We start from the raw sequence: 115,343 nt of genomic DNA on the forward strand, positions 1-115,343 counted from the left end.
AATGCCTGAAAATCCTAAATGAAAATGCACCAGCCACCATGTAAAACGGCTCGTGAAACCGTTGGGAGAGTAAGGGCGAAAAACGGTACTGTGTAAATGGGAAACCTTGAGTAAGAGGATTAACACGAATAAGATTGTAGTAGTCTACCTAGTTTTGCATTTGTGTAAATGGGAAACCTTGAGTAAGAGGATTAACACTTCGTGATTTAACTTCACGTGCAGCGCGTTGAATTGAGTTCGTGTAAATGGGAAACCTTGAGTAAGAGGATTAACACTAGCAACCACTTAAAACTGTCACGGTAAATAACGATGTGTAAATGGGAGACCTTGATTTAGAGGATTAACACATTTTGTGACAAAGCCTTCTCGACAATCGTAATTAAGTGTAAATGGGAGACCTTGATTTAGAGGATTAACACAATAAGTTAAGCGTCGCGTCTTCATGTGTGCCATCAATGCGGTGTAAATGGGAGACCTTGATTTAGAGGATTAACACCCTTCTGTACGAAGTTGCTCTTTCAGGTAACAATGTTCGTGTAAATGGATAACCTTGAGTAAGAGGATTAACACAATTGCGCCGCTAGCTCACAAAGTACTTTGTCTACGATAAGTGTAAATGGATAACCTTGATTAAGAGGATCACTTTATTCTTTCCACTGAACTAGTATGCAAAAAAACAGCAGCTTATCATCTAAATACCATTAGTTCGTAATGCTTACTTATCGTGAGTTTCGCGAATGAATTTTAACCGACTTATATACATAAGTCGGTCTTTTTTATATTTTTTTATGAATTTATTGGTAGAAATGTTATGAAAAATAATTTCTTTATGTTACCATTAACTTGTATTTTTAAGAGATGTTGAGTTTAAAGGAGAAATAATGACAATGCAGCGACCTATACATAATGAAATACCGTTAAGCGAAATACCGTTAACATATATTCGCCTGCATTTTTCGATTCGTGCAGTTGATAGCATGCAGCTAGGAAAATATCCAGCGATGACGATTCGCGGAGGGCTTGGCTATGCGATGCAACAGCTGGCGTGCGAATGTCGCAGCAAGCAGCACGATGCGGATTGTTTATATGCGAAAATGTATGAGGAGAAGCAAGGTGAAACAGTGGAAGATACGTACATTCCATATGTGCGCCCATTCGTTATTCATACAGGTGTGAATGAGCTTCATACATATACGAAACATATGACGTATCAATTTTCGATTACGCTGTTTGGACAGGCGACAAAAGCGTATGACTTATTTATTTTAGCGATGCAGCATTTCGGTGAAGCAGGTATTGGTGAGAAGAAAAGTCCGTTTACGGTAGTAGAAGTAAAGGCGGAGCAACACCATATGTCGCAACTTGTCTTCCATCAAAATCGCTTATTGCGTATTCCGGCACCACAGCGTATTGCGGATCAGCCGCTATTGCCTGCTGATGTGTATGTGCGTTTTACGACACCGCTTCGTTTACAAGTACAAGGGAAAAACCAGCATGTCGTGACGTTGCCAGAGTTGTTTCAAAACATTGTGCGACGTTTGCGCAGCTTATTGTATTTCCATTGTGAAGGCTATTATTTACCGTCGAGCGTAGAGGAAGTGTTGCTACGTTATGCAGAACGAGCGACGATTGAAGAGGCGGACTTTTATTATGTGCAGTACAAGCGTTTTTCGACGCGTCAAAAAAATATGCAGCGTATTGATGGTACAGAAGGGTCATTTTATGCGTACGATTTGCATGAAGTGCTTGTGCAGCTATTGCTAATCGGGCAAGTGATGCATGTCGGTAAGCAGACGGTGTTTGGTTTAGGGCGCTATGAAGTGAGCGTATTTTAGGAGGGATTAGGTGACGACGATTATTACAACAGTAGGCACGTCATTTATTGGTGGCTGCATGCGCAACAAAATGGATTTTTCACAAACGGAGGACGTGCTGTTTGAGCAAATGATGCAAGTTGATCGTGTACAAGCGTTTAGTGCGGAAATGGCATCGACCCATTCGCTCATGAAGCAATATCCGAATGCGGCGTCGCTTCATTTGCTCGTGTCCGATACAGCGGAAGGGTATAAAATCGGTGCTCTGTTGCAGCGCTATTTTGAAACGTTTGTGGCAACGGTAAGCGTACACGTAATTGACGGTTTAAACGGTAGTGCACCGGAGACGTTTCGCCAGCAAGGGTTGCGCAATTTAGTGAACGTGTTGTTAACGATTTTAACGGAGCATGATGACTGTGTGTTAAATGCGACAGGCGGCTACAAAGCACAAGTGGCGTTTGCAGGAATTGTCGGGCAAGTATTTCACATTCCTGTGCTGTACCAGTTTGAAGGGTTTGATGATGTCATTCAGCTACCGACGATGCCGCTACGATTAAATACCGCGTTGTTTGCGAAGTTTGAGCAAACGTTTCAGTGTGTCGCGAGCGGACAATACGTAGCCGAAATCCCGTTAGAATTATCGGAATATATAGAAAATATTAACGGTGAGAGTAAGCTGACGGCAATTGGCTTATGTTTGTACGAATACGCAAAAATGAACGAACGAGGGGTGTAATGTATGTATAACCGAGTAGTCATGACATGTGGTATTTCTTTATTATCACCAGCGAATGTATTTAATCATGCGACAGCGCAAAAGCTCACATCATCTTTTAACGAAGTGTATTGTGATGAACAATCGCAGCAACAGCAAATTACGCAATATGTGGAATACGTTCGTCAGCATTTACATCATATTGAAGATAGCGAAAAGGTGAGTGCAGAATACTCATTAATTAGCGCGTTGTTAAAGCGAAAAAAGCTACACAATTCAGCACATATTACGCTAATTGCGACGAATACGATCGGTGGCGTAGCATGTAGTGCGGCATTATGTGAAATCATTAATAAAAAATTTGGCATGACGGTAAAGCGACAAATTGTACAAATGACGGTAAGCAATCAACAGCAATTTCAGGAGCAACAGGCGAAATATATGCATGTGTTAGCGAATGCGTTAAGTGAAGGGGAGCCTCGTTCGACATGTTTCGCTCCACTTGGCGGCTACAAAGTGATGACGTCGCTCGGTTACATCGTCGGTTCGTTTTTACATTATCCAACGACGTACTTACATGAAGAGCAACAGTTTTTAATCGAAGTGCCGCCCGTACCGCTTGATATTGATGAAGCGTTCGTAAAAGGCAATATGGATTTATTGCGTCGTTGTCAGCGTGAGTTCATTCCATTTGAAGAGCTAACGGCACAGGAGCAGGCGCTTGTCGAGCAACATACAGCTATTTTCACGATTGATGAGGAGCATGTGACGTTAACGGTGTTCGGTGCGTTTTTATTTGAGCGTGAGAAGTATAAGCAAATTTTCCAAACGCATTATTATTTGTCGGAGCAAGTACGAAATGAGATGGCAAAAAATAAAGCGTTTGTCGAGCAGGAGCTAGAGCGTCTTGTGATGAACTTGAAACTGAGAGCGGGTGCGTATGAATCGCATGAGCGTGAAATTAAAGGGTTAAAAAGTAAGCCTGTATACAAGCTCGCAAAAGCAGCGTATGGACAATCGGTGTTCCGTTTAACGTATTTATACGATGAGGAAAAAGACGAGCTGCAAGCAAATTATTTATGGCTCGATCATGACTTATATGAGCGCGACATTGCAAAAGGTGTCGGCTTAATGAAGGAAGAAAAAAATATGCAGCAATACGTCATAGGGGGCTGAGTGTGATGCGTCACGTATTATTTTCTTTTTTAGGAACAGGTAAATATAAAAACTGCATTTACAGTTGGAATGAACAAGCATTAACGGAAACGCGCTACGTTCAAACTGCTATTTACGAATATTTACAAACGATTGAGCACCCTTTAACGGTCATCGTGTTTACGACCGATGATGCATACGAGAAAAATTGGCTAGATGGAGAAGAAGAAGGGCTTGCGAGTACGTTTCAACGTTTAGCACCAGAGGCGACGCTACAAATGGTGCGCATCGACAACCCAGAAGGTGAAGCGGAAAACTGGAAATTATTTGATGCGATTTTAAATGAAATTCAAGAGGGCGATCATATTTATTTCGATATGACGCATAGCTTCCGCGCCATTCCAATCGTCTCACTCATCGTAATGAATTACGCACGTTTCATTAAAAAGGCGACGCTTGAAAAATTAGTGTACGGGCAGTTCAACGGTGATACGGGTACGATTTTGGATATGACGAACATGCTTGAGCTGCTGTCTTGGACAAACGGTGTAGACCAATTCATTCGCACAGGTGATGCAACACAAATTGGGGAGCTCGTACAAACGATTGCGAAAGATAGCTTTAAAAATAAAGAAATGTCTAGCGAAAGTCGCAGCAGCTTACTCGATTTGAAAAAAGTAGCGGAGCAGCTAGAAAATGTGAGCTTAGCCATTCAAACGTGTCGCAGTACCGAAATTGTCAAAGAAATCGAGCTGTTACAAAAGCATATTGCGACAGCGAAGGAAAAGAAATCAAACTTCATTCAGCCGCTCGTGCCATTGCTTGACGAAATCGAATCGAAATATGCACATTTTTCAGAAGGTGCAGGCTACGAGGCAGCACGATGGAGCGCGGAGCATGGGCTTATTCAAATTGGCTATACGTTATTGCAGGAAAATTTCGTTACGGCGTTAAGCGAATATTTGCAGTTTAATCCGACGAACAAGGAGCAGCGTACGTTAATTAATTCAGCGATTAAAATTGTAGCCGATCAGTTGCCAAAGGAGCAGTGGCATGGTGATGAGCAGCGAAAGGAACAGCTCGCCAATATCGTCGAGCAACTTCCATTTAACCGAGAGCAACTGTTGAAGTATAGCAAGCTAACGGATTATCGTAACGACATTAACCATGCGGGCATGCGTCCGAATGCAACAAAGGCGGCGAATTTAAAGCGCGAGTTGCATAGTGCAGTAGAACAAATGGAAGAGCTGTTTCAACTATTGCAAACGCAAAAAATAGGAGGGTGAGCGATGGAATTACTAAATGTTTTTGAAACAGGCAGTGCCATAGATGTGAAGTCGTATGATGTTACATTTGTGACACCGATTGCCGTTCATGGCGTCGATTCAAAAAATACAGCGGAATTTCGCGCGTCGTCACTAAAAGGTATTTACCGTTATTGGTGGCGCACGTTGCAAACCGATTCGAAAAATTTATTAGCACGAGAAGAAGCGTATTTCGGTGGTACGAGCGTCAATAAACGAAAATCGCCCGTAACGATTGTCGTAAAAAAAGCACCGTCATATAACGTAGTGAGAACGAATGTCCGTCCACATAATACAGAAAAGCGTGTCATGATTCCGACGCTTCAGAAAGGGCAGCAAGCAACAATTGAGCTGCGTGCGAAAAAAGGGCAGCTGGACGATAGCTACATTCACTACTGGGAATACGTGCTGCACGTTGGTAACTTCGGGCAACGTGCGCGTCGAGGCTTCGGTGCATGTCAAACGCATACGTGGGATAGTGTAGCGGATTATGTGGCATCATTGAAAAACGTATTTGAAAGGTTGCAAGTAGCAGATGCGTTTGAATGGTCGTCATCAGCGCTTATTGTGAAGCGTCGTCGTCCTGAGCGTGTCGATCACCCAATCGTTGAAAATATTTACATCGGCGCACCGAAAAAGACAGCAGATGAAGTGACGTACGCAATCGGTGTGGCGACGCATGAAGCAAATGGTGACGGTACACTCGGCTCTGCGAAACAACGCTGGGGATCACCGCTTCATTGTACGGTGCGTAAAATTGGCGAGCAATATTACCCAATCGTTACCGAAGTTACACCGCCAAAAGCGAAACAAGGGAAACGCTATGAGGAAAAACGTCGAGACTTTTTAGCACAGTTAGGGGTGCAACTATGACAGAGCAATATTTAGTAACATTTACAGTCGGACCGGTGCAATCGTTTATCGCTTCTGCACGAAAGGTCGAGGATTTTTGGAGTGGCAGCTACATTTTGTCACATTTAGTACGTGAAGCGCTGCGCATCTTTTTTGATAAAGAGCAAGAGATGAATTTAGAGCTCGTATTCCCAGTCGTGAAAAAGCGCGACATTATCGAGCCAAATTTAGAGGAGCTGCACATTGCGTCGTTACCGAACCGTATTACAGCGATTGTAACGGGCGATGAAGCGGAAGTCGTTTCTCTTTTACGCAATGTCGAGAAGCATGTGCGCAGTGAATTTTATAACATTGCATACGCAGCGATTGATCGTGTGTTCGCGGATGCAACGGCGCAGGAGCAAAACGCATTGCAGCAGCAAACGACAGCACAGCTTGATAACTTGCTTGAAATGTATTGGGTAGCGCAGCCGTTAAACAAAGCGGAATTTAGTGACACACGTTTACAGCTAGAGCGACGTTTAGGAGCGCTCAAAAATGAAAAGCAGTTCGGGCAAATTGACGAGCATGGCTTAACGTGTAGCGTATGTAAATCGAAGGAAGCATTAACGATTGAGCGAGTAGAAGCGGCGCATAGCTATAAGGAAATGAAAGAGCAGCTCGCGTCCACTTGGGCAAAGCGTACAAAAGCGTATCAAGGCAAGCGCATTAAAGACAATGAATTTTTATGCGGCGTTTGCTTAATGAAGCGACATGCGCGTGACTATTTCAAGGAGCATTTCAACGTGAAAATGGCACAAGGCTTCAAACGCTTTGATGCGATTGCCGACATTGTCGATGAAGACGAAGGGTATTATGCGATTTTAATGCTCGATGGCGATAATATGGGGCAACATTTAACAGGTAATGACGTGACGACGTATCAAGATGTGAGTAAAAAGCTTGCGAAATTTGCAGGAAGAAAAGTGCCTGAAATTGTAGAGAAAAACAATAAAGGTGTGCTCGTTTATGCAGGTGGAGACGACGTGCTTGCGTTTATGCCAGTACCTGAAGCGCTACAGATTGCGCAGCAGCTACGATTTGCGTTTAGCGATGAGCAAGGTGGCTTAGGAAAAAATGCGACCGCTTCAGCTGGGCTTGTTGTAGCGCATGTAAAAGCACCGTTACAGCTACTGCTTGACGAAGTACGCAAGCTAGAGAAAAAAGCAAAAGCATATCCGAATAAAAATGCACTAGCGATCGGTGTGCATACACGTTCGGGAGAGATTTCGGAGACGGTGTTACCTTGGACGACATCGACTCAGCATGCGACCGTTGATTTATTACAGCGCGTCATTACGCTATTGAAAGAAGATGTATCGACAACATTTATTCATCGATTTACCGAAGCGTTTTTACCGTTACTTGATGCGGAGCAATACAAAAAAGTGCCGAAATATCTTGTCGAAACGGAGCTGCGTCGATTAATGAAGCGAGCGCGTAAAACGGACTTGCGCGACGAACAGCTAGAAGACGTGTTGCAGCAATTAATTACGCTACATGAAGAGCAAAACTCAACGAAAGACTTCATTTATTTACTAAAAATTATGCGCTTTTTCGAGCGAAAGGATGGTGTCAATGGCGACGTTACAGCTACAACCAATTGATACATTTTTCTTCAAAGACCATCAAGCAACAGAAACAGGTGCAAATAGCTTTATGCAAGGTATTTTCCCACCGCGTCCGAGCACGATTTACGGCAGCCTGCGCTCTGCGTACATACACGCTAACGAATCGTTTGAAGCATATGCACAAGGAACAGATGGCGACGTAAAAAAGTGGATGGGCACACCTGAACAGCTTGGTGAATTTGCGATTCAATACGTGTCGCTATTTCATAATGAGCAGGAGCTTTTACCGTTACCGCTTGATTATCAGGCGTACGAAAAAGACGGGACGCTCGTTGCCGCACCGTTAACGTTAACGGAAGATACTGCACCGTCGTCAGCTGCTTCACCGTGGCGATTGCAGTCAAGCTTAACGGAAAAAACGAAAGGGGCAAGCAACGTTTTCGTCACGAAGGAAGCGTGGAAACAAGCATTGCTACATACGCAAGCGATCGATACGTTAACCCCGTTATCGCAGCTGCTTGTGCCAGAGCAAAAGCTAGGCATTGCACTAGAGCATACGACACGCACGACGAAGGATCAGCACTTGTATCAACTGACAAAGCTGCGATTTAAAGAGCGTGGTGGCTTCAACGTGTATACGACGAGCAGCCCAAGCTTTGCGCAAATCGAATTTACGAAAGTCGGCGGCGAAAACCGTCCGTGGACGATTAGCGAACAAAAGCAGTCGTTTTCATTATGGAACGAGCAAGAGCTGAAGACGTTACGTGAGACGATTACGCGTACAAACATTGTAAAATTCGTTTTATTATCACCGGCGATTTGGCAAAACGGCGCGAAGCCAGCTAGCTTTGCGGACGGTCGCTTTACAGTCGGCGGCGCAACGTTCGAATGGTTAACCGGTGCGATTGGTCGCCCAAGCATTTACGGTGGCTGGGACATGGTGCAAAATCGTCCGAAATCGCGTGCGTACATGATTCCAGAAGGCAGTGTCGTTTATGCGAAACTGTGCGACGGTACATCAATTGACGACGTATTAGCACTTGCAAATGGTTGTCATTTTACAGATGAAGGTCAACAACAAGGATTCGGCTTCGCAATTTTAGCGGCCGTACAATAAAAAGGAGCGTTTAACTATGTACACTACAGCAAAACCGTTTTTATTACATGCCATTACAGCTGTGCATGCAGGCAGTGGAAGTGAAATTGGGCTAGTTGATTTACCGATTCAACGCGAGCAGCACACGTCGTTTCCAAAAATCGAAAGCTCGTCGTTAAAAGGAGCGATTCGTCATACGTTAGAAAACGTATTGCAAGAGGATAACCGTCAAGCGTTTGAATTAACGTTTGGTATGACAGGCTCAAAAGATGATACATCACAAGCAAGTGCCATTGCGTTTAGCGATGCGCGTACATTACTGTTCCCAATTCGCTCAATGCGTGGCGTGTTCGTTTGGGTAACGTGCCCGCAAGTGATTGCACGTTTTAACGATGACATGAAATTAAACAACGTCAACGTCGCATTAACAGTACCAAAGGAAAATACGATTTCATCGAAGGAATTAATCGTATCAAACGATCAAATCATTTTAGAGGAATATGCGTTTAACGTAACAGTAGACGACAATACAGTGCAGCTAGCAAAGCAGTTAAGTAGCTTCATTAAACAAGATTTAAGCGTCAACATCGAAAACCGCATCGTCGTTGTAGAGGATGATACGTTCCGTGACTTCGTTCGTTTATCAACAGAGGTGAACGCCCGCATTCGAATGGATCCGGTGACAGGTACAGCGGCAGGTAAAGCACTATGGTATGAGGAAAATGTACCGCCAGAAACGGTATTTTATAGTACGCTTTACATCGGCAACGTTCGCGGTAACGGCTCTGATCAATTTGAAACAGCACAGCATGTGGAATCATATTTAACAGGTGATGCAGGTATTCCGAACGTATTCCAACTCGGTGGTAACAGTACACTCGGTCGCGGAATGCTGCGCAAAATTTGGCTATAGGGGGAATGGGAAATGAGTAACGTCAACAACAGTCGAATCGGTATTGAAAACGGACGTGCAGCATTTGCATTCCGCGTAGTTGAAACAGCAGTAAATGATAAAAATGTAACAAGTTCAGAATACCGTTCATACGTAAAAAAGCTACCAACGTTAATTCAAGTAAACGGGCTAGGGCAGGCGTTAGCGTTTTGCTACCAAAAGGGGAAAACGTACCGCGTCATTTACGATCAGCTGCATGAATGGTTAAAGCAATCAAAACCGCAATACTTTAAAAATGATGGCAAGTCGTTCATCGAAGTAGTCATTAACTTAGATAGCCAAAGCTACCGCGAAGTGACGGTCGAGGTAATGGCGTTTTTAAACTGGATGCGTAAATTTGTTGAAGGTATGGTGAAGGAGGACGATGCATAATGCATTTTCATCCGAAAGATACAACGAGCGCATATTCAACGACAAATAAAGAAAAAATTGCGCATTTAGCGTATCACGTGCACTACAATCAGCTATGGCAAAATGATAAAAATGGCAAGTTTGAAGCGAAGGACATTAAAACGAAGCCGATTTATTCAAAGGAGTTATTACAAGTTGCTGAGAAGGTTGAGCAGCAGCGTCAGGCGTCGTTAGTCGAGCTACAAAACGTGCTGCATGTTCGTCAGCTTCGTGCAAAGGCAGCGTCAAACATCATTCACGGCTTAGGGGCGGCACATGTGCGTGAAACGGCATTAACGATTCACGGTGTGTACGGCATTCCATACATTCCAGCATCGAGCATGAAAGGAATTGTACGCGCATGGTTTATTGAGGCGTTTTGTAACGGTGATGAGGCACAGCTAGCGTCGCACCCGATCGGTAGCTTCGTATTCGGTACGCAGGAGCATAGCGGCATCGCACAGTTTTACGATGTGTTTTTACATACCGATTTATCGCTACAGCCGGACATTTTAACGACGCATTATCCTGAATATTACCAAAGTAAGCGCAGTGCGACTGACGACCAAAAGCTGAACATCGTGAAGTTTTGGACTGTATCAGTGCGTGAGGCGACGGTGTTCGTGTCGTTACAAAAGCAGTTGCCAGCTGCGCTACAGCAAGCAATTGCGCCAAAAACGAGCGAGCAGCTAGCCGAAGCGGTGGCGAACTGGACAGCGCAGGCGTTAACCGAGTTTGGTGTTGGCTCGAAAACGTCGTCAGGCTACGGCTTGTTCGATCATGTTGAGGACGTAACGACGAGCGAGCTACAGGAAGTATCAGCACGCGTTGAGGAACAGCGTCAACGTGCCGAAAAGAAACGCCAGCAAGAAGCGGAAGCAGCCGCAAAGCGTGAGGAAGAAGCACAAAAGCAAAAGGCGCTTGAGGCAATGACACCAGAGGAGCGACTCGTTGCCGAAATTACCGCACTTGACCCGACGAAACAGGTGGATAAAGACGAAAGTAAAAACCTATTTGTTGAAGTGAAGGAAAGTGGCATTAAAGCCGCAGCCGAAGCGTTAAAGGCGTATTGGGAGCAGACAGGCGAGTGGAGAGTACCGAGAGCGAAGAGAAAGCAATTCGAGCGTGTTGAAGCATTAAAGCAATTGTTAACGTAATGACTGGAGGTGTGGCGAATGTGCCGCATCTCTTTTTTGTGAAATTTTTTACATATAAACAAGTATTTGTGCTAAAATAATCAGTAGCAAGTGGTGCATTTTGTACCGCAAAACATGGTGCACTTTTTCGCTAAAAACGACGGTCACCATACATATGTCAATATAATAACATTTACACGAAAAACGCTTTGGACTACGTGTTACATGCTCATTTCACTATATCGATATAATCCCTGAAAATCCCAATAAGAAAAGCAACACGTGTCATGTAAATCGGCGTGTGAAACCGTTGGGGCAGTAAGGGGGAAAAACGGTACTGGTGTAAATGGCTAACCTTGAGTAAGAGGATTAACACAAAGGGAATAGTTTTTTTGAAAACTCATTCCCAGTGGTGTAAATGGCTAACCTTGAGTAAGAGGATTAACACGCTTCCTCGAAAGCCCCTCCGTGTTTCTTTCGATCTAGTGTAAATGGCTAACCTTGAGTAAGAGGATTAACACCGACATTTCCAGCGCATGTGTCGACAACGTGATAGGGTGTAAATGGCTAACCTTGAGTAAGAGGATCAAAACACATTCATTCGATTTTGGTCGTAGAAAGATAAGTTTTGTGCAAAGCTCAACCTCGACTTAGAGGATCAGCATCGCTACGGTTTCTTTTATTTAGATATGCGGTGATGTCATAGTATGGATTGCGAACAGGGAGTGAAGTGTATGTATATAGCGGTTACGGAGCAAGGGGCGTATTTGAAAAAAGAAGGGGAGCGCATCGTCGTCGAGAAGGCGGGGGAGCGTTTGCGCGTCATTCACTTGCAGGACGTGGCGGGCATTCAGCTGTTTGGCAACATTCAACTCTCGACACCGCTGTTACAGCTTTGCATGCAGCGAGGAATTGCGGTGCATTACTTGAGCAAAAATGGTTTCTTTTACGGAGCATGTATTGGGCAACAGGCGTTCAATTATGAGGTGAAAATGGCGCAGCTGCACGCGATGCAGGATGCGCCTTTTTTGCTGAACATGGCAAAATATACGGTGATGTATAAGGTGAAAGCACAGCAGCTTGCTCTTCAAATGCGTCGGCATAACGTCGAGCTTGTCAACATTCGACGGGCGCATGAACGGCTCAATCGTTTCGTGCAGCAATGCGATGATGTGGCGTCGATTCATGAGCTGCTCGGCATTGAAGGAGCGAGTACGCGGCTATATTTTCGACAGTTTGATGTGTTATTGCCAGACGCGATGCCGTTTCAGCGACGCTCGCAACGACCGGCGCATAACGAAATGAATACGTTGCTCAATTATAGCTACGGTGTGCTGAAATCCGAGGTCATCTTTCAGCTACAAAAAAGCGGCTTAGATGTGTATTTAGGGTATTTGCATCAGCAACGGCATGGGCGCATGAGCTTAGTGTTTGATGTAATGGAGCTGTTTCGCCCGCTCATTGATCAGCAAATCATTACGGCGGTGCGCCAACGAAAGCTCACGCCGCATCATTTTGAAGTGTGCGACGGTGATATTCGCTTGCACGATGCCGGTCGAAAGCAGCTGCTCGCGCTATGGTATGGGTGGAAAGATGAGCTACAGTTAGCGGCGCGTATTGAATGCGTCGTCAAAGGGTTACAAGCAAGCTATGTGAAAAAGGATGTGACGCATTTTCATGTCAACGCGCAAAAGGCATTATATTATTTGTTATGACATATCGGACGGTAAAAAGCGCCAGCGTGTGTCGAAGCTGTTGTTAAACTACGGAACGCGCGTGCAAAAAAGCGTGTTCGAACTGTATGTGACGGATGCGCGGCTTACGCAATGTGTCGGCGAGCTGCGCACACACATTACTGACGTCGATTCAGTGCGTATTTACAATTTAGGTGTAGCAGGCGCCGAGCAAACGTTACTGCTTGGCAATGCAAAGGCGATTCCAACACCGACGACGCATCTCATTATTTAGCTGTACAAGGAAGGTAGTATTTGGTAACATAAAGGAAGAATCAGTGGTGCATTTTGTGCCGCAAAACATGGTGCACTTTTCCGCTAAAAACAGCGGTCACCATACATATATCACTATAATAACATTTACACGAAAAAGGCTTTGGACTATGTGTTACATGCTCATTTCACTATATCGAAATAATCCCTGAAAATCCCAAACGAAAATGCACCAGTCACCATGTAAAACGGCTGTTGAAACCGTTGGGGCAGTAGGGGTGAAAAACGGTACTGTGTAAATGGCTAACTTTGAGTAAGAGGATTAACACCACAACTCGCCCCAATTAGCAGGGAATAATACGTTAGTGTAAATGGCTAACTTTGAGTAAGAGGATTAACACTTCTGGTTCATTCAGTTTTACGTACAGACAAAGCTGATTGTGTAAATGGCTAACTTTGAGTAAGAGGATTAACACGAGCGTATTTCGCAAGCAGCTGCATCACTGCCTCTAACTTCGTGTAAATGGCTAACTTTGAGTAAGAGGATTAACACAATCTTTCCCCGTTGCAGCGTGGTGTTGTACAACTTGTGTAAATGGCTAACTTTGAGTAAGAGGATTAACACATATCGTTACGCGCATTGATTTCTGCCATCGCATCTTTATGTGTAAATGGCTAACTTTGAGTAAGAGGATTAACACCTTCCAGTTACTTCTGATACTGTTGAAATAAAACAACCCCATGTGTAAATGGCTAACCTTGAGTAAGAGGATTAACACATTCAGACACGATTGTGTCTATTTCATTCTTAGAGTGTAAATGGCTAACCTTGAGTAAGAGGATTAACACTGATGAAATTTCTTTTTCCTGACGACCTTTATTTCGCCCGTGTAAATGACTAACCTTGAGTAAGAGGATTAACACATCTAACTTCACTAATTCACGACCAGATTTCTTATCGTGTAAATGACTAACCTTGAGTAAGAGGATTAACACCGTTAACTGAAACCACATGCCCTTTATCGTTTCGAACAGTGTAAATGACTAACCTTGAGTAAGAGGATTAACACTCCCTCCAGCATATCTAACGGCTTTTCTAGCACCGGTGTAAATGACTAACCTTGAGTAAGAGGATTAACACATGTTAGTTTCGATACCGCCCGTGTGCTTACTACCGAGTGTAAATGACTAACCTTGAGTAAGAGGATTAACACAAAATCTCAACGTCTAGGATTCGAAAGCGGTATTTCAGTGTAAATGACCAACCTTGAGTAAGAGAATAAAAAAGACGACTGCTTCGTATTGCCCCGAAGTTGTCGTCTTTTTTGCGTATATCCTATAATGTGGCGACTGCGATGTGCACAAAAAAGCCGCCTCGAATCGTTTCAGGCGGCTACAAAATTTACATATGTCGTTTTAATTTTTCGAGCTCGTCGATAGACAGACCCGTTGCTTGTTGAATTGTTTCAAAATCGACGTGTAATGCAAGGAAGTTTTTCGCTAGCTGTAGTCGTTCCTCATGGCGACCTGCTGCTTTTCCTTTTTCAATCCCAATTTCAATCCCTTTCTCTACGCCACGTATTTCACCTAACTCGATGCCTTCCTCAATTCCTTTATCTTTTGCATCACTCAATCTCGCCTCATCGTCAATGATCGCCTTCAGTCGCATCTCATACGCAAACCGTGTCTCCGGCGTCTGACTAAGCTCTTCCCATGTCCCAAACGCATCAATTAAGTTTTCGTCCTTCATCGCGAGTTCCTCCAATTCCTCATAAATTTCGGTATACACTTTTTCTTTCCGCGCGTCGACCATGCCAAGCAGCAGTAACCATCTAGCTAAAATATCGTCCAGTGGCTGTAATTTTTTGTCGTGCCACGCTTTCAAAAATTTATTCATCTCGATAAAATGCACTTCCAACACGTCATCGATTGGTCGCAAACGCTTCAACTCCGCGTCCTCATACAAATGATACGTCGTGTGATAGTGCGCTAAATCATTAAACACCGTGAAGTTGCAAATATTAATCGTAATCGTCTGCAAAAGTGTACGATAACCTTTGCCCTTCTCTAATTGTTTCGCAAATAAACGTGACCAGTAATACAACGTGCGTTTCATCATATCGTCTTGATTCGACAACTGCATTTCGATATTAATATGCTCACCGGACTGCGTTTTCACAAGCAGGTCGAGACGTGATTGCTTGTCGCCGTCGTATTGACCGCCGAGCTCCTCGTTCAAAAACGTTACTTCTTTGATTGTATCGCGTCCTGTTCGTGCTAAAATCGCGTTCAAAAAGACAATCGTAATATGCTTATTGCGCTCGCTGCCGAACAGTTGCTTAAAGGCAAAGTCCACTTTCAAATCAATGAGCTTGTGCAGCGGAATGCGTCGCAATGCTTGTTGATTCATCGAAAATCACCTCTGTCATTAGTTTTAATTATAGCATATGAGCAGGTCGAACCATCGTCGAGCAAACGTCGCAAAATGAAAATTTGCTGTACAAAAAAGGTGGGAATTGGTAAGCTAAAGAAAGAGAAAGTGGTGCATTTCGCATCGCAAAACATGGTGCGTTTTGTCGCTAAAAACGGCGGTCACCATACCTATGTCACTATAATAACATTTACACGAAAAAGGCTTCGGACTATGTGTTACATGCTCATTTCACTATATCGAAATAATCCCTGAAAATCCCAAATGAAAATGCACCAGTCACCATGTAAAACGGCTGTTGAAACCGTTGGGGCAGTAAGGGCGAAAAACGGTACTGTGTAAATGACTAACCTTGATTAAGAGGATTAACACCTCTTGATTAAGAAGCTTAATAGCTTTTCATCTGGTTGTGTAAATGACTAACCTTGATTAAGAGGATTAACACTCAAAGAAGTACTCCTCAGAGTGGTATGAGGACATCGTGTAAATGACTAACCTTGATTAAGAGGATTAACACTACATTTTCATCGCGGAATACGGCAAAAACGCTTATGTGTAAATGACTAACCTTGATTAAGAGGATTAACACTTCTTACACTATGGTTGTAAAATGACAACTCTTCATGTGTAAATGACTAACCTTGATTAAGAGGATTAACACGAATGTTCTTACGCATGCGATTAACAGAATTCCTTCAGTGTAAATGACTAACCTTGATTAAGAGGATTAACACGTTTCGAGCATTGCTAATTTCCTCTGTGTAATGCTCTTGGCGTGTAAATGACTAACCTTGATTAAGAGGATTAACACCATCATGGGACGGTATCGCAACTAAAAACGGCTTTGTACGTGTAAATGACTAACCTTGATTAAGAGGATTAACACTGCACTAAGCCGTTGCGATTGTATGCGTACACAGCACCTTTGTGTAAATGACTAACCTTGATTAAGAGGATTAACACACTGCAGCATCGATATCGTAGTCATTTCCTGAGTGTGTAAATGACTAACCTTGATTAAGAGGATTAACACGAAAATTTTTCGCTGACGTTTGACCAAATCGCTGTCGCGTGTAAATGACTAACCTTGATTAAGAGGATTAACACTAACGCTTTGCGATTTGCTGATCCGTATACGCACGACGGTGTAAATGACTAACCTTGATTAAGAGGATTAACACTGTTAGCATTTGCAATTCGCGTTCTACAAGCGCCAGTGTAAATGACTAACCTTGATTAAGAGGATTAACACCTACACTGAATATGACAAAACATAACGATGCAGTAAAAGCAGTGTAAATGACTAACCTTGATTAAGAGGATTAACACTCTTGCTGTTGATTTTGCGGACAGCCCCATCATAACCGTGTAAATGACTAACCTTGATTAAGAGGATTAACACGAGAGTTAATTCGATTTTTTACGATGTTTACATTCTTTTCGTGTAAATGACTAACCTTGATTAAGAGGATTCCAAACCACACAAACGAAAAAAGCGACTGCACCATTATTCCGGTGCGGTCGCTTTTTTTCGTTATTTTGTGAAAAAGTCGTCGAGCTGTTGGACGTTGCGCATGATGCGGTCGTTTCGTACACCGACTGCTTCAGCTAATGTGATCGAAGCGGCGGCGCGTGTTGTCGTGTCGCTTTGCTCGTCAAACGCAGCGGCAATTAAGCTGTCGTAGCTATTGAACGTTTCGGTAATGCGCTTGATAATGTCGGCGTATGCGGAATCGACGCGCGTTTGAAGCTCGTCCATATAAGCGAGACGGGCATGTTCGAAGCGTTCGTCTTCGATGTGGAGCTGTTCTTTTGCAAATGTACATACCATCATCGCACTCGTGCTGCCAATAATGGCACCGAGTATCGGAATCGGAATGAGCGCTTGCCCAATCGTTGCGCCCGTTGCAGTCATCGCCGCTTCAAAGCAAATCGCTTGTCCTTCGAGCAGCACGTCGTCGAATGTCGTTTCGCCTTTTTTGTAGTCGGTAAGAAGACGGGCGATGCCAAACGATGCACTCGTCATCGCGCCAGCAAACGGTGCACTGAGCGACGTGACATTCGTGAGCGTATAAATGGAAGCGGCTGTGACACCGGATTTACTACCTGCTTGTATGACGTCTAAGCCAATTTCTTGCCAATCGTCTGTCGTGAACGCATGAATCGGTGTGCCGCCTTTTATTTTTTTATAAATGCGAATCGTTGCGGTAATGGAGCTGCTAACGGCAAATGCACCTGCGCTCACTTTTGCGCCTTCTTTCCATGAAGGTTGCAGCTGTTGTTCGAGTGTGTGCATGCGTTTTGTTTTCGTATCGTCAATGTGTTGTAGCTGCTTCGTCTGTTCCTCGGAAAGCTGCTCGTAATGACGATGAACGGTTTCGTACGCATTGATCGTTTGTACGTCGTCATATGTCGAAACGGAGCGCTGCACAACTTCTTCAAACGGACGCCCCGTCAACGCTTCAATTTCGGCCACTTTTTGCAACAGCGTTTGTGCAGTGGCAGTCGGGTTCGGTGTTGCGCGAAGCTGTTCAATGATGTCAAACTGGTCTTGTGGAATCGTATAGCGCATCGTATCGTGCTCGTACGTGACAAAATGCTTCAGCACACCATTTAATGTCTGCATCGGTGAGTTGAAAAATTTCGACTGCGTATCGATGCCATTTGCGATATAGTCAGTTGGAGCAGTACGTGCTACACTGTCAAACGTCGCTACTTGTGGTTGTCCTTGCAGCAGCGCCCACGCATTTGGCACATGCACATCGAACTGCTCGGCAATTTCGCCATGCTTCGTTTTGCTAGAGCCGAGTATGTGCTGTGGCGAGCTTAGAAATTCGCGTATTTGCGCAAGTGGCTGTAGTGCTTCCTCAAAGCGCGTATGCTGGACGTCGTGCTGTTCGCAAGCAAGGGCAATCGTATCGTTCATTTGCTGTGCGATGTTCGTCGTTTTCCAATCGTGAAAGGCGTTAATATTTGCGGCAATGAGCTGTTCAGAAGCAACGCGCATTAGTCCACCACGTCCTTCATAAACAGTGCGGAAAGTGCGAGTGTGTTGTTAACAATTGCGAGTAGCTGCTCACGTTCTGTTAACGAAAATGCCTCGTATGAATCAATATGTGCCGCTCGTTCACGAAATGTCGTCACATCTTTATACAGTGCATGCATCAGCTTAGACGTCGTGTCGTTCAGTGCATCAATGTTGTGCTGTAACGCCTGTAGCTTATGACGTTCTACAATGACATTAAGTCGCTCTTGATCTGCTTTTAACGCGGCTTCTTTATTTTTCTTACTCGTTAGCACACCGCCAACAACTAAGCTACCGACGCCGATTGACCAACCGATCGGACCGGCAAATGCAAGTAGCATATTGCCCGCTGCCATTCCACCGCCTCCTGCTGCGACCGCTCCGCCACCAATCCAAGCGAGCGCCGCATTCGTTGCCGCCGCCCCACTTAATGAAGAAATCGCTGCGCCTGTTGATGCTGTACCAAACGTCGTCGCAAATGCCATGACCGCGCTCGGAGCTAACGCCGCAATCGCTCCACCTGCTGCCACGCCACCGACAATGCCACCGCCAACCATTTTTTGCATCGTTTTCTCATCATACTCAATGTCACGAAGCGCTTTAAAGCTCGCCATGTTCAGCTGAATTTGCTTGAAGTCTTTGTCGAATGACTTCGGTGTATGCGCCAATGTATTGACATAAAGCTCTACCGTATCAATCACGCCAATGCTAAGCTCGCGCGTTTGATGCAAATCGATCGCCGCTTGCTGCACGACCTTTTGCGTCAAATTGTACAAATCCATTTCCCGCTTCAGCTGTTCAATTGCTTCTTTTTTACTCGAAAAGTTTAGCATTTTTCATCACCTCATTTGTTTATTTATACCATTTATTTTACAGTATATAGTTTACAAATAACATGAATATTGGTACTATTTTCAGTAGAGCAATGGTGCATTTTGTGCCGCAAAACATGGTGCACTTTTTCGCTAAAAACGGCGGTCACCATACCTATGTCAATATAATAACATTTACACGAAAAACGCATTGGACTACGTGTTGTATGCTTGTTTCACTATACTGCGATAATCCCTGAAAATTCCAAACGAAAATGCACCAGTCACCATGTAAAATGACTCGTGAAACCGTTGGGGCAGTAAGGGTGAAAAACGGTAATGTGTAAATGGCTAACCTTGAGTAAGAGGATTAACACCATGTAGTCGTTAATGCTCATTTTTCTTTCCCCTTGTGTAAATGGCTAACCTTGAGTAAGAGGATTAACACTAACAAGTGATTAGGTCATCTTCGAAGCACATAAGTGTGTAAATGAGTAACCTTGAGTAAGAGGATTAACACGACATTTTAGGCTCAGCAGGAACAGTAGCAGGAACAACGTGTAAATGAGTAACCTTGAGTAAGAGGATTAACACATTTCGAAGTAGTAAAAACTAATCAGGAGGTTCAATGTGTAAATGAGTAACCTTGAGTAAGAGGATTAACACAAATACGAAATTTGCGATCCGAAATCTTGCATGTTGTGTAAATGAGCAACCTTGAGTAAGAGGATCAAAAGACGACCGCTTCGTATTATCACGAAGTTGTCGTCTTTTCTCATGTGCATGTAATCCCCATTGTTCGATACGATAAGCAAGTTTGCATAAAAAAAGCCGCCTCGAATCGTTTCGGGCGGCTACAAAAGTTATAGATGTCGTTTTAAGTTCTCAAGTTCGTCAATAGAAAGCCCCGTTGCTTGTTGAATTGTTCCAAGATCCACGTATAATGCAAAGAAGTTTTTCGCTAACGGTATTCGTTCCGCGTGACGACCTTTCATTACTTTTCCTGTAGCTGATGAATTTGTTGCAACGCTAAGCCGGTAAACTGTTGAATCGTGTTTATATCGACATTCGCTGCCAGCATTTGCTGTGCCACTTTTTGAATGCCTTTTTCAATACCACGCTCTTCACCTTTGTCAATCGCATCACTCAATCTCGCTTCGTCATCAATAATTGCTTTCAGTCGCATTTCATATGCAAAGCGTGTCTCCGGCGTTTGACTCAGCTCTTCCCACGTCCCGAACGCATCGATTAAATGTTCATCTTTCATCGCCAGCTCCTCCAATTCCTCATAAATTTCCGTATATACTTTTTCTTTGCGTGCGTCGATCATGCCAAGCAGCAACAACCATCTCGCTAAAATATCATCCAGTGGCTGTAATTTTTTGTCGTGCCACGCTTTCAAAAATTTATTCATTTCAATAAAATGCACTTCGAGTACGTCATCGATTGGACGTAAACGCTTCAGTTCCGCGTCTTCGTACAAATGATACGTCGTATGATAATGTGCTAAATCGTTAAACACCGTAAAATTGCAAATGTTAATTGTAATCGTCGGCAAGAGCGTTCGATAGCCTTTTCCTTTTTCGAGCTGCTTCGCAAACAAGCGCGACCAGTAATACAACGTACGCTTCATCATATCATCTTGATTCGATAGCTGCATTTCGATATTAATATGCTCACCCGACTGCGTTTTTACAAGCAAGTCGAGGCGTGATTGCTTGTCGCCGTCGTACTGACCACCGAGTTCCTCATTCAAAAACGTTACTTCTTTAATCGTATCGCGTCCAGTGCGTGCCAAAATCGCGTTCAAAAAGACAATCGTAATATGTTTGTTGCGCTCGCTGCCGAACAGTTGCTTAAAGGCAAAATCTACTTTCAAATCAATGAGCTTGTGCAGCGGAATGCGTCGCAATGCTTGTTGATTCATCGGAAATCACCTCTATCGTTAGTTTTGATTATAGCATACGAACAGATCGAACCAACGTCGAGCAACTGGCGCAAAATGAAAATTTGCTGTACAAAAAAGGTGGAAATTGGTAAGCTAAAGAAAGAGAAAGTGGTGCATTTCACACCGCAAAACATGGTGCGTTTTTTCGCCAAAAACGGCGTTCACCATACCTATGTCAATATAATAACATTTACACGAAAAAGGCTTTGGACTACGTGTTACATGCTCATTTCACTATATCGATATAATCCCTGAAAATTCCAAATGAAAATGCACCAGTCACCATGTAAAATGGCTCGTGAAACGCTTGGGAGAGTAAGGACGAAAAACGGTACTGTGTAAATGGCTAACCTTGATTAAGAGGATTAACACCATTTACCTTACTCAAAGTATTATCCGTAGTTAAGTGTGTAAATGGCTAACCTTGATTAAGAGGATTAACACAACGTCATCATTAAGCTCCAAGAAGAACTATAATTTGTGTAAATGGCTAACCTTGATTAAGAGGATTAACACGTTCGTATGCGGCTGCGGTGGCAAGTTTTGTTGGTGATGTGTAAATGGCTAACCTTGATTAAGAGGATTAACACCATGCCTATATTTCAATTGCAAACATTTTTTAAGTTTATGTGTAAATGGCTAACCTTGATTAAGAGGATTAACACGATTGCAAATACCGTTATTATATCGTGTATCAACGTAAGTGTGTAAATGGCTAACCTTGATTAAGAGGATTAACACCTCCTTAAATATCAAATTTTGCTTTAATTAATGTTAGTGTAAATGGCTAACCTTGATTAAGAGGATTAACACCTAAGAAAGTCGAAACAAAGCTTTCTTTATGGGAAGCTGTGTAAATGGCTAACCTTGATTAAGAGGATTAACACAAGGTGAAGCTGTTGGTTACATTAAAGATGATGCTGTAGTGTAAATGGCTAACCTTGATTAAGAGGATTAACACGTAAGCCCTAATTTTCTTGTTACCATTGCACTTTTGTGTAAATGGTTAACCTTGAATAAGAGGATTAACACATATCCGATTTGTAGTTGTCTTCCACATAGTTTTCAATCGTATAAATCGAAACCCTCGCCTTAGAGGATCAACCACCTTCTCCACCCGACACTTGCCTTGTGCAGGTGTCTTTTTGTATGCACATATCCCGCAGCACTTTATAATAAGAGAGAATAATAAAAAGGGGGCGTGTGGATGTTACAGTTAATCGAGCCGTTCGTTGGCAAGGTGGCGCGGCAGGAGTTTCACGAGGAGGACGAGCTGACGTATTGCTACAATGCAGCGGGTGAACATATTGCTGATGTGTATGAAGTGAATGGGAATGTTGAAATGATTTCGTATTATGGTGAGAAGGAAGGGGCGCGTATTACACCGCAGCAGCTTCAGCAAATTACATATGATGTGCAGTACGTGTTTCGTATGCTGCATTTGTTTGTGACGGAAGTGAGAGATGATGGCGAATCGTTCGTCGTCGAGCTAAGTATGCGCGAGCCGAAATACCGCGTGTACGTGCCAAACAGTGGCATGCGCATTACGATTAGTTATACTGGCTTTGTTGAGCATGTCGTATTACTTGAAAATGATGTGGAGTTCGTCTATCCAGAGAACATCATTTCGCATGACGAGGCGCGGGCGATTTTACATACGCAACCGATTGTGAAGCTTGGCATTGCACCGGAACTGAACTGGCAATATGCGTACGTGCAAAACTTTGATTTGTATGGCGTTGGGGTGGACGGGCATGTGCGGCTATGGAGCGAGGAGCCTATGATGCAAGATGCGAAGTTTGAAACGTTGCCCGATGTTGAATTGATTTCAGATTTGGACGCATTTTTACTCGGTGGGCGACAAGGTGATGTGACGATGCAGCACCGTGACGAAGAGTATTACTGGCGCATCGACAGTGAGGATGAGGGATGTGCAGAAGAGGCGTCATTTGTGCGAGCGTGCCGCGTCGTGAAGCGAATTAGCGGTGAGGAATATGCGAATTATTACTTTGAGAACCTTGGAAGCATGCGTCATCTGCTAGAGGAAGATGCATATGTGACGCTGCGATTTGTGTATATTATCGATGACATAGCGTTTGATTTTCATGCGATTTCCGTGCATATGAATACGGAGACGAATCAAATTTTATCGGTGTCGCAGTGCATCATTCCGTATGACAAGCTGCGCACGCTGAAAAAGCCGAAGCTCACACTTGCGGAGGCGAATGCGATTGTGTATCAATATGCTGACGTGGAGCTAACGTTAGAGCGTGACATTGATAATCGCCGTCGCTTTTCCTTTGTGTATGAGCTAGTGTACCCGACGTCGCCAACCGGAGCGCATTTGCAGTTTGTTGATGGCTTTACGGGTGAAGTGCATTGGATTTGTAATGACTAAAATACGGACCAAGACTGCGCTCATGCGTCACGACGTACGACCACGTAAACACTTTGTCCACGACGTAAATGTCCTCGCATTCAGCAAACATCGCGGCTGTGAGCTTTGCGGGCTGATTGATGATGAGCACGTCGTCTGAATGGTGACCGAAAACGTAATACGCGCTAGCTAGGTGCTCGGTGAACGCTTCGTTTGCCGCAGTGCCTTTTTCGTGTTGGCGGCGCTCGTAGCTAAAGACGTGCCATAAATAGCCGCAGCTGTAGCGATCACTCAATAAAAAAATTTCCTCTTTTTCCTCGGCTGTTAATGGGACGAACTTGTTTTCCCAGCACTTTAAAAATGCAGGGGCGTAGTAGTCGTAATGGGCAAACGCAATGCGGTGCTTCGTTAATTGTTCGATAAGTGTGTGCATGTATGATTTCCTCCAATTGAAAAACGGTAGCTATGAACAACGCTACCGAAATGTTATTACAGTTTGTTTGCGAGCTCGTCGATTTTGACGGCGACGTGCGTTAGTTCTTCAATTGATTCAGAAATGCTGTGGATGGCATCTGCTTGCGTTTCTGATACGTTCGCTGTATGGGCGATAATGTCTGATACTTCCTCGGCACGCTTTTTCATTTCGTCGAGCAATCGCCCAATTTCGTTTACCGAGTTGGCGCTTTGTTCGGCAAGCTTCGTAATTTCTCGTGCAACGACCGCAAAGCCGAGCCCTGCATCTCCAGAGCGTGCGGCTTCGATACCCGCGTTGAAGCCTAAAATGCGCGTGCTTTTTGCGACGCTGTTGATCATTTCTAAAATTTTTGCGGAGTCGTTCACTTGATTTACTAAGTTTTGCTGTGCGTTTGTAATGGCGCTCATGTACTCTGTTAACGTCGTAGCTGATTCATCGAGTGAAATGGTCGAAGCATGAATTTGATCAGACGACTCGCCGAATGTTTTAGCAATTTCAATGAGCGATACGCGGTTTTGAATGCTAAATGATGCGGCGAATGTACCGATTGCTTGATCGTTTTCGTCACGCACCGGAATGATCGCAATGCGCATGTCGCTGCCGAATTTTGATGCAGGCACCTCGAAAATGTTTTCACGGTTCGTTCGAATGACTTGCACCATCGGATCATCCGCTTCAAGGCGGCGACCGAGGACACCTTCTGGGACGACTTTCACGAGCGGACTTGTAAAGCTAACAACTTTTTCTCGGTCAGAAATTGTGATTACGACGTCTTCTGAAAAAAGCTTCTCTAAAAGTGGTGCAATGCTAACGTAATGCTGTAAGTTTGGATGTAATGTGTTTGGTAAATTGCTCATGAGAAAACTCCTTTAACGTTTGATTCTATTTTACTATTTTACCATGTTTTTAGAAGTGTGTATGTACAATTGACACGTCTATTTTTCGGAAAATGGAAATAAAGTCGATGTTCAGCTCTATGCATCGAGACGGGTAGAGTGGATAGTTAGTGACGCTTTCAATGTGAACAGCAAACAAATAAAACGCTAAAATCGATTCACGTAAAAACCGGGGTTCTAAAAAATTTTTGTAGTGTAACGAAATACTGTCAAATCAACATTTAAGCTACTTTACAATAATGAATAACTATATAATTTCGTTAAATTTTCAAAAGAGCATGTTTAGAAAGATGTGAAACGTTGGTAATATACTAGCAGTTACACATCACACGTAGCAAACGGACTTGAAGGAGGACATACACATGCGTTTACAACATAAAGTAGCCATCATTACTGGTGGGGCAAAAGGAATTGGGGAAGCGGCAGTGAAGCGCTTCACAGAAGAAGGAGCGAAAGTTGTGATTGCAGATATGGATGAAGCTGCAGGAAATGTTTTAGTACAAACATTAACAGCTGAAGGCAAAGATGTTCACTTCGTCAAAACAAATGTCGCTGACCGGGAAAGCGTAGCACAACTCGTTGCTGAAACGATCGATAAATTCGGTACGATTGATATATTAATTAACAACGCCGGTATTACAAATGACGCGATGCTAACGAAAATGACAGCGGAGCAGTTCCAAAAAGTGCTCGATGTCAACTTAACAGGCGTGTTCAACTGTACACAAGCTGTATTACCGACGCTCATCGAAAAAGGCGCGGGTAAAATTGTAAATACGTCATCAGTGAGTGGCACGTACGGCAATGTCGGGCAAACGAACTACGCCGCAACGAAAGCCGCAGTCATCGGTATGACGAAAACGTGGGCGAAGGAGCTCGGGCGTAAAGGCATTAACGTGAACGCGGTCGCACCAGGATTTACGCGCACCGATTTAGTCGCAAAAATGCCGGAGAAAGTGATCGAGAAAATGACATCGGTCATCGCACAGCAACGTTTAGGCGAGCCGGTTGAAATTGCAAATGCGTATTTATATTTAGCATCAGGCGAATCGAATTACGTAAACGGGCACGTACTACATGTAGACGGCGGCATTATGATGTAATTTAAATGTAGTAATGTATTTATGTCTAAATGAATTGCGTAAAAGGTAGCAGCAACTGCCTTTTACGCTTTTTGCAACTTTTCGTGGCTAAATGCGTCAACGTTTGAAACAGCTTAATTGAGGTGGCTATGGAAATTTTTTTTACAACGATGATCGAGGAGCGCCCAGCAATCGGGTTGCTGCTTGCCTTTTGTTTACTCGCGGTGCTGTCGTGCGTGCCGTTTTTGCCAACTCCGCTCGTCGTCGGTTTGCTTGCGACGCAGTTTGATTGGTACGTCGCATTTGCCGTTAGTCTTGCAGGTAATATTGTCGGCTCGCTCGCGATGTTTTTATTCATGCGCAAGCTGCTTCGGCAATACGCGGCCAAGCAGCTCGCCAAATATACGTACGGCAAACAATTTGAATTATTCATGCAGCAGCACGGATTTTTAGCAGTGCTAATCGGGCGCATTATTCCGATTATGCCGTCTGCCGCGCTCAACACAATTGCGAGCGTGACGGGCATTTCGTTTACCGCATTTTGCGTCGCGACGTGCATCGGGAAAATGCCGAACTTGCTCGTTTATTCACTAGCAGGTAGCGAGCTACAAAACAGTCCGATGTTAACGACTGCGTTCGTCTTATTGTACGTCATCGTATTAGGTGCGGCGGCTAAAGCTGTAAAGACGCATATTGGAGGAACGGTGCATGCCGATTGATGAAATGAAAACGGCGGCGTATTACGAAGCGCTGCAAGTGGATGTGTGCGATTGTCTATATTGTCGCAATTTTTACGAGGCGGTGAACGAAACGGAGCTCGGTGCGTTCCTTCAGCGGTGGGGCGTGCATATGAATCAGCCGCGGCATTTAAGTCATTTTGATGAGGAGCCGATGCATCGTTACATCGGTGAATATGTGTTAATCGGTGACATGCCACTTGAACAGACGACGGCGCTAACATTTGAGCGACACGGTGAATACATCATCGCGCAATTCGATCTCGTCGTGCCGTGGGTATTGGCATAAAAAATAGGTGATGCTAGCGCGTGCTAACATCACCTATTTTGTTTACCAAAGTGGTGGTGGTAAGTCGTCTTTTTGCAGCGGCATATACTCAGTACGGTACGGCAAAATGTAAAGGACGATAAACAAACCACCCGCGACGAACAACGCGACAACGTACCAGTAATAAAGCGTCGTGTATTGCAGCAGCATGAGGGCTGGAACCCAAACGTATGACGCACTATCTGCACCATGATACGTTTTCGGAGCCATTTTCTCGCCGCATATTGGGCAAATCGGTGTGAGCTTAAAGCCGAGCTTCAGCAACTGTCGGTACGAAAAATACGTGTTGCAGTATGGGCATTTACCTTTATTCGCCCTGCGCGTGAAGTACGTTAATATGCTGACGAAGAAAAATAGGAAGCTCATTGTAAAAAATGCTTCAGCTACGAGCGTGTTCGGTACGATGAGTGTGACGATCCACATCACCGCCATCATCGCTAGTAGAAGCAGTGTACCGATAACGTGTCCTTGCCACATATTGAGCAGCACGCGCAGCCGTTGAATGAGTGGGCGGTTGTCCCAGCGTTTAACGTTGCGAATGCACGTGATGGCGAACAAGTAGCCAATGACGAGCAACAGCTGTGAAATTGTCAACCAAATGACGATGCGCAGTGTAATATCGTCAAACACGATCGATTCTGCCGCGCTCGATAAGCCTGATCTATTCGGCTTCCACATGATGAAAAATAGTGCAAATACGATAAAGGCAGGGAAAATGATACGTGGTGCGAGCGGTTTTTTATACGTGTGCGGCTGCTGCATCGCGATTTTCATTTTCGCCTTTTGACTGTCTGATAGTGTGATGTTGCGTAGTTCCTTTTTCCATTGTTTATGCATCATGTAGCACCTCCCATTCCGTTTGTGGCAAAATCGTTTTTAGCTGTTGGCGCGCTCGTTGCAAGCGGGACTTCACGGTCGATAACGGCAGCTTACAAAGCTCAGCAATTTCATTGACGTTTAGCTCCTCGTAATAATACAGTAGTAATACTTCGCGATATTTCACAGGTAGTTGTAATACGGCGTTCGTCACCTCGGTGCGCTCCTCGGTTGCGACCGCTTTGTGCTCCGCGCTAGCTCCTGATTTGGTGAATGCTTCAAACACGACGGTGCGACGATGCTTCCAGCTGCGCAAATAATCGTAGCTGCGGTTGATCGTCATTTTCGTTAAATACGTCTTGACCGAGGCACGCCCATCGTATTGGTTCGTGCGGTAAAAATTGAAAAACACATCTTGCACAACTTCCTCCGCCACTTGTAAATCTTTCGTATAAATAAAAGCGATGCGGTATAAGTAATCGCTATGCTCATCAATGAGTGCATCAATATCCATGTGCGTCCCCTCCTTTTTATTTACTATACGTAAAAAATGCAGACGAGGACGCAAATATGAAAAATTATTTGACTATTTCATGGCGATTTGCCAATTCTTCCATATATTTTCGTACTGTAATACATATGTAAAATGTTCCAATCGGTTATAATGTAGTTATTAAGTAGCGTATAAATGGGGGATTTAGGTGAAAAGGTATATCTTAAAAATCATGATCGGTATGGCGACGTTATCGTTAGTTGCATGTAGTGAGGAGCAAGTAAGCGAAACGGTCGAAATGAAGCAGTTTATTGAGGAAAATGGTAAAACGGGCTTAACGAAGGAGCAAGTGAGCGAAATATTTGGCGAGGCGAGTGCTATTGGTGAAATTAGTGGTGAGGAAGTGTGGCTGTATGATGATGGCGGTGAATACGAGCATTCTTTTTCAAACATTACGATCGATGCGTTTGAAGAAGGGAAAGTCGATTACCAGCTGTACGTCGTATTTGTGAATGACTTAGCATATCGATATTCGTACATTTATGAGCAAGAAGATGAGCTTTGGCAGCTGCAGCTTATGCCAGGTGGTGAAGAGCCGATTCATGCGAAAGTAAACGTGCAATAAAATGTGCGATTTTTTACGAAATATGTGGTACGCTTATCATATTTAAATGATAGGAGTTTTCAATGATGACGAATCCAGCACAAATCGAATATAACGGTTTAATTTTATTGCATGCGTATTTACAGCGCTTTTACGTAAACGAAAATACGCAGCTATTACTCGGCTATAGTTCAGACGGCGAAAATTTAAAGCGTGCCAAAGACTTTATGGATGAAGTGAACTTAATGATTACGATGTTTGAGGACACGAAGGAGCTTGCGACGACGCAATATGCACGCCTTGTGAAAATTCAAGAGGACGTGCTTGAAACACTTAACGATTATTTTAAAGACGATGACGACTTCCGTTACAAAGTAGCACTCGTTGCATCAGCACTGTACGGCGAGCGCTCAATGAATGCACATATTATTCGTCTCGGTCAGCTATTTGACGTAGAAGTCGGCCCTGATTTTGAAAAGCGTATTCCGTTTTACGTCGAACGCACAAAAGCGATGAACGCCGTTGTACATATGATGCGTCAAGACGAGGCGCTACCGGAAAAAATGATTGAAACGATTGAACTTTGGTACGGTGGTATGGACAAGCAGCGCGACAAAGTAATTGGCGATGCACAAAAAATTAAGCCGATGCTGTCGGTGCGCCACGGTAAATATGCATAGTGAAAAGGTGTAGCAAGTTACATTGCTACACCTTTTTTATGTGGCACATTATAATAGAAAGAAACATTAAATGAGGGAACGAACGATATGAAAAATGTAATAAGTAACGTCGTGCAATTTCGTGGTACACACTATGACTTCGGAGTGTATCAAGGGCGAATGATTGCGAACACGCCGTTTATGAAAAATCGCGAGCTAATGGCTGCACGCATGCTGAAAAAATTTGTCGTTGATGTGCCGTACGTGCAATCGTTGCTCGTGCAATTTGCGCCGCAGCTACTCGATGAAATACGTGGGCTACAGGACGCCTTATTACTGACAGAGGACGAGGCATATGTGCAGTTTGCTGGGTATTACGCGAATCAGCGAAGCGGCTGCTCGATTATGATGACGGACCGCTATATGATTCGCAATTACGATAACGATCCTGTTACGTATGATGGGCGCTACGTCTTGTTCGCTCCGACAGATGGCGGCTATGCGACGATCGGCCCGACGATGCAAGTAACAGGGCGCACAGATGGCATGAATGAGCACGGCTTGTCGATGGGCTATAATTTCGTCAATTCGCGCTCGCACGGTGATGGCTTCGTCTGTAATATGATTGGGCGCATCGTATTACAAACGTGCCGCACGACGAATGAAGCGGTTGCGCTATTAACAGCGATTCCACATAAGCATGCGTTTAACTATTGTGTCGTTGATGCACACGGTGACGCAATCGTCGTCGAAGCATCAAGCCGCAACGTCACAACACGTCAGTCGCTCGCTTGCACGAATCATTTCGAAAAGCTGACCGACGAAAATCGTTACCGCACGGAAGATTCACTTCGACGCACACAGCTAATGAACGACGCACCGCATACGCAGCTTGCTGATGCATATGCGACATTAAACGACGTAGCACGCGGTGTATTCGCAACGAAATACGGCGCATGGGACGGCACGATTCATACCGCCATTTACGAACCAGCAACGAAGCGCGTCGGCATTTCGTTCGGCAGCGACCGCCCACCGATTATGCTACCATTTGCACAATGGCTACAAGGTATGCCGCTTCATATGACGAAGCTAAAAGGGCAGCTCGCATCGACGCATGGATTTGCGAATGAAGCAACATAAAATAAGACCAAGCGATTTTGTTCGCTTGGTCTTTTTGCGTTAAAACAATGAACTTTGAAATGATAATTGTGCAGGTAATTCGTTTTGTTGGATTTGACGTGCAGCATAGTCGGCAATTGGTTGAGCAATCGCACGAGCAAGCAGTACAGGAACAGCATTGCCGATTTGTTTATAAATTTTGTCGAGCTGACCGTTTTCGTTTTTCGTCGGTGCGCCGCTGCTGAATTCGTACCAGTCTGGGAATGTTTGAATGCGCGCGATTTCTTTGACGGACAGACGACGATTTTCAGTACCTTGGAATTGCCAATCGTCTTTGCCAACTTTTATCATCGGCTCGCCGCCTGGATGCATCGGTGCTTGGCGACCAGACGCTTGGATTGTGAAGCTTTGCTCGTCCCAACTTTTTTTACGGTTACGTGACATGTAAATGCTTGAGAACGAAGCGTCGTCATAGTAAGGACCAGGATTCGCTTGTAAGTCGCCAATTGCATCGTGCAATGTGACGAACGGTTTTAAATGTGGTGCATCACCATGCGTTGGCTCAGGAAATACGTAGTCAAAATCAACATCGTGACGTACGCCGACGAGGAATACTCGCTCGCGTAACTGTGGCACGCCGTAATCGCGCGAGTTGACGAGCTCATATTTCACGTTGTAACCTGCTGATGCAAAGTCTTCAACGATTTGACGCACAACTTCACCTTTCCCGAGCGTCATCATGCCTTTTACGTTTTCTGCAATGAAAAATTCAGGCTTCGTTTGCATGAGCGCACGAATGAAATGAATGTATAAAAAGTTGCGCTTATCGTCTAGTAAGCGAGGGCCTGCCTCTGAAAAGCCTGGACACGGGAAGCCACCGAGCATGACGTTACATAATGGAAAGTTCGCCACTTTGCGAATGTCTTTTTCGTGCTGAATGACGTGTGATGGGAAGTTTAATTTGTACGTTTCGTTCGCTTCTTTAAACATGTCGTTCGTGTAAATGGTGTGGAATACGCTTTCATGGCGTAATGCTTCGTACGTTTCTTTTGATTGGAAAGCTTCAAACGCGGCTTCTTCACCGATAGCTGTTACAAGACCAGCAAGCTCGAAGCCTAAGTCTAAGCCACCACAGCCCGAAAACAGCCCGGCCATATTATATTTTTTCGGCTTGTACTGAATGTGTTGAAGCAATAATTCATCGGCCGGATCATCAATAATGAGTGCAGTTTCTTCTTCGATTTTCTCAAGTAAAATTGCTTGAATGTGCTCTGTCGAAAGGTTTTGCAATGGCTTCACTTTACCTCTACCTCTAGTGCTACTATTTTGTTCCATAAACATCTTCCTTTCAAAAAGTGCTTTTTTTATTTTAACATATTTTTTCGTGGAACAGTTGTTGGAAACTTTACTGGAAGTGGCGTATGATAAAAGGATATGCATGGTTGAAATTTCAGGAAAAAGGTGAAGTCGATGTCAGTGAAAACGGATCAATTTGAAGAAAATATTGCGGAGTTTATCGCGCAGCAGCAAGCATTACCAGCAAAATTACCGCAGTGGATGATCGCGTTAAACATACAACCAAATGCAAAAATTGTAAGTGCGAAGCGTGTCGGCAGTAAAAATGCGAAGACTGATATTCTCGTTACGTTTGCGAACGGCGCGCCACTGAAAATTTCTGCTAAATTGACAAACGCTGATTACTTCGGCAATTGGTATTCGCATAAACGTATTGTACGAGAGTTTGGCGAACATGCATTTCAACGACTCGTCAGCGATTGTACGCAATGGGCAAATGAATGGAAGCATACAAAAAATGCGTCAATCTTTGTAGGGGTAAGTGTTAGTTTTGGGAAACGTAGTGGACTGACAGCGCGCGAGTTTACTGACGTATTTACATATGAGGACATTGTGAAAGTCGTTGCAGGCGTAGGTGAAGGCGATGACGTTGCAAACTGCTTATATCAAGGTTCACAACTACCTGAAACGATTGAAGACTTACTATCATTTTTACAGCCAATCAATGAAGAAACCGTTTTAGCATTAAGTAAAAATTTTAAAGTGGCATATCGTCCGATTAATCCGATGACCGAAGACTCAAATCGTGGCAAATGTAGCTATGCGAAGTTTCAGCCGTACAAACAGCTTGTCGAACAAACGACGGTGACAACACTTGAACAGTTGAATACGTTAGGTGAGTACGTTGAAGTACAATACGATTCGACTAATCATAACCACATATTGCGAGAGCTAGAGGCCGAGTACAATATTGTCATTCCAAAAAAGGTGAAAACGAAAAAAACAACATAACAAAGAGGCAAAGCGAGAAATTGCTTTGCCTCTTCTTCATTATAAAAACTCATCGACATCATCTTTTTGCACTTGTATGTAATGCTCCATAATCGTTTGATGGGACTTATGCCCAGATTGCTTGGCGATCGTTGGGATGTCGGCGCCTTTATTGTACATCGACGTAATTTGCGTTTTGCGGAATGTGTACGGTGCGAAGCCGAGCCATTTGTTCGTTGAGCGATTGTAGCTGCTTTCGTGCATTTTGACGCTATGGTAATGCCCCCATTTATCCATTTTCCCGACGAAGTAATGCTCTGGCTGAAGGTCAAACGTGCGACGGTAGCGCTCAATCGCTTGGACGCATTCGAGTGTGAGGCGCTTTTCAATCATCGAGCCTTGCTTCGTTTGCATGACCCATACAGTGCGGTTCGCTAAATCGAAATCTTTCATTTGAATGCGCACCATTTCGGTCGGGCGGCATGCGGTAATGAGATTTACTAAGCAAATGGCACGAATGCGAATGTCGCTCGGGTCGTCGGTGTCGAAGCGGTCGATCAGGCGCAGCACCTCGTCTTGCTTTTCAGCGCGTTGTCCGATTTGCGGCTTTAAGCGTAAAAATTCCGGCTCGTTATACAGCGAGCGCACGAGACGAATTTCCTCTAGCTCAATTTCAGTCGGCTGCAAACCGAGCGATTTTAAATAAAATTTCACTCCAGCGAGGCGGCGTTCAAATGTCGATAGCTTAATGTGCTGTACTGTAAGCGAATAATGTAAGTAAAGTTTTAAGCTGTCGTAGCTTGCATGCAAATGTTGCTCCTCGCAAAACACAATGAAATGTTTAATGTCATATTTATACCGATCGTGACGTTTTTGTTGCATTTTTTGGACGTCATCGGCTGCTTTTTTTTGTAGAAGCGTCGGATGTAAATGCAGTACGTTTTCTTCCAATGATCTACACGTCCTTTCGTATCGAGCTTATGTTCGCTTTTTATTGTATCGAAAAATGGCACATTCGACAAACTTTTACTGCGTCAGGAATTAAGTAATGTTTATTTAAGTGGGACAATAGGTAAAACAATAATAGGCGGTTATGAATATTGTCTTAATATATTATACTATAACTAGTATATAAGTTTGTAGTTTGCAAGCTAATGTCGACGTAAAAGGAGTGCTTGACGTAGCGGCGACTTTGACAAAGCTTGCATCGATGTGGAAGCAACTTCAGGTGATGTTGATAGTCTGATAAAAAGTGCATTTTACATACGTAAAGTAATAGACAACATTCCAATGTAAAGTAGGGAGCAATGTGAAAAACTTACCGTTAAAATTATTCCTCAGCTTAGTTATATTTGCCTTTATTTTAATTTTTACGATGGTTGTCACGACGACGAAGCTATTTTTAGACAATGTAATCGAGGAGCAACATAAGCAGCGTGAAGTAATTGAGCGAAACATTTTCATGCAGCTAAGTGAAATGGATAGTGCGCATGCGTATTTTAGTCAGCTAGAAGATGAGGAAATGCGCAAAGGCTTATATGAGCTGCGAGACTATTATGAGGAAAATCCAGACGTTCATACGTGGGATTTAGAGGAAATTGCAAAAAAATATGCACCGCGTGAGTTTTACGTCATTAATGCCGAAAATCAAGTCGAGGTGACGACGCATGAGCCGAGTGAAAATTTCGATTTCAATGAGTGCTGTTCTGAGTTTGTGCGACTCATTCAAGAGCGGCTGCCGACTGATGAATTTTATTTTGACGGGCTTGAAAATTCAGCGGCGACGCGTGATGCGTGGATGTATAGCTACTTAGCAACGCCCGATCATCGCTATTTACTTGAGTTTGGCATTCGCTTTGGCGATACGAGTGTGGCGAAATATTTCGGCTACGAGGAAACGGTCGATAATTTGTTAGCGAACAACGAAGGGCTGCGAGATTTGCGCATTTTAACGTATGAAGGGTTCGCGTTAAACTTCTCGAGTGATTTAATGACGGTTGATGATTTAAATGCGGACATACGCCGAGCTTATTACAACGCGATTGAGACAGGTAAAGTAGCTGAGGTGAGAAAGACGTTACAAGACGGCTATATCGAAACGCACCGCTTCTTGCCGTACAAAGCAGAGGAGACGCGCGGCAATGCGACGCAGCGAATCATTTATGCGAAATACGACAACATCGAAGAGCTTGCCATTTCAGAAAAAAATAGTCGCATTTTTTCATGGATGGCAGGTGTCGGCATCATTACCGCCGTCATTGCGATGCTCATCATTTTAAAAATTTTTACGAAGACGATTCGCCTCGCTACATACGATACGTTAACAGGTGCATACAATCGCGCGTCGTATTTACAGCATATGAACTCGCTCATTGAAAGTCGAGGGGCGAACCCAATTGGCTTAATGCTCGTCGATTTAGATAACTTCAAAAAGCTAAACGATGAATACGGGCATGCAGAAGGTGACGTCGCACTGCGCGAGTTGACGACGATTTTAAAAGACGTCGTACAAAAGAAAGGCTATGTCGTACGCTTCGGTGGCGACGAGTTCGGCATCGTCTATGAACGCGCGAACGAGGACAAGCTTCAGGCAGCGGCACAAAACATTTTGCAGCGCGTTCGAACCCAGCACGACAAAAATCCGCTCTGGGCGATTTTATCAGTGAGCATTGGGGCAACGTTGCAAAAGGAAAGCCGTGAAGCGGAGCTCGAACTGTTTAAGCGAGCGGACGAGGCGTTGTACATGTCAAAGCGTCAAGGGAAAGACACGTATACGTATTTATTACATGACGAAAAGCGCAACGATTAATTTCGTGCGCTTTTTTCATATTCATTAATGATTTAATGTATTAAAACATAAAAAGGTTAAAACATCGCAAGTAACACGAACCAAATGACCGGAACGAACAGCGCTGGCAACATGTTTAGCGACTTGCTATCTTTAATGCCTAAAATCGCAAGCCCCGAACTTAAAATGAGCACGCCACCGACAATGGAAATTTCGGTCATGAGCGCATCGGTTAAAAACGGCTCAATGTAGATCGCCGCTACGTAAATGCCGCCTTGCCATAATAACAGCACGACCGCAGAAAGTGCGATGCCAAAGCCGTACGTCGCCGCAAGTGCCATCGACGTCACAAGATCGAGCGTCGCGTTCGTAAATAAATATGTATTGTTATCGTAAAGTGCGCTTTCGACCGGCCCTAAAATCGATAGCGTGCCGACACAAAATAATAAAATCGCCGTCGATAGCCCTTTACTTAAATCGCTTTTTGAAAACTTGCCGACGAGCTGCTGAAACTTTTCATCGATATTCAAAATTGTTCCGACAAGCCCACCGATTGCAAGGCTCATAATGAAGAGCACGGGGTAGCTGCTGTTTGGCATATTTTGCACGACCGCATTGATGCCGAGCGCAGTTGCCGCAAAGCCCATTGCGGTAAACAGCGCCGTTTGATATTCCTCCTTAATGCCCTTTTTCAGCAAGCTTCCGACAGCGCTGCCAATTAAAATCGCCGCGACATTTGTAAACGTTCCAATCATATGTAAAAACTCCCTTCGTTTCATAGTATAAGGGAAACTTATTCACGTTTATAGAGAATTTATATTCCTTTGCTACGATAGCAACCGAGGAGGAGAGTTATGAATAAATTTTTACACCCGATTACCGACTGGGTTTCAACAAAGCGCGGTATGTGGATTACAATTATCGCGTGGGTTGTGCTCATGGTTGGCATTAGCGCCGGCCCGATGCTTAGCGAATATAAGGTAACGAACTTCCAATCATTACCTGACGACGCGGCATCCATTATTGCCGAACAAAAAGTTGAGGAATATTTCCCAAATGACGGCGGGACACCAGGCATTTTAGTGTTTACGAATGAACAAGGTGACATTGACGTCGAGGAAGTGAAAACGATTTTAGCCGCGATTGAAGCGGAAAACATCGAAGGCATCGACGAAATCGTCAACATTGCGACACTTCCACAGCCTGCTGTCGAAAGCTTTATTTCAGAAGATCGTACGACGATGATGGTGCCAATGATGCTAGAAGCAAACTTAGGCAACAGCGCGTATTCGGAAATTAACGACCACGCAACGGAAATCGGCACGAAAACAGCCGAGTCGCTGCAAAGCACACAGTTTTACATTACCGGTCCAGCCGGCATTGCGGGGGATACGACGAAGCTGTTTGAGCAAGCAGACTTCACGCTATTGCTTGCGACAATCGGTATTATTTTAGTGTTACTAATCGTCATTTATCGCTCGCCACTACTTGCATTCATTCCATTACTGGCAACGGTTATTATTTATCAAGTGGCGAACCAATCTGTTGCGTTAATGGGCGCAGCAGGGCTAGAAATTAACAACTCGACGACATCGATTATGAGCATTTTACTATTTGCGGCCGTGATCGATTACTCGCTATTTGTTTTCTCGCGCTATCGTGAGGAGCTAAATCATTACGAAAGCAAATACGAGGCGATGAAATATGCGATGCGCGCAACAGCGGAGCCGGTATTTTTCGCGGGTGGTACTGTACTTGCGGCGATGCTTATTTTATTTTTCGCAGACTTCCGCGATTACCAAAACTTTGCGCCGATGTTCGGTATGGCACTATTTGTCATTATGCTCGGCTCGATTACGCTTGTTCCGGCATTGTTCACGCTGTTTGGGCGTAAAGCGTTTTGGCCAAAAGTTCCAAAATACGGCGCACATGAACAAGTGAAGCACGGCATTTGGGGCCCAGTAGCGAAGTTCGTTGTTAATCGCCCAGGCATTTCAGGTGGGATTGTCGCGCTATTAATGGTTGTTATGGCGCTGAACGTATTCAACTTAAAGTTTGAGTTTGATACAGTAAAAGCATTCCCAGAGGATTTACCGTCACGTGTCGGCTATGAAATTGTAGAGTCGAAATTCGATAAAGGCGAACTTGCACCGACGACGTTTTTAGTTGAAGGGGACGCGAATATTACCGCGAATCAAGTGACGGCTTTAACGAGTTTATTAGAAGGGCAAGACGGCATCGCATCGGTTCGCTTCCAAGGGCAAACAGATGACAGGCAAAATTTAAAGTATAGTTTATCGCTGGATGAAAATCCGTATTCTCCAGAAGGTATGGCGGTAATTGAGGAGCTGCGTATTGAGGCGGACGCGATGCTTGCACAAGTGAACATTGAAGGAACGCCGCATTTTGCTGGTGTGACACCGAAGCTTGTCGATGAGCGTGACGTGAACAATAACGACATCATTAAAATTGTCGTGCTCGAGACGGTATTAATTTTAGTATTACTGCTATTTTTAACGAAATCATGGAAAATGCCATTGTATATGATGGCGACGATTTTAGTTTCATACGTCGCGGCACTCGGCTTCGGCTTGTTCCTTGTCGATGTGCTGTTTGGCTACGAGGCAGTGAGCACACGCGTACCAGTGTATGCGTTCATCTTCCTAGTCGCGCTCGGCATTGACTACAACATCATTTTAGTGTCACGCTTTATCGAGGAGCGCAAAACACGCAAAGTAAAAGATGCACTCGAAATGGCAATTCGCAACACAGGCGGCGTCATTTCATCAGCAGGTGTCATTTTAGCGGCAACGTTTGCGGCATTAACGACGATGCCAATTGCCGATTTATTCGTATTCGGCTTCATCGTCGCAGTCGGTATTTTAATGGATACGTTTTTAATCCGTGGCATGTTGCTGCCGGCGCTCATTTTATTTTTCGAGAAAGATAAGTAACAAAACCGTATAACAGTTCACGAAGAAGGTGTTTGAGGCGATGACCTCGAATGCCTTCTTTATTCGAAGCAGCTGTATCTTCATACAAAAAACAAAGCGTGCCAACATCAACTGTTCGCACGCTCTTTTTTGTTTACACTTTAAATTTCGACATCACTTGCTTTAACTCGGCAGCGTTTGTGTTTAAGCTCATCGCAACGCTGTTAATTTGTACCATTGTTGCGGATTGCTCCTCGGTTGCTGAGGCGATCGATTCGAAGCTTTCCGACGATTCTTTCGCGCTCGCTGCAATTTCGGATACGGCAGCTGTAACTTCTTCAGCGCTTGCGGAAATTTGCTCAGAAGCGGCTGAAATTTCTTGCACTTGCCCAGTTAACGTTTGGATCGTCGTTGAAATCGTTTCAAACGCGTCACCGGCATTTTTAATGATGTCTACCCCTTGCTCGACGGAAGAAAGCCCGTTGCCGACTGCGCTTTCGACATTTTTTGTACCTTCTTGAATTTGTTTCGTTAAGCTGACGATTTGCACCGCTGATTCGTTCGACTGTTCAGCAAGCTTACGTACTTCATCGGCTACGACTGCGAAGCCTTTGCCATGTTCGCCTGCACGCGCCGCTTCGATTGCCGCATTCAGTGCAAGTAAATGCGTTTGTTCCGTAATCATCGTAATGACGTTAATCATTTGCCCGATTTCTTCAGATTGCTTCGAAAGCTCTTTTGTAACAGCAGAAATGTTCGACGTCACTTCTGCAATTGTTTCCATTTGTAGCTCTGCTTGATGAATCGTCGACACACCGTGATGGGCATCGTCGTTCATGTTCATCGTGTTCGTCAGCAACTCCTGCGTCGATTCTGAAATACGTTGCACCCCAGCCGACGTTTCAGCCATTGCGTACGAGCACTCAAGCGCGGCAATTGTCGTGCTGTTTGCGAGCTCGGACGTATGTGTCACGTTCGTTGCGACTTCATCCGATGCTTGTGCGATTTCCTCTGTACCTGCAGCTAATTGCTCGGCAGCTGCACTCACTTGCCCTGTGCTTGCGTGAACGTTTTGCAAAATATCAATTAAGTTTTGCTTCATTTCGTTAAATGCTTTTGACAATACGCCAAGCTCATCTTTTGATTCATATACGTAATTTGGCTGTGTTAAGTCACCCGATGCCATAACAGCTGCTTGCTCGCTAAAATGATGAAGCGGCGTGACGATATTGCGGCGAACGAAGACGCTTAAAATAGCAATGGCAACTGTGCCAATTAGCAAGCCGATTATGGCGAGCACGGTTGAAAATGTAACCGCATCTTTCGTATCGCTTTCCGTTTCGGCTAAAACGGTCGTTTGTGTTTCAAGTAGCGACACTGTTAAATTGTAAATGTCGCTATTAGCGTTTGAAAAATCTTCATTAATGAGTACGAGAGCTTGTTCGAACTGTCCGTTATCGATTGTCGATACGACGCGGTTTGCGGCATCAATAATCGTTGCTGTTGACGTTTGTAAGCTCGCTAAAATGTCCTTTGAGTAATCATTTTCATACGATTGTAAAGTTGTTACTTGGTCTTGTAGCAGCGTGTTGTAATGCTCCAAACGGTCTAAGTTGAAATCGGACTGCTCTAAATAGTATGCACGTAAAAACATTCCTTGTGTCGCAATGGCACGTTGAATTTCTTTGCCAATAATCGTTTCTTGCACCGTATGATCGACTAAATGCTCGACGTTGTTTTCGACAGACGCGAAATTATAAATGGCAGATCCACTAGAAATCGCAAAAATAATAAAAATCGCTGAAAACCATAAATTAAACTTTTTTTTGACCGACATAGAACATTCTCCTTTCAATTCACTCTTCATCAAATATGTGGATAGTTTTGCGTGCGCATCCACACATATGTATCGATTTATAAACAATTAGCGAGCGCTAACGTTTTGAAACAGGCAAGAAGACGTACGCAGCCTCTATGTATGCTTTGCTTCATGTAATTGTTTCAGTTTGAGGAGTTTTCGTCACATATTGCGTTAATGCAAATGCCTACATCGATGAATGAACCATATATTTTTATTAAACACTACCACTATTTTAATGTATCGAAAACTTGTATACAAGATACTTCGTAGTCTTTTTTATTAGGATACGTGCATGGAATGAATTTCAAATGCAGTATATTAACATGTATTGTTCTTATAAAAATCCAAAAGACCTACATAGAAAAAACAGCATGCATAATAGATGTACCTGTTTTTAACGTCAATGAAACTAGTCAATTGTCGCATGACGAAACTTTCCTCGCAGCGAGACGTATATACAATGTACGTTTCAATGGACAGAATGAAAAGGAGCGATTGTTGTGAACAAACAGGAACTAACAGATTGGGTGAAGTCGATTGTCGTCGCGTTTGTCTTTGTCATGGCGATGAAAACATTTATTTTTGCGCCGACGTTCGTTGATGGTGCGTCCATGATGCCGACGTATGAAGATGGTGACCGCGTCATTGTCAACCGCATGAGCGACGAGCTATCAGACATTGAGCGCTTTGATGTCATCGTATTTGAAGCACCGATTGGCAAAAACTATATTAAGCGCGTCATCGGGTTGCCAGGCGATCATATTGCATACGAGGACGACCAGCTATACATAAACGATGAGCCGTTCGAGGAAGCATATTTGAATGAGGGGAAAGAGCAGCTACACGATAGCGGCAAATTTACGCAAAACTTCACGCTCGAGCAATTAACAGGCTATGACACGATTCCAGACGGTTACTTGTTCGTGCTCGGTGACAATCGCCGCAAAAGCTTAGATAGCAGACACCCTCGCGTCGGGCTCGTACCGATTGATAAAGTGCTCGGAACGACAGACGTGCGCTTTTATCCGCTCGACAAACTTGGCATCGTGCAATAAACGTATACATTTTGGTCGATATGAAACGTAATGACGACAAAGGGGAGGACTAAACATGAACATTTCGAAATTAAATCATTACAGCTTGCAGCACGAATCGACAATTCAGCTACAGCATCGTCAAAAATCAAGCGATATTCAAAAGATCGAGCAGCAAATGAAAGACAAGCTGCCAAAGACGACGCTGCACGTTTCCTCGACAGATGCGGTGCCAAAGCTCGAAGCAAAAATCGGAGGGCACGCGAAGCATTTTCAGTTCATTCAAGACATTGAAGAGCTTAGCGCCGACGACAAAAAGAAAATCGACCAATTAGTAATGTCGAGCTTGCGCATGCGAAGCGACGGAACAGACGATTTCATGCAAATGAACACGGCACAATCGATCGCGCAACTAAAGCTCATTACCGACAAGCTCATTCCGTCATCGCATCAGGAAGAAATGCATCAGGCGATTCAAGCGTATGAACGTGATGCAATCGATGAGCATGTGAACATGTACCGCGCTGCACAAAAGGCGATGGATACGCTAAGTGCACAGCTCGGCAAAAGCGACATTTTAGAACGCGGCACGAAAAAAGTACACGAGCAGCACACGTGGATGACAGCAGCATATAGCAACTTAGATTTCACGAACCAATCGACGTTTGTGCAATCGTTTGAAGCGACATTACAAACGTTAACCGAGCATCGCACAGCAACCGATACGTGGAAAACGAGTGTGCTTCGAGCAGATGAAGAAGCGCTCCGTGTCAAATGGAACGACTTTGCGACGCTTTTTAACAACGAATCAGTATTCAAATTACCGACAACGGCACAATCTGCAATCGATATGAAAATTTAACAAAGCGACACAACCTATCGAGCGAATCGGTAGGTTTTTTTGTTGGCAGGAAAGCAAGGGGGGAAGCGGGAATAATAGGAAGGGAGGACATGTCACGATTTACTAAAGATGCTTTTTCGATTAGTTGCTAACACGATCGAACCGACATGGATGAGTAGTTTTTCAAGCGCTGCAAAAGTAGCAATCATGCAAATTATACATAACAGTACATGCGATGGAGTGACATACAACGACATTGGATACAAAAAGAGAACAAAGCCGACAACTTGATTGCTATAAGTATGAAGCATTTCAAACGTACGGTATTTGATGAAGACGATCACGATCGAACCGACTTTAATTACGCCGATTATCACAATCCACATCATGATACTTTCGGTAAGTGGGAGAAATGGAAGTAGCACAAACATCAATACGAGCATCATGATGAAATCTGCAATCGAATCAAGCTTACTTCCGAACGTGCTTTCAGTATGCATTTTTCTTGCGATATAGCCATCTAACATATCAGTAATGCCGCATAAAATATAAACTAGCAAAAATAACATACTTAATGGCGTTATGCATAATAAAGTAATCGACAACACAATTCTTGTGATGGATATGTAATTAGCTATAGCTGTTCGTTTCAAATGGACCACCTCATATTAATTATACTATAGTTGAGCATTTACTTTAGGCGACAGACGATAATCTAACGAAGGAAAAGGAGGAAACAATGTGCAGTTAATTTATTGTTATATCGAGAAATACAAAGCGTTAAACAATGCAGGCATTCATTTTGACAATCGTTACGAATGCAGTGTTGAGAAGAATGGTGAGCAATACGAGCTAACGATCAACAAAGCAGAAGACTTCGACGCACTTCAAAACGTTCACGATTTCGTGTGGGGAGATAGCAACATATCGAGCATAAGTGCGATTGTTGGGGATAATGGTGCGGGGAAGACGACAGTGTTGGAGGTGATAGGGAAGTATTTTAGGGCATACGAAGATTATTCAGATGAGCCGTTTTCAATATTTATTTGTGAATGTACTAAAAGTCGGAATTTAAAAATATTTATACAAGGAAATATTCAGTTAGAACAAATAAGCATAAATTCGAAAATGAAATGTTGTATTTTCGATTTAAAGAACAAAGAAATTAATGAAGAAGACCAAATGACTGTGGCGTATGTAACTAACATATTAGATTCTAAACACTATTATGGTGCAGCTCTTGATTCTGATAGGTTTATTAAACGAGAAAATAGTAGAAACATAGGTCATATTGAGCTAAGTGAAGGAGCAGTATTAGCCGATGCTCTTGAAGAAAGTATTAAAGAAGGGAAGTATTTGTATAATCCTATAGAAAGGTACTTTTCAAATGAATTTGTAAGGCAATTGCAGTATTTGAAATCATCTAAAGAAAAAAGTTTAAGCTTGCATAGTGTAGAACCTAAAATATTATGGATAAGTATAGAAAATTCAAAGCATCTAATGAGAAGAATCGAATATAATATAGAACCTACTGATAAAGCTATGGAATATATAGATGCGATTAATGAAGTTTTTAAAAAGCTTAGTAATTCAAGTGAAAATAGTTTTATCCGTAATTTGATGATTTGTTTCATACAAGAGGTACGTTTGAAATCCAGACTACAATTTGAACTTTATGCAGAAGAAAAAAGCTTGAATTTTTTCAGAACGGTCACAGAAGATAAAAAAAATTTGTATGCTAACCCCATAGAAGTATTTGAAAGATTTTTTAAAATATGTAGAGAATCTAAGTTTGATGAAGTATTAGAGATACAGCCATATGTAGATGTAATTGAATCATTTAAAAGGAATAAAAAAATATTATTTGAAAGTGAATTTCCATGGTTGATACCTATAAATCTAGACAAAAATACTAATAAAGAAGCATTGTTAGATTTTTATGAATGTATTGAAAAAGTACCGCTTTTTATATATGACAAGTTTATTAGTTTTGAATGGGCTGGTATTAGTTCAGGTGAGTATGCTTTATTCAATCTATTTTCTAAACTATATAGAGTATCAGAAATGATTAATGGTCGCTATAATTTAGCTAAATATACAAGGAACCCTAAAAGCTGTTTGATTTTACTAGATGAATGTGAAATTACGTTACATCCACAATGGCAAACTCAAGTCATTGACAAGATAACCGAATTTTTTAAAGAAATGATAGATGATCCAAATATGAAAATTCAAATTATCTTGACGACCCATTCGCCTATTCTTCTTTCGGACATGCATCAATCAAATGTCGTTTATATGAGACAAGAAGAAACGTTAGAAAAGAGTTCAAATAAAGATGAACAACAACAAGAAAAACAAATTAAGCTTGTTATTGAAAGTGGACGCACACATAAACAAACATTCGCACAAAACATTCACGAGCTGTTTACGGACGCATTTTTCTTAAAACATACGCGTGGTACGTTAGCTGAAAATACATTAGATAAAATAAATCAGCAGCTAGAGAACATGGAAAAGAACGGCATGAATGAAATAGCAAATTCCACGACGTTACGACAGCTAGCTGATGTTATCGATCATATTGGTGAGCCAGTGCTGCGTAATTTTTACAAAGACCGATTGTTAAAACTACATAAGCAATGGGAATCGAAAAAGCTTGAAACGGCGAAAGAAGTATATGCGCAACTGAGTAACGAGGAAAAACGATTGTTCATTGAGCATTTGTTGCAGGAAGCGGACGAGGATTGATAATGAACGAGTAGAGGAAAAGGAGGAAGCGGTAGTGCAGTTGATTTATTGTTATATTGAGGAATACAAAGCGTTAAAAAATGCCGGCATTCATTTTGACAATCGTTACGAATGCAGTGTTGAAAAGAATGGTGAGCAATACGAGCTAACGATCAACAAAGCAGAGAACTTTGAGGCACTTCAAAAAGTGAATGACTTTGTATGGGGAGATAGCAATATATCGAGCATAAGTGCAATTGTTGGGGATAACGGTGCGGGGAAGACGACGGTGTTGGAGGTGATAGGGAAGTACTTTCGTGTAGGATGGAATGTTAAGAGCCAAAAACCTGTTTTTTTCTTATGCATACATGAAAATGAATTTTTAATATATGTAAATGGTATTGATCTAAAATATGTTACATCGAATTTGGATAGTGAAAATGTATGCATATATGAAGTGATATCAGAAGAAATACCTGCTAAGAGACATATGTATATATCTTATTTTACAAATTTATTAGATTCGAGAAATTATTATAATATTGGAGAAGAAAATATGTTGTTAGAAAATCATATGAGTTCAATATTATCTATTATGGGTCATGAAGACTATAGTGTAGGAAATTTACTTTACGAAGCTATAGATAGAAAAAGTTTAGATAAATTCCAAGACATTCCGCTTCAATTTTTTCGAGCAGAGATAAAACATCAATTTGAATATTTAATAAAGAGTAAAGAAAGAGAATTTTTAAGAACAAATTTGGTTGTACCTAAAGCAAAATTCATCGTATTAGAAATGACAAATCTGGGTATGGATTTTTGGTTTAAAGTCGGTAAGATAGGTAAAAAAGAAGACAGAGATATATTTAGATTCAAATCAATCTTAGAGAAGATAAACCTAAATCTATGTGATTTTAAATCAATCTTTTTTTATAATTTAATCATTCTTTTTTTTCATGAATTTTCTTTAAAAATAGGTGACTATAAATTGCTTGCTTCTATTATTCGTGGAACAGTAACTACCATAAAAGAAAGAGAAGTAGAGTCCGAGGTTCTTTTGAATCTCTTAATTAAACAATATAATGATGTTGCTTTAAAGAAAATTAAGTGTAAAAGTAAGAAAGATTTTATTATAAAGTATAAAAATATTACAGATATATTTAATGAAACTAAAGATATTCTGTTTGTACAAGAAACATCTACAAATGCTGTCATAGTTGATATAAATAATGATACATTAGAATATTTTGTTAAATTTTATGGAATCATAGAAGAGTATAGTGACATTCACTTTATTATATTAAAATGGCAAGGATTGAGTACAGGAGAACAAAATTTATTGAATTTATTCTCTAAGTTGATCAAAATAGAAGGTTATAATCATTTAATATTGTTAGATGAACCAGACAATACAAAGCATCCTAGTTGGCAAGTTAACTTGCTTCAAATAATAGTAGATTTTTTTAACACAGTATTTGAAAAAAAAGTACAAATCATTTTCACAACCCATTCGCCAATTATGCTTTCTGACATTCATCAATCAAACGTTGTCTATATGAAGAATCAAAACGATGAAATTATTATCGAAAAAAGCAGCGAGCATTCGGAAACATTCGCACAAAATATTCATGAGCTGTTTAAAGACGCTTTCTTTTTACAAAATACACGCGGAACGTTAGCGAATAATGTGTTAGACAGAATTGAAAAAATGTTGAGCGATGAAGAAGCATGGCAACAACAAGAGCAGTGTTTCAAAACGGAAGAAGAACTAGAAGAAGCGTTGAAAAAGATTGATAAGCAACGTTTAATAAAATCGACTAAATTAAAAGAGCTTGAAAGACAGGAGAAGGAGCTTAAGCAAAAGCAGGAACTGAAGGAAAAGTTGGAGAAACTGCGACCGAAACGTCAAGCAGATTTACATGAATTAGAACCTGTCATTGACCATATCGGTGAGCCAGTGCTGCGCAATTTTTACAAAGAGCGATTGCTGCGACTACAGGATAAATTTGAATCGGATTCGCTAGGGGCAGTGAAGCAGGCATACGATAAGCTGACGAACGAGGAAAAGAAAAAGTTCATTGAGCATTTACTTCAGGAGGCAGACGATGATTAAAATTGAGTTTGGTGAGCAAGAGGAGAAAATAAAAGAACTACATTTAGCATATTATCGCCAATACATCGAGCCGAAAATTAATCAGGCGATTGATGAACCGAACATTTCTTTTTGGAAAGATAAGGATTGTACAAAAGAATGTAAGAAGCTAGTAGACCAACATCGAACATTTTTAAAATATGTCAGCCAACATATATGTAATTTTGCAATTGGTTCAGTTGAGGAATTGGATGAATTAAAGAGATGTATCGAGGCAGATTATTTTCCTAGATGTGAGGAAGCACAACAAAATGACAAAGAGCTTTATGTGAAAGTAAAAGAAAAAAAGCAAACGTATATTCATTATTTGCAACAGTTATTTGGCTATGAGGAGTTTAAAACGAAATCTTTTTATGAAGTTGTCAAGTCAGCGGCAATTGCAAAACGAGCGAAAGAAAAACAGGAGAAAAATAGTAATACTGACATTACAGAATTGAAGAAAGAAACGTATAATTCGGATGTATACGAAGAAATGATTAAGATTTTATATGAATCTTTTCCACATAAACAAGAAATATTTGACAGTTTTCCTCCGAAGAAATCTTATCTAAAAAATGGCGAGTTTGAAAAGGTATTTCAAATGTTAGGGAATTTAGACATTACATACTTAAACTTACATGAGCATCTGGCTGTGTTCGGTGGACGTTGGAATCCCTACTACTTCGTGCTGCTCAGTGGCATTCGCGTTTGTCCGTATTGTAACGCGCAGTACATTACACCCATCTTGTCACCGACAGGCAAGATGCGGGCGGATTTGGATCACTTTTATCCAAAAGGGCAGTATCCGTATTTTTCGATGTCGCTCTTTAATTTAATTCCTGTGTGCAAAAGTTGTAACAGTAGCTTGAAGGGTGAGAAGGAGCTGTCGAGTAAGGTGCATCCGTATAAGGCGAGCGTCAACGATTTGTTTTCGTTTCGTGTTCATTTACAGACGCAGCAGCTGCAAATTTTACAGCATCACGAGGTCGTTCGGGATTATTTGGAGTTGTTTAAAATTGAAGCGACGGCGAGCTATCATGCAGGGCAAGTCGAGGAGCTATTGTTTAAGCAGCGAGCGTACCCGAAGTCGTATTTGAAGGAGCTAGCGGCACAAACGAGGACGACGGTGCGCTATGTGAAAACGCAGGCGATTGGCTATGTACAAGATGAAAAGTCACTAAATGATTCGACGTTTGCGAAGCTGCGACGAGACGTGGCGAAGCAGTTGAACTTCATCGAGCCAATTGATGACGACACGAAAGCGAAATTGCGCAAGCTGGCGAAACAGTTAGGGCATGAATAGAAAAAAGGCTGTTCTAAAAGTCAAACAAAACGGGCATTGGTCTAACACGATATAATGATTATTCATAAGTATTATTAAAATTTGTGTGAAATTAATTCGAAAATATGAAGCGACACTTAAGGAATGTTCACGTTCCCACATGAAAGTTAGGCAACATTTCAAGCAGCGACAAGCATTGTTAAATCAGTGTTTGTTGCTGTTTTCATTAGGAATAACGATCTGAGATGCTGTGAAAAATCATGTTAAGACTGTTCTGAATGAAGGTAACATATCAATACAATCTTAATGAAAAGTTAGACATCGTTATTTCGCTTTTGGAAGGTTTTGCAGTAGTTAATTTTTTAATGATTAAATTGTAAGTTATATTAACCGATAGTAGAATAAATTTGTCTTTTAAGGGGATGCATACAATGAGTGTGAATTTAGACATCAATGTTTTTACGAGTTACGTAGATTCAAAACCTTTTTATGGTGAATATGAAAGACGTATGGAACAAGAGCGACTGGCAAATCAAAAACCATCAGCTCCTTTATCGCAAGAAGAAGCGGCAAAAGTAAAAGAAAAAATCGGTGACGCCGTTGAGTTAACAGAAGAAGCGCGTTCTTTTTTAAGTAATGTAGCAGAGCGTAAAGCGAAAGCACAAGCCTTGCAGCAAGCAGCTCAAAATAGTGCAGTTGGCGAAAACGCTTTTCAATATACGGGCGATTTGAAAAAGCAACATCTTGTCATTAGTGAAGCCTTCTCTAAAATGGGCGTTTACGATGCCATGAGCAATGATGAAGTACGCCAATTCGAACATTTACTAAAGGATATTACAGCTGGCATGGATAGCATTAATGGCGGGAATCGTGATTTGGATCATGAACTGTCACGCGATGCAGCACAAGTTAGTTTTATGTCTTCGGTAGCAGCATTACAGGAATTAGGTAAGAAATATGTTGGAGCAGAACATCAAGAGCGCTTTCAAGCATTGATGGAGGATTATAAAGAGCATAATGCAGCAAATGTAGCGCAGCATATTTCAATACGTGAATTAGCCGCACAAAATATGCAGCAATTCCCAATGTCAAACGCATCTGGCTATCGCTCAAATACAGAGGCGGCCATACGTACATTAGCGAGTGTAACGCATAGTCAAGAACAAACCGAAACGTATCATAACGAACTACTCTCTTTATTTGAACAAATCAAAAAAGATGAGAAACCATTGCGTTCGATTTTTGAAGAAATTAAACAATCAATGTTCGCTCATGCGTCAGGAAATCAAGTCACATCAACGATTAAAGCATATATACAAAATCGTGACGGACAAGAATTAAGCCGATTACAATCATATTGGCAAAAAATTTAATTTAAACTTAACCATTTAACCTTATTAGTTATAAATAAGCAGGTCTGTTGATTAGCCACTTTTATACAGCTGAATCGGTTATTTTCAGCAGAAAAACTGACATAAATGCAGCATTGTAGTGGCATGTAGCGTGCGGCGAGACTCCTTGGGGAAAAGCTCGTGACTCAAGACCCCGTAAGCCGCGACATAGGAGCGGTGCGGGAGTCCCAGGAACGCGAGCCGCAATACGCGACATGCCCGTTGAATGGCTAATCAACACGCTTGATAAATAAGTTTATAAAGAATGCATAAGAAAATAAATAAACGTTCCCAAATGACACTTTGGGAGTCTTAACCGAATTTATATAACAAAGGGGTTTAAGAATTTGAGTTCATGTACAAATATCTATTGTTCACTAAATTTCGTTAGCAATGAAGTAGTTGATTTAAAAGAGTTTCGTAAGGATTTTCAGCTATATGAAAGGTTAACATGGGTAAAAGGTGATTTACAATTTCCCGAGTATGAAACATCAACACGTTTAGAAAGCAGGATTACAATCCGTTCAGAGATTTCCGAGAATAACGATGGTGAATCTATTATAAACGCTTTTTTTGAAGATTTATTACAAAAAAAAGAAAGGCTTTTACAGTTGAAAGAAATATATAGTGGAGAAATATTTTTCGAAATTATTATAAACTTAGAGTCAGATGATTCGCCTATTGTTCGCTTACAGTCACCACATTTAGCTTTCTTAACTGAATTAGACGCAACGTTAGATAGCTATGTGTACGATTATAAAGAAAGAGCCTAATCATATTTTTCATTATTTATTGAGATATACAATCCCATACAAATAACGTTCCCAAATCAAAGTTGAACCGCACCCCATTTGTTAGACACAAACTAACAAGGAGGTGCGGTTTTTCTATGGGGAAAATGAGCACAGAAGATAAATTAGCAGCGGTTGAACGCTATCTAAATGGCAAGGAAAGCTCCAGGATCATCGCTTACTACTTCATTTCGGTGGTAGGGCTGTAACGTTGTCAATCTGTATACATCATCATATAAGAAGAATATAGTGTAGATGTCTACAAGTAAAATAGAATAAATGTAGACGATGGATGAATCGTATGAAACCCAATGAATATGTGTTAAACCGCATTAAAGTTTTATTACAGGAACAAGGAAAATCCTATCAACACGATCCTATTTTCGAGTGGATTGACGCACTGTATGAAGAAGTATATATTCATCAAATGATATTAGACGAACTATTGAACGTCAGTGCTCGAAATAAAGTGACACAGTATATTGAGGACGGTTCGATCCAATTATTTTGAGTGCAATTGAAATGTTACCAAATCTCGATTTGCGAATGTTTAAAGGAGTTTACTAATACTTTCTAGAAATAGTATGATATCGATTTAGGAATTGTCTACGCAGTTTAGTGAAATAAGCTGCCTTAAAAACAACAAAGGGGATATGTATGAAAAAGGTATTCATTTCTTTATTAGCCGTAGTTCTGTTAGTAGGTGGAATTTATTTTGCATCTAATTCTAAACCACCTAAACCAGTCATAACTATAGAAAATAAAACGGTAGAAGTGGCACAAGGTTCTTATTGTTGGGAGGATCTTATTAACGCACAATGTGTTGATATGATTTCTCCGCCAGATCTGATTAAACATCACGAACTGAAACCTGCTGTTGTATCACCTGGAGCTGAATTAGAAATAAAATGGAAGCGTAAACCACTCGAAAATACGCTAAACGCATCTATATGGTTCAATAACAATGAGGTAGAAAACGCCCCATTGAATGAGAATGCATTATTAGTTCCAAAAGAAAAAGGGGTTTATATGTATAATGTTTCGGCAGATTGGGAAAAGGGAAGTTCAAGTTACGTCTTTGTCATTGAAGTTCAGTAAGTTTTTTTCGTTGTGTTCTCATCGCATTGTAAAATAATTCAAAGTAAACCTTATTTACAACGATTTTATTCGATCCAAGTTATGGTAGGAATTTCGTTAATACTAAAATTTAATCTTGCATTAATTGAGCGAAGAACCTCTTTAGCAGGAATCTCTTTTTCGAAGAGCTGTTCATGATTCAAAATTAGTTCTACCATTGCTGTAAAGCTCCTTTTGTATTTTCTCTGAAATTTAGGCTATGCTAAATAATATTAAGTTCTATTTGTCTCATTTTTATAAATATCATGAATTAATTTCGATAATGATCGTTTACCGAGATTTTCATCTTCTAAGTAAGCACCAAAAATAAGATTTTTAACTTCAAGTTCATTCTTAAATAAGTCCGGATAGTCCTCATATAATTCCTTAACTTTCGAATCGTTATACATATGTTTTTTCTTTAAAACTTCTTGAGCAGTATCTTTATGAACTTCATACAATTCATTTAGTTTGAAAACATCGATATTTTTAGAAAGTTCATCACAGTTTGTATGTAAACTTACATCAATTGCTGCTACGTTAGTCAAATAATCAACTGATTTTGGTGTCCAATGAAATTCCAAATACTGTCCTACTTGCATTTTTGAATATGGATTGTAACCAATTTCATAATTACTTTTTATGTGATTACGTACTTGCTATGGATGCACCACCGATACGAGCGGTGTTAAAAAGCATTTACGAACCGAACGTGATCGAGGAGAGCGCTGCGTTTCAGGAGCTATGTAAAATTGCATTCGGTCGTTTAAAACAATTGATGCGTTCACATAAAGTACCGTACGAGCAAATGCGTCACATCGTTATTCGTTGTATGGAACAGCTTGTGATGAAATCAGGTGTACGCAATGAGTTTGCGATGTATTCGTCGATGATTGAACGTCAAGTGCTGCAACTGTTTGAACAGCCAATTGTTCGTCCAACTGTAACGACAGGTCGAACGGAAATGATACTAGATTGGTTTTACGGACAATAGGAGGAAGAGCCGATGAGTGCAGAGGAAGAAGAACAGCTCGAAAAAGATCGTCAGCGCGTCTTGGCAAAGCTTGGCTTGTTGTAATAGCATTCTCAAATTGTTTTCATGCAAAAACATCGTATAATGGGAATATATGACTGTTGAAATGGAGAGAATGCATTATGGTAACGATTTACGGGAAAGACAATTTAATTTACAGCTTGAACGAAGCAACGAGTTTCGATCGTATTGGCATTGAAGGGGAACTGCATGTGCTCAATCGGCTAGAGCAGCAGCTACCGATTGATGCGACTGTTATTGCAAAGCCAGCGATTGGTAATTTAGAGCCGGATTTAATCGTCATCATGCCAACTGTCGGATTTTTCGTGATCGAAGTGAAAAATTATGCGCTCGATAGTATCGCAGCAGTGCTATCAAATGGCGGCATTCAGCTACGAAACGGCGCGTCGGCAAATCCGTTTTCACAAGTGACGGCACATTTGGAGCATTTCCACCAGTTTGTCATGTCGAATTACGGGCAAGATGCGTACCGAGCAATTGGCAAAGTCGTTGTGTTCCCGCGCATTATGCGAGCGCAATTTGAGGCGAAGTTTGCACAGACGATTCATAATTGGACGCCAGAGCAGCGCGAAAAATTTGAGCGACATCATATGTTTGGCGATGAAATTATGTTACAAAAGCTGTTACATGCACGCAAATTTACGAGTGCGATGCCAATGAATCGTGCGACGCTTCTTGATATGACGCAGCGCTTAAAGCCTGTGCCAGCTAAAAGTGTGATGGAAGATGTGCTACACGGCGATACGTTAGTGAATGTGCAGTTTTTCGATGACGTGCTACAGCGCATTGTAACGACAGATGCGCAAAATGGTCGCGCCATGCAGCAATCGATTCAACAGCTACTTCAGCGCGAGCTTCCGTATTTAGAAGGGGCGAAAACGCATGAGCAAGCATATTTAGCGCTGTTAAACTTGAAGGTTGCTATTCAAGCAGAGAGCAGTACATATTTAAATTACATGCATGAAATTACGAGCATCGAAAATAAAATGTTAAGCGAGCGTACGCGCATTACCCAGCAGTTTAAGCGCACCGTTCAACAAGGGCTGCACGATTATTTTCATAAGCAGCTAAGCGTTATGCAAGAAAAAGTCGCAAATCAAACGGAGTGGCATACGTCGCTGACCGAAACGTCGAAAAAGGTTGCCTCGTCGGTGTACAATCCGCTGTTAAAGCTAGCGAAAAAGACGTCGGTGCTACAAGATAAAGTCGAGGAATTGAACGAGCTCGATGATCGAAGCGGGCTTGAAAAAGTGCTAGAGAACTATTTATCGACTGCGCATGTCGGGCAGGCGTACAACCGCATTATGAAGCAGGCACTGAGCGACTATGAGGAGGAATGGAAGCGCGTCATTGCGAAAAATACACCGAATTTGCGCGGGCTTCATGCATTTTCGTCGTCGTCGATGCAGTTTCATAACCAACAGCTGAAATACAAAATCGGTGCGTCGGAGCAAGTGCTTGGGCTCACAATTGGCTCGGCAGTGATCGGGACAATCGGCTTAGCGGCAGGGTGGCATACGTTTACTTATGCGGCGCTTAACGTGTTCCCACCGATTGCGATTTTTGCGGCGTTTGCGACAGTCGCAACAGCGTTCATACGTAAAGATAGCGAAATTAAAAAGAAACAGCAGCAGCTAGCCGAAGCGGTTAAAGCGTACGAGGAGCATTTATTCCAGCAAATCGACCCGCCGCGCATTGACGATGATGGCGAATCGCTTTTTACGCGTGTTGAGCGCTCAAGTGATGATGTCGTGCACGTTGCGATTCAAGAGTGGGAGAAGCAGCTGCTCGGAAGCTTGACGATGAAAGAGTACGAGCTGTATACAGAAAAGCTACTGCAATACGTCGAGCTGTTAGATGAAAGCATTGAGCATATGCAGGCGATGTTACAACATCATTAACGTGTGGGAAATAGTTACTTGCTAGTAGAAAATACGAACGATTGTACGATATAATAAGTAATTATAAAAAATAATAAGATATTTTATATTTACAATAGAGGTGACAATGATGAAAATTGAAGAAGCTAGAGATTGGTTGCTTTCAAAAGAGGCAATGACGCCAAAGAAATTACAGAAGATGTTGTATTATTGTTACGCTTGGGGATTAGTATTTTTAAATGAGGAAGCTGACGCATTAGAACACAAATTATTTGAGGCAGATTTTGAAGCGTGGGTACATGGTCCAGTGCATCGTGAAACATATATACAATATAAGCAATACGGATTTTTAAAAATTCCTCAAGTTGACACGCACGATTTTTCATTTTCTGAAGAAGAGCTAGATGTGTTAAATCAAGTGTATGATGTATATGGCGGTTATAGTGCGAATGAGCTTGAAAGTATGACGCATCAAGAGGAACCATGGCTAGAGCAAAGAAAAGGTTTAGAAGAATATGAAGGGACAGATCGCGTAATTTCAGATAAAAGTATGTTCTGTTATTACGTGAAGCAATTAGCATAATGTCTAAGAAAAAGATAGGTCGTAAAGCAATTACTCAGCCTGTTAAACATAATATTGCGAAAATTACCGAGCCGATTAAAGCAGCTAAGGTTCACTTTGATTTTAGTGACAATAGGTGGTTGTGTTCGGTGAGAAAAGGTGAATACACGAATTTTTTGAAAGATGCCGAGCAATGTTTAAAGACGCATTACAATTTGTTTTATACTATTATTCCAAAAGTGCTAGATGAATGGGATCGCATTAAAACAGGTTTTGGTACGAGACAATATCCACATTGTCATAAAATCGAAGGAAAACAAAGAGAGTTAGTATTAGAAGTGTATAAAGAACTTTATAATTATGAGCTAGGTGAAGAAGTAAGCTTATATCAGCTAAGTTTCACCGGTGCGAATCGTTTAATCGTCATTTACGGTGCAGCGAAAGAAACGATTAAGCCGATTTTCATAGACCATCATCACCAAATATATCCGAGTATTAAACATAATCAAAAAGATTTATCCTCGTACAATTATTGTATAGTATGTAGCCATAAATAGCATATGCATCAATTATTTATTAAGAGAAGCGGTGTTACGTTTGTAGCATCGTTTTTTCGCATGCGCACAAGTCAAATTTATATACAATTTATGCCCCGTTGCTATAATAGCGAGGTAGAGGTGAACAGCATGAAAATTTTAGTTGTGGACGATGACCGTGATATTTTACGGCTCGTGTCGATTCATTTACAAAAGGAAGGGTACCGCGTCGTGCAGGCGGAAAGTGCTGAGGAGGCGCTTGCGATTTTAGAGCACGAGGCGGTCGATTTAGTCATTGCGGACGTTATGATGCCGAATATGAACGGCTTTGAGCTTACGGAAATTTTAACGAACGATTTAGACATACCGGTCATTTTATTGACGGCGAAAGGGCAGCTTGCCGATAAGGAGCAAGGGTTTTTAGCCGGCTCGGACGATTACATTGTGAAGCCGTTTGAACCGAGGGAGCTATTGTTTCGTGTGGCGGTCATTGCGCGTCGCTTGCATAAAACGCAGCAACGCATCATTCGTGTTGGCAACGTGCGCATGGATCGTGAGCATTACGAGCTGACGATTGGCGAGAAGACGGTCATTTTGCCGATGAAGGAATTTGAGTTGCTCGCTCAGCTTGCTCAGCGCGCAGGATCGGTAACACCGCGCTCGCTATTAATTGAGGAAATTTGGGGGCAGGAAGCGGATTCGGAGTTGACGCTCAATACGCATATGAACCGTGTGCGTGACCGTTTGAAAAAATACGGCGCGACGCTTGAAATTCAAACGGTGCGTGGCATTGGCTACAAGCTAGAGGTGAGACAGTGAAAACGTTATATCGAAAGCTAAGCGTAGCGACGTTCGTTATTTTACTGCTTAGTACGGCGGCGGGCTTCGTACTTGCAAACGTCGTATATTACAGCGTGACAAAGGAGAAGCTAGATGCGCAAAACGTACAGCTAGCTGAGCAAATTGCGCAAACGACCGCCTACTTTACCGACGATGCACAGGCGACGACGTATTTGCAGTCAGTCGGTGGCATGGGGTATCAAATTAAGCTCATTAGCCAGCGAGGGGACATGTTTGCGTTTGGCACGACGTTTCAAAAGCATACTATAGCCGACGATGCGCTTGCGACCGTGTTTGCTGGCAATGTGTATCACGGCATTGAGCACTTTAACGGCAAATATTTTTTCATCGAGCATTTTTCAAACGACTTACAAAATACAGTTGGCGTGCCGGTAACGTACCGTGGTGAAACGTATGCGATGTTTTTGCGCCCAAATAACGACATGTTGTTTTCTGACATGCATATGATGCTCGGCAGCTTTTTAGTCGGCATTTTTATTGTGAGCTTAATCGGGGTGTTTTTAATGACGCGTAAATTAATACGTCCGATTACGCAGCTAACAGAGGCGACATATGCGATTGCGAACGAAAATTTCAGCTATACGTTAAACGTGACGCGCAACGATGAAATTGGAGAGCTTGCGAACAGCTTTACGCGCATGCAGCAGCAGCTTGCGCATAACGCTGAAGCACGAAAAGCATTTATTTCGAATGTGAGTCACGATTTTCAGTCGCCGCTTATGAACATTCAAGGGTATGCCTCGCTGCTACAGCAAGATGTACAAGGTGAGGCAAAGCATTACGCGAGCATTATCGAGGAAGAATCGAAGCGACTGTCGAATTTAACGAAGCAGTTGCTGTTGTTAACGTCGTTAGAGCAGGCGAGCTATCCGTCTGAGCATAAGGCGATCGCGCTCGATGTACAGCTGAAAACGGTCGTTCGTCATCATTTATGGCGTGCAGAGGAAAAAGGGATAGAGTTGTCATATGAGCTCGCACCGGTTACATTCATTGGTGATGAGGAGCTATTGTACAATGCGTGGGAAAATTTATTAAGCAATGCGATTAAATATACGAATGCAGGTGGGGAAGTGCGCGTGACGCTTCAAACGACCGCGCAGCACATTACCGTATGTGTGGAAGATACCGGAATCGGTTTAACCGAGCAACAGCGCGCCCAAGTGTTTGAGCGCTTTTATCGTGTAGATGCGGCACGAAAAAAGGACGGCACAGGGCTTGGGCTAGCTATTGTAGAAGAAGTTGTACGTGCGCATAATGGAATAATTTATGTAAAGAGTGAGCTTGGACTCGGCAGCGAATTTATCGTGCAGTTGCCGCATTCTGATTAGCGTTATGTGAAAAATGAGCAGCTTATAAAAAACTTGTTTCATGCTTGCGTCTAACTATTGAATTAGCTAACATGATTGTTGCTTTGCAAGTATTTGGCGTGTTTTTTTCGTCGCCTCGTAAATAGCGACGTTCAGATGACGACGCATCGACATGCTGCTTAGCTTGCTTGAAACTTCTTGGCGAAAATCAGTGAATAGTTGAAGATCCGGACGATTTAAATCGTTATTTGTAAGTGCATAGTATGGTTCGTTAAATGTGTCTGAATAATACGGCGTCTTTAAATATTCAGGAATAATATTTTGAATGACGAGCAGCACTTCACTCGTAATACAATGGGCTAATATGAGCAGCTCATCAGGTGAACGAAAGCGCGCTTTAAATTCATGTACGAACTCATGCTGGTATACGATTTGATTCAACGCGATTGTTACATCGTGAAAGATGACGCGATTCACTTTGGCGATGCGCACTTCGCAACTATGAATGAGCTGTACCCAGCAATTAAAAACGGCTGCGACATAGTCAACTTGTGTATGATCGATGCTTTCGTAAAGGGGAAGCATATTCATATGACGAACGAGCAACTCATTAAATTCGTCAATTAACGCATTTGAATGTGCATACAAGCTAAGCTCTTCTGTAATTAAAGGTAAATGTTTCATAATCATTCCGTTGCCAAAAGATGATCGTATGATGGATCATGTTGCGACAGTTGACAATCGGCTCCCCTCCTTTTAACATTTAGCAAAACACGCGCTGCAACTAGCGTTATTTGTTTTGCATCAAGCGTGTTGATTGCCTAGTGAAGTGGCATTTCGCGTATAGCGGCTCGTTCCTTGCCACGGATATACAGTATTTATTTCAGCTAGACTGCTAAAAATGATGAATTTTACTATATAAAATGGATAATCAACAAATCTTGTTTTTGTATATATTACCCAGTCCAAAGTTTGTGAAACATTTTTCAAGCGAAAATAAAAAAATGTGTAAACGGCGCGCCGTTTACACGTTTTTTTTATGCTTGTTGGTCTTCTTTTGTTGGACCCATTACGCTCGGTACAGGTAAGCCTGCTTGACGCAATAAAACCGTCATTTGTCCGCGGTGATGTGTTTGGTGGTCGATCATTAAACGTAAAAGCCCGCCATTTAATGTGCCATCTGGTAATTTACTTGGTTTTAATAAATCTTCATCTGTTAACGCGTTCATTTTGTCCGTTACGTCTTGTACGACACGCTTGTACGCTGCTACGATGTCAGCTGCTGAAGCCGGTGTCGTTTGTGCATTTTCAACTGCCGCAAAGCCAAAATCTGCTAGCACGTTGCCGAAAAATGATGGAGACGTCGTTAAGTGCCACGCTAACCAACCAAGTGAGTTATGCTCATCGGCGATTGCAACATGCAATTTGTCATCTGTTAATGCTTCAAATACACGCGTTGTGCCTTCTGCTGATTTTGCCCAGTCTGCTTGGAAATCTTCAATTGTACGATACATATATAATCCCTACTTCCTATTTGTTTGATGAAATGCTCATCGTTCTTTTCATATTGTACGCGAAAACGAAGTAAAAGCAACTTTTTTACAACGGACGTTACTGCTTCGATTTATTCGTATCGAGCGTTTCGATGTTGATAAATTTGAAATTGCCACCGTTATGCTTCGTCGTGTAGCGTTTTGAGCGCTCGTAATAATACGTGCCATCTTCATCTGAATAAAAATAAAACGTTTCGTATGTATATACGTAAAATGAGTTCTCGTCAATCGGTACCATTTTCGTAATTTCGTTCGTACCAAATGTATATTCATAGCCAGGAATTGCATAATGTCCGTCAATGAACTTTTTGAACTCATTATAAAGTGCGTTGTTCGCAAAATACGATTGAATATACGATGGTTCGATGTAATATAACGCCGCTTCGTAATCTGAGCGATATTGATCGAAAAAGCCGTGAATTTCATCAATGTTCGCGTACGAGTTCATCGTTAACGTCGGCTTTTGTTCCACTTGAGCGACAACGGTTTGTGTAACAGTCGGCGTTGCAGCAGCAGTTTCAGTCGGCGCTTCTGCAAACGGTGCGACTGTAAATTGATTGTCTTTTTGCTGCTCTACGTAAATGATTTCTTCTTTGCTCTTTTCATTGCTTGTAATAGCTAGCTTATACTTTCCAGGAATGAATGGAACGGTAAACGATTCGTTGTTAGCAACCGTCAAAAATTGTTGACCGTCGACTGTTACAGACGTTTGCTTTTCAGCGACAGTTAACGCTAGCTCTTTCGGTGAATATGCTAATTGTAGCCTTTTAATGATTCCAAAATCTGTTGTCACGGTCGCCAGCAAAATGCGTTCGCCGTTTGCATCGGTAATTTCAAATGGCACATCATTCGTTTCGATTGCTGTTTGCAACGTCGGGTAAATCGTATCCCAGTATTTCATTGCACTATAAAACTCGTCTTTGCCGCCAACTGTCCCACTCGGAATGTTAAAGCTGTTGTAAAATTCAAGCTTGTTTTCAAGAACATAGTGCTCATTTACTTTTTGTAATGCTTTTGCAGGACTGAAAATGGTGGAAATCGCAAAGAAACTAACTGCGGCTAAGACGATGAGCGACATCGCAGCGATCGCAAGCCATGTTAACGGACGTTTATTATTTTTTTCTGTACGAGAATGGATAACAGGCTCTTCTTCTTTTTGTAACGAAATTGTTGATCGGGGCGTTTTTACTGGAGAAGCGGTATTTTTCATATCGTTTCCACAGTTTGAGCAAAATAGGCTATTCATGCTTAATTCTTTTCCACACGATGTACAATATTTCATTCGTGCACCTTCTTTCATTTCAATATATAGACGATGAATGTATGTGAATGGATTGCTAGTCGGCTCTTTATCGTGAGGAACTATAAGTAATACAAACTTAACGTTCATGAACGTAAACTGGGGTTGACGCATACAGGTTGCTTGAGGAAAGTGATCAACGCCATTACATGAGTCATCACCTTCATGACAAATATCGTGTTCACCCCCGATTCCGCGGAAAGCCTGCCTCGACGTGAAAAGCAACCCCAAGTTATGGTGAAGAGCCAAATTTAATAAATTCATACATATAATACCACGAAACGTAATTTGGTAATATGTTTTGTTTGAATTGTAGCGAGTGTGCAAAATTTTCATTCATCAATTGACAATGATTATCATTCGCGTTATTCTAGTGGAGGCAATAAAACATACATAAAGAAAGAGGCAACGAGACATGCAACCAATTCGTATTTACGATCATAACGATTTATTAGAAATTCACTTTGAGGACATCGTGAAATATCACGGCAAATTAGCATATATGGCAGTTGGCGCGGGTTATCGCGTCGTGCAAGCTGCGTTTGAGGCGCTGTACGGTGACGACATTCCAAACCGAAAAGACATTACAATTTTATCAGGTCATGGCGGCCCAGGTTTCCGTGACGTGTTTGAGTTTGTGACACGCGCTTTAACACGAGGCGTCTATACAGTTGACCCGACGTACCCAGTGGCGCAGTACGATCCACATCGCCCAACAGGTTATGCGTACGTATTTACGCGCACGACAGATGGCAAAAAAGTTGAAGTATCATTAAAGGAAGATTACTTACCAGCTGTGTTTTACGATTATTTAAAAATCGGTCGCGAGCGTCAGTTAACGGAAGAGGAAGAAGTATTCTTTACACAGCTAAAAGAAGATATGTGCAACAAAGCATTAAATACACCGCTTGAGCAATTAGTGAATGTGAAATTTTTATAATGTGAAAAAAGCCGATGCGTATGCATTGGCTTTTTTGCGTTTACGCTTGCTTTTTTTCGATGAAGAATGTGTTAACCATAAATAAGAAAAACGCGATGAGTAAAATCGAGCCGCCGACGATGAATGCGACAAGCGTTACGACTTCTGGTAGTCCTGAATGGTCGACGTAATATAAGTACATGCCAAGCGTTAAGCCGATCGCCCCAATCATGCCGCATAAGCTATGGATTTTGACTAACATGATTTTTTTCATCGGTACGACATAATAAAAAATGCCCCACGCAAATGCAGAAAGCCAGCCGACAAGTAGTGCGTGCGCGTGAATCGGACGCAAGCTATACTCCATTTGTCCACTCATAATCGAGCCAATTAACGTGCCGATGAAGCCGAAAATCGCCGCAAAGCGCAGCAGCAGAACCGCCCATTTTCGTTGTTGTTGCATATGAATTCCTCCTTTTTCTTTCATCATAACACGGAAATATAAACTATATGACACGTACTCACGCATAGTTAAAAAAGCGAGCTTCACGTTATTAGGCACTTTGTACTTCATTGATCAGTTGAAAATATGTATTCTGAAGGATATTTATACAAAGCAGCTACAGTACGTTACATGCGGATTTTCATTTGAAGTATATAATTAATAAGGAAAATGTCTTTCTTTTTGATTAGTCATAAGTAATTTTAGGCGTTTTTATTGTATGGAATATCATTTATTTATAAAATTCTAAAGAAAAACACTTTTCTGACATAGGTAAAAAGGCTAGAAAGTTTTTAGTTGTTAGTATAGAATGGGGGAACGTGATAAAAGCGAGAAGGAGAAAAGCATGTATATTGTTAAAAATATGAAGGTTCGCAATAAGATTTTAATGCTTATTGCAGTAAGTATTATTGTAGCAGCAAGCATTGCTACATTGTCATTTATACAGACGAATAAAATGACGAGCAACATTGAAGCGGTGTATGAGGAAAAGTTTATTCCGAACGACTGGCTAAGCAATGCGATCGCAGTCAATTTACGCATTAACAGTATTATTATTGAATTAATGATGACGACAGATGCGATGCATAAGCAGGAGTTGCATAGCGAAATTAATGAAGGCATCGACCAAGTGCTTTCGGATTTGGCGATGTATGGTGAAATGGAGTTAACAGCGGCTGAGCAGAAAGGGTTAGCGGACTTCTATGAGGCGGTCGATCGTTTAACGGCGAATCAAGAGGAAGTCATTAATTTAGCAGTGCTCGGTCATAATGAGCGTGCGTATGAGCTGTACCGAAACGTTGTAAAGGAGCCGCGCGAAGATTTAATTGCGGCATTGCAGGAGTTACGCGCATTTAAAGTTGATCAAACAGAAGCGATCGTTGCAGAAAGTGTAGCAGCAGGTAAGACGAACAACACGAACAACGTCATCATTAACGGTGTTGCGATTGCGATTTTAATATTTTTAGGGCTATTTATTGCGCGTATGGTAACGGTGCCACTACAGCAATTACGCGAGCAGTTATTGTTTGTCGAGCAAGGGAATTTTACAGTGCAAGGTACGTATGAATCAAAAGATGAAATCGGGCAGTTAATGATGTCATTTAACAAAACGTTTGAGACGCTTCGTGACGTCGTGGCGAAAGTGAAGGTGTCATCTGAGCATGTCGACAACACGTCGCAGGAGCTTATGGCAAACGTCGAGCATTCAACGACAGCAGCGGATCATGTCGTTGCATCGATTCAAGAAATCGCAGCAGGATCAGAGCAAACGAGAGACCGTCTTGCGCAAAATGCAATTGTCATTGATCGCGTTGCAACAGGGTTCTCTACTATTCGCCATAACATTACAGAGGTGGAGCGTTTAGTTGCGACAGCATTGAACGAGGCGCGAGAAGGTTCAAGCATTGTTGATGAAAACGTCGAGCAAATGCAAAGTATTAAACAGTCGATTCAGCGTTCAAATAATGTCATTCAAACGTTATCGAACCAAGTCGGTGAAGTAGACGAAATTTTAAAAGTAATCGACGGCATTTCACAGCAAACGAACTTGCTTGCGTTAAACGCTGCAATCGAAGCAGCACGAGCAGGCGAGCACGGAAAAGGCTTTGCGGTCGTAGCAGATGAAGTTCGTAAGCTAGCGGAGCAGTCGATTGGTGCAACGAAATCAGTCGCATCGATTTTATCAAACATTAAAGAAGATACAGCGCAATCGGTATCGATTATGAACGTCGTCTTAAACGAGGCGGAAAGTGGCTTAGTCGCAACCGATAATACGTCGAAAAAGTTCGATGATATTTTAACGAATACGTCGGAAGTGTCGCCAGTGTTACACGTCGCAAAAGCATCGATCGAGGAAATTGTGAGCGATTTCGATTCGTTTAAAGGAAGCGCGGATACCATTTTACACGTATCGTTACGCAACGCACAAAATAGCGAAATGGTATCAGCCGCTTCTGAGCAGCAAGCCGCAACGCTTGAAGATATGACCGAATCAAGCCGCGTGCTCGCAAACGTCGCAACGGAATTAAACGACGTCGTGAAGAAGTTTACGATTTAATAAAAACGTTAACTTGCTTGAGGTTCGTCGCAAAAGGAAACGTTCGCCATAGCTAATTGTTTTAATATATATACAAGGTGATTGAAATTTAGAATGTGAACGAGGCAGCCACGCCCGCGGAAAGCCTGCCTCGATGTGGAGAGCCGACGAACAAAACGCTAAAATACATTCACCGTCTATATACAATGAAAAAAACGTGCTACGAGTGATGAACACTTGAGCGCGTTTTTTCGTTGTAGGACGTATTGCGGATTTTGAACGTCGCTAGTTGCTCGCTACGTTATTTAGTTGGAGTTGGGCGCGGGGGGGGCGTATGTCATCAGTCTTATTTTCTGAAAAATGAGACAATTAGCTGTAATTTGCATCATTTTTCTTCTATGATAAAACGAACGACTATTTAAATAGGAAGGGGTTTTATTATGTGGAGGAGAGTCGCAACATGTATAGCTGCTGCGTTGATGTTAACGGTGGCGACGACTGCAAGCGCTGCGAAGTTTACAGACGTTCCAGAGACGCATTCTTTGAACATTGAAATTGAATATTTAGCGAAGGAGGGCATTATTAGTGGCTATAGTGACGGTACATTTAAACCGAACGCGCCGATTGCGAAAAAGCATATTGCAAAAATGCTCGTCGGTGCGCTCGAGTTGCCAACGACGAATTTGAAACCGTTACCATATAGCGACGTACCGACGACGCATGCGTATTATAAAGAAATTGCGGCAGCGTACACAGCGGGCATTTTTGGCGATGCGGAAAATTTCCGACCAGAATCGAGCATTTCGCGTGCGTTTATGGCAAAAATGATTGCGAAAAGCTTTAATTTAAAGTCGATCGCCGCAAATGCTGTGACGTACAAAGACGTGCCGACGACGAATGAATTTTATTCGCCGATTCAGCTTGTGACGATGAACAATATCGCGCGTGGTTATGTTGGGGAAACGGTTCATAATGAGACGACGTATACGTTTGAGCCAAATCGACTGTTAACACGTGCGCATTTCTCGGCATTTTTAGCGCGTGCGATGTCGTTAAAAGCAGGCGATTATACACCAGACACACGTTATACGTATTTCTTTGAAGATTACGGCGATGGGGTGCGCACGTATTTAGAGCTTGTGAAAAATGATAGTGCAGGTGGAAACATTGAAACGACGTGGAACGTAGTCGATGCGGTGACGAGTGAGCAGTACGACACGATTCAATATACGACAGCGGACGGTAAATGGAGTGAAGGTATTCCTGAAACCGATTTAGGAACGTTTATCGACTATCCGTTTACGATCGGTTTAAAGTACGATGATTTAAAAAATGGTACGATACAAGGTAGGCAAGAAGTGATCGATACGAAGGCGACCGTTACGCTATTTGGTCAGCAATTTCACGATGTCATCGTCGTGCGCGATACGTTTATCGGCTATGAGGAAACGGATTACGGTGATTTTGAAGAGGTCGGCTTGATGACGCGCTACATTTATATCGCAAAAGGTTACGGCATTATAGCGTATGAGCGAGACGGAACATTTTATCAATGGTTAAGCAGTCGTGAGCTACGTTAAGTAGGAAAAAACGATGTTCGAAAGGGTGAATACATGATGCGCCGTATACTAGCTGTAGTAGCAGGAGCTGTTTTATTATGTGTTAGTATGAAAGCAGAAGCTGCCGTTTTTAGTGATGTACCGGAAAGCCATTCACTTGCGCTAGAGATCGAATATTTAGCAGGAGCTGGCGTCATTTCAGGCTATACCGATGGGACGTTTAAGCCGAATGCGCCGATTGCGAAAAAGCATATTGCGAAAATGTTGACGCATGCGCTGCTCCTACCGACGACGGATTTAAAGCCGTTGCCGTACAAAGACGTGCCGATGACGCACCCGTATTATAAAGAAATTGCGGCGGTGTACACAGCGGGCATTTTCAGTGATGCCGAAAACTTCCGACCAGAATCGAGCATTTCGCGTGCGTTTATGGCGAAAATCATTTCGACGAGCTTTGAGCTAAAGTCGATTGCACAAAATGCGATGACGTATGTCGATGTGCCGACGACGAGCGAGTTTTATCGTCCGATTCAGCTCGTGACGATGAACAACATTGCACAAGGGTATGAGCTAACAAATGGCTACGGACCGACGACGTTTGCGTTTGCGCCAAGCAATTTGTTAACGCGTGCACATTTCTCCGCATTTTTAGCGCGTGCGATGTCGCTATCAGCAGGAGATTACACACCGGATACACGCTATACGTACACGTTTGAACATGCGGACGGGCTAATTACACGTATGGAGTTTGACGAAACGCAGCAAATCGAAGGCGGCATAGGGACGTTTTGGAACATGTATGAGGAAAATCGTGATGGTTATGAAAGATGGTATATGTATTTTACACGCGCGGACATTTGGAGCTACGCCGAGCCGGAAATTTCAAACTTTTACGTGACATATCCATTTACGGTCGGTTATAAGCGAGGTAATTCGCTCGATTATATGTATTACAACCATCGCCGCGACATTCTAGAAACGAAGGCAACGTATCGAATTGGCGATATTACGTTTTATGACGTTGTCGTCGTGCGTGATCGTTATTGGGACGAGGCGCTCGTGACGATGACCGAGGAGACGACGTATATCGCGAAGCATTACGGCGTTGTGGCGAAGGAAGTGAACGGGGAGTTCGTAACGTGGCTCGTGCGACGTGATTTGAAAAATTAAACACGTAAAAATGTCCTCTAATATATGGGGGCATTTTTTGTTGTGACAAATTTGTTGCATAAGGTCTATTTATCCTATGTTTATTTTTCTTTACACCGACTAAAGGTTCATTCATACTAAAGAGCAGTATCCTAATAGTTTGATTGAAAGGTTAAATTTGGTTTGTCGTGATAAATAAATCGAAACGACGAGAAAGAAAAAATAACATAGAGGTGTTTACGTATGAGGAAAAGATTATGGTTAGCAAGCCCTGCATTAGCGTTAATTTTAATGACTTCAACAGTAATGGCAGAGGAGACAGTGTTACCAATTGCACAAACAGCAACAGCAGAAAGACCTGAATTAGTGCCAGTGAAGTTCGGCACACATACAGTCGAATTTATTGAAAGCGATCGTTCATTTTTATCAACAGTAACACAAACGGCTTCATCATGGGCACAAGTAAGCGATGCCATTTATGAAGCGGTGAAAAATTACGAGCCGCAATTACAAATGAAAATCAGTATGACAGATGTTACGAGCGAACAAATTATAAGCGCATTAAAAGATGGTTTTGGAAAAAGTGAATACACATATGGAATCGGTATCGATACAGCTATGAGCGTCTCTTCTGCTGGTATATTGACATTTAAATTCACATACCCTGTATCGATTGAAAAAGAACAAGCGATTACAAAATACGTAAAAGATACTGCAGCAAACATTTTCAACGATCAAATGACCGACTTCCAAAAAGTCCGTGCAGCGTATGAGTACATTATTACGAACACAAATTATTCAATCGCACCGGAAGAAGATGGTGGCGGTCACTCAATTTACTCAATCGTGAAAGATGGCATCGGTGTATGTCAAGCGTACGCCTTATTGTTCCAACGTTTAATGGAAGAAGAAGGCATTGCATCGAAATATATCGTCGGTGTCGCAGGCGGAATTAATCACGCATGGAATTTAGTTACAATTGATGGCAAAACGTATCATATCGACGCTACATACGGCGATCCTGTATTCAGTCAATACTTCGCAACATATGATGCAGCAGGAAATGGCACAATTGTTGGTGAGCAAAAAGAGATTACGATGCCACAATATGTCAAGTACAACACGTTTTTAATGTCAGAGGAGCAATTAGCTAAAAATGCAGGGCATGTTATTAAAGAGGAGCGTCCGTACCCGAAGCCAAGCTCAGACGACTTTGCAGCGTGGCATAACGTTACAAATGCAGTTACGTTAGATGGCAAACATTATTATTATCAAAATGAAAACACATATGAGCTACAACTAGCCGATTTTACACAGCAAACGTTAAAGCCAATCGCCTTACCAATCGATACGCTTGAAGTAAGCCAAGTAGAAAACTTAGTCGCATTTAATGACCGTATTTTCTTTATCAATGCGTATAAAGAGTTATCTCAAATTACGAAAGACGGGACAATTAGTGTAGTAACAGAAGGATATAAGCAAGGCTATTCATCTAACACACTAGCAGGTTATATTGCCGTAACAAAAGATGCATTAAAAGTGTATGCATTAGATGGAACAATTGAAAATGGTCGATACACGAGCTTACATCTTTATTCAACAGACACGCTCATTTACGAAAAATCGTTAAATGGAGTAACTGAGCAAGAAAACATACCGGAACTAGGGCAACCAGTTGAACCAGAACAACCGAATGAACCAGAGCAGCCAGTAGAGCCAGAACAACCAGAGGAGCCGCAAATACCTATTTATGTAGACGAACAATCCCCTACAATTCATGGTGTAGATGTGTTAAGTGGCAACGTACAAGCAGGCAATGTGTATGAGTTCGAAGTGATGGCAGAAGATGAATCAGGCATTAAGATGATTTACGCGGTGTTCCAATCGCCGAGCGGAATGCAGAAGGTAAGTGCCATTCATGAATTTGATACGCCAACGAACAATTACGTTACGTCGATGATGACGGACAAACTTAGCCCGTTTGCAGAAACAGGTCAATGGTTTTTACAATATTTATATGTAGAAGACGGTGCAGGTAATTATACTGAGCATACATATAGTCTAGGGGCGGGTATTGCGAATCTTCCGACGAAATTTGTACAAGTGGAGCCGAAACCTTTAGAAGATCAACAAGCACCAATCGTAACGGACATAGAGTTTACGAAAAAGGTGATGACCGTTGAGGAGCAGCTTCAGTTTGCGCTTTATGTAGAGGACGAAACGGAAGTGCAACACGTTTACGTAGAGTTCACATCTCCAAGTGGGAAGCGAATATTAAAGGCTGATGTACAAAGCGTAGAGAACGGAAAATATGTGTTACAAACGGCAAAGTTAAGTCCATTTGCAGAGCTTGGTGCATGGCATCTAAGTAAAATTTACGTAGAGGATACACTAGGGAACTTTGATGAAAAATTATTTGATGCGACGAATACAGCAGCGACGATTCAAGTGAATGCGGTAGACCGCGATACACAAGCGCCAATCATCGAATCCATTAAAACGAACAAAGAAAGCTTCATAGCAGGAGAACAGCTTCAGTTAACAGCAAAAATTCACGATTCTGCTTCGATTGAAAACGTCTATGCAGAATTGCACTCACCAAGCGGGAAGCAAATCATCAAAACGACGTTACAAGCAAAAGATGAGACGAATCAACTGTATACGTTATTAACAGACAAGCTGCCACCATTTGCAGAAACGGGCACATGGTACGTTCATAAGTTATACGTTGAAGACGCATACGGCAACTATACTGAGCATCAGTACGAACGAAATACGACAGTATTAACTATCGATGTCGTCAAGGCAAACGTTGATGAAGAAGCACCCGTAAGTCAATTTACGTTGCTAAAGCCGTTAGAAGTTTCAGTCGGGCAAGCAATGCATATTCCGGTGACAGTAACAGATGCTTCTCGTGTAGAAGACATTTACGTAAAAGTGTCATCACCGACAGGGAAGCATCACGTCGAAGCGACATTACAACCAACAGCTGATGCGACAGGTGAATACGTATTAGTGACAACAAACATTGCCCCGTTAGCGGAAGCAGGCGAATGGTACGTTTCTTACGTTTATACAAGCGATGAAGTTGGCAATTATGTCGAGCATACGTACACAGCTGAAAACACACCAGCAAACGTAACGGTACAAGGAAAGCAAGTCGATTACGAAGCACCGAACGTAACGAACGTGCTTGCACCGGAGAAGTCTGTTCAATTAGGTGAGCAAGTGCCACTACAAGTAACGGCGAGTGATGATGGATCAGGCGTATCGCACGTGCAAGTGAAATTAACGTCACCAAGTGGAGCACATACAGTGGAAACGACAGCTGAAGTGGAAAACATCGGTGACAATACGTACGCGCTGTTAACGAAGCGTCTGAATCTTTTTGCAGAAACGGGTGAATGGTACGTGTCGTATGTATATGTAAGTGACAAAGCGGACAATTACCGCGAGTACACGTACATAGCAAAAGACGCGCCTGCAACTGTAAACGTCACGACGGCGTTAACGGAAGCACCACCATCAGACGACATTGTGTTTGAACAATGGGAAGCGCAGCAAAACGTGGCTCGTGATAAAGAATGGACGATTGATTTCTCGTTAAATGTAGATATTGCGACGATTTTAACGAACAATATTTATATAACGAATGCGCAAGGGCAAAAAATTGGCGCGCGTTTCATTATTGATCGCCAAGCAAATGGGCAAGCAAGCTCGATTACGATTGCACCGCTAGATCGTTACGAAGCACAAGCGACGTACACATTATGGATTAAAGACGTTATGAGTACGGACGGGCAAAAGTTAACGAAAAACGAAAAAATGCAATTTACAACGACGAAGTAAAAAACAACCTATAAGCTGCCGACATGTGCAGTTTATAGGTTGTTTTGTTATTTTAACGGCGTATTCGAATCGTGTTTTTGTAGCATTTTGCTGTAGTCGACATAGACGCCTGCGTTCGGGTCATCTTGCTTGTCGAAAATTAGCTGTTGAATTGCCGTTTTATCCGTCGTGCCCCAGTAGTTTTCTTGCGCGCGAATTTGCGCCTTGTTTGAGCCGTTCGTTACTTTAATTGCATACGTCGTTGGGTTAAAGCTGTTGTATTGAATGATCGTCTCGCCTTCTGGGAAGTTATCGACGACGATGCTCGTATGCCCGCCGTTGAAATAATTGTTTTTAAATTCGGCTTTGTTGTATAGCTTTGATGGGGCGACGATAATTTCGCCCGCGTTTTTAAATAAATTACGCTCGAACACGTTGTCTGCGCGCGAGTTGATTAAATTAATCGCTTTCGTGTTTTCGACGATCGAGTTTTTCATCGTAAACTTTGCGCCACCTTGTGCTGGTGTGCCGCCGACAATTTTAGCGTACTCCATATACACTTCAGGGTGCGGCTCGGCTTTTGGCGATTTCGGCTCAATGTGCAAGTTGTTCACAACGACGCGGCTGCTGCTCGTGCCGACGATGTTTAACTTCGTGTTCACAACTTCTAGCGTATAGCCGTTTCCTTCGATGACAACGCCTTCCTCGACGTTTAACACCGCACCTTCTGCAAGCTGAATATTACCTGTTACGGTATACGGCGACATGCGCTTCGTTAACGTCATATCGCGTTTAATCGTGCCGCTTAGTTCAGAGGCGCTGCTTGTCGTCTGTGCTTTCACCGTTACTTGGAATGTTTTCGTTTCGGTCGCGCTGCCTTTTGAAATCGTTGCCGTTAACGTAACGATTGTATCGGTCGTCGGGCGCGTGACGATGCCGCTGCTTGTGATGAGTTGCTCGTTTGATGATTTCCACGCAATCGACGTGCTGTACGTGCCTGTCTTTGGCAACGTCATGTTCGCCGTGACGCTCGTTGGCACTGTTAGCTCCGCGGCTGCTTTTTTCACGTCCGCTGCGTCAGTGTTTGTGTTTGGCGTTTGCTGAAGCTCGGCAATTTGCTTTTTCAGCGCGGCATTTTCCGCTTCGAGCGCGGCTACTTTGTTTTGCAAGTCGTTCATATAGCTGTCAACAGCAGGCTGCATATGCACGATTTTAAATTCGCCGTTTTGCAAAATGAAATCAACGGACTCGGCTTTTGCTAACGGTGTGCCCGTTTTAGATGTGACGTTCGTCGTAATCGTTAACGTGTACACTTCACCGAGCACGTAATTGTTTGTCGGAATGACTTGCACCGTTTTTGCACTCGTTGCCTTCACTTCGGCGTTAAACGGCTTTCCTTTTGAATCGGTAATGTAAATGGCGTTATTTTGAATCGATTGGGCGTTGACGTCGTCGCTAAAGTCGATGCTCCACACTTTTTTCGTGTCGTGAATGTCTCGACTTGTGTCTGCGTACGTGACGTGCTGTGCGGCAAACGTGAACACCGCGACGAGCAGTAGACGCATGACAAATGAGTGAATGTTTTTCATCGTATGACCTCCTAGTGTTAAGTATGCATTATTTTATCATGCAAATTCTGTAATTTAACGCGCTTCACAATTACTTAACATAAACGAAATATTGTAAATAATTTGCGCTTGAAATAGAAAATGGCTCTTCACCATAACTTGGGGTTGCTTTTCACGTCGAGGCAGGCTTTCCGCGGGCGCGGCTCAAGCCTCCTCGTCGTTCGTGCCTCACGACTGCGGGGTCTTGAGGCTCGCGCTTTTCCCGCTGGAGTCCGCCTCTCGTTTCAAGCAACTTTTATACGTCAACCCCAGCTTACGGTGATGAACCTAGAAAATGTTAGTTGTTTGTCGGTAAATGTGTTAAAGGGTGGGTTGCATGAAAATACATGGAAATAGTGTCGCAAGTAATTTTGTTAATACGAGTGTGCTGCAAAAAGGGGCACGTATCGGCAATGGCGGTGAAGCGGCGACGTTGAGCCAATCGACGTTACAGCTAAAAGCACCAAATGACGTATTGAAAAACTTTACGAACGATTTAACACGTTTGAAGCTGACGATGCAACATAGCAACGATTATGAAACGGCGAGCAAAGCGGTCGACGTACTTGATTTCGATCAGTTTCAAGCGTTTCGTGAAAGCAATAAACAAATGATGGAAACGTCACAAAAAGAGCAGGACGCATATAGTTTGCTTATTCAAAAGCTAGCTAGTTTCAAGCAATCGATCATACAATAATAGGAAAAGAGGGCATACAATGATTCAACAAGTAAGTCGCATTTTGGCGCAAACAGAAGCTTCTTATCAACAAACGAACGTTGCAACGGAGCAGCAGTTCGCAAACGTGCTAGCCGAAAAAACAAAGGCGCTTGACGTAACGGACGTGGAGGCAGCAGTCGAGGATATCGCAAACCGATACGACGTTCGCAGTATGACGTTTGAGCAGTTAACGGAGATGGCAAATGAGATGCACGATGCCGGGGCAATGACGTTTAAAGAAATGATGATGATGATGACGTTTGACTACGGTCGCGCAACCGATTATATAAAGCAAGCGGCAAACGGCAACGCAGCACCGAACTTTACGATGTATGAAACGGCTGCGGACGACGCTGGACGCATCGACTGGATTGCCGAATTTACCGCACGCGCGGCGAAAGATCAAAAGTACGGCAATCTCATCGGGCAGTCGAATAAAATGAATATTGTACAACTGCTTCAATCGTTACAGCGATAATGAAAAAAGGGCTTGCTTGAACATGTTCAAGCAAGCCCTTTTCGTATGTACTCAATATTTTTTTGCGTAATAGACCATGCTTAAAAAGACGACCGAAATGTAAAACGCCATAAACAGTGATAACGCATGGAACGCGGTCGCCTGAAGAGGAGACATCGGGTTAAAGAGGAGCATTAATAATATGGCAAAGCCGACACCCCAAAAGTAACTGATGTAAACGGCGCGTTCCCGAATTGCTTGTGCGCGCTCGTCCTTCGCGGCAAAATGTGGAGATAAATACGCTAAACAAAACGACATAACCGCCATCGCAAATGCCATGAGCGCTCCAGGAAATTGCCCTGCATACATACTTGCACCGTTAATAATGAGCCCGTTTAACAAAAAGATAACACCTAATAGTAAAAATAACGTTCGCTTGCTATTCATTGCGTCTCCTCCTCATAAATAAAAATGTCTTCAATCGGACAGTGAAATAAACGTGCTAGCTTAAACGCTAACGTGATCGAAGGATTGTAGCGTCCTTTCTCTAACGAAATGATCGTTTGCCTCGATACACCGAGCTTTTCGGCGAGTGCATCTTGAGACAATCCATGCGTTGCGCGCAGCTCTTTAATATGATTTTTCATCGCTTCACCTACTTGTAGTAAAGTTTGCTTTACGTAAAGTAGACTTTACATTAGGGAGATGAAAAAGGCAAACGAAAAAACCTTTAGACGAAAATGTCGGCTAAAGGTTTTTTCTGTTTACGACGCTTCGTGCATGCGTGCGTACAGCGCGTTTTTCGCAAGCAGCTGTTCATGTGTGCCGTGCTCGACGATTTCGCCGCCGTCCATGACGTAAATATGGTCAAACTGCGCTAAGTTTGTAAGGCGATGTGTAATGATGACGAGCGTTTTGTCCGCAGCTTCACGCAGCATCGTCGCAAGCAGCTGCTCTTCTGTTTGCACATCGACGCTCGTGAACGGTTCATCGACGAGCCAAATGTCGCCACCTTTTAGCAACAGACGGGCAAACGCAAGACGCTGCTGCTCGCCGCCCGATAAGTTGCGACCTTTTTCAAAAACGGGTGCATCGAGCGTTTTGTCGAGCTGTGCGCGCTGTAGTGCATCGGTAAGCTGAGCGTCCGTTGCGTGTTCGTTTGCTAGTAATAAATTGCTGCGAATCGTGCCAGCAAAAAAGTGATTGTGCTGAAGCATCATGCCGATATGAGTGTAATACGAATTGCGTTCAAGCTGATGCAGCGGAATGTCGCCGAGTAATACTTCACCAGACGTCGGCGCCATTTCGTGCATAAGCAGCTGCATGAGCGTCGTTTTCCCTGAGCCACTCGCACCGACAATGGCGATCTTTTGTTGATGGGCGATATGCATATGAATGTGTGAGATGGCAGGGCGTGTGCTTCGTTCATACGTGTATGAGACGTCTTGCAGTAAAAGTGATGCACATGCATGCGCTGCGATGACCGAGCCGTTGTTTTCGTCCGTTTCGGTAATATCGTGCAGCTGTGCGACCGCGCGTTTCGTATCGCGTAAAAACGTCGGCACGCTCGCCATCGGAATCGCCGTTTCAAACACGGTGAGCGACACGAGAATGAGCATCGCAAAATATACGCCTTCCACATCGCCTGTCGATACCGCATACGCCCCGACGAAAATAATGAAAAATGCCGTCGTTAGCGCAATCGCTTGGTTCCAAATATAGGAGGAGCTTTCGCGATTTTTTTTGCGCTGTAACGATTTGGCGTAGTCGTTTGTGAGCTGACGTAATTGCTGCTCTTTTTGCTGATGAGCGTTATGCAGCAGCAACTCGCGGTAGCCGTAAAAATATTCCGTTGCCGCAATCGTTGCGTCGCGCGGTTCGGCTTGTAGCTTGCGCATCGAAAGCATCGCTGGCATGACGACCGTCGTTAGCAATAGCCCAATGAGTAACAGCCCAGCAAGCAGCGGTGAGAAAAAGAGCATGAACATCATCGTTGCGACAAAGACGAGCATCGTCACAAGCGGCGGGTACAGCACCCGTAAAAAGAAGTGCTGCAGCGTTTCAACATCGCTCGTAATGCGCGTTAGTAAATCGCCGCTTTTATAGCGCTGCAATACGTGTGCTTGTGGCAGCAATTTGTCGAAAAAGCGCATGCGCACGTCATGCATGAGCTGAAACGTTACGCGGTGTGACAGTAAGCGCTCCGCATATTTGCTTGCCGATTTCGTAACGCCAAACAGCTTTAAAAATGCCGTTAAAATTAAAATGACGTAAAACGGTGGCATGAGCGCGGCTTTTGAAATGAGCAGTCCGCTTTGGGCGAACAGTGCGACTGCCGTTAAGCCGCTTACTGTACCAGCGAGCAACGTCAGTAATACTGTTTTTTTATCTCGCCAAATGATGTGAAGAAGTAGCTGCATCATTATTCATCCTTTCTGTTGACAATGCGTCCATTCGCAATTTCGTACACGACGGTCGCGCGGTCAATGCTTTGCTTTTTATGCGCGGTCATAATAATCGTTGCGTGCTGACGTAGCGTATCGATTGCATCGAGCAATAAACGTTCGGTTGTGACGTCAAGCGCGGCGGTCGGCTCATCTAAAAAGATAATGCGCGCACGTTTCACAAATGCACGGGCGATGGCAACACGCTGCTTTTCGCCGCCCGATAAGCCGAGCCCACCTTCACCGAGCATCGTGTCGAGTCCGTTCGGTAACGTTTCTACCCAAGTTGTGAGCTGTGCTTGTTGCAGTGCCGCAAATAACGCATCATCACTCACCGTTTGCCCGATGCATACGTTGTCACGCAGCGTACCGGCAAAAATGTACGGGTGCTGTGACATGTAGCTCATTTGTGCGTACCAGTCTGCCTCGCTGTAGTGATGGCGCGGGCGACCGTCGTACAATAGCGCGCCGCTTGTTAACTCCGCAAAGCTCGATAACATGTTCAGCAGCGTCGTTTTACCGTGCCCTGTTTTGCCGACGAGTGCGACGACTTCGTTTGGGCGAATTGTAAGCGATATCGGACCGATTGTTGTCGTGTCGTCGTAGCGTAATGTCGCGTCTTGTAGCGTAATCGTTGGCTGAAGCGGCATCGGCTCTTCTCCCCATGCGACGTGCGTATACGTTTTCGTAAGCTCCTGTTTAATTAACGTCGCTGCCCCTAAACTGCCACGCCCTGTATGGAATGCAGCGCCGAGCTCTTTTAACGAGTTGTAATATTCTGGTGCAAGCGTTAGCACGAAAAATGCTGGTGCGAACGTCAGCGTTTGGAATACGATCATTTGGAAGCCAATTTCAAGCGCGACTAAACCGATGCCGAGCGTTGCAATGAGCTCGATAAATAGCGTCGAGGCGAACGCGATTTTTAACACGGTCATCGTGCGTTCAGTGAAGCCTTTATTGCTTTCATCAAGGACGTTTGCTTGCGTTTGTTGCTGTCCGAATAGGCGAATCGTTTGTAAGCCTTGCAGTAAATCTAAAAACGTGCCAGAGAAGCGGTTCATTGCATCAAGCTGCTGCTCGGCTTTTTTTTGCGTCTGCATGCCGACGATGATGTACGTAATTGGCACAAATGGCGCGGTAATGAGCATGATCCAGCCGCTGTTTGTGTGCGTGCAAAAGACGGCGATTAACACGACGAGCGGAATCGTCATCGTCTTCATGAGCTGCGGAATGTAGTCGCGGTAGTAGCTTTCTAGCTCGTCGACTGTCTGCATGAGCAGCGTCACTTTATCACCTGTTGCCGATTGGACATAATCATTTAATGGTACGTTTGCCCAATGTGCGAGCAGCTTTGTCCGAATTTGTTGCTTCGCGTCATAGGCAAGATGCCCGCCGATGCGCTGAATGCTCCACTGCATCGCAAGGCGTAGCGCAATCGCTGCAGCAAGGTAATTAAAATAAACAAATGTATTAGTGAATTTATGTTGTTCGATAAAAACGGCTGTGACGATTTGGACGATGCTGTAGCCTTGCAGTAAAATGCTTGCGCTTAACAAAACGGCGCTTACTAAAATGCCTGCTACAGCAAATGGTTGTTTTCGAATAAATTGTTGTAAAAATGCCATCGTTCTCGCTCCTTTCGTTTATGATAGAAAAAAGTGTGGCAAATAAAACTAGGGGTTTTCCACTAATATTGTGTATTTAGGGGGCGCCCCCTATATAATTTTGTCACAAGTTTTTTTACACTGAAAGAAGAGTGCGGTAAGTGTCATTTGTTGCCGATTTTGCTTTGGTGGACGCTTTCAGCAGAGGGCAACACGATGTTGGTTACAAAGGAGTTGTCGTATGGACGCGACGAATTTAGCCTTTGTTCCGCAACAAAACTGAAATCAATGCTGTACATTAGCGGCAGTGAGCGAGCCGTGAAACTGCCAATTGACTAGCGTATCAAGACGCTTGTTATTTTAACGAAAGGACTGTACGCGATGACGTTAACGAACAATTACTTTAAAGAAATTTACGAGCATATCCAAGACGGCATTATCGTCATGACTGCCTCGCGCACAATCGTCATGATGAATCCGGCGGCAGAGCGATTGACCGGCTGGCGTGTTGGGGAGAGTGTGCCGTACTGTACGTATTGTCAAGAGCGGGTAAAAGCAAGCGGTGAGCCGACGTGCTACTTAATTGCCAATAGCGAAGTGCCATCGTTTTTATCGCAAATGCCGACGTATCACGGCAAGCAAATCGACGTTGAAATGAGCACTGCGGCGATTTATGCGAACACCGAAAGCGGCGAGACGGAATATTTGCTCGTGCTGCGCGATCAGGAGCTGCTAAAAAAGGCGCAGGAAGTCGATATTACGAAAAAGATGATGCATGCGCTCATTGATGCGAGGGAATCAGAGCATAAACGGCTTGCGCAAGAGCTGCATGACGGCGTTGGACAATCGCTCTTTACGGTGTCGGTCGCACTGCAGGCGGTGAACTCGTTCATTCACGACAATCCGAAGCTGTCTTCCTACATTACCGAAGTACAGCACGAATTGCAGCGCGCAATGGACGATGTGAAGGCGTACTCGCACCGGCTCCGACCGCACAGCTTAGATCAGCTTGGACTCGTGCCGACAATTCAAACGATGCTGCAGCATTTTGATAAAAATATGCCGCACATTTCGTTTGCATGTCAGTCGCACAACGTCGAGCGGTACACACCTGACGTCGAAATTAACGTCTACCGCGTCGTGCAGGAGGCGATTCATAACGTGCTGAAATATGCGAATGCGAAACATGTAAGCGTAACGTTGTCGGACGATGCGGACTATTTGCGCGTGACGATTACAGATGATGGTATCGGCTTTGATCGCAAACAGCTACAAAGTGAAGGGCTCGGGCTAAAGCATATGGAGGAGCGCATGGCATTTATTGACGGCGCGTGCCGTATTACGTCCGTATTAGGTGAAGGAACGACAATTGAACTACGCATACCGAGGTGGCAAAATGATGAACATATTATTAGTAGATGATCACGTATTAATTCGTAAAGGCATTGCGCTACTACTGGATCATTACGACGATGTGACGGTCGTTGGCGAGGCGAGCGATGGTGAGGAAGCAATTCAGCTTGCATATCAGCTTGAGCCAGACGTTATATTAATGGACATTTCGATTCCAGGTGGGCTAGACGGCTTTACAGCAGCGAAGGAAATTAAAGAAAAGCTGCCGCACATTAACATTATTTTTTTAACGATGCATAACGAAATTGCATACATTGAACGCGCCATTGAACTGCAGGCGGACGGTTACATTTTAAAAAACAGTCAAGGCGGTGTCATGTACGAAGCAATTTACAAAGTGTATCATAACGAGCGCTACTTCGACGTCGGCTTACCGGACGAGCAGCTCGACAAACTGTTTAAGCAAAAGAAGAAAAAAGGTGACGTCCTTTCAACGCGCGAGCAGGAGGTGCTACGCTTAACGATTCTCGGCTACACGAACGTCCAAATTGCCGACAAGCTGTTCATTAGCGCAAAAACGGTCGAAAACCATAAGGCGAACATTATGCATAAGCTTGAGCTGACGAGTAAGGCGGAGCTCATTCAGTACGGCATTACGAACGGGTATATTGATTGAGGGGAAAGTGCTTACGTGCTAGTGGGAAATTCTTTTTTCCACTAGCATTTTGTTGTTTTCGTAGTTGCTTTTCTTCGAGCAGGCTTTTGTAGGGGGACGGCTCGACGCTCGTACTGTTTCTCTAGAAGTTTGCTCTTCCACGTCGCAACTACTTCTTTACACTTTCAGGACTGAATACATCGCTCTCCTTCGAACGTATTCCAATTGTTCAAATAAATTACTTGCAATGAAAACCATGTTGAACGCACTTTCGCAATCGTTGTATGTATTCCTCAAACGTTTTAAACCGCAAAATTCATGTTTCCGCAGTCTCAGCTATGTAACGTGCAACATATGAGTTACTGTTTGTGCGCGGCAAGTCCCAAGAAAGCGAGCCGCAGAAGCGAACACGTTTCTCACATCTGCCTCGACGTGGAGAGCAATACCCCCAATTCCTCTTTCCTCCACCATTTGTTCACATTTTCCTGCTCGTTATAGTGGGAAACCCCTATATTTTCGTTCTTCGCGTCGTTCTATACTGACAATACAGTTTGAAGCACGAGGGGGCACGAGCATGAGCAAGAAAGTGGTAGCTATCAGTTTTACGCTGTCATCGATTGCGTTATCGACAATTATCGCAGCGATTTTGTAATGTAAGGAGGCATTTCAAATGGATCAATCAGCCGTTTTTTGGAGTCGGGCATTAACGGAACTGACGTTATCATTTCATATTTTATTCGCAACATTAGGTGTCGGTGTGCCGCTCATGATTTTAATTGCGCAGTACGTCGGCTATAAGAAAAACGACGCGCACTACACGCTCATGGCAAGACGCTGGGCGCGCGGCTTTACGATTACGGTAGCAGTCGGCGTCGTAACCGGTACAGTGATTGGCTTACAGCTATCGTTGCTTTGGCCGCAGTTTATGGAGCTTGCAGGGCAAATTATCGCCTTGCCGCTATTTATGGAAACGTTCGCCTTTTTCTTTGAAGCGATTTTTTTAGGCATTTATTTATATACGTGGGATCGTTTCCAAAATCCGAAGCACCATATGCTACTGCTCATTCCGGTAGCGATTGGCGCATCGATGTCAGCCGTGTTCATTACAATCGTCAATGCGTTCATGAATGCACCGCGCGGATTTGACCTCGTCGGTGGAGAGCTTATTAACATTCAGCCGATTTTAGCGATGTTTACACCAGCGATGCCGACGAAAATCGGGCATGTGTTAACGTCAAGCTATATGACGGTGGCGTTTATTTTAGCTGCCATTGCCGCGTATCGATTACTGCGTGGTGAAGACCATGTGTATCATAAAAAAGCGCTTAGTTTAATGATGAAGCTTGGTATTATTTTCTCGCTTGCAACGGCGCTTGTCGGGGACTTCTCAGCGAAATATTTAGCGGAGTACCAGCCAGAAAAGCTTGCTGCAGCAGAGTGGCATTTTGAAACAGAAGCAGGAGCGGATTTAATTTTCTTCGGTGTGCTTGACGGCGAGGAAGTAAAATATGAAATTCGCATTCCGAAAGTGCTCAGCTTTTTAGCGAGCAACGACTTCAATGCAGAAGTAACGGGGCTGAATGAATTTTCCGAGGACGAGCAGCCACCGCTTATAACGCACTATTTCTTTGATGTGATGGTGTCGATCGGCGTGCTCATGATCTTTGTATCGTTTGCATTCGTATTCGGGAAATGGCGCAACTGGCAATGGATTCATTCGCGACCATTTAGATGGTTCATCGTGCTGAGCGGACCGCTATCACTCGTGGCGATTGAAGCGGGCTGGTGGTTAGCAGAGCTCGGTCGTCAGCCGTGGATTTTATACGGCATTATGCGCACAGCAGACGGCGCAACGACTGCTACTGGTGTCGAATGGCTCTTCATTGCATTTGCGATTGTGTATTTCATTTTAGCAATCGGCAGCATCGTCGTATTACGTCGCATGTTTAAACATAACCCAGTCGAAAAAGAATTAGCAATGCGTGAAGGCGGTGGGGTGTAATGTTTTTAGAAGTGTTAGGCATTACGGTATTATGGATTTTCTTGCTCGGTTACGTCATTGTTGCCTCGATCGATTTCGGGGCGGGGTTCTTTAATGCGTACAGCTTAGTGACGAATAAAAATCATATTTTATCGGGTATTATTAAACGTTATTTATCGCCAGTGTGGGAAATTACGAACGTGTTTTTCGTGTTCTTCTTCGTCGGCATCGTCGGCTTTTTCCCACAAACGGCGTATTACTACGGTACAGTACTTCTTGTGCCAGCGTCGATCGCGCTCATTTTATTAACGCTGCGCGGTAGCTACTATGCGTTTGAATCGTATAGCGGCGTGACGGGGCATAAAGGGTATGCGCTCATGTACGGTTTAGCAGGGTTATTTATTCCTGCTTCACTTTCAGTCGTGCTGACGATTTCAGAAGGTGGCTTCGTACAACTAACAGAAGTAGGACCACAGCTTGATTACAACGCACTGTTTACGAGTCCGCTCACATGGGCAATCGTCGTGCTTAGTATTACTGCTGTGTTATATATATCTGCCGTGTTTTTAACATGGTATGCGCATTATGCAGGCGATAATAAAGCAGGTATGCTTATGCGAAAATATGCGCTCGTTACGTCATTGCCGCTTATCGTCAGCGCAATCGGCATCATTGTCGAAATGCGCCGCACAGGCAACTGGCATTACGCGAATATGGTCGATTTATCGTGGCTATTTATCGTATCGGGCATTTTATTTTTGGCGACAACTGCACTACTTTGGCTGAAAGACAAGTACGGATTTGCCGTATTGCTGATGATTTTACAATTTGCAACTGCATTTTTCGCATACGGCATCTCGCACTATCCGTATTTACTGTATCCATATTTAACGGTGCACGACAGCTTTACGACAACGTCTATGGCAATAGCAATCGTCATCGCGTTTATCGCTGGGCTATGCTTACTCATTCCGTCGATGTATTTAGTGTTGAAGCTGTTCATTTTCAACAAGTCCTACGCATCTGGCGACGAAGAAACGCACGTATAGGGGTGAATTCGTATGGAGCACTTTTTAATCTTTTACGCACCGATTGTTGTCGTCGTGGCATCAATTGCAGCGGCATTCGTCGTCGCGGTGAAAACAGCTGAATAAGCGAATTAGGCATTTGAGTAGCTATGGCTCAAATGCCTTTTTCTTTTCAAGTAATGCGTGCAAATGTTCATTTTGCGACGTTCGCTCGACTGCGGAGTGCCACGCCATTATGCTACAATCAAAACTAATGATAGAGGTGATTTTCGATGAATCAACAAGCATTGCGACGCATTCCGCTGCATAAATTGATTGATTTGAAAGTGGACTTTGCCTTTAAGCAACTGTTCGGCAGCGAGCGTAACAAACATATTACAATTGTGTTCTTAAATGCGATTTTGGCACGAACAGGACGCGATACGATTAAAGAAAGGCTGTATGCGCCATGCGACTCGCGTTCCTGGGGCTCGGCTCAAGCCTCCTCACCGCGAGCGGTTGCGGGGTCTTGAGTCACGAGCTTTTCCCCAAGGAGTCTCGTCGCGCGCATACAGCCATTATCATTTTACATATCATCTAATAAAGTACGTTAGAAGCCCATCTTGATCTGCTTGTAAAAACGCAGGCGGGTGAGCACATTAACATTGAGATGCAGCTATCGAATCAAGACGACATGATGAAGCGTACCCTTTACTATTGGTCACGTCTGTTTGCGAAGCAGCTCGAAAAAGGAAAAGGGTATCGCACGCTCTTGCCGACCATTACAATTAACATTTGCAACTTTACGGTGTTGAACGATTTGCCGCACTACCACACGACGTATCATTTGTATGAGGACGCAGAGTTGAAGCGTTTGCGCCCAATCGGTGACATACTCGAAGTGCATTTTATTGAAATGAATAAATTTTTAAAAGCGTGGCGCGGCAAATGCTCGCAGCGAACGTCGATATGAACATCATTTAACAGTGTACTGGCTTAACGTTGGAACAAATTCATCCGCTACAAGAAAAATAATAAAATGAATGAAAAAGATGTGCTCGCAAGTGAAAATGCGGCACATCTTTTTGTCGTTATACTTTGAATCGCGTTAGCTCTTTGTTTAGCTCCTCGGCTAATGATGCGAGCATTTTCGCGCTTTCATTAATTTCTTCGGTCGTTGCGTATTGCTTTTCGACGAGTGTAACGGCTTGCTGCGCGCTCATTGTCGTAATGCTTGAGCCGTCCTTTAACGTTTCAAACGTTGCCGCCATTTGCTCTGTAGAAGCGGCCATTTGCTCGGCGACGGCAGAGACGCTCATAATTTGGTCGCTCACGGCTACGGTTGATTTTAAAATAACTTCAAATGATGAGCCGGTTTTCGTTGCGGTTATGACACCTTGCTGTACTTGTGTGCTCACTTGCTCCATGTCGTTCGTCATATGTTGAATGCCTTGCTGTAAAATGCGCACGATGTCGACAATTTTTGCAGCGGAGTTCGTCGTTTGTTCGGCGAGCTTGCGTACTTCATCAGCTACGACCGCAAATCCTTTACCTGCCTCGCCTGCACGAGCCGCTTCAATCGCTGCGTTTAATGCGAGCAAGTTCGTTTGGCTTGAAATCGTCGTAATAATCGATACGAAGTCTTCAATTTGTGCAGAATGGGTAATTAAGCTTTCGACGGTTGAGAGCGATTGCTGAACGGCTTTATCGATCGCATTCATTTGCTCGACCGTTAATGCGATGTCGCGATGTCCGTCTCGCGCATTTTGCTGGGCGACAGTTGATACAGCTGTTACATCTTCAGCGGCGCTTGCAACGTGTGTAATGCCTTCTGTTACTTCCTGCAAGGCGACGAGCGTTTCGTTTAAGTTGTCATCGCTATTTGTCGCCTGCTGTGAAATTTTCTCGATGCTCGATGTTACTTGATGGCTCGCATGTGCGGATTGATCCGCGCTTGCGAGCAGCTCCTCTGATGAAGCGGCAACGTTCGTGCTCGATTGCGCAACAGCTGATAGTACGCTTCGTAAATTTTGTGACATGTCGTTAAATGACGCTGATAGCACTGCAATTTCGTCACGTGATTTAATCGGCAGCGGCTCGCTTGTGAAATCGCCGGCCGCCATTTTTTGTGACGTTGCCGTGAGAATTTCAAGCGGCTTTAAACGTCGAATGAGGATGATGAAATAAATGATGACTGAAATGGCAAACGATACTGCCGCGATAATAATGAAAATAAAGGCGATATTCGTCGAAGCGGTCGCTTTAAGTGCAAGCTCGTCTGCCCAAACGTTTAACTCCTCTTTAAATGCAGCGTACAGCTCATCAATTTCGATGGCTGCTTGCTCATAAGCTGTGTTCGTCACAAGGTCTTGTGCTTTTTTTACATTGCCTGCTTTCATCGCATTAAACGCTTCGTATTCGACATCGGTTAGCGCGAGTGACTTGTCGTTAATAAATGTTAACTGCTCTATTAGCTCATCTGGAACGTTGTAGCTTTTTAGTAGCTCAGCTGTTTGTAAAAATGTATCTTCGGCTAATTTATTTTCATATTCTGCTAAGTATGTTTGTTTGTTATTGAAAACGTACATGCGCGCCTCATTCGTTAAATAAAGCGACTCGTTTTCTAAATCGGCCACTGCGTTCGTAATCGTATTGCGTGTGTTTAATGTTTCACTTAATGAAAAAATCGTCGTCGTTAAATAAATTAAGCTTCCTGCCAAAAAAGCGGCCAATAATACTGCGGCGATAATACCGAATTGCAATGACCTTTTAATTGTCATCATGTCGCCTCCCTCATAAAAAATAATTAGTCTATAATAGCTTATCATAACTTACAGCAGAAGAAAGATTATAACTTTTAACACAGCAAGCAAACTGAAATACCGATACTTTGACGAAACAGTGACAAAGTGTGAGGCCGCCAACTATTTTTGCGCGGCGCTTTTTTTCGTGAATGCGTGTCACATGTAGGGTGGAAGGATATGTTAAAGAGTTCTTTCTTTACATAAAGCAGAAAAAAATGTTTTTTTGTAGACAAAATATGTTATTCGGTGGTAAATTGGAATTGTGGTAAAGATGACATGAACGACAAAATTGCTTCATGTTGTAGCAGAGGAGGCGATTCACATGAAGGCGACCATTCGTACCCGTGTGCTGGAGGCAGCGCTCGATTTATTTTATGAAAAAGGCTACAATCGCGTTTCAGTTGACGAAATCGTCGAACGAGCAGGTACATCGAAAGGCGGCTTTTATCATAATTTCAAATCGAAGGATGCACTGCTTTATGAAATACATAACGTCTTTATTTCGTACGTGCTTGCACAAACGAAAAAAGCGCGCGCCTCATCATCGTCACCAGTCGAGCAGCTTAGCGCGATGCTGTACGCATTTACGAACGTATTTGATGTGTACATGCGTCACATAACGGTGTTTTATAACGAAGTGGCGTATTTGCCAGCAGAATTCGAAGCACCGATTCATGAAAAGCGCACGCAATATCGTCGCATGATTGAGGACGTCATCGAAGCAGGCAAGGCAGAAGGGCAATTTCGGCTGGACTTATCGACGACGATCACAACGATGGCGATTATTGGCATGGTGAACTGGACGTATAAGTGGTACCGACATGATGGAGAGCTGACGATGACGCAAATTACGAAGCATTTTAACGATGTCATTTTGCGAGGAATCGTTACCGAACAAGGGTTAGCGATTGCCGAGCAGCACCGCATGCAGCAGCGATAATTTTTTTTAGCAATTCGAGACCGACTAGTCGGTATTATGCAAAAGGATGTTTGTCATTAGATGATCGAATGTGACAGTGAGCGCGTCGGCGAGACTTCTAGGGGAAAAGCTTGTGCCTCATAACCAATATTATGTTCGCCGCCGAGCTCGACGAAAGCAAGGCGAACGAGGCGAACGGTCATGTCATACGTCAACGTGATGACAAAACAAAAGGAGGAAAATACATGAACTTTGAATTAACGAAAGAGCAGCAAATGATTAAGCAAATGGTAAGCGAATTTGCACAGGCAGAAATTGCACCACACGCACGTGAGCTTGATAAAAAACATGCGTTTCGTAAAGAAAGCTTTGACAAAATGGCAGAGCTAGGGTTGTTTGGTATTCCGTTTCCTGAAAAATATGGCGGCTCAGATGGCGGCACAATTGCCTACGCATTAGCAGTAGAAGAAATTGGGCGTGCATGCGGTGGTACAGGTTTATCGTACGCAGCGGCAGTATCGCTTGGCGCAACACCGTTTTACAACTTCGGTACAGAAGCACAAAAGGAAGAGTTTTTAGTGCCAATGGTCGAAGGAAAAACGCTCGGCTCATTCGGTTTAACGGAGCCAAATGCAGGATCAGACGCAGGTGGCACACGTACGAAGGCGCATTTAGAAGGCGACGAGTGGGTCATTAACGGTGAGAAGTGCTGGATTACGAACGCAAGCTATGCACGCCAAGTTGTCGTAACGGCGGTAACAGGTCAAGACGAGCGTGGTAAAAACATCATTACAGCGCTTATCGTACCGACAGACACACAAGGCGTAACGATTCGCTCAGAGTATGAAAAAATGGGTGTGCGCGCATCGAACACATGTGAAATCGTGTTAGATAACGTACGCGTACCGAAAGAGAATGTACTCGGTGATGAAAAGCGCGGCTTCGGTCAGTTTTTAAATACGCTTGATGGTGGACGTATTTCGATTGCGGCGTTATCGGTTGGGATTGCACAATCGGCGTTTGAAAAAGCGCTAAAGTACTCAAAGGAGCGCATGCAGTTTGGTAAGTCGATTTCGAAGCTACAAGCAATTCAGTTTAAGCTTGCTGACATGGCGATGGAAATTGAGTTAGCGCGTAATATGGTGCATAAAGCGGCGTGGTTAAAAGATAACGGCAAGCCATTCAAATCTGAAGCGGCATATGCGAAATTGTTCGCATCAGAAATGGGCTTCCGTACATGTAACCAAGCAATTCAAATTCACGGCGGCTACGGTTATATGGAAGAATACGATGTTGAGCGTCATTTACGCGATATTAAATTAATGGAAATCGGCGAAGGTACATCTGAAATTCAACGTCTTGTTATTGCTCGTCAATTAGGGTGCTAAATAAAAAACGAAATGAGGAGGAAGTGTACGTATGGTTCAGCTAGTTTATGAAACAATTGGCCAGATGCTAGAGACACGTGTAACTCAATTTCGACAAAAGGAGGCGCTCGTTTACGCGGATCGCAATTTCCGCCAAACGTACGAGCAATTTGACGACGATGTAAACCGTGCAGCAAAAGCGCTCATAGCAATCGGGCTAGAGCGCGGCGACCATTTTTCTGTATGGACGACGAATGTGCAGCAATGGCCGAGCTTGCAGTTTGCCTCGGGTAAAAGTGGGGCAGTGCTCGTCACGGTCAACACGAACTACCGAGCAACTGAGCTTGAATATTTACTCAAGCAATCCGATTCACGCGCTATCATTTTAATCGATAACTTCCGTGGGCATTCGTTTATCGACACGTTGTATGAGCTTTGTCCAGAGCTAAAAACGGCAACACCTGGGCAGCTTGAGAGCGAGCGACTACCGCTGCTAAAAACGGTCGTCGTCATTAGCGACAAATCGTATCCAGGCACGTATTCATATGAAGCGTTTTTAGCGCTAAGTGAGCAGGTGAGTGACGCTGAATTAGTTGCGCGCAAGCAATCACTCCATTTCGATGACGTTATTAACATTCAATATACGTCCGGTACGACAGGGTTTCCAAAGGGCGTTATGTTAACGCATGCGAACATTTTAAACAACGCGCTGCACATTGCAGAAGTGATGCGTTTAACACCGGAAGACCGTCTATGCATTCCGGTTCCGTTTTTCCACTGCTTCGGCTGCGTCATCGGTACGCTGACGATCGTATCGGCGGGCGGAACGATGGTGCCAATTGAACAGTTTAGCGCTGAGGAAGTGTTGCGCACCGTTGAGCAGGAAAAATGCACCGGCTTGCACGGTGTACCGACGATGTTTATTAATGAACTCAATTTACCGAATATTTCGGAATTTGACTTATCGTCGCTGCGAACGGGCGTGATGGCAGGGTCAAACTGTCCAGTCGAGCTCATGAAAGGCGTTATTAATGTAATGGGTATGACCGACTTTACGATTTGTTACGGGCAAACGGAGTCGTCACCTGTTATTACGCAAACGAGCCCGGACGATCCGTTTGATAAAAAGACGGAAACGGTCGGCAAAAAGCATGAGCATGTCGACATCATTATCGCGGCACCAGGGACGAATGACGAGTTACCGCGCAATGTGCAAGGTGAAATTTTAGTGCGCGGCTATGCGGTAATGAAAGGATATTACAATAACGAGGAAGCAACGCGCGAAGCAATCGATGAAGACGGCTGGCTACATACAGGCGACCTCGGCACGATGGATGAGGAAGGCTACATTCGCGTAACCGGTCGTTTAAAAGATATGGTCATTCGCGGTGGGGAAAACATTTATCCGCGTGAGATCGAGGAGTTTTTATATAAGCATCCGTCCATTTTAGATGTACAAGTTTGCGGTGTGCCAGATGAAAAGTACGGCGAGGAATGTGCAGCATGGATCATTTTACAGCCAGGTGCGAGCGAAACAGAAGAAAGCATTCGCGCATATTGCGACGGTAAAATTTCGAAGCATAAAATTCCGCGTCACATTTTCTTCGTTGACGAATATCCGATGACCGCATCAGGAAAAATTCAAAAGTTTAAATTACGCGAGCAGTTTATGGCGTTTTAAGGGGGAGTCGCAATGTTTCAAAAAGTGTTAATTGCCAATCGAGGTGAAATTGCACGTCGTATTATTCGGACGTGTAAGCAGCTCGGCATTCAAACGGTCGCTGTGTACTCGTCAGCGGATGAGTTTAGCTTGCATGTGCGAGATGCGGACGAAGCGGTATGTATCGGCAAAGCACCTGTGTCGCAAAGTTATTTAAATGTAGAGGCAATTTTACAGGCGGCTCGTGATACAGGGGCACAGGCAATTCACCCAGGCTACGGCTTATTGTCGGAAAACGCGGCGTTTGCAAAAGCGGTCGAGGAAGCAGGGTTCACGTTTATCGGTCCAACGGCGAGCGTCATTGCGTCGATGGGCAGCAAGCTTGCAGCACGTCAAACGATGGAGCGAGCAGGTGTGCCAATTGTGCAAGGTGTAAACGACCCGATCGCGGATGTAGACGAAGCGGTTGTCATTGCAAACGACATCGGCTATCCGATTATGTTAAAAGCGTCGGCTGGTGGTGGCGGTATCGGCATGCAGCTTGTAAATAGCGACGCGGAGCTGTATAAAGCGTTTGAAGGTAACCAAAAGCGCGCGCAAAGCTTTTTCGGTGACGGCACGATGTTTATTGAAAAATTTATCGCCGAGCCGCATCACGTTGAAGTACAAATTTTAGCCGATCAGCACGGGCATGTCGTACCAGTATATGAACGCGAATGCTCCGTGCAGCGCCGCAACCAAAAAGTTGTCGAGGAAGCACCGTCTCCGTTCATTTCAGAGGCGACGCGACAAAAAATGCTCGATGCCGCAGTAGCCGCTGCACAGGCGATTGACTACACGAACGCAGGCACGATTGAATTTTTAGTCGACCGCGATGAAAACTTCTACTTTTTAGAAATGAATACGCGCTTGCAAGTGGAGCATCCCGTTACAGAGGAAATTACAGGGCTTGATTTAGTCGAGTGGCAGCTGCGCATCGCAAATGACGAGCCGTTAACGTTTACGCGCGACGATATTAAAAAGCGTGGACATGCGATTGAAGTGCGCATTTACGCTGAGCATCCGGTGACGTTTTTCCCATCACCAGGGCATGTCGAGGAGCTCGTTTTACCTGAAGGCGACGGCATTCGTCATGAAGTGTCGATCGAAAGCGGCAGTGACGTCACACCGTTTTACGACCCAATGATCGCCAAGCTCATCGCAACAGGTGCAACACGCGACGAAGCGTTAGCACGATTAGAACAAGCGCTACGTAACTATACGGTGCGCGGCATTCAAACGAATATCCCGATGCTGCTCGATGTCATTACGCACGACGTTTTCAAATCGGGCGTGACGACAACGAAATTCGTCGAGGAGCATTACTTACCAGCAGTGGCGAAATGAGATAGCTCAAGTCTATGAAGCGATGGTGGCGACTCCAGCAGGAAAAATGCGCCTGCGGAAAGCGTCCACCAAAGCGAAATAGGCAGTTAAATAAAACAACCCGAGGAGGAATTTATATGACAATCATAAAAGCATCAATGGCAGGTACAGTGTGGAAAGTGTTAGTAGCAGAAGGGCAACATGTAGAAGCAGGCGAGGACGTTGTCATTTTAGAATCAATGAAAATGGAAATTCCAATTGCAGCAGAAGAAGCCGGCACAGTAACGCGCGTCATCGCAGCAGAAGGCGACTTCATTAACGTAGACGACGATTTAGTGGAATTAGCATAAGGTGAGCGCCATGTATCCAACGCATGTTCAAATTAAAGAAGTCGGGCCGCGCGACGGTTTACAAAACGAGGCAGCATTTATTAAAACAGCCGATAAAGTACGACTGATCGATCGCTTAAGTGACACGGGCTTACGCTACATCGAAGTGTCGAGCTTTGTAAACCCGAAATGGATTCCACAGCTTGCCGATGCGGCGGACGTGCTCGCACAAATTAAGCGCGAAAACGATGTGACGTACGCAGCGCTCGTGCCAAACATGCAAGGGCTAGAACGTGCGCTAGCAGTCGGCGTCGATGAAGTGAGCGTTTTCATGTCTGCAAGCGAAGGGCATAACCGATCAAACATTAATAAATCAATCGCGGAGACGTTTCCGGTGCTGCGCCCAGTCATTGAAGAAGCGTTACGAGCAGGCAAGACGGTGCGAGGCTACATTTCGACCGTCATTGCGTGCCCGATTGACGGACCGACGAAGCCAGAGCAAGTGCGCGCAGTAGCCGACAAATTGTTTGAGCTAGGCGTGAGTGAAATTTCGCTCGGTGACACGATCGGCGTCGGTGTACCAACAGAGGTTGATGCGCTGCTTCACCATTTAACGCAGCATTTTGACCGCGATAGCTTAGCGATGCACTTTCACGACACGCGTGGCACAGCGCTTGCGAACGTCGTCGAAAGCTTGCGTCACGGCATTACGAAGTTTGATAGTTCAATCGGTGGCTTAGGCGGCTGCCCGTATGCAAAAGGAGCATCAGGCAACGTCGCAACCGAGGACTTACTTTATTTATTGCATGGAATGGGCATTGAAACAGGTGTCGATTTACACAAAGTGCAGCAGGCGGCGCTATCAATGGAGCAGCTACTACAAAAGCCGCTTAACTCGAAGCTCGCCGCCGTTGCAAAGGGGGAGCAAGCATGATTACGGTAACGAAGGAAGCACATGTTGCAACGGTGACGTTAAATCGTCCTGATGCGGCGAACTCGCTATCGCTTGCACTGCTACAGCAGCTACACAATGCGTTTTATACGCTGAGCTACGACAATGACGTGCGCGTTGTCATCGTCACAGGTGCAGGTAATCAGTTTTGTGCAGGTGCGGACTTAAAGGAACGTAAAGGAATGAGCGATGTCGAGGCGCGCCAAGCAATTGCGTTAATTGGCGACGTCGTCAATGCATGCGAGGCGATGAGCCAGCCTGTCATTGCGGCGATGAACGGTGCGGCGTTTGGCGGTGGCTTAGAGCTTGCCCTTGCTTGCGACATTCGCATTGCGAGCAGCAGCGCGAAAATGGGCTTAACGGAAGCAGCACTCGGCATTATTCCAGGGGCAGGTGGAACGCAGCGACTGCCAAGACTCATTGGCATCGGTCGCGCGAAGGAGCTCATTTACACAGCGCGTCGTTTAACGGCAGATGAAGCGCTCACATACGGCATTGTCGAATACGTCGTGCCACCAGAGCAACTGCTAGTAAAAGCAAGCGAGCTCGCCGCAGAAATGGCAAGCAACGCCCCGCTATCATTACAGCAGGCAAAAGTGGCGATTCATGAAGGGATGCAAGTTGATTTGCATACGGGCTTAACGATTGAGCGCCTCGCATACGGTCGACTGTTCCACTCAGCCGATCGACTAGAAGGGCTCGCGGCATTTGCTGAAAAGCGCAAGCCGCAATATATAGGGAAATAATAGTGGAAGCTTTACGGATTGTGTGAAACTTGAGACTCGCCATTAACGACGAGGCTCAAGTTACGCCCGAGATTGAATGAAAATACATACTTATAAAGGAGATGGAGCACATGACACAAGTTGTAACGAATGACCAATATGTTTCATACAAACAATCGATTTTAGCAGGCGGTGCCCCGAAATACCACGAAAAAAATAGCGAGCAAGGGAAGCTATTTGTGCGCGAGCGACTCGCATTATTGTTTGACGACGGCGTGTTAACGGAGGACGGCGCATTCGCAAACGTGCTAGCAGGTGACTTACCAGCAGACGGTGTCGTAACAGGCATTGGCAAAATTCACGGGCGCACCGTATGCGTCATGGCGAACGACTCGACGGTAAAGGCGGGCTCTTGGGGAAAACGCACCGTTGAAAAAATTATTCGCATTCAAGAAACAGCAGAAAAGCTAAGCGCACCGCTTCTATATTTAGTCGATTCAGCAGGCGCACGCATTACTGATCAGCTTGAAATGTTCCCAGGTCGCCGCGGTGCAGGGCGCATTTTCTACAACCAAGTGAAATTGTCTGGTCGCATTCCGCAGCTTTGTTTATTGTTCGGTCCATCAGCTGCAGGAGGTGCATACATTCCAGCGTTTTGTGATGCGGTCGTTATGGTAGAAGGCAACGCGTCGATGTACCTTGGCTCACCGCGCATGGCGGAAATGGTCATCGGTGAGAAGGTGACGCTAGAGGAAATGGGCGGGGCAAAAATGCATTGTAGCGTTTCGGGCTGCGGTGATGTGCTTGCGAAAACAGAGGAAGAAGCAATTGCGTACGCGCGTCAATATTTAAGCTACTTCCCAGACAATTATAAAGAAAAGCCAGCGCTTGCCGAGCCAAAATTACCGGCATCGTTCGAAAAAACAATCGATGAGCTCATTCCACAAAACCAAAACAGCCCGTTCAACATGCACGATTTAATCAATCGCATTATTGACGAAGGCTCTTGGTGCGAGGTGAAGAAGCTATTTGCCGCAGAGCTTATTACCGGCTTTGCACGCATTAACGGGCAAGCAGTCGGCATCGTCGCGAACCAGCCGCGCGTTAAAGGTGGCGTACTATTCCACGATTCGGCAGACAAAGCGGCGAAGTTCATCTCGCTTTGTGATGCGTTCCACATTCCACTCATTTTCTTAGCGGACGTACCAGGCTTTATGATCGGTACACAAGTAGAGCGCGTCGGCATCATTCGTCACGGTGCGAAAATGATTTTTGCGATGAGCGAGGCGACGGTGCCAAAAATTACGGTTATCGTGCGTAAAGCTTACGGCGCAGGATTGTACGCGATGGCAGGTCCAGCGTTTGAGCCAGACGTATGCATCGCATTAACACGCGCGCAAATTGCGGTAATGGGTCCAGAAGCAGCAGTGAACGCGGTGTACGCAAACAAAATTGCCGAGCTGCCAAAAGAGGAGCAAGCGGCGTTCATCGAGGAAAAACGCGACGAGTATCGCGAAGAAATCGACGTGTACCGTTTAGCGTCAGAGCTTATTATTGATGACGTCATCGAGCCAAACGATTTGCGTCAAGCGCTCGAGAACCGTTTAGAAGTGTACAAAAATAAAGAGCTGACATTTACAGAGCGTAAACGCGGCGTACGACCAGTGTAAAGGGGGACGAGTAGCATGGATAAAGTAGTACAAACAGTTGATGAAGCAATTGCAGACATTGTAGACGGGGCAACGCTGATCGTTGGCGGCTTCGGCTTAAGCGGCATTCCGAGCATGCTCATTGAAGCAATCGAGCAAAAGGGCGTCAAAGGACTACACGTTGTCAGCAACAACTGCGGCGTGGACGATGCAGGGCTTGGGCTACTGCTACGCAACAAGCAAGTGCAAAAAGTGCAAGCGTCATACGTCGGTGAAAACAAATTGTTCGAGCAGCAATTTTTAAGCGGCGAAATTGACGTCGAGCTCGTTCCACAAGGCACATTAGCCGAGCGCATTCGAGCAGGCGGGGCAGGCATTCCGGCCTTTTACACAGCAACGGGCGTCGGCACACCAATCGCAGACGGAAAGCCAACTGCGGAGTTTGACGGCAAAACGTACATTCAAGAGCGCGCCATTACTGGTGACTTTGCGCTCGTAAAAGCTTGGAAGGCAGACCGCGCTGGCAACTTATTGTTTCGCAAAACAGCGCGCAACTTTAATCCGCTCGCGGCAACAGCTGGGCGCATTACGATTGCGGAAGTCGAGGAGCTTGTCGAAGTCGGCGAGCTCGACCCAGATGCGATTCACGTGCCGAGTGTGTACGTACAGCGCGTCATCGTCACAACGCATACAGACAAAGCAATCGAACGCTTAACAGTGAGGGAGGGGTAGCACATGTCACGACAAACAATTATCGCCCGCGCCGTACAGGAAGTGAGTGACGGTATGTACGTCAATTTAGGAATCGGCATGCCAACACTTATTGCCGATGCGATTCCGAGCGACATGGACGTTATGCTGCAATCGGAAAATGGGCTTCTTGGCATCGGACCATACCCGACGAATGATGAGGTAGATGCGGATTTAATTAATGCAGGGAAAGAAACGGTAACGGCTGCACGCGGCGCTTCGTTTTTTGACAGTGCGACAAGTTTTGCGATGATTCGCGGCGGGCATATCGACTTAGCCATTTTAGGCGGTATGGAAGTGTCGGAAACAGGCGACCTTGCGAACTGGATGATTCCAGGTAAAATGGTGAAGGGCATGGGCGGTGCGATGGACTTAGTGCACGGTGCGAAAAAGGTCGTTGTCATTATGGAGCATGTGAGCAAGCACGGTGAATCGAAAGTGAAACAAACGTGCACGCTGCCGCTTACTGGTCAAGGCGTTGTCGATCGTCTCATTACCGATATGGCAGTGTTTGACTTTACCGACGAAGGTATGGTACTCATTGAAGTGCTAAATGGGCATACGATCGAGGACGTGCGCGCGAACACAGAAGCGGCGTTTATCGAAAAAGTAAATGTGTAATGAAAAAAGTGTTGGCGGGTGAGTTCCTGCTAGCACTTTTTTTATGCGCTTTGAGCTTTCGCAACGTCGAGCGCATCATGAAAAATAGTTGGCAAAACATTTTTTACGCGTCAGCTTTTTTAAGGCTCTTCACCATAATGTTGAGTTGCTTTTCACGCCGAGGCATGTTTTCCGCGGGCATGGGGGCTAACACGATCTTATTTCTGAAGGCAATGCCACATGGACGTGGCGCTTACTGCCTTCCTTGAGCCTGTAGTCTCTTTTCCCGCAGGAGTCCGCCTCTTGTTTCAAGCAATCTTTATCCGTCAACTTCAGCTTGTGGTGATGAACCGTGAATTTTGTGAAAAGATAAGAAACTTGCTACAGGATTGTATAAATATGTTTCGAATTTTGGAAATAAATGATAGAATACAAGAAAATGTATATTTATTTTTTAGGTACGTAGAACTAATTAAATGTAAGCTATGTCGTCATTTTATATTTTTAGGTCTATTATCGAAAAAATCCGTAACAGAAAATTGTTTGAGAGGGAGATGGGGAGAGATTGACGAATGAAGGAAATTGCGCATTGCTAAAAAGCGAGCAATGCACTATGAGCAAACAGCCCTGTATGATTGAGCAAAAGGAAATTACAGCAGCACAGGAGCATGAAGAGGTGGCGTTATTACAAGCTGACACAGTAGAAGATGCAGACGTGCCGCAACAAGCAACACACGACGAAAGCGAAGATGCTATAGCGCAACCAATTGTCGATGTCGAAGAACCGATTCAAGTGCAATCGCTACATGTAGAAGCGCAAGTAAGCGAACAACAGCAGCTACATGTAGAGGAAGAGGCGGTTTTAGAAGTAGAAGCGCCAATGATGGAGCAGGCAGTTGAATTACCAGTAGCTTTTCCGAACGTAGTCGAATCGGTGGCGAAAATATATCATCGTTGTAGTTACATTATATGCCGTCAGTTTGTTTTTTGTATTCAAAATATTTTGAAAAATTTAGAGGCGAACAGTCATGTAGAAGGGGCGCCGCAATGGCATGCATCATTTAAGCAAAGCATGGATAACATTCGAAAGATGACACCAGAAATTGATTTCTTATTTGAGCAAGCGGATGAAGCGGTTACGTTAGCCGATAGTTTTAAGCAAACGTTTGGTGAGGAAATTGAGCATTTAGAGCCGTTAAATGCGTTCATTTCGCAATATGCGAGCGCGGAATACGAAGAGCTTTATGTGTCGCTCGTGCAGCGATTAAAATCAGAGGTCATTCATGTAGAGGATGTTGTTATTTTTACGCGCATGTTCCAAGAAATTGCACAAGTTGAATACGAAGATTTCCGATGGGATACGTCGCGCGAGCAGGAAATGTTGCAGCGCGGATTTGACGATATGGTGCGTTTGTATGTAAGCGTGCTCGATGCGCTTGATTTAATGGTGATGTCGTCGAAGCAAAATGCGACACACGGCAGCATGTGGGCAGATATGTTAGATGAAGTGTGTACGAGCTTACTTGACACGATTGAGCATTATGACTTAGCGCAAATTAACGTAAAAAATATGCTGCTAGACGGCAAATATATGATTAGTATTGGGACGATTCCGCAAAATCAAGTGCCGGACTTGCAAAAGTTTGAGGTGTATCAGCAAGTACAGCGTGGCTTTATGTATCGTTCAACGGAAAAAGTAATGCGCGAAGCAAAAGTAATTACAGTTTATTAGTGGAGGAATCAATATGACAATTATCGGGATTGACTTAGGAACAACAAACTCAGCGGTAGCGTATTTAAAAAATGGCGTGGCAGAAATTATCGCCAACAAAGACGGGCATCGCACAACGCCTTCGATTTTCAGCATTAATCCGCACGGCGAAATTCAAATCGGACGCGTCGCAAAAAATGCATATCCAGGCTCACCGAACGAAACGGTATTAGAAGTAAAGCGCTTAATGGGTTCTGGTGAGAAAGTCGTTGTCAGCGGTCGCGAATTTACACCGGAAGAAATTTCATCATACTACTTAAAATATTTAAAGGAATCGGCTGAATCAGCGCTTGGGTATTCAGTAGCTGAAGCAATTATTACGGTGCCTGCCTACTTTTCGGATGCACAGCGTAAGGCGACGCAAATTGCAGGGCGTTTAGCCGGCTTAAAGGTCGAGCGTGTTATTAACGAGCCGACTGCTGCTGCAATTGCGTTTGGCATTAACAATATGAACAGCGAAGCGAACATTTTAGTGTATGACCTCGGTGGTGGTACGTTTGACGTATCGATTGTCGATCTGTTTAACGGCATCGTGCAAGTAAAGGCGAGTACAGGTGATAACAAGCTCGGCGGCATGGACTTTGATAACGTGCTAGTGGAATGGTTAAATGAGTGCGTGAAGCAAAAAGAGGGCATTGACCTGTTACATAGCGGCTCGCAAATGGAGCGCGACCAACGTTATGCGCGCATTAAAACGGAGGCAGAAAACGTAAAAATTACGCTGTCATCGAATACGACAGCGCAGTTTAGCTTACCGTTCATTACGATGAAAAACGGCATGCCAGTTTCAGTGAGCGAGAGTATTACACGCGAGGAGTTCAATAGTTTAATTCAGCCGCTTGTCGACAAATCGTTAAAGCATGTAAGACGTGCATTAGAAGAAGCAAATTTACAAATGAGCGACATTTCAGACGTGCTGCTCGTTGGTGGCTCGACGCGCGTACCGTACGTGCAGCAAAAAATTGAGCAGCTGTTAGGCAAGCCGGCGCGCACAGATATTAACCCAGACGAAGCGGTTGCACTTGGCGCAGCAATTCAAGGTGGCATTAAAAGCGGCGAAATTAGCAACGATGACGGCTTAATGGTTGTTGACGTATGTCCGTATTCATTAGGGATTGATACGATGCGCGAAATTGGTGGACAGCGCATTTACGACTTCTTCTCAGAAATTATTCCGGCGAACTCGCCAATTCCATATTCGAACACAGAGCGTTACTACACAATTCGTGAGAATCAAACGCAAATGGACTTAGGTATTTATCAAGGTGACGGTGTGAGTGAGCACGTGAAGCCAGAGCTACGTGTAACGAAGGACGATATGGTTGTAAAAGGCATTCCAGCATCACCTGAAGGAGAAGAAGCGGTCGATGTAACGTTCTCATACGACATTAACGGGATGTTACACGTCGAAGCGACAATCGTATCGACAGGGCGCAAATTTAGCTCATCGGTGAATACGCAAACAGGGGTGATGTCGGAGCAAGAAATTGCAGAGGCAACACGTCGCGTCGAGCAAAACTGGGAAGCATCGAACTTATATGCCGAAGTAAAAGGTGTGCTAACGCGAGCAGAGCGCATTTTACCAGATTTATTACCGGAGCAGCAAGCGCGTGTAGCGAGCTTAGTGAACGGCTTAAAGCAAGCGTTAGCAGACAATAACGCACAACAAGTGAAGCAGTATGAAGCGCAGTTATCTGACTTGTTAATTCAACTTGTATAGTTTGGAAAAGGATTGAACGACGTGTTATTAAATAAAAATAGCAACTATTTTGAGCTACTAGGTATCGATGAACAAACAACAGAGCGTGATATTCGCGTGGCATATAATAAAATGCTACGCCAATATTCAAACGAGAAGTTTCCAGAAGAGTTTCAGCTCATTACCGAGGCGTATAAAACGTTGATGGATGAAAAAAAGCGAGTGCAATATATAAAAGAAACGAGCAGTGGTGGTGCGTATAAACAAAACATCGCACTGCTCGAGCAATATATGAATGAGGACTCGTTTTATGAGGCGAAAAAAATACAGCAGCAGCTCATGCTAAATGGCTTCAGTGAGGATGAATACGTGTTGCTTTGTGCGATGCATATCGCTAATGAGCTAGAAGATGCGACGGCTGAAACAAAATATGCACAAAAACTTGCGCAGCTGCACGGACAAAGCGACCGCACACAAGAGCAGCTGATGTATTACTACAGCCGACAAGCAAACTACGAAAAAGCGATTTATTACGCGGAGCAGCAGCACAATAAACAGCCATTAGACAATGAACGCATATTGAATTTAGTGACGCTTTATTACCGCAACAACGAGCGGCGAAAAGTAGACGAACTATTTCAAAAAGCGCTGCGTACGCTTGAGCCGCGCATGCAAAACATCGTCATTTTCATTGAGGCGCTGTTTTGGGGCATGAACAACGATAAAGATGCGCTCGTTCAACAAGTGGAGCAAACATTTGAGCACATCATCGACAGTGGACAAAAGCTGAGCTTACTTCAGCGCTTAGTTGACAACGGCGCAGAGCTGTACAACGACCATTACGCCTTTAAATATTTCACGCTATTAGTTGAGCGTTTAAACGATAATGAATATGAATTTGCGCGCAGTTGGACGACGAACGGTCGCAATATGTTTCAAGTCGAGGTTGACTACTACGGTGATGAAAAGCGTGTCATTGCGCCCGTTCACGATTCTGAGCCGGTCGTACAGCGCACATATGAACAGCCAAAGCCCGCATCGATTCCTGAGCAGCCTGCACCGCGCACGTACAACGTGGCAGAAAAAAATCGTGGCAGTATGCTATGGTCGATTGTCTTCGGAGTCATTGCGTGTTTAATCGAGCAAGATGCCTTTGTTGGGGCGTTCGTCGGCGTCATCTGGTATTTCTTTGCGTCTAAAATTAAAAAGCTAATTAGCTGCTTAGTGATCGTCATCATCGTGTTACTCATTTTTTCATTCATCATAGAAAATACGATGTAGCAACAAGCGGTGGAAGGAAGGTATATATTGACAACGTTAAATGATCTCGCAAAGACACATGCATTAACCATTGAGCAAGTACAACAAATTTTACGTGCAAGTGGCATTGATTTTTTAAGTAATACAAAGCAGTTAACGAAAGTGCAGCAGGCGAAAGTAGCGCTGCTTATACAGGAGCATTTGAAAGCGAACGTTGTTGATGAAAAGCTTGACCGACTCGTAAAGCAGCATAAAATTTTCATCGACACGTGCAGCTTAGTGCAGCCGAAAGCGATTGCGTTTTTAAATACGTTAGAGCCAGCGCTAAAAAAGCATAATAGCAAGCTCATTATTCCAATTCGCGTCATTGAAGAGCTTGAAAAAATTCAGCGTGGTCAAACAGGCGAAGTAGTAGAGCTGTCAAAAGCGGTATGTCAGCATTTAGCGCTCATGCAGCAGCGTGGTGTTCTTGACTTGCGAGGAGAGGATACCGACAACTTCGCAGACAACGTATTTGACGTCGTGTTTTCGAAGTTCCGCCTTCAGTACAAGCTCATGCTTATTACGCAAGACAAAGCATTAGCAAAGGAAATGTTACAAAAAAATAGCTCGCAGGCAATACGTGGAAAAACGATTGTCGTACAAAAAATTGACCGACATGGCAAGCTTGTGGATGTGGAGCAAAAAGCACAGAAAATAGCGGAAAAAACCATTCCGGCAAATGAGCGTTTTCAGCCCGCAAAGCAGGTGACGAGCGTTAGCGATAGCTTAATGAACGTACAGCACATTCCCGATGAGTTTGAGCAAGTGTATACGACAAGAGGTGCGATTCAGTTGCTTGAGAAGCTCGCAACAGGCGGGGAAGGCTCGGTGTATAAAACGTCGACACCGTACGTTGCAAAAATTTATAAAAAAGAAAAGCTGACGCTGCGCAATTACGAAAAAATTAAGCGCATGCTGTCAAAGCAAGTGAAGTGTGAAGGTGTTTGCTGGCCGGTTGAAATGCTGTTTAATGCGAAGAACGAATTTGTCGGCTTTTTAATGCCAGAAGCGAAAGGAAAAGAGCTGCAAAAAACGATTTTCATTAAGCCGCTCTTTTTAAAGCATTTCCCCGATTGGAAAAAGAAAGACACGGTGCAGTTAACACTCACGATCTTAGATAAAATTCAATATTTACATCAGCGAAATATCATTTTAGGCGACATTAACCCGAGCAACATTTTAGTCGTGTCGCCAAAGGAAGTGTATTTCGTTGATACCGATAGCTACCAAATTGAGGAGTTCCCTTGCCCGGTTGGAACGGTCAATTTCACGGCGCCGGAAATTCAGCGTAAGCGATTTTCTGACTTTTTACGCACGTTTGAGCACGAAAACTTTGCGGTTGCGACGCTGTTATTTATGCTCATGCTGCCAGGGAAGCCTCCGTACTCACAGCAAGGCGGTGAAAGCCCAGTCGAGAACATCATTAACATGGACTTTTCATATCCGTTTGGCGACAACTCAAACAAAAAAACACCGGACGGACCGTGGCGTTTTAGTTGGAGTCACTTGCCATATGATATTAAAGAAAGCTTTTATAAGAGCTTCCGTAAAGGTGAGGAATATAGCGTGCCAGCGAAGCGTTTACGTGCCGGCGACTGGTCGCAAAAATTTAGCAAGTACTTGCATTTACTTGAAACGGGCAAGTTCGCAAAGCAAGATCCGATGTCAGAGGAGCTGTTTCCGACGCGCTTTAAACGTGTCGGCAGCATGAAATATGGGAAATGTACGTTGTGTAAAATGGAGCAGCCTGAAGAAAGCTTAACGGAAAACATATGCCAGCCATGCTTAAATGATGGGGATAAATATGCGTGCAAACGTTGTAAAAATGAGCTGACGTATACGAATTACGTCAAGTACGTCAAAAAAGCACCGCGCTTTGAAACGTGTCCGCCGTGTCATCAGGAGCTGCAAAAAGTACATTCGATGATTACGTGTCAGTATTGCTATAAGCCGTTTCCGTTTTACCAAAAAGATTATGAGTTTTACAAAAGCAAAGGCTTCGAGCTACCGAGGCGTTGTAGCACATGCAAGCAGCAAGGTCCGCAAACGCCGCCAGTTCAACCGGTGCAGCAATCTACACCGCCCCCTGAGCAGCCGCGTCCGCGCATTACGTCAATTGTAGAGTACTTAAAAAGTCGATTTTAAAAGGTGGAAATGAACATGAACATTCGTGAAGAAGATTTAGTAAACAACCCGACACCGCGTATCTCGGTATGCTTATGTGTCGATACGAGCTCGTCGATGCAAGGAGCGCCTATTCATGAGTTAAATGAAGGCATTAAAATGTTTTACGATGCGGTTATGCAAGATGAAATCGCACTCTATTCAGCTGAAATTAGCGTCGTGACGTTCGGAAACGGCGTCGAGTGCATTCAAGATTTCGGTAGCTTAGAGCGCGTAAAATCTGTGCCGCAATTAATGGCACACGGTTATACACCGATGGGCGAGGCGGTCAATTTAGCGCTTGATTTATTTGAGCAACGCAAAAAGGAATACCGCGCTAAAGGTGTCGATTACTATCAGCCATGGCTTGTGCTCATGACAGACGGTGCACCAAATGGCGATGCGAACGAGTTAGATCGCTCTGTGAATCGTACAGTGAGCTTAGTTGATGGCAAAAAGCTAACGGTGTTTCCAATTGGCATCGGTGCAGAGGCGGACATGGCAGTGCTACAGCGCTTCTCACCAACACGCGTGCCACTAAAGTTACAAGGGTTAAAGTTTAAAGAGTTTTTCAAATGGTTAAGCCAAAGTGTATCGCGCACGTCGCAGTCAACACCAGGTGAAAAAGTTCCGCTAGATGTAGAAGGTATTGGCGGTTGGGGAGAGTTATAACAACGGCTCATAAGAGGGGTGAACTATATGTGGAAAACGGTACATTATGCCGTGCGAGGACGCGGGCATGTGGCAGAGGACATTCCGTGTCAAGATAAAACGGTAGCAGTACATAAACACGGCGTATCGGTGATTGCGTTAGCAGACGGAGCAGGCTCGGCGAAATATTCACATATTGGCGCACAAGCAACAATTGATGCGGTGAGCAGCTACATTGCGGAGCAGTTTGATGCGTTAGTCGCAGAGCAAGATGGTGTCATCGTGAAGCAACAGCTACAGCAAACGATTATCGAGGCGCTAAAGGACGAGCAGCAAGTGCTAGAGTGCGACTTAAAGGAGCTAGCGAGTACGTTGCTCGTTGCGGCGATTAAAGACGACACGTTTTTCTTGCTGCACGTTGGCGACGGGGTGATTGGCTATGTGAAGGACGAGCAGCTACATGTCGCTTCTAAGCCGTCAAACGGAGAGTTTTCAAATTCTACAGTGTTTGTGACATCTTCGCGCCTCATTGAAAATATGAATTTAATTAAAGGTACGTTAAAAGCGAGCATTAGCGCATTTGTGCTCATGTCTGATGGGACGGCAGAAAGCTTTTACGAAAAAAGTCAGCAGCGACTTGCGCCGGTTGTGAAACGCTTAATTGACTGGACGGCACTATTGACGAAGCAAAATATGCTCGATATCGTTTCGTATAGCTTCGATCACGTCATTGCGGCGAAAACGCTCGACGATTGTAGCATCGCCATTATTACGAATCAGCAAAACATGGTGCAAAAATATACGGCGCTGAACATGACGGAGAAATACCGCGTGCTACAGCTACCGACGAAAGATTCACGCACGCTGAAGAAAAAAGTGCTGCGATACGATGCGATTTTACGATTTTTAGCGCAACCGAAAACGTTAGACGAAGTTGCAAAGGAGATTCGGCTCAAACGGAAACACACAAAGAAGCGAATGACGATTTTAATGCAAAGCGGTCTCATTACGCAACGTGACGGCTACTATATCGCTAAATAGTAACAGGCTTACTTCCTGAATCGCTATGGCAGCGTGACGTGGAGTAAGCTTTCGTTTATTTTTAGGCATGTTGATCTATTAAAATGAGGCAACGTAACACGCTTGATATTGTACAAAGTGCGGAGAAAAAGGAGTAGTTATGGCGAACAATTATTACGAACTATTAGGCATTGAGCTTACGAGCGATATGCAAGTCATTAAAGATGCGTATACGAAAAAAGTAAGAAAGCACGCACAGGATGCAAACTCAGACATATTTCAGCTCGTGCAACAAGCGTATGCAACATTAACCGATGTGAAAAAGAAGTACGCGCATGACATTGAAGTGATGTACGGACCGAAAATTGAGACGTTACGTAACGAAGCAAGCCGCGTGCGAAAAGACAAGCAGTACGACAAAGCACATGTGCTGTATCAGCAGCTGCTCGAATACTTCCCACAAGATGACGTCATTCATAACTATAACGGCATTGCGCTTGATGCGATTGGCGAGTATACGCGTGCGATTCAGTCGTTTGAGCGTGCGATTGCGCTAAACGACGACGAGCCGGTATATTACATGAACTTAGCGATGCTGTATGAAGATTTAGAGGATATGCAAAAGGCGATTCGTCTTTACAAGCAGGCGATTTTAGTGGCGCCGAAAGATTTCCAATACGTCAATCGACTAGCGAACGTGTACATGCGCTTAGACGATTACGACAGTGCATGGCAGCTCGTCGAAAAAGCGCTCAACAAGCCGTACATCGAAGGCAAAGGAAAGATGCTGTACATTAAAAAGCTTGTGGAAATCGCGATTCTTATGTCTTCCTCGTTTGAAATGCAAATTGCGTTCAAGTACGTCGAAAAGTTTGCCGCACAAGGTGACGAGCAACGAAATGATGCGGTTGAAGTGCTGTACAACTTTTCATTAGAGCTTGCGAGGGAGAGTTATTACAAGCCTGCCTTGACGATTATACGCACATTAAAGCAAATCACACCGCATGACGACGATGTGAACGAGCTGTATGACAACATTGAACGTAAATTAAAAATCGAAGAAGAAATCGAGCTGCTCGCAAAAGACGAAGATATTTTCGGTCCGCTGCGTTACCGTGCGTATTTATATTATTACTACGATGAGATTGAAGATGCCGAATCGGAAACGGATGAGGTAAACGACCGCATTTGGCAAGCAGCTGAGCATGATCCGTATATGCTAAAGACGAGCATTCAGCGCATGAAGCGTCAGTACCCAACAATCGTTGACGGCATGGACAAATGGTTCTCGATTGTAGAAGAGATTTTATAAGCGGACTATATATAGGGTGATTGGAATTTACAATGTGAGCGAGCCGCAATACGCTCCTTTAATTAACTGGCATATCAACATGCTTGTAAGCGGACAATGAGTGATGGAGGTGAAAGCAAATATGTCAGAGCGCATTATTCACATATTTAAAGATGAACCAAAACGTTTAAATCCGGTCATTCATGCAATCGAACAAACGGTATCTTTAACCGGTGAATTCGTTCAACTAATGGAGCAATTTCAAAAGCTAATCGATGCACAGGCCAGCGCCACACAGCAAACCATTAACAAGCGACTACAGCCGATGAAAGAAGTGCAGCCCGCTCCTGAAGCGCCGATTGTGTCACAGCAGCAGTATGCACAGTTAGTCGCGCAAATCGAGCAGCTACAGCAAACGCAACAAAAATCGATGCACCATATTTTTAAAGCAATCGACATGCTCGATCTCATTCGCATGTCGGCACAGCAAGGCAACATAGCGGACGAATGGGTGACACAAATTGCGCAGTCGACCGACACGTATTTACAAAACTTACGCGAGCTCGACATTGAAGAAATTCCGGTGCTCGGGCAGCTGCTAGACGGCAGAACGATGATTAGTATTGGGACGATGCCCGTTTCATCGGTGCCAAACGGTCAAAAGCATGAAGTATGCTTCGTACAAGAGCGCGGCTTCCGTCAAATTTCAACGGGCAATGTATTACGCGAGGCGAAAGTAATTAACTTATATTAGGAGGAACACAGCATGACAATTATCGGAATCGACTTAGGAACAACGAACTCAGCAATGGCGTATTTAAAGGACGGTAAGCCAGAAATTATTCCAAATAAAGACGGTCACCGTACGACGCCATCGATCTTTAGTATTAACCCACAAGGCGAAATTCAAATAGGGCAAATTGCGAAAAATGCATATGCAGGCTTACCGAACGAAACGGTGCTTGAAGTAAAGCGTTTAATGGGGAAGGACGAGGTCGTACAAATTGGTGACCGCACGTTTAAGCCGGAAGAAATTTCATCGTTTTACTTAAAATATTTAAAGGAATCTGCAGAAATTGCGCTTGGCACAGAGGTGACAGAAGCGGTCATTACGGTGCCGGCGTATTTCTCCGATGCACAGCGTAAGGCGACACAAGTAGCAGGACGCTTAGCTGGCTTAAACGTAGAGCGCATCATTAACGAGCCGACAGCAGCGGCGATTGCGTTTGGCATTGAAAACATGAGCAGCGAGGCGAACATTTTAGTGTACGACCTTGGCGGCGGTACGTTTGACGTATCGATTGCAGAAATGTTTGGCGGCGTCGTGCAAATTAAGGCGAGTACAGGTGATAACACACTTGGCGGCATGGACTTTGACGAGCGCTTAGTGCAATGGTTAAACAAGCAGGTGAAGCGTAAAAATAACGTCGACTTATTAAACGACGGCTCACCAGAAGAGCAGCTGCAAAAGTATGCGCGCATTAAAACGGAAGCGGAACAAGTAAAGATCGCGCTATCGTCAAATAAAACGGCGCAGTTTAACTTACCATTTTTAACGATGCACGAAGGAATGCCGATTTCGGTGATGGAAGAAATTACGCGCGAGGAGTTTGACGACATTACACGCGATTTAGTAGAAAATACGCTGAAGCATGTAGACCGTGCGCTAGAGGAAGCAAAATTAACAATCGGTGACATTGGTGAAGTCATTTTAATCGGTGGCTCAACGCGCATTCCTGCCATTCAAGCGTGCGTCGAGGCGAAGTTTAACAAATCAGCGCGTAAAGACATTAACCCAGACGAAGCGGTGGCACTTGGCGCGGCAGTACAAGCGGCGATTAAAACAGGTGAAATTAGCCAAGCGGACGGTTTAATGGTCATTGACGTTTGTCCGTACTCAATCGGCACAGACGTAACACGCATCGTTAACGGTGAGAAGGTGCGCGGCTGCTTCGATGAAATTTTAGCGGCGAACACACCAATTCCAACGAAAAACACGAAAATTTACCGCACCGTGCGCGACAACCAATCGTTTGTGACAATCGGTGTGTATCAGCACGATGGTGTCGGCGATTTCGTACAAGACGAGCTGCGCGTATCGAAGGAAGACATTATTTTAGACGGCGTGCCAGCAGGTCCACAAGGTTCACAAGCCATTAGCGTCACGTTTGAATACGACATTAACGGCATTTTAAACGTATCTGCTGAAATTATGAGCACAGGCAAGCGCATTACATCAGCGATTGATACACAAACAGGCGTAATGTCAGAGGCAGAAATTAAAGAATCGACGCGCCGCCTAGAAGAAGCGTGGAAAACATCGGCATTATACAATGACGTGAAGCCGACGATGACGCGAGCAGAGCGTGTATTAGCGGACTTAACAGTGGAAGCGGCAACGCGTGTGGAAGGCATTTTAGCAAACTTACGTCAAGCGTTACAGCAAAATAACGAGCAAGAAGTATGTCGATATGAAAGTGAACTAGCTGACTTATTAATTGAACTAGTGTAGGTGTCACACATGAAACGATACGAACAAGCCGTTGCACTCATTCAGCAAGAGCACTATAGCGAGGCGTATGAGCTACTAAAAGCGTTGCTACATGACGGCTATCAGCACGACGACATGAAATGGGCAATTGGCTTAACGAGTATTTTTTTAGGCAATCCATTCCAAGCAATTACGTATTGGCAGCAGCTACAACAGCCAGAACGCTTTCACGCCGCTGAAAAAATCGAGCAAGTGAAGCGCGTGCTACCGAAATATGAGCAGCTGTACACAAGCTATAATGAAGCACTCGATTTACTGCAAGCTGGCAACGAACAAGAAGCATGGGCGAAGTTTAAGCAGCTCATGGTGTTTGACGATGCCATTCCACTTGAGGTGTATGAAGGCTACGTGCAATGTGCGCTTCTTGTCAATGCAAAGACACAGCTCAATAGCACGTTGGCAAGCGCACCACGTTACGTACAGCAGCATGCCGCAATCAAAAAAATGCAGCAGTTCGCCGCGTACGAGGAAAAGCAGCAGATGAAGCAGCTTCAGCAATCACAGCAAGCGGTGCGCAAAAAGCAGCGTGGATTGGTGACGACAACAGCTAGCTTAGCGGTTGTCAGTGCAGCGCTTCTGTTGTTAGCGGTGCTGCCAGATGCGAGCAAACCGACCGTTAGTGAAGCAGAACCGAAGCCAATTGTCGAAGCGAAGGAGTTAGTAATTGCACAAACAGAGGCGCAAGCAGCGGAGCTTACACGCCTTCAGCAGCAAATCGAACAGCTTGAGCAAAAGCAGCAGCAAATGGAAGAGGAGCGCACGATTTTAGCGCAAGTGGGCATGCCGGTTGAGGCGTTAATGGACGATGCGCGCCTTCAGCAATACGAGCGCGGCTACGAGGCATATCGTCAAGGCGACTTCGAGCACGCAATCACATCGCTTGAGACGAGTATTACGCAGCAGCCAGATGCGTATTACGTAGACGATGCGTTATACTTTCTAATTCAAGCAAAGCGCAAGCTAGACACATCAGACGTTCATACACTATATGAGCAGTTTTTACAAAGCGACTCGACGCACGTGATGACATCACCGTATTACGATGACGTTATGCTGCAATACGCCGCGCTGCATGTGAAAAACGGTGAAACAGCTGAGGCGAAAACGTGGCTGACGAACATTACCGCCAATTATGACGGGGAATGGACGGCAGACGAGGCGAAGCGTATGCTTACAGAGTTGTAAACAGAATCGAAAAAATCGGACACGCTTTTGTAGGCGCGTCCGATTTTTTTATTAATTTTTTAGGTCTGTTGATACGCCATTTTTATACATAGAAAGCCATGATTTTTAGCACCCAAGCTGAAATAAATGCTGTATATTCGTGGCATGGAGCGTACGGCGAGACTCTTTGGGGAAAAGCTCGTGACTCATGATTCAACATCGTGTTTGCCGCCGATCCCCAGGAAAGCGAGCCGCAATACACTCCTTCAATTAACTGGCTAATCAACACGCTTGTTAGTTTTTATGTTATTTAATCGTAAACTGCTTTTTCGTAAATTGCTCAAGTGCAACGTTTGATGATGATTTTACATCTTTTACCCAAAGTGTGTACGTTTCACCAGGTGTATACGGTGTAACCGGCATGAGCTGCACGCTTTTGCTGTTCGTTTGCGCGACGTAATAAAGCATTGGCACAATTTCACCTTTTGCATTCGTCACGTACATCGTTTGCTGTTTGATCGTTTGGACGTTGACGTTTGTGTTGAACGTAACAGTCCATACTTTATCCGGTGCGATATCAGTCTCTTTTGGCTGCTCGACGTAGTTGCGGACGATGATTTTTTGTGTCGCGCTGAAGTTGTTGTACGTTGCTGTAATTGTCGCCTCGCCAGCGCTTACACCTTGTAGCTTGCCAGCGATAAATGTTGCGACGTTCGAGTTCGATGACGACCATTTCACATCGGTATTGTTTAACGGTTGTTGTAAGCCGTCGCTAAAAACGTGCGATGCTTGTAACGTTTGTACGTCATCAATACCGATGATCGTTTGCTCGGGTGTGATCGCAATGCCTGCTAATTGACGTTTTGGCAATTGCTCAGCGTTATAAAGCGTGTTTCCTGTAAATAAACGTCGATTATCCGTTGTCATAATTAATAAGTTCGTATTTTGCGTACTCATTTCGGCAACGGCTGTTTGAGTTGCTAGCTCGAAAATAATCGTTTTGTAGTTGTAACGGTCATTAGACGGCGCGCCTTTTAGCAGTAAATATTGATTGTCTGGGCTAACGGCGAAGTTATAAATATCGTAAAAGTCATATTTAAATTTCCCGCTATGCAGAGGCGTTTCTTTATACTGCTCTTCTACATTTAATGTCGCAATTGTGATTGGAGCATCCCCGGCATATTTAGGGCGGTACACGCGATAAAGCGTTTTGAAATCTGGGCTATATTGCACATAAACATTTGCAAAGTCTGCTAGCTGACCGTCGTATGTAATCGTGCGAACATAGTCGCCTGTTGACGCTTGGCGAATGATAATTTCCCCATTTTCAAAGCTAATGGCAATTTCGTCGGTTTTAGCGTTGTATGCGAAATTGCTCGCACGATTCGTTAAGCTAAACGAATCTTTCATTGTGCCATCTTTGTTGAAAATGATGAGATGGTTCGGTTTTAATACATAAATGAAATCCCCATTTTGGCTGTATGTGGCGTTTAACACACTGCTCGTATCTAACGTTGGCACTTCGAAATCTTGTGTAGCAGAGGCAACATCTACTTGCACGATGCGATGGTAAGCACTAATTAATAGTTTTTCCCCATTTTCGCTAAACATCATATTTTGAATACTATCAGTTGCCGCCTTAAATTCTTGAAGAAGGCTAAGCGAAGATGTATTCCATAACAGCACATTACGCGAATTGCTTGTTGCTAAATATTTTCCATTTGGGCTAAATGCGGCTGAGCTTGCGGAACTACTACCTGCATTTCCAATCGTCGGCAATTTGTATAAACTACTATCAGCTTGTACAGTTTGGAACGTTGGGGCAAATGTGCTGACAATGAAAATAATTGCTACTAAAACTTTCATGAATCGTTTCATTTGAAATCCTCCTTAAAACAAAATATAAATATACACTTTCCGATCATGGCGAGCCATGCTTTCTTATTATATACAATAAATTGGATCGTGTTAATGCTATGTATAAATTCGGGTTGTTGACCAAAATAGGTTGTTGATCGTTCTTTCATTACGGCGGACGCTTTTGGCGGGCACGACCTCAACTAATTTTTGTCGAGTGAGATCGCCAAAAAGCTTGCCTCGATGTGAAAGCCTGACTAATAAAACATTAAAATACATTTACGGTCTATACAGTATGAAAAGTTATCAGGTCTGTTGATTAGCTACTTGTATACAGCTGAATCGGTTGTTTTCAGCAGCAAAAATGAGATGAAGGCAGTATTGTAGTGGCATGGAGCGTGCGGCGAGACTCCTTGGGGAACAGCTCGTGCCTCAAGACCCCGTAAGCCGCGACGCAGGAGCGGTGCGGAGGCTTGAGGAAGGCGATTAGCGCACGTCCATGTGGCATCGCCTTCATGACCAACATCGTGTTCGCCGCCCAGCCCCAGGAAAGCGAGCCGCACTACGCGAAATGCCAGTTGAATGGCTAATCAACACGCTTGAAAAGTTATGCCACATTCGCTAAATGCCTTCAAGTGAGACAACAAGCAAATACGCATTAACAAAATACAAGCCAAAAGACCTTGTTTTGAAAATAGAGAACAATCTAAAGTTACAGTGCACGTTGAATCATGTATAATGACTATACGTTGTGATGAATAAATATTTTTCACTTCCATTCATGACAAATTTGTAGTATTTTACATAGTGCAATTACGTTATGTGCGTAATGAGGTGTGCTTTTGTAACTTTGTTCGATATAATATAGATACATAAAAATGTTGGAGGAACTGTATGAAGAACGCTTTTTTTATAACGGGGTTGGCAGCGTTATGCATATTGACAGCTTGCCAAGGTGAGGAAGTGAACGTAAAGGAGCAGCAAGCGATAAAGTTAAATGCAGGTGATGTTCCAGCACGTTATACGATTTATCAGGAGAAATATGAGGAAGCGCTTGCACATGTCGTCATGTTAGAGCGTGAATTACAAAGCGATGAAATTGAGGAGCTAAAGGCGCATTATGGACAGCGCGTGACGATTTGGAAAGATTATATGAATGAGCTGTTAGGTGAGTTGAAAATTAGTACGTCTGAGGAGCAATGGGCGCAAATTTTTGCACAGCAGGAACGTTGGTATCCACAAATGGAAACGGTTTCGAATGAAGCGGCAGCGAATGCACGTTCTAATATGGAGATTATAGCGTACTTAGAAAAAAAGGAAGATGCGATGCAAATTCGAGCGCGTTATTTGCTTGATGAATACTATTTCAAACGACAGCTTCCATAAGCAAATGAGTAGCTATTTTGTACTGCTGTTAGTATACTTGTCGCAGTACATGAAGATTTTGGAGGGAATATATTGAGTATTTATCACTATGTAGTAAAAAAACCGACTGGTGAAGAAACAACATTGGAGGCGTATCGTAATGATGTGCTGTTAATTGTAAATACAGCAAGCCAATGTCAATTTACATATCAATACGAAGATTTGCAAAAGCTGTATGCAAAATATGCGGCACAACGTTTTACAGTTTTATCGTTTCCTTCGAATGAATTTGGAGAGCAAAATCCTGAAGATAGCGTGGCGACAGCGAGCCAATGTATGCTACAGTATGGCGTAGAATACCCAGTATTTGAAAAAATTTGCGTGAATGGATCAAACGCACATCCGTTGTATCAGCATTTAAAGCAGGCAGTTGCATATGAGCCATTGCCGCGCAACACGATGCAAGAAAAGATGTTGTACAATTCGATTCAAGAGCATTACCCAGACAATTTATTAGGTAACAATATTCGCTGGAATTTCACGAAGTTTTTAGTAGATCGTGCAGGCAATGTCGTCAAGCGTTTTGAGCCGAATACATCAATGTTAGACGTAGAAGCAGCGATTGCGGAGCTACTATAGTTACATAAGCAGTGAAAGAAGGTGGAGAGACTTCTTTTGCTGCTTATTTTTTGTCGTGATGGAAGCATTTTTTGCGTATAATGAAATGGAGGAGATGATAATATGAAAAAATGGATGAAGGCAATCGCATTAACGAGCTGTGCGATGGCGCTCGTTGCATGCAGTAGCGAAGAAGAAACGACAGAGACGGTAGAACATTATTCAAAAGACGTAACGGAAAATCCAATCGTGACGATTACGATGGAAAACGACGAGCAAATTGTCGTTGAGCTAGAGCCAAAAATTGCACCGAACACAGTTGCTAATTTCGTATCGCTTATTGAGGACGATTTTTATGACGGCACGACGTTTCACCGCGTCATTCCAGACTTTATGATTCAAGGTGGCGACCCAGAAGGTACAGGTATGGGCGGTCCAGATTATACGATTGACGGGGAGTTTACAAATAACGGCTTTGACAACACGTTAAAGCATGAGCGCGGTGTCATTTCGATGGCGCGCTCACAGGACCCTGATTCGGCAGGCTCGCAGTTTTTCATTATGGTAGCGGATGCGGAAAGCTTAGATGATGAGTATGCAAGCTTCGGCCGCGTAATTGAAGGGATGGACGTTGTCGATGCGATCGTAAACGTTGAGCGTGATAGTAGCGATAAGCCGCTTGAAGCACAAGTAATGAAAGATGTTGAAGTCGATACGAAAGGCTTTGACTATCCAGCACCAGAAACGAACAAGTAACATCATGATGTAATGAATGAAAGCGTGAGGAATGACAATCACTTGTCATCTTCGCGCTTTTTTCATTTGTGTGAAGCTGTTCCTTTCAATGTAGTAAGTTATCGCGATATATTGAATGGATATTATATATCGCTTATTTTTTGGACGAAATATAGGGAATGAAACGAAATATTAAAGTTTTTATACATTAAATTAGTTCTTTTTGCTTTGTTTTATTAGGATTAATACCCGTATAATAATGTTTGTTGTATAATCTTATTGGGTAAAAAGAATTATTGTTAAGGAGGGAATTTCATATGAAAAAAGGAATTGTTTTTAAGTTATCAGCGATTATTATTTGTTCGTTTTTATTATTCTTTGCAATTAACGCGGCGATGACATTATGGGTTGTACGTGGCGATTCAACTGAAAAAATGGAAGAGCTAGCGCAATCGAATACGCGTGAAATGGCAAAGGAAATTGAAATAACGTTAGAGCAAACATTAAGCTATTTAGAAACTGAAAGACGCAACATTTTAACATTATATGAAGCGGGACAATTAACAGGCGATGCGATTTTAAACATGCGCTATGCGAATTTACTTGCGAACGATAAATTAATCGGTTCATCCACTGTGCTAAGTCCAGGTGTTGTTGACATTACGTCAGATCGTGCACAAGCGTTCGTCAATGAGGAAGGCTATTTCCTACCGTACATTTATTATAGCGACGGTGAATTAATTGTTGAACCGGTGTTAGAGTTTAAAGGGCAAGATTGGTATGAGTTACCGATTGCAGAGAAGCGCGAAATTTTAACGGATCCGTATGAGTATGATACAGGCAGTGAAGTACTGCAAATGGTTACGCTTAGTGTGCCAATTATTACAGACGATGGCAAGGTGCTCGGTGGAATGTTCACAGACTTTCCATTAGACTTCGTTGGTGAAGTATTAGCAGCTTACAGTCAAGACGGAAGCAGCCAGCGTGCATTAACAGCGAGTGGCTACATTATGAGCACATACAATAAAGAAGAAGAAGTCGGTAAAAATTTATTCGAGCTTTATCCACATACAGCAGAAATTAATGAAGCGATACAAAACGGGGAAGATTTGTCAAGCTATTCCAATGCGACGAGCCAGCGTGTATTAACGACATACATTCCGATTCAAGTTGGAGACATTGAAGAAAATTGGTTTGTTGAAT

The 115,343-nt window shown here is 43.7% G+C and carries 100 protein-coding genes, 1 pseudogene and 4 CRISPR repeat arrays (1 of these 105 running past the window's edge); of the genes and pseudogenes, 75 read left to right on the plus strand and 26 right to left on the minus strand.

Features of this window, described 5'->3' with window-relative positions; translation table 11 throughout:
* Positions 1–90: 90 nt before the first annotated feature.
* A CRISPR array of direct repeats spans positions 91–570; the repeat unit is 36 nt; unit sequence GTGTAAATGGGAGACCTTGATTTAGAGGATTAACAC.
* 317 nt (positions 571–887) lie between these two features.
* The 12 genes from cas6 (at position 888) to cas2 (ending at position 12,992) form a co-directional block, all read left to right on the plus strand.
* Entirely contained in the window at positions 888–1,835 is a 948-nt protein-coding gene (gene cas6, locus A6K76_RS07495) for a CRISPR system precrRNA processing endoribonuclease RAMP protein Cas6 (protein WP_066463652.1), read from the plus strand.
* Between the two features lie 10 nt (positions 1,836–1,845).
* A complete protein-coding gene (locus tag A6K76_RS07500) occupies positions 1,846–2,550 on the plus strand; it encodes a putative CRISPR-associated protein (RefSeq protein ID WP_066463654.1) in 705 nt (234 codons plus the stop codon).
* 3 nt (positions 2,551–2,553) lie between these two features.
* Positions 2,554–3,705 (plus strand): hypothetical protein, encoded by a 1,152-nt coding sequence (locus A6K76_RS07505; protein ID WP_066463656.1) that lies wholly within the window; start codon positions 2,554–2,556, stop codon positions 3,703–3,705.
* A 5-nt stretch (positions 3,706–3,710) separates the two neighbouring features.
* Positions 3,711–4,970: a TIGR02221 family CRISPR-associated protein gene (gene csx2, locus A6K76_RS07510; RefSeq protein ID WP_066463881.1), complete on the plus strand. Its 1,260-nt coding sequence runs from the start codon at positions 3,711–3,713 to the stop codon at positions 4,968–4,970.
* Between the two features lie 3 nt (positions 4,971–4,973).
* Positions 4,974–5,861, plus strand: a complete 888-nt coding sequence (gene cmr1, locus A6K76_RS07515) for a type III-B CRISPR module RAMP protein Cmr1 (RefSeq protein WP_066463657.1) — start codon at positions 4,974–4,976, stop codon at positions 5,859–5,861.
* Complete coding sequence (cas10, locus tag A6K76_RS07520) at positions 5,858–7,486, plus strand: type III-B CRISPR-associated protein Cas10/Cmr2 (protein ID WP_066463660.1); 1,629 nt, start codon at positions 5,858–5,860, stop codon at positions 7,484–7,486. The genes cmr1 and cas10 overlap by 4 nt, the downstream gene beginning before the upstream one ends.
* Positions 7,458–8,567: a type III-B CRISPR module-associated Cmr3 family protein gene (locus A6K76_RS07525; RefSeq protein WP_066463662.1), complete on the plus strand. Its 1,110-nt coding sequence runs from the start codon at positions 7,458–7,460 to the stop codon at positions 8,565–8,567. The genes cas10 and A6K76_RS07525 overlap by 29 nt, the downstream gene beginning before the upstream one ends.
* 16 nt (positions 8,568–8,583) lie before the next feature.
* Entirely contained in the window at positions 8,584–9,459 is an 876-nt protein-coding gene (cmr4, locus tag A6K76_RS07530) for a type III-B CRISPR module RAMP protein Cmr4 (protein ID WP_066463664.1), read from the plus strand.
* A gap of 12 nt (positions 9,460–9,471) precedes the next feature.
* Positions 9,472–9,870: a type III-B CRISPR module-associated protein Cmr5 gene (gene cmr5 / locus A6K76_RS07535; RefSeq protein WP_066463666.1), complete on the plus strand. Its 399-nt coding sequence runs from the start codon at positions 9,472–9,474 to the stop codon at positions 9,868–9,870.
* On the plus strand, positions 9,870–11,045 hold the full coding sequence (gene cmr6, locus A6K76_RS07540; RefSeq protein ID WP_066463672.1) for a type III-B CRISPR module RAMP protein Cmr6: 1,176 nt from the start codon (positions 9,870–9,872) through the stop codon (positions 11,043–11,045). The genes cmr5 and cmr6 overlap by 1 nt, the downstream gene beginning before the upstream one ends.
* Positions 11,046–11,758: 713 nt before the next feature.
* Positions 11,759–12,739: a CRISPR-associated endonuclease Cas1 gene (cas1, locus tag A6K76_RS07545; protein WP_066463673.1), complete on the plus strand. Its 981-nt coding sequence runs from the start codon at positions 11,759–11,761 to the stop codon at positions 12,737–12,739.
* A gap of 28 nt (positions 12,740–12,767) precedes the next feature.
* Entirely contained in the window at positions 12,768–12,992 is a 225-nt protein-coding gene (gene cas2, locus A6K76_RS07550; RefSeq protein ID WP_245671968.1) for a CRISPR-associated endonuclease Cas2, read from the plus strand.
* Positions 12,993–13,263: 271 nt separating this feature from the next.
* Positions 13,264–14,257: a CRISPR direct-repeat array (repeat unit 36 nt; unit sequence GTGTAAATGGCTAACTTTGAGTAAGAGGATTAACAC).
* 115 nt (positions 14,258–14,372) lie between these two features.
* Here the strand turns inward: cas2 and A6K76_RS07555 are convergent.
* The 4 genes from A6K76_RS07555 to A6K76_RS07570 all read right to left on the minus strand — a co-directional run bounded on the left by A6K76_RS07555 (position 14,373) and on the right by A6K76_RS07570 (position 21,165).
* Positions 14,373–15,380, minus strand: coding sequence for an Rpn family recombination-promoting nuclease/putative transposase (locus tag A6K76_RS07555; RefSeq protein ID WP_066463675.1), 1,008 nt, complete (start codon positions 15,378–15,380; stop codon positions 14,373–14,375).
* Positions 15,381–15,737: 357 nt separating this feature from the next.
* Positions 15,738–16,879: direct repeats of the CRISPR family, unit length 36 nt; unit sequence GTGTAAATGACTAACCTTGATTAAGAGGATTAACAC.
* Between the two features lie 56 nt (positions 16,880–16,935).
* Entirely contained in the window at positions 16,936–18,408 is a 1,473-nt protein-coding gene (locus A6K76_RS07560; protein ID WP_066463679.1) for a hypothetical protein, read from the minus strand.
* Complete coding sequence (locus tag A6K76_RS07565) at positions 18,408–19,259, minus strand: hypothetical protein (protein ID WP_066463680.1); 852 nt, start codon at positions 19,257–19,259, stop codon at positions 18,408–18,410. The genes A6K76_RS07560 and A6K76_RS07565 overlap by 1 nt, the downstream gene beginning before the upstream one ends.
* Positions 19,260–20,232: 973 nt before the next feature.
* Positions 20,233–21,165, minus strand: a complete 933-nt coding sequence (locus A6K76_RS07570) for an Rpn family recombination-promoting nuclease/putative transposase (RefSeq protein ID WP_083995323.1) — start codon at positions 21,163–21,165, stop codon at positions 20,233–20,235.
* A 356-nt stretch (positions 21,166–21,521) separates the two neighbouring features.
* Positions 21,522–22,218: direct repeats of the CRISPR family, unit length 37 nt; unit sequence TGTGTAAATGGCTAACCTTGATTAAGAGGATTAACAC.
* Between the two features lie 175 nt (positions 22,219–22,393).
* On the opposite strand from A6K76_RS07570, the gene A6K76_RS07575 reads away from it, so the two are divergent.
* The gene (locus tag A6K76_RS07575; RefSeq protein ID WP_066463681.1) at positions 22,394–23,584 is read left to right on the plus strand and encodes a hypothetical protein; all 1,191 of its coding nucleotides are present in this window, start codon (positions 22,394–22,396) and stop codon (positions 23,582–23,584) included.
* On the opposite strand, the gene A6K76_RS07580 is transcribed toward A6K76_RS07575, so the two are convergent.
* Positions 23,550–23,996, minus strand: a complete 447-nt coding sequence (locus tag A6K76_RS07580) for a DUF4275 family protein (RefSeq protein ID WP_066463682.1) — start codon at positions 23,994–23,996, stop codon at positions 23,550–23,552. The two genes, A6K76_RS07575 and A6K76_RS07580, sit on opposite strands and share 35 nt — an antisense overlap.
* A gap of 56 nt (positions 23,997–24,052) precedes the next feature.
* Positions 24,053–24,895: a methyl-accepting chemotaxis protein gene (locus A6K76_RS07585; RefSeq protein WP_066463683.1), complete on the minus strand. Its 843-nt coding sequence runs from the start codon at positions 24,893–24,895 to the stop codon at positions 24,053–24,055.
* Positions 24,896–25,296: 401 nt separating this feature from the next.
* Here A6K76_RS07585 and fabG point away from each other — a divergent pair, with 401 nt between their 5' ends.
* From fabG to A6K76_RS07600, 3 genes are all read left to right on the plus strand, one after another.
* A complete protein-coding gene (fabG, locus tag A6K76_RS07590; protein ID WP_066463684.1) occupies positions 25,297–26,037 on the plus strand; it encodes a 3-oxoacyl-ACP reductase FabG in 741 nt (246 codons plus the stop codon).
* Between the two features lie 128 nt (positions 26,038–26,165).
* The gene (locus A6K76_RS07595) at positions 26,166–26,735 is read left to right on the plus strand and encodes a TVP38/TMEM64 family protein (RefSeq protein ID WP_066463689.1); all 570 of its coding nucleotides are present in this window, start codon (positions 26,166–26,168) and stop codon (positions 26,733–26,735) included.
* Positions 26,725–27,042, plus strand: a complete 318-nt coding sequence (locus A6K76_RS07600; RefSeq protein ID WP_066463691.1) for a hypothetical protein — start codon at positions 26,725–26,727, stop codon at positions 27,040–27,042. The genes A6K76_RS07595 and A6K76_RS07600 overlap by 11 nt, the downstream gene beginning before the upstream one ends.
* 42 nt (positions 27,043–27,084) lie before the next feature.
* Here A6K76_RS07600 and A6K76_RS07605 read toward each other — a convergent pair whose 3' ends face one another.
* Both A6K76_RS07605 and A6K76_RS07610 read right to left on the minus strand, forming a co-directional pair.
* A complete protein-coding gene (locus tag A6K76_RS07605; protein ID WP_066463694.1) occupies positions 27,085–27,921 on the minus strand; it encodes a hypothetical protein in 837 nt (278 codons plus the stop codon).
* A complete protein-coding gene (locus tag A6K76_RS07610; RefSeq protein WP_066463695.1) occupies positions 27,911–28,411 on the minus strand; it encodes an RNA polymerase sigma factor in 501 nt (166 codons plus the stop codon). Before A6K76_RS07610 ends, A6K76_RS07605 begins: the two co-directional genes overlap by 11 nt.
* A 187-nt stretch (positions 28,412–28,598) precedes the next feature.
* On the opposite strand from A6K76_RS07610, the gene A6K76_RS07615 reads away from it, so the two are divergent.
* From A6K76_RS07615 to A6K76_RS07625, 3 genes are all read left to right on the plus strand, one after another.
* The gene (locus A6K76_RS07615; protein ID WP_066463700.1) at positions 28,599–29,015 is read left to right on the plus strand and encodes a hypothetical protein; all 417 of its coding nucleotides are present in this window, start codon (positions 28,599–28,601) and stop codon (positions 29,013–29,015) included.
* A 65-nt stretch (positions 29,016–29,080) separates the two neighbouring features.
* Positions 29,081–29,674: a hypothetical protein gene (locus A6K76_RS07620; protein WP_066463702.1), complete on the plus strand. Its 594-nt coding sequence runs from the start codon at positions 29,081–29,083 to the stop codon at positions 29,672–29,674.
* Positions 29,675–29,761: 87 nt separating this feature from the next.
* Positions 29,762–30,796 carry a C45 family autoproteolytic acyltransferase/hydrolase gene (locus A6K76_RS07625; protein ID WP_066463705.1) on the plus strand — a complete coding sequence of 345 codons (1,035 nt, stop codon included), beginning with the start codon at positions 29,762–29,764 and terminating at the stop codon, positions 30,794–30,796.
* 39 nt (positions 30,797–30,835) lie between these two features.
* Here A6K76_RS07625 and A6K76_RS07630 read toward each other — a convergent pair whose 3' ends face one another.
* Complete coding sequence (locus tag A6K76_RS07630; RefSeq protein WP_066463706.1) at positions 30,836–32,110, minus strand: DNA cytosine methyltransferase; 1,275 nt, start codon at positions 32,108–32,110, stop codon at positions 30,836–30,838.
* Positions 32,111–32,245: 135 nt separating this feature from the next.
* Between A6K76_RS07630 and A6K76_RS07635 the strand changes: the two genes are divergently transcribed.
* Positions 32,246–33,082 (plus strand): hypothetical protein, encoded by an 837-nt coding sequence (locus A6K76_RS07635; protein ID WP_066463709.1) that lies wholly within the window; start codon positions 32,246–32,248, stop codon positions 33,080–33,082.
* 39 nt (positions 33,083–33,121) lie between these two features.
* Here A6K76_RS07635 and A6K76_RS07640 read toward each other — a convergent pair whose 3' ends face one another.
* Positions 33,122–34,012, minus strand: coding sequence for a tyrosine-type recombinase/integrase (locus A6K76_RS07640; RefSeq protein ID WP_066463710.1), 891 nt, complete (start codon positions 34,010–34,012; stop codon positions 33,122–33,124).
* Positions 34,013–34,370: 358 nt separating this feature from the next.
* Between A6K76_RS07640 and A6K76_RS07645 the strand changes: the two genes are divergently transcribed.
* Positions 34,371–35,870, plus strand: a complete 1,500-nt coding sequence (locus tag A6K76_RS07645; RefSeq protein ID WP_066463711.1) for a GGDEF domain-containing protein — start codon at positions 34,371–34,373, stop codon at positions 35,868–35,870.
* Between the two features lie 56 nt (positions 35,871–35,926).
* Here the strand turns inward: A6K76_RS07645 and A6K76_RS07650 are convergent, their stop codons facing one another.
* Positions 35,927–36,604 (minus strand): DUF554 domain-containing protein, encoded by a 678-nt coding sequence (locus A6K76_RS07650; RefSeq protein ID WP_066463712.1) that lies wholly within the window; start codon positions 36,602–36,604, stop codon positions 35,927–35,929.
* A 99-nt stretch (positions 36,605–36,703) separates the two neighbouring features.
* Here A6K76_RS07650 and A6K76_RS07655 point away from each other — a divergent pair, with 99 nt between their 5' ends.
* A complete protein-coding gene (locus A6K76_RS07655; protein WP_066463713.1) occupies positions 36,704–38,803 on the plus strand; it encodes an MMPL family transporter in 2,100 nt (699 codons plus the stop codon).
* 133 nt (positions 38,804–38,936) lie between these two features.
* On the opposite strand, the gene A6K76_RS07660 is transcribed toward A6K76_RS07655, so the two are convergent.
* Positions 38,937–40,619: a methyl-accepting chemotaxis protein gene (locus A6K76_RS07660; protein ID WP_066463715.1), complete on the minus strand. Its 1,683-nt coding sequence runs from the start codon at positions 40,617–40,619 to the stop codon at positions 38,937–38,939.
* Positions 40,620–41,143: 524 nt separating this feature from the next.
* Between A6K76_RS07660 and lepB the strand changes: the two genes are divergently transcribed.
* Both lepB and A6K76_RS07675 read left to right on the plus strand, forming a co-directional pair.
* A complete protein-coding gene (gene lepB / locus A6K76_RS07670) occupies positions 41,144–41,698 on the plus strand; it encodes a signal peptidase I (RefSeq protein WP_342669493.1) in 555 nt (184 codons plus the stop codon).
* A 55-nt stretch (positions 41,699–41,753) separates the two neighbouring features.
* Positions 41,754–42,539, plus strand: coding sequence for a hypothetical protein (locus tag A6K76_RS07675; protein WP_066463722.1), 786 nt, complete (start codon positions 41,754–41,756; stop codon positions 42,537–42,539).
* 92 nt (positions 42,540–42,631) lie between these two features.
* On the opposite strand, the gene A6K76_RS07680 is transcribed toward A6K76_RS07675, so the two are convergent.
* Positions 42,632–43,180 (minus strand): CDP-alcohol phosphatidyltransferase family protein, encoded by a 549-nt coding sequence (locus A6K76_RS07680; RefSeq protein WP_066463724.1) that lies wholly within the window; start codon positions 43,178–43,180, stop codon positions 42,632–42,634.
* Between the two features lie 79 nt (positions 43,181–43,259).
* On the opposite strand from A6K76_RS07680, the gene A6K76_RS07685 reads away from it, so the two are divergent.
* The 7 genes from A6K76_RS07685 to A6K76_RS07715 all read left to right on the plus strand — a co-directional run bounded on the left by A6K76_RS07685 (position 43,260) and on the right by A6K76_RS07715 (position 51,941).
* Positions 43,260–45,269, plus strand: coding sequence for an AAA family ATPase (locus A6K76_RS07685; RefSeq protein ID WP_066463726.1), 2,010 nt, complete (start codon positions 43,260–43,262; stop codon positions 45,267–45,269).
* Positions 45,270–45,303: 34 nt separating this feature from the next.
* Positions 45,304–47,361, plus strand: a complete 2,058-nt coding sequence (locus A6K76_RS07690; protein WP_066463727.1) for an AAA family ATPase — start codon at positions 45,304–45,306, stop codon at positions 47,359–47,361.
* The gene (locus A6K76_RS17030; RefSeq protein WP_066463728.1) at positions 47,354–48,682 is read left to right on the plus strand and encodes an HNH endonuclease family protein; all 1,329 of its coding nucleotides are present in this window, start codon (positions 47,354–47,356) and stop codon (positions 48,680–48,682) included. Before A6K76_RS07690 ends, A6K76_RS17030 begins: the two co-directional genes overlap by 8 nt.
* A 410-nt stretch (positions 48,683–49,092) precedes the next feature.
* Positions 49,093–50,034, plus strand: coding sequence for a hypothetical protein (locus A6K76_RS07700; protein WP_066463729.1), 942 nt, complete (start codon positions 49,093–49,095; stop codon positions 50,032–50,034).
* A 365-nt stretch (positions 50,035–50,399) separates the two neighbouring features.
* Positions 50,400–50,825: a DUF4279 domain-containing protein gene (locus A6K76_RS07705; RefSeq protein WP_066463731.1), complete on the plus strand. Its 426-nt coding sequence runs from the start codon at positions 50,400–50,402 to the stop codon at positions 50,823–50,825.
* A gap of 319 nt (positions 50,826–51,144) precedes the next feature.
* Positions 51,145–51,354: a hypothetical protein gene (locus A6K76_RS07710; RefSeq protein ID WP_066463734.1), complete on the plus strand. Its 210-nt coding sequence runs from the start codon at positions 51,145–51,147 to the stop codon at positions 51,352–51,354.
* Between the two features lie 146 nt (positions 51,355–51,500).
* Positions 51,501–51,941: a hypothetical protein gene (locus tag A6K76_RS07715; RefSeq protein ID WP_066463736.1), complete on the plus strand. Its 441-nt coding sequence runs from the start codon at positions 51,501–51,503 to the stop codon at positions 51,939–51,941.
* 65 nt (positions 51,942–52,006) lie between these two features.
* Here A6K76_RS07715 and A6K76_RS17185 read toward each other — a convergent pair whose 3' ends face one another.
* Together A6K76_RS17185 and A6K76_RS07720 are read right to left on the minus strand one after the other, a co-directional pair.
* On the minus strand, positions 52,007–52,138 hold the full coding sequence (locus A6K76_RS17185) for a hypothetical protein (RefSeq protein WP_281181435.1): 132 nt from the start codon (positions 52,136–52,138) through the stop codon (positions 52,007–52,009).
* 54 nt (positions 52,139–52,192) lie between these two features.
* A complete protein-coding gene (locus A6K76_RS07720; RefSeq protein WP_066463739.1) occupies positions 52,193–52,543 on the minus strand; it encodes a hypothetical protein in 351 nt (116 codons plus the stop codon).
* Positions 52,544–52,569: 26 nt separating this feature from the next.
* Here A6K76_RS07720 and A6K76_RS07725 point away from each other — a divergent pair, with 26 nt between their 5' ends.
* From A6K76_RS07725 to A6K76_RS07750, 6 genes are all read left to right on the plus strand, one after another.
* On the plus strand, positions 52,570–52,953 hold the full coding sequence (locus A6K76_RS07725; protein ID WP_139108664.1) for a hypothetical protein: 384 nt from the start codon (positions 52,570–52,572) through the stop codon (positions 52,951–52,953).
* Positions 52,954–53,114: 161 nt separating this feature from the next.
* Positions 53,115–54,914 (plus strand): nuclease-related domain-containing protein, encoded by a 1,800-nt coding sequence (locus A6K76_RS07730; RefSeq protein ID WP_066463742.1) that lies wholly within the window; start codon positions 53,115–53,117, stop codon positions 54,912–54,914.
* A gap of 106 nt (positions 54,915–55,020) precedes the next feature.
* Entirely contained in the window at positions 55,021–55,476 is a 456-nt protein-coding gene (locus A6K76_RS07735) for a Panacea domain-containing protein (protein WP_083995328.1), read from the plus strand.
* A gap of 128 nt (positions 55,477–55,604) precedes the next feature.
* Positions 55,605–56,012 (plus strand): hypothetical protein, encoded by a 408-nt coding sequence (locus A6K76_RS07740; RefSeq protein WP_066463746.1) that lies wholly within the window; start codon positions 55,605–55,607, stop codon positions 56,010–56,012.
* 129 nt (positions 56,013–56,141) lie between these two features.
* Entirely contained in the window at positions 56,142–56,810 is a 669-nt protein-coding gene (locus A6K76_RS07745; RefSeq protein ID WP_066463748.1) for a response regulator transcription factor, read from the plus strand.
* A complete protein-coding gene (locus tag A6K76_RS07750; protein WP_066463749.1) occupies positions 56,807–58,180 on the plus strand; it encodes a sensor histidine kinase in 1,374 nt (457 codons plus the stop codon). Before A6K76_RS07745 ends, A6K76_RS07750 begins: the two co-directional genes overlap by 4 nt.
* Before the next feature lie 66 nt (positions 58,181–58,246).
* Here the strand turns inward: A6K76_RS07750 and A6K76_RS07755 are convergent, their stop codons facing one another.
* The 3 genes from A6K76_RS07755 to A6K76_RS07765 form a co-directional block, all read right to left on the minus strand.
* Positions 58,247–58,843, minus strand: a complete 597-nt coding sequence (locus A6K76_RS07755; RefSeq protein WP_066463751.1) for a hypothetical protein — start codon at positions 58,841–58,843, stop codon at positions 58,247–58,249.
* A 353-nt stretch (positions 58,844–59,196) separates the two neighbouring features.
* On the minus strand, positions 59,197–59,673 hold the full coding sequence (locus tag A6K76_RS07760) for a DinB family protein (RefSeq protein ID WP_066463752.1): 477 nt from the start codon (positions 59,671–59,673) through the stop codon (positions 59,197–59,199).
* A gap of 97 nt (positions 59,674–59,770) precedes the next feature.
* Positions 59,771–60,994 carry a TcaA NTF2-like domain-containing protein gene (locus tag A6K76_RS07765; RefSeq protein ID WP_066463753.1) on the minus strand — a complete coding sequence of 408 codons (1,224 nt, stop codon included), beginning with the start codon at positions 60,992–60,994 and terminating at the stop codon, positions 59,771–59,773.
* A 433-nt stretch (positions 60,995–61,427) separates the two neighbouring features.
* On the opposite strand from A6K76_RS07765, the gene A6K76_RS07770 reads away from it, so the two are divergent.
* Complete coding sequence (locus A6K76_RS07770) at positions 61,428–61,952, plus strand: hypothetical protein (RefSeq protein ID WP_066463754.1); 525 nt, start codon at positions 61,428–61,430, stop codon at positions 61,950–61,952.
* A 40-nt stretch (positions 61,953–61,992) separates the two neighbouring features.
* Here the strand turns inward: A6K76_RS07770 and A6K76_RS07775 are convergent, their stop codons facing one another.
* On the minus strand, positions 61,993–62,394 hold the full coding sequence (locus A6K76_RS07775; RefSeq protein WP_066463758.1) for a hypothetical protein: 402 nt from the start codon (positions 62,392–62,394) through the stop codon (positions 61,993–61,995).
* 385 nt (positions 62,395–62,779) lie between these two features.
* Between A6K76_RS07775 and A6K76_RS07780 the strand changes: the two genes are divergently transcribed.
* From A6K76_RS07780 to A6K76_RS07795, 4 genes are all read left to right on the plus strand, one after another.
* A complete protein-coding gene (locus tag A6K76_RS07780; RefSeq protein ID WP_066463761.1) occupies positions 62,780–64,492 on the plus strand; it encodes a methyl-accepting chemotaxis protein in 1,713 nt (570 codons plus the stop codon).
* Between the two features lie 419 nt (positions 64,493–64,911).
* The gene (locus A6K76_RS07785; RefSeq protein ID WP_083995331.1) at positions 64,912–66,051 is read left to right on the plus strand and encodes an S-layer homology domain-containing protein; all 1,140 of its coding nucleotides are present in this window, start codon (positions 64,912–64,914) and stop codon (positions 66,049–66,051) included.
* A 33-nt stretch (positions 66,052–66,084) separates the two neighbouring features.
* Positions 66,085–67,200, plus strand: coding sequence for an S-layer homology domain-containing protein (locus A6K76_RS07790; protein ID WP_083995332.1), 1,116 nt, complete (start codon positions 66,085–66,087; stop codon positions 67,198–67,200).
* Positions 67,201–67,422: 222 nt separating this feature from the next.
* The gene (locus A6K76_RS07795) at positions 67,423–71,028 is read left to right on the plus strand and encodes a transglutaminase domain-containing protein (protein ID WP_066463766.1); all 3,606 of its coding nucleotides are present in this window, start codon (positions 67,423–67,425) and stop codon (positions 71,026–71,028) included.
* A gap of 47 nt (positions 71,029–71,075) precedes the next feature.
* Here the strand turns inward: A6K76_RS07795 and A6K76_RS07800 are convergent, their stop codons facing one another.
* A complete protein-coding gene (locus A6K76_RS07800) occupies positions 71,076–72,596 on the minus strand; it encodes an Ig-like domain-containing domain (RefSeq protein WP_066463768.1) in 1,521 nt (506 codons plus the stop codon).
* A 355-nt stretch (positions 72,597–72,951) separates the two neighbouring features.
* Between A6K76_RS07800 and A6K76_RS07805 the strand changes: the two genes are divergently transcribed.
* Positions 72,952–73,311 (plus strand): hypothetical protein, encoded by a 360-nt coding sequence (locus tag A6K76_RS07805; RefSeq protein ID WP_066463770.1) that lies wholly within the window; start codon positions 72,952–72,954, stop codon positions 73,309–73,311.
* 19 nt (positions 73,312–73,330) lie between these two features.
* A complete protein-coding gene (locus A6K76_RS07810; protein WP_066463773.1) occupies positions 73,331–73,810 on the plus strand; it encodes a hypothetical protein in 480 nt (159 codons plus the stop codon).
* 51 nt (positions 73,811–73,861) lie between these two features.
* Here the strand turns inward: A6K76_RS07810 and A6K76_RS07815 are convergent, their stop codons facing one another.
* From A6K76_RS07815 to cydD, 4 genes are all read right to left on the minus strand, one after another.
* Positions 73,862–74,236, minus strand: coding sequence for a hypothetical protein (locus A6K76_RS07815; protein WP_066463774.1), 375 nt, complete (start codon positions 74,234–74,236; stop codon positions 73,862–73,864).
* Positions 74,233–74,436, minus strand: a complete 204-nt coding sequence (locus tag A6K76_RS07820; RefSeq protein WP_066463776.1) for a helix-turn-helix transcriptional regulator — start codon at positions 74,434–74,436, stop codon at positions 74,233–74,235. The genes A6K76_RS07815 and A6K76_RS07820 overlap by 4 nt, the downstream gene beginning before the upstream one ends.
* Before the next feature lie 117 nt (positions 74,437–74,553).
* Positions 74,554–76,209, minus strand: coding sequence for a thiol reductant ABC exporter subunit CydC (gene cydC / locus A6K76_RS07825; protein WP_169817997.1), 1,656 nt, complete (start codon positions 76,207–76,209; stop codon positions 74,554–74,556).
* A 2-nt stretch (positions 76,210–76,211) separates the two neighbouring features.
* A complete protein-coding gene (gene cydD / locus A6K76_RS07830) occupies positions 76,212–77,858 on the minus strand; it encodes a thiol reductant ABC exporter subunit CydD (RefSeq protein ID WP_066463782.1) in 1,647 nt (548 codons plus the stop codon).
* Between the two features lie 360 nt (positions 77,859–78,218).
* Between cydD and A6K76_RS07835 the strand changes: the two genes are divergently transcribed.
* The 7 genes and pseudogenes from A6K76_RS07835 to A6K76_RS07860 all read left to right on the plus strand — a co-directional run.
* Positions 78,219–79,259, plus strand: a complete 1,041-nt coding sequence (locus A6K76_RS07835) for a sensor histidine kinase (protein ID WP_066463784.1) — start codon at positions 78,219–78,221, stop codon at positions 79,257–79,259.
* Positions 79,237–79,866: a response regulator gene (locus tag A6K76_RS07840; protein ID WP_425393871.1), complete on the plus strand. Its 630-nt coding sequence runs from the start codon at positions 79,237–79,239 to the stop codon at positions 79,864–79,866. The genes A6K76_RS07835 and A6K76_RS07840 overlap by 23 nt, the downstream gene beginning before the upstream one ends.
* A gap of 649 nt (positions 79,867–80,515) precedes the next feature.
* Positions 80,516–81,847 carry a cytochrome ubiquinol oxidase subunit I gene (locus A6K76_RS07845; RefSeq protein ID WP_066463788.1) on the plus strand — a complete coding sequence of 444 codons (1,332 nt, stop codon included), beginning with the start codon at positions 80,516–80,518 and terminating at the stop codon, positions 81,845–81,847.
* Positions 81,847–82,875, plus strand: a complete 1,029-nt coding sequence (locus A6K76_RS07850) for a cytochrome d ubiquinol oxidase subunit II (protein WP_066463790.1) — start codon at positions 81,847–81,849, stop codon at positions 82,873–82,875. The genes A6K76_RS07845 and A6K76_RS07850 overlap by 1 nt, the downstream gene beginning before the upstream one ends.
* 12 nt (positions 82,876–82,887) lie before the next feature.
* Complete coding sequence (cydS, locus tag A6K76_RS17275; RefSeq protein ID WP_425393872.1) at positions 82,888–82,980, plus strand: cytochrome bd oxidase small subunit CydS family protein; 93 nt, start codon at positions 82,888–82,890, stop codon at positions 82,978–82,980.
* 146 nt (positions 82,981–83,126) lie between these two features.
* On the plus strand, positions 83,127–83,366 hold the full coding sequence (locus tag A6K76_RS07855; RefSeq protein ID WP_066463792.1) for a PD-(D/E)XK nuclease family transposase: 240 nt from the start codon (positions 83,127–83,129) through the stop codon (positions 83,364–83,366).
* Between the two features lie 92 nt (positions 83,367–83,458).
* Positions 83,459–83,806: pseudogene (locus A6K76_RS07860) on the plus strand (Rpn family recombination-promoting nuclease/putative transposase); the annotation flags it as partial.
* Positions 83,807–83,924: 118 nt separating this feature from the next.
* On the opposite strand, the gene A6K76_RS07865 reads toward A6K76_RS07860, so the two are convergent.
* Entirely contained in the window at positions 83,925–85,616 is a 1,692-nt protein-coding gene (locus tag A6K76_RS07865; protein WP_211271749.1) for a methyl-accepting chemotaxis protein, read from the minus strand.
* A 343-nt stretch (positions 85,617–85,959) separates the two neighbouring features.
* Between A6K76_RS07865 and A6K76_RS07870 the strand changes: the two genes are divergently transcribed.
* The 20 genes from A6K76_RS07870 (at position 85,960) to A6K76_RS07970 (ending at position 109,586) form a co-directional block, all read left to right on the plus strand.
* Positions 85,960–86,577 carry a TetR/AcrR family transcriptional regulator gene (locus tag A6K76_RS07870; protein WP_066463801.1) on the plus strand — a complete coding sequence of 206 codons (618 nt, stop codon included), beginning with the start codon at positions 85,960–85,962 and terminating at the stop codon, positions 86,575–86,577.
* A gap of 224 nt (positions 86,578–86,801) precedes the next feature.
* Positions 86,802–87,944 (plus strand): acyl-CoA dehydrogenase family protein, encoded by a 1,143-nt coding sequence (locus A6K76_RS07875; RefSeq protein ID WP_066463884.1) that lies wholly within the window; start codon positions 86,802–86,804, stop codon positions 87,942–87,944.
* A gap of 31 nt (positions 87,945–87,975) precedes the next feature.
* Positions 87,976–89,604, plus strand: a complete 1,629-nt coding sequence (locus A6K76_RS07880) for an AMP-binding protein (RefSeq protein ID WP_066463803.1) — start codon at positions 87,976–87,978, stop codon at positions 89,602–89,604.
* Between the two features lie 12 nt (positions 89,605–89,616).
* Complete coding sequence (locus A6K76_RS07885; protein ID WP_066463808.1) at positions 89,617–90,969, plus strand: acetyl-CoA carboxylase biotin carboxylase subunit; 1,353 nt, start codon at positions 89,617–89,619, stop codon at positions 90,967–90,969.
* 116 nt (positions 90,970–91,085) lie between these two features.
* Positions 91,086–91,298: an acetyl-CoA carboxylase biotin carboxyl carrier protein subunit gene (locus tag A6K76_RS07890; protein ID WP_066463813.1), complete on the plus strand. Its 213-nt coding sequence runs from the start codon at positions 91,086–91,088 to the stop codon at positions 91,296–91,298.
* Between the two features lie 10 nt (positions 91,299–91,308).
* Complete coding sequence (locus A6K76_RS07895; RefSeq protein WP_066463815.1) at positions 91,309–92,211, plus strand: hydroxymethylglutaryl-CoA lyase; 903 nt, start codon at positions 91,309–91,311, stop codon at positions 92,209–92,211.
* Positions 92,208–92,975, plus strand: coding sequence for an enoyl-CoA hydratase (locus A6K76_RS07900; protein ID WP_066463817.1), 768 nt, complete (start codon positions 92,208–92,210; stop codon positions 92,973–92,975). Before A6K76_RS07895 ends, A6K76_RS07900 begins: the two co-directional genes overlap by 4 nt.
* Positions 92,976–93,085: 110 nt before the next feature.
* Positions 93,086–94,624, plus strand: coding sequence for an acyl-CoA carboxylase subunit beta (locus A6K76_RS07905; protein ID WP_066463819.1), 1,539 nt, complete (start codon positions 93,086–93,088; stop codon positions 94,622–94,624).
* 15 nt (positions 94,625–94,639) lie between these two features.
* Positions 94,640–95,335 carry a CoA transferase subunit A gene (locus tag A6K76_RS07910; RefSeq protein ID WP_066463821.1) on the plus strand — a complete coding sequence of 232 codons (696 nt, stop codon included), beginning with the start codon at positions 94,640–94,642 and terminating at the stop codon, positions 95,333–95,335.
* Between the two features lie 3 nt (positions 95,336–95,338).
* Entirely contained in the window at positions 95,339–95,974 is a 636-nt protein-coding gene (locus tag A6K76_RS07915; protein WP_066463822.1) for a 3-oxoacid CoA-transferase subunit B, read from the plus strand.
* A 610-nt stretch (positions 95,975–96,584) separates the two neighbouring features.
* Positions 96,585–97,685 (plus strand): nucleotide exchange factor GrpE, encoded by a 1,101-nt coding sequence (gene grpE, locus A6K76_RS07925; protein ID WP_066463825.1) that lies wholly within the window; start codon positions 96,585–96,587, stop codon positions 97,683–97,685.
* Between the two features lie 13 nt (positions 97,686–97,698).
* Positions 97,699–99,444 (plus strand): Hsp70 family protein, encoded by a 1,746-nt coding sequence (locus A6K76_RS07930; protein WP_066463827.1) that lies wholly within the window; start codon positions 97,699–97,701, stop codon positions 99,442–99,444.
* 21 nt (positions 99,445–99,465) lie between these two features.
* Positions 99,466–100,704 carry a J domain-containing protein gene (locus tag A6K76_RS07935; protein ID WP_066463829.1) on the plus strand — a complete coding sequence of 413 codons (1,239 nt, stop codon included), beginning with the start codon at positions 99,466–99,468 and terminating at the stop codon, positions 100,702–100,704.
* A gap of 27 nt (positions 100,705–100,731) precedes the next feature.
* Complete coding sequence (locus A6K76_RS07940; protein ID WP_066463831.1) at positions 100,732–102,870, plus strand: protein kinase domain-containing protein; 2,139 nt, start codon at positions 100,732–100,734, stop codon at positions 102,868–102,870.
* 15 nt (positions 102,871–102,885) lie between these two features.
* Positions 102,886–103,560 (plus strand): vWA domain-containing protein, encoded by a 675-nt coding sequence (locus A6K76_RS07945; RefSeq protein WP_211271750.1) that lies wholly within the window; start codon positions 102,886–102,888, stop codon positions 103,558–103,560.
* A gap of 27 nt (positions 103,561–103,587) precedes the next feature.
* Positions 103,588–104,580, plus strand: a complete 993-nt coding sequence (locus A6K76_RS07950) for a PP2C family serine/threonine-protein phosphatase (protein ID WP_066463833.1) — start codon at positions 103,588–103,590, stop codon at positions 104,578–104,580.
* Between the two features lie 139 nt (positions 104,581–104,719).
* A complete protein-coding gene (locus A6K76_RS07955; RefSeq protein WP_066463835.1) occupies positions 104,720–105,871 on the plus strand; it encodes a tetratricopeptide repeat protein in 1,152 nt (383 codons plus the stop codon).
* Positions 105,872–105,992: 121 nt separating this feature from the next.
* Complete coding sequence (locus tag A6K76_RS07960) at positions 105,993–106,604, plus strand: segregation/condensation protein A (protein WP_066463837.1); 612 nt, start codon at positions 105,993–105,995, stop codon at positions 106,602–106,604.
* A gap of 12 nt (positions 106,605–106,616) precedes the next feature.
* Entirely contained in the window at positions 106,617–108,362 is a 1,746-nt protein-coding gene (locus A6K76_RS07965; protein WP_066463838.1) for an Hsp70 family protein, read from the plus strand.
* Positions 108,363–108,371: 9 nt separating this feature from the next.
* On the plus strand, positions 108,372–109,586 hold the full coding sequence (locus A6K76_RS07970; protein ID WP_066463839.1) for a tetratricopeptide repeat protein: 1,215 nt from the start codon (positions 108,372–108,374) through the stop codon (positions 109,584–109,586).
* A 285-nt stretch (positions 109,587–109,871) separates the two neighbouring features.
* Here the strand turns inward: A6K76_RS07970 and A6K76_RS07975 are convergent, their stop codons facing one another.
* Positions 109,872–111,443, minus strand: a complete 1,572-nt coding sequence (locus tag A6K76_RS07975) for an Ig-like domain-containing protein (RefSeq protein WP_066463844.1) — start codon at positions 111,441–111,443, stop codon at positions 109,872–109,874.
* Between the two features lie 873 nt (positions 111,444–112,316).
* Between A6K76_RS07975 and A6K76_RS07980 the strand changes: the two genes are divergently transcribed.
* The 4 genes from A6K76_RS07980 to A6K76_RS07995 all read left to right on the plus strand — a co-directional run.
* Positions 112,317–112,808 (plus strand): hypothetical protein, encoded by a 492-nt coding sequence (locus A6K76_RS07980; protein ID WP_066463850.1) that lies wholly within the window; start codon positions 112,317–112,319, stop codon positions 112,806–112,808.
* Positions 112,809–112,880: 72 nt separating this feature from the next.
* The gene (locus tag A6K76_RS07985; protein WP_066463851.1) at positions 112,881–113,426 is read left to right on the plus strand and encodes a glutathione peroxidase; all 546 of its coding nucleotides are present in this window, start codon (positions 112,881–112,883) and stop codon (positions 113,424–113,426) included.
* Between the two features lie 102 nt (positions 113,427–113,528).
* Complete coding sequence (locus tag A6K76_RS07990) at positions 113,529–114,161, plus strand: peptidylprolyl isomerase (RefSeq protein WP_066463852.1); 633 nt, start codon at positions 113,529–113,531, stop codon at positions 114,159–114,161.
* Positions 114,162–114,457: 296 nt separating this feature from the next.
* Positions 114,458–115,343, plus strand: the 5' end (the start) of a protein-coding gene (locus A6K76_RS07995; RefSeq protein ID WP_066463853.1) for a methyl-accepting chemotaxis protein. It continues 1,196 nt past the right edge of the window; the window shows 886 of its 2,082 coding nt (coding positions 1–886); its start codon is at positions 114,458–114,460; its stop codon lies off the right edge, out of view.

Source organism: Caryophanon latum, from assembly GCF_001700325.1.
GTDB classification, from domain to species: Bacteria; Bacillota; Bacilli; order Bacillales_A; family Planococcaceae; genus Caryophanon; species Caryophanon latum.

Excerpts from the sequence above, each read along its gene's own strand:
- cas6 (WP_066463652.1), top strand. The coding sequence starts at position 888 with ATGCAGCGACCTATACATAATGAAATACCGTTAAGCGAAATACCGTTA.
- A6K76_RS07505 (WP_066463656.1), top strand. The coding sequence starts at position 2,554 with ATGTATAACCGAGTAGTCATGACATGTGGTATTTCTTTATTATCACCA.
- csx2 (WP_066463881.1), top strand. The coding sequence starts at position 3,711 with ATGCGTCACGTATTATTTTCTTTTTTAGGAACAGGTAAATATAAAAAC.
- cmr1 (WP_066463657.1), top strand. The coding sequence starts at position 4,974 with ATGGAATTACTAAATGTTTTTGAAACAGGCAGTGCCATAGATGTGAAG.
- cas10 (WP_066463660.1), top strand. The coding sequence starts at position 5,858 with ATGACAGAGCAATATTTAGTAACATTTACAGTCGGACCGGTGCAATCG.
- A6K76_RS07525 (WP_066463662.1), top strand. The coding sequence starts at position 7,458 with ATGGCGACGTTACAGCTACAACCAATTGATACATTTTTCTTCAAAGAC.
- cmr4 (WP_066463664.1), top strand. The coding sequence starts at position 8,584 with ATGTACACTACAGCAAAACCGTTTTTATTACATGCCATTACAGCTGTG.
- cmr5 (WP_066463666.1), top strand. The coding sequence starts at position 9,472 with ATGAGTAACGTCAACAACAGTCGAATCGGTATTGAAAACGGACGTGCA.
- cmr6 (WP_066463672.1), top strand. The coding sequence starts at position 9,870 with ATGCATTTTCATCCGAAAGATACAACGAGCGCATATTCAACGACAAAT.
- cas1 (WP_066463673.1), top strand. The coding sequence starts at position 11,759 with ATGTATATAGCGGTTACGGAGCAAGGGGCGTATTTGAAAAAAGAAGGG.
- A6K76_RS07555 (WP_066463675.1), bottom strand. The coding sequence starts at position 15,380 with ATGAATCAACAAGCATTGCGACGCATTCCGCTGCACAAGCTCATTGAT.
- A6K76_RS07560 (WP_066463679.1), bottom strand. The coding sequence starts at position 18,408 with ATGCGCGTTGCTTCTGAACAGCTCATTGCCGCAAATATTAACGCCTTT.
- A6K76_RS07565 (WP_066463680.1), bottom strand. The coding sequence starts at position 19,259 with ATGCTAAACTTTTCGAGTAAAAAAGAAGCAATTGAACAGCTGAAGCGG.
- A6K76_RS07570 (WP_083995323.1), bottom strand. The coding sequence starts at position 21,165 with ATGAATCAACAAGCATTGCGACGCATTCCGCTGCACAAGCTCATTGAT.
- A6K76_RS07575 (WP_066463681.1), top strand. The coding sequence starts at position 22,394 with ATGTTACAGTTAATCGAGCCGTTCGTTGGCAAGGTGGCGCGGCAGGAG.
- A6K76_RS07580 (WP_066463682.1), bottom strand. The coding sequence starts at position 23,996 with ATGCACACACTTATCGAACAATTAACGAAGCACCGCATTGCGTTTGCC.
- A6K76_RS07585 (WP_066463683.1), bottom strand. The coding sequence starts at position 24,895 with ATGAGCAATTTACCAAACACATTACATCCAAACTTACAGCATTACGTT.
- fabG (WP_066463684.1), top strand. The coding sequence starts at position 25,297 with ATGCGTTTACAACATAAAGTAGCCATCATTACTGGTGGGGCAAAAGGA.
- A6K76_RS07595 (WP_066463689.1), top strand. The coding sequence starts at position 26,166 with ATGGAAATTTTTTTTACAACGATGATCGAGGAGCGCCCAGCAATCGGG.
- A6K76_RS07600 (WP_066463691.1), top strand. The coding sequence starts at position 26,725 with ATGCCGATTGATGAAATGAAAACGGCGGCGTATTACGAAGCGCTGCAA.
- A6K76_RS07605 (WP_066463694.1), bottom strand. The coding sequence starts at position 27,921 with ATGATGCATAAACAATGGAAAAAGGAACTACGCAACATCACACTATCA.
- A6K76_RS07610 (WP_066463695.1), bottom strand. The coding sequence starts at position 28,411 with ATGGATATTGATGCACTCATTGATGAGCATAGCGATTACTTATACCGC.
- A6K76_RS07620 (WP_066463702.1), top strand. The coding sequence starts at position 29,081 with ATGACGAATCCAGCACAAATCGAATATAACGGTTTAATTTTATTGCAT.
- A6K76_RS07625 (WP_066463705.1), top strand. The coding sequence starts at position 29,762 with ATGAAAAATGTAATAAGTAACGTCGTGCAATTTCGTGGTACACACTAT.
- A6K76_RS07630 (WP_066463706.1), bottom strand. The coding sequence starts at position 32,110 with ATGGAACAAAATAGTAGCACTAGAGGTAGAGGTAAAGTGAAGCCATTG.
- A6K76_RS07635 (WP_066463709.1), top strand. The coding sequence starts at position 32,246 with ATGTCAGTGAAAACGGATCAATTTGAAGAAAATATTGCGGAGTTTATC.
- A6K76_RS07650 (WP_066463712.1), bottom strand. The coding sequence starts at position 36,604 with ATGATTGGAACGTTTACAAATGTCGCGGCGATTTTAATTGGCAGCGCT.
- A6K76_RS07655 (WP_066463713.1), top strand. The coding sequence starts at position 36,704 with ATGAATAAATTTTTACACCCGATTACCGACTGGGTTTCAACAAAGCGC.
- A6K76_RS07660 (WP_066463715.1), bottom strand. The coding sequence starts at position 40,619 with ATGTCGGTCAAAAAAAAGTTTAATTTATGGTTTTCAGCGATTTTTATT.
- A6K76_RS07675 (WP_066463722.1), top strand. The coding sequence starts at position 41,754 with ATGAACATTTCGAAATTAAATCATTACAGCTTGCAGCACGAATCGACA.
- A6K76_RS17030 (WP_066463728.1), top strand. The coding sequence starts at position 47,354 with ATGATTAAAATTGAGTTTGGTGAGCAAGAGGAGAAAATAAAAGAACTA.
- A6K76_RS07700 (WP_066463729.1), top strand. The coding sequence starts at position 49,093 with ATGAGTGTGAATTTAGACATCAATGTTTTTACGAGTTACGTAGATTCA.
- A6K76_RS07710 (WP_066463734.1), top strand. The coding sequence starts at position 51,145 with ATGAAACCCAATGAATATGTGTTAAACCGCATTAAAGTTTTATTACAG.
- A6K76_RS07715 (WP_066463736.1), top strand. The coding sequence starts at position 51,501 with ATGAAAAAGGTATTCATTTCTTTATTAGCCGTAGTTCTGTTAGTAGGT.
- A6K76_RS17185 (WP_281181435.1), bottom strand. The coding sequence starts at position 52,138 with ATGGTAGAACTAATTTTGAATCATGAACAGCTCTTCGAAAAAGAGATT.
- A6K76_RS07725 (WP_139108664.1), top strand. The coding sequence starts at position 52,570 with ATGGATTGTAACCAATTTCATAATTACTTTTTATGTGATTACGTACTT.
- A6K76_RS07730 (WP_066463742.1), top strand. The coding sequence starts at position 53,115 with ATGGTAACGATTTACGGGAAAGACAATTTAATTTACAGCTTGAACGAA.
- A6K76_RS07735 (WP_083995328.1), top strand. The coding sequence starts at position 55,021 with ATGATGAAAATTGAAGAAGCTAGAGATTGGTTGCTTTCAAAAGAGGCA.
- A6K76_RS07745 (WP_066463748.1), top strand. The coding sequence starts at position 56,142 with ATGAAAATTTTAGTTGTGGACGATGACCGTGATATTTTACGGCTCGTG.
- A6K76_RS07755 (WP_066463751.1), bottom strand. The coding sequence starts at position 58,843 with ATGAAACATTTACCTTTAATTACAGAAGAGCTTAGCTTGTATGCACAT.
- A6K76_RS07760 (WP_066463752.1), bottom strand. The coding sequence starts at position 59,673 with ATGTATCGTACAATTGAAGATTTCCAAGCAGACTGGGCAAAATCAGCA.
- A6K76_RS07765 (WP_066463753.1), bottom strand. The coding sequence starts at position 60,994 with ATGAAATATTGTACATCGTGTGGAAAAGAATTAAGCATGAATAGCCTA.
- A6K76_RS07770 (WP_066463754.1), top strand. The coding sequence starts at position 61,428 with ATGCAACCAATTCGTATTTACGATCATAACGATTTATTAGAAATTCAC.
- A6K76_RS07775 (WP_066463758.1), bottom strand. The coding sequence starts at position 62,394 with ATGCAACAACAACGAAAATGGGCGGTTCTGCTGCTGCGCTTTGCGGCG.
- A6K76_RS07780 (WP_066463761.1), top strand. The coding sequence starts at position 62,780 with ATGTATATTGTTAAAAATATGAAGGTTCGCAATAAGATTTTAATGCTT.
- A6K76_RS07785 (WP_083995331.1), top strand. The coding sequence starts at position 64,912 with ATGTGGAGGAGAGTCGCAACATGTATAGCTGCTGCGTTGATGTTAACG.
- A6K76_RS07790 (WP_083995332.1), top strand. The coding sequence starts at position 66,085 with ATGATGCGCCGTATACTAGCTGTAGTAGCAGGAGCTGTTTTATTATGT.
- A6K76_RS07795 (WP_066463766.1), top strand. The coding sequence starts at position 67,423 with ATGAGGAAAAGATTATGGTTAGCAAGCCCTGCATTAGCGTTAATTTTA.
- A6K76_RS07800 (WP_066463768.1), bottom strand. The coding sequence starts at position 72,596 with ATGAAAAACATTCACTCATTTGTCATGCGTCTACTGCTCGTCGCGGTG.
- A6K76_RS07805 (WP_066463770.1), top strand. The coding sequence starts at position 72,952 with ATGAAAATACATGGAAATAGTGTCGCAAGTAATTTTGTTAATACGAGT.
- A6K76_RS07810 (WP_066463773.1), top strand. The coding sequence starts at position 73,331 with ATGATTCAACAAGTAAGTCGCATTTTGGCGCAAACAGAAGCTTCTTAT.
- A6K76_RS07815 (WP_066463774.1), bottom strand. The coding sequence starts at position 74,236 with ATGAATAGCAAGCGAACGTTATTTTTACTATTAGGTGTTATCTTTTTG.
- A6K76_RS07820 (WP_066463776.1), bottom strand. The coding sequence starts at position 74,436 with ATGAAAAATCATATTAAAGAGCTGCGCGCAACGCATGGATTGTCTCAA.
- cydC (WP_169817997.1), bottom strand. The coding sequence starts at position 76,209 with ATGCAGCTACTTCTTCACATCATTTGGCGAGATAAAAAAACAGTATTA.
- cydD (WP_066463782.1), bottom strand. The coding sequence starts at position 77,858 with ATGGCATTTTTACAACAATTTATTCGAAAACAACCATTTGCTGTAGCA.
- A6K76_RS07835 (WP_066463784.1), top strand. The coding sequence starts at position 78,219 with ATGACGTTAACGAACAATTACTTTAAAGAAATTTACGAGCATATCCAA.
- A6K76_RS07840 (WP_425393871.1), top strand. The coding sequence starts at position 79,237 with ATGAACATATTATTAGTAGATGATCACGTATTAATTCGTAAAGGCATT.
- A6K76_RS07845 (WP_066463788.1), top strand. The coding sequence starts at position 80,516 with ATGGATCAATCAGCCGTTTTTTGGAGTCGGGCATTAACGGAACTGACG.
- A6K76_RS07850 (WP_066463790.1), top strand. The coding sequence starts at position 81,847 with ATGTTTTTAGAAGTGTTAGGCATTACGGTATTATGGATTTTCTTGCTC.
- cydS (WP_425393872.1), top strand. The coding sequence starts at position 82,888 with ATGGAGCACTTTTTAATCTTTTACGCACCGATTGTTGTCGTCGTGGCA.
- A6K76_RS07855 (WP_066463792.1), top strand. The coding sequence starts at position 83,127 with ATGAATCAACAAGCATTGCGACGCATTCCGCTGCATAAATTGATTGAT.
- A6K76_RS07865 (WP_211271749.1), bottom strand. The coding sequence starts at position 85,616 with ATGATGACAATTAAAAGGTCATTGCAATTCGGTATTATCGCCGCAGTA.
- A6K76_RS07870 (WP_066463801.1), top strand. The coding sequence starts at position 85,960 with ATGAAGGCGACCATTCGTACCCGTGTGCTGGAGGCAGCGCTCGATTTA.
- A6K76_RS07875 (WP_066463884.1), top strand. The coding sequence starts at position 86,802 with ATGAACTTTGAATTAACGAAAGAGCAGCAAATGATTAAGCAAATGGTA.
- A6K76_RS07880 (WP_066463803.1), top strand. The coding sequence starts at position 87,976 with ATGGTTCAGCTAGTTTATGAAACAATTGGCCAGATGCTAGAGACACGT.
- A6K76_RS07885 (WP_066463808.1), top strand. The coding sequence starts at position 89,617 with ATGTTTCAAAAAGTGTTAATTGCCAATCGAGGTGAAATTGCACGTCGT.
- A6K76_RS07890 (WP_066463813.1), top strand. The coding sequence starts at position 91,086 with ATGACAATCATAAAAGCATCAATGGCAGGTACAGTGTGGAAAGTGTTA.
- A6K76_RS07895 (WP_066463815.1), top strand. The coding sequence starts at position 91,309 with ATGTATCCAACGCATGTTCAAATTAAAGAAGTCGGGCCGCGCGACGGT.
- A6K76_RS07900 (WP_066463817.1), top strand. The coding sequence starts at position 92,208 with ATGATTACGGTAACGAAGGAAGCACATGTTGCAACGGTGACGTTAAAT.
- A6K76_RS07905 (WP_066463819.1), top strand. The coding sequence starts at position 93,086 with ATGACACAAGTTGTAACGAATGACCAATATGTTTCATACAAACAATCG.
- A6K76_RS07910 (WP_066463821.1), top strand. The coding sequence starts at position 94,640 with ATGGATAAAGTAGTACAAACAGTTGATGAAGCAATTGCAGACATTGTA.
- A6K76_RS07915 (WP_066463822.1), top strand. The coding sequence starts at position 95,339 with ATGTCACGACAAACAATTATCGCCCGCGCCGTACAGGAAGTGAGTGAC.
- grpE (WP_066463825.1), top strand. The coding sequence starts at position 96,585 with ATGATTGAGCAAAAGGAAATTACAGCAGCACAGGAGCATGAAGAGGTG.
- A6K76_RS07930 (WP_066463827.1), top strand. The coding sequence starts at position 97,699 with ATGACAATTATCGGGATTGACTTAGGAACAACAAACTCAGCGGTAGCG.
- A6K76_RS07945 (WP_211271750.1), top strand. The coding sequence starts at position 102,886 with ATGAACATTCGTGAAGAAGATTTAGTAAACAACCCGACACCGCGTATC.
- A6K76_RS07950 (WP_066463833.1), top strand. The coding sequence starts at position 103,588 with ATGTGGAAAACGGTACATTATGCCGTGCGAGGACGCGGGCATGTGGCA.
- A6K76_RS07955 (WP_066463835.1), top strand. The coding sequence starts at position 104,720 with ATGGCGAACAATTATTACGAACTATTAGGCATTGAGCTTACGAGCGAT.
- A6K76_RS07960 (WP_066463837.1), top strand. The coding sequence starts at position 105,993 with ATGTCAGAGCGCATTATTCACATATTTAAAGATGAACCAAAACGTTTA.
- A6K76_RS07965 (WP_066463838.1), top strand. The coding sequence starts at position 106,617 with ATGACAATTATCGGAATCGACTTAGGAACAACGAACTCAGCAATGGCG.
- A6K76_RS07970 (WP_066463839.1), top strand. The coding sequence starts at position 108,372 with ATGAAACGATACGAACAAGCCGTTGCACTCATTCAGCAAGAGCACTAT.
- A6K76_RS07975 (WP_066463844.1), bottom strand. The coding sequence starts at position 111,443 with ATGAAACGATTCATGAAAGTTTTAGTAGCAATTATTTTCATTGTCAGC.
- A6K76_RS07980 (WP_066463850.1), top strand. The coding sequence starts at position 112,317 with ATGAAGAACGCTTTTTTTATAACGGGGTTGGCAGCGTTATGCATATTG.
- A6K76_RS07990 (WP_066463852.1), top strand. The coding sequence starts at position 113,529 with ATGAAAAAATGGATGAAGGCAATCGCATTAACGAGCTGTGCGATGGCG.